Origin of the sequence: Sporosarcina sp. P19, assembly GCF_002743165.1 — a bacterium.
GTDB lineage: Bacteria > Bacillota > Bacilli > Bacillales_A > Planococcaceae > Sporosarcina > Sporosarcina ureae.
In genome coordinates this window covers 57,672-173,014 of record NZ_PDYR01000005.1, presented here as the reverse complement: position 1 = coordinate 173,014, position 115,343 = coordinate 57,672, and the positions used below count along the sequence as shown (strand labels likewise).

The window sequence follows — 115,343 nt, the reverse complement described above, 5'->3', positions numbered from 1 at the left end:
AACTTTGTGACTTCTGAAGCTTAATTTTTCCTTGAACTGATCTTAAAATAAAGGTGGTGAATAGCCAGTGGCGTCCTTACGCGAGATAGAAAGCCGTATTGCTTCAACAAAAAAGACGAGTCAAATCACGAGAGCGATGCAAATGGTATCTGCTTCCAAACTGAACCGTGCTGAAATGAATGCGAAGAAATTCGTACCATACATGGATAAAGTTGAAGAAGTGGTTGGTGCCATTGCAGCCGTAACGAAAGATTCCGGACATCCTTTATTAACTGCACGTCCCGTAAAGAAGTCTGCGTACATCGTAGTCACTTCAGACCGTGGACTAGTTGGTGGATATAACGCGCACATTTTCCGTGCAGTTACCCGTGCAATCGAACAACGCCATAAATCGAAAGATGAAGTGGTCATTATCGCGATCGGTCGTAAAGGCTATGAATTCTTCGACCGTCTGGGTTACCAGATTGAAGAAAGCCTAATCGGACTTTCGGATCACCCTCGTTTTGAAGAAGTAAAAGATATCGCGAATCGGGCTGTTGGCATGTTCACAGAAGGCGTATATGATGAAGTGTTCTTGTATTATAACCACTTCATCTCCGCCATCTCCAACGAAGCAACTGAACGTAAATTGCTTCCACTCACAGATATTTCATCTGTATCAGCTTCATCATCATATGAGTTCGAGCCTTCAGCAGAAGCGATTCTCGAAACACTTCTCCCACAATACACGGAGAGCCTCATTTATGGAGCGGTACTCGATGGAAAAGCGAGCGAACATGCTTCCAGTATGACAGCGATGAAGACGGCGACAGACAATGCGTCTGACCTAATTGATTCGTTAACACTACAATTTAACCGCGCTCGTCAAGCAGCGATCACTCAGGAAATCACTGAAATCGTAGCCGGCGTAGCAGCACTCGAATAATAGATTTGAAACAGTAAGACAGGAGGGAAAAGCATGAGTAATGGACATATTCTTCAAGTTATGGGTCCAGTTGTCGACGTAAAGTTTGAAAACGGACAACTTCCAGCGATCTATAACGCATTGAAGGTTAATATCGATCGTTCCAACGGAGTGGTTGAAGTATTGACTTTAGAAGTAGCACTTCACCTTGGTGATGATGCAGTTCGTACGATTGCGATGTCCTCGACAGATGGTCTGAAACGCGGTACGTCAGTTATTAATACAGGCGCACCAATTTCTGTTCCAGTCGGCGACGTTACACTCGGACGTGTATTTAACGTACTAGGTGAGGAAATTGACCTGCGTGAGCCAGTTCCTGCTGATTCACAACGTGACCCAATTCACCGTTCTGCACCAACATTCGAATTCCTTTCTACAGAGGTAGAAATTCTTGAAACTGGAATTAAAGTAGTTGACTTGCTTGCACCATACATCAAGGGTGGTAAAATCGGACTCTTCGGTGGTGCTGGAGTTGGTAAAACAGTTCTAATTCAGGAATTAATCAACAACATCGCACAAGAACACGGAGGTATTTCCGTATTCGCTGGTGTTGGAGAGCGTACTCGTGAAGGAAACGACTTGTACTTTGAAATGACAGATTCAGGTGTTATCAAGAAAACGGCAATGGTATTCGGTCAGATGAACGAGCCACCAGGCGCACGTATGCGTGTAGCACTTTCTGGCTTGACTATGGCTGAGTATTTCCGTGATGAGCAAGGACAGGACGTTCTATTGTTCATCGATAACATTTTCCGCTTTACACAAGCAGGTTCTGAAGTTTCTGCACTACTTGGACGTATGCCTTCTGCGGTTGGTTACCAGCCGACATTGGCTACAGAAATGGGTCAGTTACAAGAGCGAATCACTTCTACAAATAAAGGATCAGTTACATCGATCCAAGCAATCTACGTACCAGCGGATGACTATACGGATCCAGCTCCGGCAACAACTTTCGCTCACTTAGATGCAACAACGAACTTGGAGCGTAAACTTTCAGAGATGGGTATCTACCCAGCTGTTGACCCACTAGCTTCTTCTTCACGTGCATTGAGTGCAGAAATCGTTGGACCGGAACACTACCGTGTAGCTCGTGAAGTACAAACGACTCTTCAACGATACCGTGAATTGCAAGATATCATCGCAATCCTAGGTATGGACGAGTTGGATGAAGATGACAAGCAGGTTGTTGACCGCGCTCGTCGTATCCAGTTCTTCTTGTCACAAAACTTCCACGTTGCTGAGCAGTTTACAGGACAAAAAGGTTCTTACGTTCCAGTTCCTGAAACAATCAAAGGCTTTGCTGAAATTCTAGAAGGTAAGTACGATCACTTGCCAGAAGATGCATTCCGTTTAGTTGGACGTATCGAAGAAGTTATCGCAAAAGCAAAAGCTATGGGTGTAGAAGTCTAAGAAAAGGGACCAGGAGGGAAAAAAATGAGTAAAATCAAAGTGAATATCGTCACTCCCGACGGCCCTGTTGTTGAAATGGATGCGAACATGGTGATTGCAGTTACCGAAGCTGGTGAGATCGGGGTTCTACCCGGTCACATCGCGATGGTCGCGCCGCTTCAAATTGGTGCACTTCGCCTAAAGACAGATGGCAAAACAGAAACAGTCGCAGTCCACGGAGGCTTCATCGAGGTCCGTCCTGAAGTTGTCACTGTATTGGCACAGAGTGCGGAACTGGCTGAGTCCATTGATATCGCACGTGCAAAGAAAGCTGCTGAAAAAGCTGAACAAGATCTTCAGAAAAAAACTGATGACCTTTCCAAGAACTTAGCAGAGCTTGATTTGAAACGTGCAATTAACCGCATGCAAGTGTATGAACAACGTATTTAATCTATAATTGAAATGGGCGGACAGACAACCTCTGTCTGCCCATTTTCTCTATATCCAAGAAAAAAGGAGTGGAAACTATGGACAGCATGTTAGGAAGCAATCCACTACTCGCAATCGTATCGCACATCTTCTTCATCGGCATCAGCTTCTACGCACTACAAGCGATCTTGCCAGAGAACATCATACGAAAAAATCGCGTATTCCAAACACAACTTTTGTTTATTTTGCTAAGTATTGCTATCGGATCCACCGTATCAAAATTCTTTTTAGACATATCCTATTGGTCAGGAAGATGGGCAACTTGGTTTTGATTTCCTTCAGCTGAAGCTCTACCAGTACGACCAGTGGAAATCAGAACTCTAGCTGAAAGAAATTAAAACAAGATGGTCATGATGTGGTGAGGTTTTGTCACTTGAACTTGTAAAAGTTTAAGGAATTCACTGATTGTCAACAACATATAGTTAAGGTCGTAACGGAAGAAGGAGACGACTCGAGAAAGCGTCCAACAGCTGAAGTGGAAATCAGAAACACGTGGTAATGTAGACTTTCCTGTAGCAACTTTGTAATATTCCTGTAATGAAAATATCTCTTATTGCGTGTAAAATGTAGGATTACCGGGTAATAACGGTAATGTGGCTATAAATGAACGGTCAAATGCAATCACTTTGTGTCAGATCATCACATATACTACACCACGCAAGAAATAACGCAAAACTGCGCCGGAAGGTACTTGTTTAGCAATGTTTTACAAGGTACAATAGTATATGTTTTATATTTTAAATTTGAATTTGACTTTAACAAATGATCCGCAACACCAATGAAAATGTTTATAGACGATTATTGATAATAGGCTGTGGGTGAAGGATAAATTGGACTCGGAGGGGCTACTGGTGGAAAAAATTATTATTAACGGCGGACGGACTTTACAAGGGAACGTACGTGTAGAAGGTGCGAAGAACGCGGTATTACCGATCTTGGCTGCTGCTTTATTAGCATCTGAAGGAGTGAATGTCATTCGTGACGTTCCAAATCTCTCAGATGTACGGACGATTAATGAAGTGCTTAAAAGTTTAAACGCAAAAATCACGCATGATCCAGAAAAAGGGGAAGTCATCGTAGATTCACGTGGAAGACTAGCTGATGAAGCACAATTTGAATTTGTACGTAAAATGCGCGCATCCATTTTAGTAATGGGACCGTTACTAGCGCGTAACGGATTCGCGCGTATCGCATTGCCTGGTGGTTGTGCTATAGGTTCAAGACCAATTGACCAACATTTGAAAGGCTTCGAGGCAATGGGAGCAGAAATTTCATTTGGACATGGTCACGTTGAAGCGAAAGTAGATGGCCGATTAAAAGGCGCGAAAATCTACTTGGATTTCCCGAGCGTAGGCGCAACAGAAAATATTATGACAGCTGCTGCTCTCGCTGAAGGTACAACGATCATCGAGAACGCTGCCAAAGAACCTGAAATCGTCGACTTGGCGAATTTCATCAATGAAATGGGCGGTAAAGTCGTAGGTGCAGGTACGGATAATATTCGTATCGAAGGTGTACAGACAATGTATGCATCGATTCACCATATTATTCCGGATCGTATCGAAGCTGGAACATTCATGGTAGCTGCTGCTATTACGGGTGGAGACGTTACAATCGACAACGCAGTACCTGAACATTCTACAGCACTAATTTCCAAATTAACGGAAATGGGTGTAGAAATCACTCCATTGGATGAAGGGATTCGCGTTACAGCGAAGCATCCACTAAAGGCAGTCGATTTGAAGACGATGCCGCATCCAGGTTTCCCGACAGATATGCAATCACAAATGATGGCATTGATGTTAACAGCTACCGGTATCGGTGTGTTAACGGAAACTGTATTTGAAAATCGCTTTATGCACGTTGAAGAATTCCGCCGTATGAACGCGGATGTGAAGATCGAAGGACGTTCTGTTATTGTTTCAGGACCTTCAAAAATCCAAGGTGCGGAAGTCGCAGCCACAGACTTGCGTGCTGCTGCATCACTCATCCTAGCCGGACTCGTAGCAGAAGGCGTTACACGTGTGACTGAATTAATTCACTTAGATCGCGGTTATGTGGACTTCGATAAAAAGCTCAAAGCTCTAGGCGCAGACATAACACGTGTTTCAACTGAACAAGAAGTTACAGAATCTCAATTAGTATAATAATCGAAACCATGGACAGTTCGCTGTTCATGGTTTTTTCATTTGATACAATGAATACGCAATCTCCACATAACATATAGTCTAGTATGTACAAAAAACTACTCCTTTTATTCATCATTCTCACATTATTTTTTATTCCTATCCTTGTAAGACAAGCGCCAGAATTTAAACTGGTAGACCAACGAGAGGAGAAGTACTGCGATGCGATGATCACGGTCGTAGGTGTGGACGAGCCGATTCCGTTAGAAGAGTATGTCGTCGGAGTGGTAGCGGGTGAGATGCCTGCTGATTTTCATCCCGAAGCATTGAAAGCTCAAGTAATTGCTGCCCGCACATATGCCGCAAGAAACACAGACAAAGGAATGAAGCCGATTGCGAAAGACGTCTCTGCTCAAGTGTACCGCACAGAATCCGAACGTAAAGAGCGTTGGGGCAAGTCGTTTAACGACAATGAAAAGAAAGTACGCAAAGCAGCGGAAGACACGAAAGGCCAAATTATTGTGTACGGGGAAGAAATCATATCGGCCATGTTTTTCTCTACATCTAATGGCAAAACAGAAGCTGCGCAAAACTTTAGCGGCAATCCGGTCGAGTATTTACAGAGCGTTGAAAGTCCAGGAGAAGAAGATGTTGCACCTACTGTAGAGCGCAAGCAAGAACTAACATTGACTGAATGGAATCGTAAACTCGGTTTCAACTGGGATGCCAATCAATTTCGTGAACTGAAGCTCGTCCGCAATCAAACCGGACGCGTCCAGAAAATTATGTCTGGACAATATGAAACAAGTGGGCGACAAATTCGTGAAAAACTTCATTTGGCCTCTACCGATTTCAATATTGCGTATGATGTCAACAATCAAATCGTCCATATTACGACCGTTGGCTATGGCCATGGAGTCGGGATGAGCCAATACGGTGCGGAGGCTTTCGCTCAAAAAGGATGGACCGCAGATCAAATTGTGTCGCACTATTATACAGGCACAAAAATTCAAGAAATAAATTTACCTGAAGATCGATGTTTAAAATCCTCGTAACTTGCAAAGAATGCAAGTGAGGTGATGAACATGCGAGAAGAAAAACCAAAGGCCCCTTCTCAGGAGAACAAGAAAACGAAGAACGGCTGGTTCTGGCCTGCCATTTATACGAGCGTAGCGCTTTTATTCATCGGCATGGTATGGGGATACACCGCATTGACGACGGAAGATTCTGTCCCGTCTGAAGTGGCAAAAGTAGAACAGCCAAAAGAAAACGGCACGGTAGAAACAAACGCAACAAAAGAAACACTGAAGTATCCATTCGATGAAGCAAAAGTAGATCAAGTTGCCATCTTACAAGAATTTTATGATGCAGAAGCAGACGAAGCAGTGCGTGAGAAAGCACTACTCGTATTCAACCAGACATACGTCACCAGCAAAGGACTATCTCTATCGATGGATGGAGAACCATTCGAAGCTGTTGCGGCAATGAGTGGAACAGTCGAAGAGGTCATCGTGGATTCATTCAAAGGCACGGAAATTAGATTGAAACACGCTGACGGTAAGACAACAGTCTACGGTTCATTGACAGGCGTAGTCGTGAAAGAAGGCGACACGGTCCAACAAGGACAAGTGCTAGCCACAACGACTCAGAATGAATGGAACCCCGAAGCAGGCGTCCACTTGCAATTCGAAATCCAGCAAGATGGAGTGTCCGTAAACCCACACGATTTCCTAGCGTTTTAATACGTAGCACCCAAGCCATTCCAGCCCCCGGAATGGCTTTTTTCATATGTTGACACTTGTTCGCATACACTACATTAGTCAAAGGAGTGAATAGAGAAAGGAAGAGGGCGTGCACGAGCAAATTAGAAAACGCTGCGTACGACTGGGCAAGCTACTGATCGAGACCAACTTGACAGTGCGCGCGCTAGCCACTGCGACCGGCTACTCCAAAAGCACGGTCCACAAAGACTTAACCGAAAGATTACCAAATGTAGACCCATGCTTGTCACGGAAAGTCGCAGAAATACTGGCCTATCACAAATCCATCCGCCACCTCCGCGGAGGAGAAGCCACCCGCCAAAAATGGAAAAATGAAACCGAAGCACAAAAAGCAGATGCCTAGCCACACTGAAAATGAAGCAGTAAGGTACTGTACCCATACAAGCAGCCTGAAAATGTGAAAAGCTATCCAGAGGAATGTATCTGGATAGCTTTTGTTTGATTGAGTGTGATGGGGGTGGGAGAGGGGTCGATGGGCTGGGCTGGAGCGGACTGGGCCGGGCGGGCCGCTCAATGTTGGGTGATATCCGCTCTATGTGGGACCGCGAGCGCTCTATGTGCTAGCTAAACCGCTCTATGTCGCGCGCTATCCGCTCTATATAACTCCGCGAGCGCTCTATGTGTCAGTTCAAGCGCTCTATTGCTCGCGCCATCATGCCCTAAGCGTGTTCGCGGGTGCTTAGTGTGTTGTCTAAACCGATCTATAGCGCGCGCAATCTCGCTCAATGTGCTGGCTAAACCGCTCTATGTCCTGCGCTATCTGCTCTATGCCCGTCCGCATCCGCTCAATGTGTTGGCTTCACCGCTCTATGTCCAATGCTATCCGCTCTATCCAACTCCGCGAGCGCTCTATGTGTCAGTTCAATCGCTCAATCGCTCGCGTCATCATGCCCTAAGCCTATCCGCGAGTGCTTAGAGTGTTGTTTAAACCGCTCAATCGCCCGCGCCATCCGCTCAATGCCTATCCGCAACCGCTCAATGTTCTAGCTTCACCGCTCTATGTCCCACGCTATCCGCTCTATCCAACTCCACGAGCGCTCTATGTGTCAGCTCAAGCGCTCAATCGCCCGCGCCATCCGCTCAATGCCTATCCGCAACCGCTCAATGTTCTAGCTTAACCGCTCAATGTCCCGCGCTATCCGCTCTATACACCTCCGCGAGCGCTCTATATGTCAGCTCAACCGCTCAATGTTCTAGGTTAACCGCTCAATCGCCCACGCGATCCGCTCAATACAACCCCGCAACCGCTCTATGTATCAGCTCATCCGCTCAATCGCCCGAACAACCCCTTCAACCTCTCAACAAACCCCCAAAACATGTATAATAGACACCAAACATCACCAACAGGAGGAATGAATCATGACGAAAAAGTATATCCTAGCGCTCGATCAAGGTACCACGAGCTCACGTGCGATCCTTTTTGATAAAAAAGGCAACATCTTCCACACAGCGCAACAGGAATTCACGCAGTACTTTCCGAAGCCTGGATGGGTGGAGCATAATGCGGATGAAATTTGGAGCTCGGTTCTTTCTGTTATCGCCGCTGTCATTTCTGAAAAAAATATCGCCGCCACGCAAATTGAAGCGATCGGCATCACCAATCAACGCGAAACGACGGTCGTCTGGGATAAGCATACTGGCAACCCGGTTTACCATGCGATCGTTTGGCAATCCCGCCAGACAGCTGACATTTGTGAAGAATTAAAAGCCGCTGGACATAATGATGTATTCCGTAATAAAACGGGTTTACTAATCGATTCGTATTTCTCAGGAACGAAAGTGAAATGGATTTTAGACAACGTAGAAGGCGCGCGTGAAAAAGCCGACAACGGTGATTTGCTATTTGGCACGATCGATACGTGGATTATTTGGAAACTGTCAGGAGGTGAAGCGCATGTTACGGACTACTCCAATGCATCGCGGACGCTCATGTACAATATTCACGACCTGCAGTGGGATGAAGAGTTGCTGCATATATTAGATGTTCCAAAAACGATGTTGCCGACCGTCTGCCAGTCCTCCGAAATTTACACACACACCGACACCAAGCACTTTTTCGGCCACAATGCACCGATCGCGGGTATTGCAGGTGACCAGCAGGCGGCTTTATTCGGCCAGGCATGCTTCGAAAGCGGTATGGTGAAAAACACGTACGGCACCGGCTGCTTCATGCTGATGAATACTGGGGAGAAAGCAGTGACGTCTGAAAACGGTCTATTGACGACCATCGCGTGGGGAATCGATGGGAAAGTGGAATACGCACTCGAAGGCAGTATTTTCGTCGCGGGTTCGGCCATTCAATGGCTGCGTGACGGACTGCGTATGTTCCGTAAAGCGTCTGAAAGTGAAAGTTATGCTAAGCGAGTCAAATCGACTGATGGTGTCTACGTTGTACCGGCATTTGTCGGGCTCGGCACACCATATTGGGACAGCGATGTCAAAGGCGCGGTATTCGGCTTGACTCGGGGTACGACGAAAGAACATTTCGTGCGTGCTACCATTGAATCACTCGCTTACCAGACGAAAGACGTTCTCGACGCAATGGAAGCGGACTCCGGGATTTCATTGAAAACATTACGAGTTGATGGGGGAGTGGTGGACAATAACTTCCTTATGCAATTTCAGGCAGATTTACTCAATGTGCCAGTCGAGCGTTCGACGATCAATGAAACGACCGCTCTCGGCGCGGCGTATCTTGCGGGGCTGGCGGTAGGGTTTTGGAAGGATCGCAATGAAATCGCGGAGTATTGGCGTCTCGACCGACCTTTTGAGCCCAATATGGAAGAATCGGTACGCGAAGATCTCTACAAAGGGTGGCAAAAAGCCATTCACGCAACGATTGCCTTTAAATAATTCACTAGCCGTCGCTAACTTGCTGGCGGCTTTTAGTTTTGCAGACCTCTATCGAAAAATGCCAAATAAAGTAGAAATATGATATAATGAACAGCTAAGAGTGTAATCAGACAGGACGTAACGGGAAGGAGTCGAGGTCACAATGTTTTCAAAAGATATTGGAATAGACTTAGGTACCGCCAATGTATTGATATATGTGAAAGACAACGGTCTCCTCATCAATGAGCCGGCTGTCATTGCGATCGATAAGCGTACGGATGAACCTGTGGCTTTTGGTGAAGAAGCGTATCAAATGATGGGTCGAGCACCAGAACATATCCAGATCGTACATCCAATGAAATCTGGGAACATTGCGGAGTTCGAAATGACCCGTGTGTTGATCAGACACTTCCTCGAAAAAGCGCTAGGAAAAAGCCTGCGCATTAAACCTCATATTACGGTATGCTGTAAAGCGGATACGACGCGAGTGGAAAAAAACGTGATCCGCCAAGTACTGATGGGTGCGGGAGCCAAACAAGTCGTTATGGAGGAAGAATCGAAAGTGGCGGCGATTGGTGCAGGTATTGATATATCCAAGCCCTCAGGCAATATGATAGTCGATCTGGGTGCAGGCACGACAGACGCATCCGTGCTTTCGATGGGGGAAATCGTATCGTTCAAGAAAACGAATATCGGCGGCCTTCATTTCGATCAATGTATCATTCAACATATACGTAAAAAACATAATGTCTATATAGGTGAAAAAACGGCAGAACAAGTGAAAAAAGGCATTGGTCTTGTGCTCATGAGTGGAGAAAAACCGAACGCAATGAACGTGCACGGTAGTGACCTTGCCACGGGCATTCCGAAAACGATTGAAGTGACAGCGGAAGAGATTCATCAGGCATTGCAACTACCGATCGGTAAAATCGTAGAGACGACAAGAGATGCACTGGAAGACACACCGCCCGAGCTCGCTGCGGATATTGCACAGCGCGGTATCATTTTAATCGGTGGCGGTGCATGGCTACCGGGAATTGATACCTTATTAACCGAACATCTCAACGTTCCAGTTTTCATTGCAGAAAATCCGCTCACTTGTATTGCAGAAGGCACCGGATCGCTCATGGACTCGATCGGTAAAACGTGGACACGCATAATTTGACCTGCCATGCAAGCTACAAGTAGTGTATACTAAAAACAACGAATATTCGACATGATGCAAAGGAGTGAAATGAAATGTTTCGTGGTTTTTACACAGTAGGATCAGGCATGATTGCACAGCAACGCCGTACGGAAATGCTATCAAATAATATCGCGAACGCCAACACGCCAGGTTATAAGGCGGAGCAGTCGACGATTCGTGCATTTCCTGACATGTTGATGTCCCGCTTGGATTCAATGCGTGTACCGACGGAAAAAGGCTTGAACTTTAGAAATCTTTCCGAAGTCGGCGAACTATCGACAGGCGTTTATATGCAGGAAACCTTGCCTTTATTCGCACAGGGACAGTTGCGTGAAACAGAACAGAAGACCGATATCGCGTTACTTGATGGACCGATGGAAGTCAATGAAGAGACAGGCGTTGCAGGGACTGTGTTTTTCACGCTAGAAGGTGAAAATGGCGGTCAGTTCTACACACGAAACGGTAATTTCGCTGTCAACGCAGAAGGGTACCTGACCAATCCATCCGGCTTATACGTCCTTGACGATGCAGGCAATCGGATCGAACTGACAAGTGATGATATTCGCGTGACGGATTCAGGAGCAATCTTCGCAGGGGAAACGGAAGTCGCGACGCTAGGTATTGCCTACTCTGACTCACCGGATACATTGTCTAAGCAAGATAACGGACTCTTCACAACGATCGACGGCAATGCGTTACCTACAGGGGGCACATACTCGATGCAACAAGGCTATCTCGAAGATTCCAACGTCGATGCCGCGCGCTCGATGACGGATATGCTGACAGCTTACCGTGCATTTGAAGCTAATCAAAAGGTCCTGCAAGCTTATGATCGCAGTATGGAAAAAGCGGTCAATGAAGTAGGACGGGTCAATTAATGACTACATATAGAAGCATGCGAAAAGGAAGTGACCTTTGATGATCCGCACGATGACTACAGCGACCAACACGATGAACCAGTTGCAGCAACGTCTCGATTTGATCGGCAATAACTTATCGAACGTCGGTACTCATGGATATAAATCCTCGGCAGCTACATTCCAAGAACTATTATTCCAGCAAATCCAAAATGACAAAGCAGATCAAGCCGAGCGCAGTTCAGATTTTGGCATCCGTATGGGGACTGGCGCGCATCTCGGCAGCTTGCAGATGAACTGGAAAGTGGGCTCTGTACAAATAACGGACCGCCAGCTAGACTTTGCGCTAACGGAACCGAAACAACATTTTAATTTGATCCAGCCAACGGACGGCGGAGAGGAAATCATTTATTCACGTAAAGGGAATTTCTACTTGTCGCCAACTGCAAATGGCAACAATGCGCTAGTCAATGAAGAAGGACTCGCGGTGGCGGAGAGCGCAGGCCGTCCAATCGTCTTTTCTGGACAAGCAACCGACTATCAAATTCGTCCGAATGGTGTATTGCAAGTGACGACACCACAAGGCACACAGGAATTTAATCTCGGTGTCACCGTCCTAGAAAAGCCAGATTCAATGGTTCAACTTTCCGCAACCAACTTTGGTTTGCCGACAGACCTAGCAGCAATCGGACTGACAGCAAATGATTTATTGACAGAAATGACAGGTGCTGGACGAAATCAGATTGGATTGCAAAATCAAGCGCTCGAAACTTCCAACGTAGAGTATGAAAAAGAAATGGCGGATTTGATTTCGACGCAACGTGCCTATCAATTCAATGCGCGTTCCGTAACGATGGCGGACCAGATGATGGGCTTAATTAATGGCATTCGCTAACGCGTGCAATAGGAGTACTTACTATGACTGATAAAAATAAAAACTTCAAAAAAATAACAGAACCACTATCACCCGTACAACCATTTGAACCATTAAAGACTTCGGAACCAGCAGAAATGGAAGATCCGATCGAATTGACAGAAACAGATCCGGTCGTACCAACTGAAATGGACGAAGTGGCAGTTACGCTGGCAGAGCCACTCACAGCGGACAAAGAAGTTCCAGAAGACATTGAGTCGACAACGGAGACAGAAGCGCCAGAAACAACTCCTGACGCTCCAGGTGAGGTAATAGAAGGAACACCACTAGTCGAAACAGAACCTGTCAAAAAACTACCTGCGCCAGAAGAATCCGCCACGACATTCTGGACAAAGATTAAATCGAAATGGCCACGCAGAGAGCGCTCTGAAAAAATCACAAAACCTGTTAGTGAAATGCGTTGGGTACAAGTGCGCATGATACCGATCTGGTTGCGCTTGCTGATTTTCATCGTATTGCTTGTCTTAGCAGCTATAGCGGGTACAATGGTTGGATTCAGTGTAATTGGCGACGGATCAGCAGGCGATGTCTTCAAAAAAGAGACATGGCAGCATATTTTTGATATCATGAACGGTAAATAAGTACAGAAACATCTGATTTCTTCAGATCCTCTGGAATAAAGGAGATATATTTCATGCTAAATGCTCAACAAATACAAGAAATTATCCCGCATCGCTATCCATTCTTGCTCGTCGATCGCATCGAAGAACTCGAAGAAGGCAAGCGTGCAGTCGGGTTGAAAAACGTTTCAATCAATGAAGACTTCTTCAACGGCCATTTTCCGGGCTATCCGGTCATGCCGGGTGTTTTAATCGTAGAAGCACTCGCACAAGTTGGCGCAGTCGCTTTACTCAAAAAAGAAGAAAACAAAGGCCGTCTAGCATTTTTCGCAGGCATCGATAACTGCCGCTTCAAGCGCCAAGTCACACCAGGTGACACGCTACGTCTCGAAGTGGAAATTGTTCGCTTACGTGGAACAATCGGTAAAGGAAAAGCCATCGCAACCGTTGACGGCGAAGTGGCATGCGAAGCAGATATTACGTTCGCACTCGGTCCCGTCCAAGAACAATAACATCACGATGCAGTACTGAATAATTGATATAATAATCATTGGAATGCCAATATGGCATACAGTGGGAGGGTACATTACAGCATGTTAAAAAAGCTTTCTCCAAATATAAAGAGCAGCATCACTCGTTCCATTTCTCAATCATTCGAACAATATATGAGTGAAATCGGCTGGTCTGCAGAAGAATATAACATCGAACAGTTTTATGCGAACTGGCGGGAATACATAACGACTAAAGCGCTTTGGTACGACAAGATTCCGGACGACGTCAAAGTAGATCCCGAGTTCCACAAAGAATTAGCAGAGCGCGTGGAGGAAGTATTAATCCGCATACTCAATGATCCACCGACGGAAGAACAGATCGCGCAAATTGAAATTTTACAACAAAATCTTAACACACATTATGATTATGGCTGTAAAGCGGAAGCTGTATACGTTCAAAATGTATTAGAAACCACATCAGGCTATCCAAATAATTAATACGAATAGTTCTCTCCTTTTCGCACAAGCTATCGATGAACATACCAAAACGTATGGTTCACAGCTTGTAAAAAAGGAGGGAATTTTTTTATGATCAGAAAAGCTCTACCTGTAGTTTTCGCATCTGCACTCGTTCTAACCGCATGTAACACGAACGACGGTGCACTGCCGAACAACAACGAAACGCCCATGCAAGACGTAGAACGTGACAATACACCCAACGACAACCAGCGTATGGGTCCAAACCTCGACGGTCTTGACGACAATGATGACCGTGGCATCATGGACAACGACGGAGAGGGCATCATGGACAACGACGGCGAGGGCATCCTGGAGGACACGCGTGAAGGGATTGAAGAAACACGCGAAGAACTCATCGATGACAACAACGAAAACCGTGGCGCACGTGACGACAACAATATGGACGGCAACATGAACGGTAGCGACTCTGCTCCTGACGGCGTTTTGCGCGATGGCGATCGTAAAACACGATGATTCCCACCAATATAAAAACGGCCCTGCATATTGAATGCTTGGGCCGTTTTTGTGTGTGGATTTTTTAGTGTGTGCGCTTTGTGCGGCGTGGTATCCGCTCAATGCGGCATGTTAACCGCTCAAAGCCAGTGTCCGAGCGCTCTATGCAGCGTGTTACCCGCTCAAAACTCCGCGAGCCGCTCAATACATGTTCCCAAGCGCTCTATCGCACGCGCCATCCGCTCAATGTTCATCCGCGAGCGCTCTATGTGTCTGCTGATCCGCTCAATGTTAGCGTGTATGCGCTCTATGCGGCGTGTTAACCGCTCAAACTCCGCGAGCCGCTCAATACATGCTCCCAAGCGCTCTATCGCACGCGCCATCCGCTCAATGTCCTACCGCGAGTGCTCTATGTGTCTGCTGACCCGCTCAATGTTAGCGTGTATGCGCTCAATGCAGCGTGTTATCCGATCAAACTCCGCGAGCCGCTCAATACATCCTCCCAAACGCTCTATCGCTCGCGCCATCCGCTCAATGCCCTACCGCGAGTGCTCTATGTGTCTGCTGACCCGCTCAATGTTAGCGTGTATGCGCTCTATGCGGCGTGTTATCCGCTCAAACCTTATCCGCGAGCGCTCTATGTGTCATCCCAAGCGCTCTATCGCACGCGCCATCTGCTCAATACCCAATCACAACCGCTCTAAATACCCACATAACCGCTCTACCACCTACCCCCAAAAAACAAAAAAAGCCACCCAAAAGGGCAGCCCATCCATCACAACTTCGTCTTCTCATCAAGCTCCGTATCGCGCTTCAACTTCGGGCGATCCCACATGGCCGTTTGGAATTGCTCAAGCAGCGCATCGCCTGTCAAACCTTCATCCAGCAACTCTTCCAGCAAATGCTCCGGATACTTCGATCGGACACGCTTCAAACGACCCTTCATTAACACAGAAATCCGGTCCCCAATCTGCCGCCAGTTTTCCACCGCCACATCAAACGAAGCAGGCTCGTTACCAGGATACGAAATCACGACGCGCACGGTTAGCAACGTCTCCTCAACTTTCCACTTTTCCATAATGTCCTTATGCTTAGCATCTATGAACAGCTCAAGAACCCACAATCGATGACTGTTCTCCTGATTGATGATAATGCCATCAAACAGCGGAAACGCAAGCACGCCACTCTCCTGAATTACTTCCACCGAAATCATCTTAAACGTCTTCAATTCCATCACCTCGGTACAATTTTCCCAAGTATAGCATAAAAATCATAAAATACTCGAAAATTCAAAAATGCCATATACCCCATCAAGCGGAAATCGCATACTACCGCGAATGTTCCAAAATTGCTTCGAATGAAAAATGAAAAACGACGCCGAAAATCGTATCAAAATTCAATTTTGCCACTTTGCCAACAAGATCGCATGTAGATTACGATAAGGGCAGCACAAAGAAAGGAGGGACCAACTCGTGAACCAAGTGGCTTTAGTAGGGAACATCACCAAAGACCTCGTATTAAAAGAACACTCATCAGGACGTGTCAACACCACGTTCGTCCTCGCCGTCAATCGCAGCTTCAAAAACGCAAACGGGGAAGTAGCAACCGACTTCGTGCTGTGCTCTGTCTGGGGACGATCCGCCGAAAACCTAGTCCGTCACTGTGGCAAAGGATCGCTCGTAGGCGTCAGTGGAAGCATTCAGACCCGGAACTACGAACGCGAAGATCAATCGAAAGTGTATGTCACAGAAGTCATGTGCAGCGACATCCGCTTCCTGTCGAAATCAGCTAAACCTCAACACACAGAAATGAGAACGCATTCATCTACTGAGCCCAAACGTTTTGAAGAAGCGAAAACAACCGAAACCGCATTGCCTATTTTCTAAACAGGTCCAAAACGAAAGGGGAGAAGACCAAGGCAAATACGCCGTCGCACATCCGTTGCTGATCAATTCCTGAAAAGAGATGGATGACACACAATTGAAGAGAAATGAAAAAAGAGAACATTACACGACACTACAAGCATATTCGCCAACTAGCATGACCTATTCGGCAGAAGCAAGAGCGGGTGGGGACCCGATCCTCTGTGATGCCGGGAGTACATTCAGCATAGGAACTGAATCAATTTTACGCCAACTCATCCGTCGCCCGTTTCTGTCGGAGACCACTTCCGCGGGGCGGGCTGACGGAATACATACCCGCTCAAAGAAAGGATGAAGCCCACATGCACAGCCCACCTACAGTCGCGCAGAAACAAGATATTCAACGCCTCGAAGACCAGATTGGCCAGCTGATCCGCATTATCGCCAACCTCAACGAGCGCATTAATTACCTCGAAACAATCAAAACAAACCCTTTCCTCATCCCCGATATAAAATGAATACAAAAAGACCTGCATCCACTTTCGATACAGGTCCTAATGATCAATAGGTTAATTAAACGTCAGCAAATCCTCGAGCTCTCGATCATTGAGCTCCGTCAACCACTGACTCGAATGAATCAAATCAGCTGACAGCGCCGCCTTCTCGACGAGCATCTCGTCAATCTTTTCCTCGATCGTCCCAACAGTCACAAATTTATGCACATGCACAAATTTGGTCTGCCCGATACGGTACGCACGATCCGTTGCCTGGTTCTCCACAGCCGGATTCCACCAGCGGTCTGCGTGCAATACGTGATTCGCCTGCGTCAGATTTAAGCCGGTGCCCCCAGCTTTCAACGATAGGATGAAAATCGGGAATTCTCCGTTTTGGAACGCCTCGACCAATGCATCACGTTGTCCTTTTGGCATACTACCCGTCAAGAACGGCACGTCAATCCCGTGCAACTCCGACAAGCACTGACGGATCATCTGCCCCATGCCAATATACTGCGTGAAGATCAAGCATTGCTCACCGTTCGCCGCAATCTCCGCTGCCATCGAAACGATTCGTGCCATTTTATTGGAACGCGTCGTCAACTCGGCAGCAGGGGCTGGCGGTTCTTTCAGGAATAATGCCGGATGGTTACATAATTGTTTCAATCGACTGAGCATCTTCAAAATCAAGCCTTTACGCTCAAATCCTGTCAATGTCTCGAGTTTAAATTTCGTCTCCGAAACAAAACTCTCATACAATGCAGCTTGCTCAGGCGTCAGCGGTACATATTCATTTTGCTCGAGCTTCTCAGGCAAGTTCAGACGCAACTCTGGATCATTCTTCGTCCGGCGCATCATGAACGGCTGAATGCGAGCACGCAATTTCCGCTTCTCCGCTTCGAGATCATCACGCTCAATCGGCACGATGAACTCCTCGCTAAATTTACGGAAACTGCCGAGATATCCTTTATGAATGAAATCAAAAATAGCCCATAACTCCGATAAACGGTTCTCGATCGGCGTACCCGTCAACGCGATATGATGCTCACCGCGTAACTTCCGGATCGCCCGTGACTGCTTCGTCTGTAAGTTCTTAATGTTTTGCGCTTCATCAATGGTTACATTCGCAAACTCATACAACGACAGCATTTCACCGTCTTGCGTAGCGGTCCCATACGTCGTCAAAATAATATGCGGCTGACGCTTGCTCATCATATCGGCAAACTGCTCCTCGCGCGCACGATTCGTCCCGTAATGTACGTGTACCGTCAATGAAGGTGCGAAACGTTCGAGTTCCTTTTGCCAGTTACCCATGACACTTGTCGGGCATATAATTAACGAAGGGGAGTCGGTTTCCGGTAAATTATGCACATACAGCAAATACGTGATGAGCTGTACGGTTTTTCCAAGTCCCATATCATCCGCGAGCACCGCGCCAAATTTATTGTCACGCATGAAATGAAGCCACTCGAAACCTTCTTGCTGATATGGACGCAACTCGGCGTGCAACGTCTTCGGTACTGGAACAGGCGGCAACCCTTTCTTGTCATGCAGCATATTCATCACTTTACGCAAAGACTGCTGCATTGAAAACGCTACTAACGGATCGTCTTCTTCCTCTTCATCATAGACAGGCGCAATCTCTTCCGGTACTTCATTGAACAGCAAATCTTTCACTGTCCATTCACCGTCATCGACTTGCTCCATCAACTCACGAATGCGTTTGAGCCATGCCGGATCCAAATGGAACCATTCATCGCCCGCGCGGATATATTCACGGTTTTCATCGACCATCTTCTGGAATTGATTTCTGTCGATCTTTTCCCCAGCGAGTGAAAACTGCCAATCAAACGACAGCACTTGATCGAGACTCGCTGACGAACGATACGATTGCATACCTGCAGACGTCCGAATCTTCAACTTCGTCTCCGTCACGTTCTTTAACCAAGCCGGCAGTATAACCGGATAATCAAATGCCTGACAAAGCGGCAGATCTTCCTGAATGAAAATCCGCACTTGCGCATCATTTAACGGCACATGCATGAATTGTCGCGGTTCATACCATTCAACGGAACGGAAAATCCCCACCATCTCAGCTTGACGCTCTTCGATATCCTCTGCATACGGCTTACGTTTTGCCGGCAAAGCATTTTCAATCGAACCCGCAATTTTACCGGCAGCTGGCGACCACTGCGCACCGCGATCACTAATCAGAATCGTCTCAAGCAACCAATCCGTCTCATCAACATCGGGCTCCGTCAAACGAAGGGCTACGCGGAACGGTAACTTCGACGTTTCAGTATTCGGCCAACCATACTGCTTGAAGTGCGGCAACAAAGCAGGGAAGTCTGCCATCGAGACACCAAGCGTCGCCAACTGACCACGCATTGCAAGCGAGATATATCGTCCAGCCTGCTCGGATAAATGCGTTTTATCGAGATCGAACGACAGTCCAGACTCATTCGCTTCAACGTATGAAAATAGCGCAGGATCTTTCCACAACGTCGCGGCTTCACGAATGTCAGTCAGCACTTGTTGATCGTCAGACGTCGCACCGGAGTATTGCACATACGGATGACTACCAGCCGAGAACAAGCGCAGCAACATATCGATTGATACATCGAGCCAATTATCCCGCTGCTCCACCAACATGCCGTACATCGTAGGCTCATCCGAATAAAATAAATACGACACCAACATATCGGCATCGATCTTGCGCGTTTCACCTGCGACATTTGCGGACACGATGAAGAGGCCGTCTTGTCCTTCTTGTAACGTTAACTCTAATGAAAGTTGTAAGATGTTCGAATCGGTCATAGCAGTAGATTTCCTTTCTCCATCTCTTCCATCAGTGCACGCAGACGTGGAAATTGCTGGCGGACTGTATGGACATAACGGTTCCAAAATTCATTGCGGCCATCGCGCTTTGCGGCAGTCTTCATTTGCTTCCACAAACGCACAGCACGGCGATAGCTATCTCGATTTTTCTCTTTGACTAATTTCAACGCTTCAGCATGCATGAGAGGGAACACCGCTTGCGAATCTTCCGCAAGCGCCGTCTTCATCGCAGAGCTGTCAATCATATCGACTGACCCGCGTGTTAAATGCATAAGCGCAGCCCATTCGGCGTAACGATTACGTTCGAATAAAAACTTGCCATACGCACGATTTGCTTCCGGCCCATACGATTGGAACAGTTGATCGCGCTGTGCTTCTGAAACATCAGACAGCGATAGTAACTCGTCGATATCTTCGGCAAACGCTGAACGGTTACGCGCTGCAAGCTGCTGATAATGCTCGGCTAAATGAGGGAGCAATTGCTGCATAATCGACTGCACAATATCAAAATCCTCATCTTCCTTCGCATAAAGCGCAAATGCCAACCACTGGGGAACAGCAGTAGCATCTAGCGTATTCAACTCCTCGTCAAGCTCGTCAAAACGTCCCGACGTCAAATAGAGAAACGCACGGAACAATGCCGCATCTTCTGCCGTTTCCTTTTGCAGGCGTTCAATCTCCTCTGTCAATTCAGCCTCATCAGAATAAAGCTCAGTATAGACAAGACGGAACGCTTCAAAACGCTTCGAGAATAAACCTTCTTCGTCTATTGCGAATGAATGAATCAAATCTTTCAGCTTCACATGAAATGCATCCGTCTCAAATAGACGTGATTTCGAACTCAGTTGTTTAATGCTCGCTTTAATTTCGGACATTTGTTCATTGAGCCAAATCGTCAGTTGCCATTTGCCGTAATGATAGGAATCATTCGCCGATAGCTCGCTATTTAGGAAAGGCCATGCCGCTCGCAATAACGTTAGCTGATAGTACAGCGAAAAGAGCGGCTTCCATTCCCATTCAAAAGGAGAAAGCCGCGTCTTCTGATGTTCAATTTTGGAAGCATAATGCAAGAAACCGGTCGGTCCGTCACTCGGGCTCAACTCGGTAAGCGGCTTCACTAATACGGATAACGCGTTCAACCAAGCTTCTGGCGTCCGCTCATTGATCGACAATTGTGTCTGCACAGTCCCGGACTGGCGCCACGTATTGAGCCAATCTGATAATGAATGAAACTGCGAGTACAAATGGAAGACGACCGCGATCTGATGCGCGCACCAGTCTCCGTCGGCACATGTGCAGTACGGTTCCATCGTCATGAAAGAAAGACGCGCGAATTCCGACTCTGTACCTGAAATATTGGCCATTAAGGATTGCTCGGTTTCCGTGTAGCGATACGCACCAATTGCGTTCATACGTACAAGTGAAGCGGCCTTGCGTAGAATTTCCGCCTGTGCAGGGACAGACGACTGAAATGTATGTTTAATATGATTCATGAATTCTTCAATTTGTGATTCGTGCATATTTGCGATTCGTTCAATAGTGATGGCCACCGAATCCACTCCTTACTTAAGCATTCCTCCTATTATACCGTTTTTATCGGTCTTTTACCACAACTTGAGAAACATAAAAACCATCCGATTTCATTTACCTGTTTGATTATCGAATAGCTGCATAAGGTTCAACATGCCTGACAGCAACAATTGGCGGTTCTCGTGGTCCAATGAATTTGCTCGTAAAATAAATTCTTTCAACAGTGGTTCGTTTTCAATTAGTGATCCGTACTGCGCAAGAAACCCATTTTTGTATGTGGCGGTACTGTCGAGCGTTTGATTTGAAAAAGAGCGTACCGTCTTTAATGGTTTGTCCAGAATCATCGCAAGCAATACATCATCCGGTATGTTATAGATTTCCTTAATAAGTGGCACCAAATAAATCGGGAAAACTCGTTCACTTGATTCATATCTGGACATCGTCGCGCCATCGACTCCAAGATCCTCAGCCATCTGTTTTTGTGAAATATGTAAATACTCATCGCGGTATTCTCGTAATTGTGTTCCGAAACTCATTTTCATCACCCGTTTTTCTCGCCATCGTATAAGAAAAGAATCCGGTATTTCGTTAAATTGTCATTTAGACAATATGAATTGACGAATTGACAATTACGAGATTTTTCTACAATATTATGAGAAGATTGTGATAAAAAATAGAAAGTAGGCGAAAGTGATAGAAAAAGTGCAATTGATTTTATACTTACCTCAATTGCGGCACCGTGTACAAAAGCCGAAACCCGTAATCGCAAGTGAGCTATGTTTCTTCGAATCTCTCGAACAATACTCCGAAAAATCCGTCCATGATCCAAATGGCAACGTTACATATTTGTATAACGTCACTCGCGAAGAGATGATGTTCGAGCAAGTCGTCATCTCGTACGCAAACCATCAAATGATTTTTTCTTACGAGAAAACGAATGTCGATGCGAGCGAGCAATTACTGGAACAATTGCGAGAAGGAAACATTGAGTATCAGCCAGTGTCCAAAACCTTTCTTGTAGGGCGTGATGAATAACCCGAAAGACGGCGTGATTCGCCACTATGACCGTTTTCTGAAAAATTCTCTTGGTATATTAGATGGTTTCCGTCTCATATCATGCACAAAATCCTCTTTAATGTGATATATTAATAATAATCGGAAAATTCAAATTACTGAGGAGGAGGGGGAAGATATGCTAGTCATACAGCGAATCAAGCCATTTTTCACCAGGAAAGAAGAATTCAACTTACGCCTTGTATTCGCTTATCAATATTTCTCGATTAAGCGAAACGATGAGGTGTTTCAATTCATCCCCGAGGAAGGTAAAGAAATCGTTGTGAATACGAAAAATCTGCAGATTGAGAACTTAGGAGAAGTGTTCGTCTTTCAGCGAGGCAGCAGATTTATCCGGATCCCACTTTATCAATTGTTGCTAGTTTCCGATTTGCATTTACATTTGTCGACTATACTCGAAGGAGCGATGGGATTGGAAGGCCATCTACAGGAAGAGTACATGCGTGAAGCGGACGGTTTGGTGGAGAAGTTGGAGCAAGATAATTGGGAACGAATGGTAGATTATGCGCTAGAAACGAAAAACCAACTCTTGTTTAAGGAGTTGATGGAAGGACTGCGAGTGATTTGATCATCACACTAAAACGTTAAAAACACCTCAGTTAGAAGCACATCTATGTGCGTCGACGTTGAGGTGTTTTTATGTGCGTTTTGCTATGCGGTTTCTCATAGTGTCAGGAAATGGAGCGCCACTACGAATAGTCCTGATCCGCCAAGGCCTAGTGCAAAGTCTTGCCACGTAAACTCAATGGTCTTTTCCAAGTTCATCGCTCATCACTCCTCTTTGTAATTAGAGCCATCTGACCCTATTGCTTCCTATTATAGCCTATTTCTTTGGATTAAAAACATTCAGATAATTAAACGGATCTAATGGACTAGGGTTTTTAAGTGGCAGAAGCTGACGGGTTGTTGGGTTGGGGATTTGCGCTTCGGAGGGGACGCTTTCCCATGGGTCCGCGGTGAGCCGACCAGGTCGCAGGCTCCCTTTTGGTTGTCTCACCTGATCGGGCTGATCCATCGGGAGTCGCCCCTCCTACGCGCCAATCCCTGCAAACAGAGTGGTTGTTACTTTTTGTGGTTCATTAAAGTTGGGATTGTGAATAATCTGAAGGGTTGACGGTCGATAGGGGTTGGGATTTGCGCTTCGGAGGGGACGCGTTCCCATGGGCCCGCGGTGAGCCAACCAGGTCGCAGGCTCCCTATTGGTTGTCTCACCTGATCGGGCTGATCCATCGGGAGTCGCCCCTCCTACGCGCCAATCCCTTGCAAAGTGAGTGGGTGATACTTTTCGTGGTTCATTGAAGTTCCACTTGTGATTGCTTTTGCAGTTGAACTTTTATTTGAACTTAAGCAAGTTTAATAACAACAACAATTTACACTTTACTGCCAGTGATTGAATTACTTCCATCCACTATAATAGTAGGATTGGAGCGGAAGATGGGGGCGACTCTGGGAGGATCAGTGCGAGTTCGAGACCCCGCAGGAAGCGCAGCGAACGAGGAGGCTCGAACCGCGCCCTCCAGAAAGCGTCCCCCATCTGCAGCGGAAATCCCACGCACAATGTAGCTTCACTTGTCATATACAGCGCTTAAATCTCCGACTCTATTGCCAAATTCTGCAACAAAACGAGACATTCGTTGCAAATCCGTCATTTTTTGATAAAGTAAGAGAGATAGAAACTGATATAATCAGTGGATAAGTTGGAGGCAAAGGAGAAGTACATATGTATTCTACTTACGGTTACTGGCGTTCGTTAGTTTATCCTGACCGGCTTGCTGTTGAAATTGGGCAAGGAACTGTCACTGGATTCAAACGCCGTGTGTTTAGCGTATTCATTTTGGGCATCATCCTGTTCGTCCTCCGCGATATGTGGGGCATGAATACTGGGACGATGACGTATCTCTTGGCGAACGGTTCGCTCGATGAATTCACCATTGGTCGCATCACCGCTTTAGTCGGCGCCATACTCTGGGCCATTATCTACATGTCGTTCCATTTCTGGGGCGTTGCATGGATTTTAAGCATGCTAACGAAAATTCCGTTTAAACCATTGCTGAAGTTGCAGCTAGTAGTTACGGGATTATTATTAATTGAAAAACTCATCAATTTCCTAATCTTCGCGGTTGCTGGAAAAACAGCAGCGGTTTCGATTCTTTCATTCGGACCTCTCGCGGTAACATTTTTGGATAATTGGTACATCATTCTATTTGTCAATCAACTTACGATTTTCTCTGCATTGATCGTGGCGGTTCAATATCGCTTCATCAGCTTCTCGAAAGTGGAAACGTCACTAGTCGGTGAAGAAGTTGTAGAGCATACAGGTATCCGCAAGCAGGCATTGTGGATGTTGATCGCCTTGCAAGTGGTCTTTGCATTGATCACAGCGGCAGTTGGCTTTGCTCCCATCGAAAAAATGTTGAACTTGTTAATGATTGGGGGACTATAAGATGAAAACACAAAACATCATCGTGACAGTCCTCGTGACAGCGTTCCTAGCATTGAACACGTATTTGGTGTTCGCTGAAAAAAGTGTCATCCCGAAAGCGCAGTACGTCAGTGAGTACGAGCGGCTGTCTGCGGATGATTACAAGAATGAGCTCGATAAAGAAGGGTTCATTTCACCGAAAGATTTGCATACCATTTACCTGAAAGACGACCAAACAATTGATTCGTGGCTTGTTCAAGAAGGGGAGACGGTGGACTTTGGAACGGAGCTCGCTTCATTAAAAGTGGATCACATTGATTCCAAGCGCAATGAACTAGAATCGGAACTATCCGCGTTGCAAAATCAGTCGTCTTCGATTTCACAAACGATCAGTAATCTCGAGTATGAACAGTCCTCTGCGGGCGGTTCGAAAAACGACAGCGATTACTACGATACGAACGATGAGAAAAAAGTGCGTGTCAATTTGAATGTCGGAATTGAAATGAGAGAAGATGGAACGTTTGCGCAAGCGATTGCGGAAGCGGAGCGTGATCTCGCAGAAGTACAACGAAAAACGGAAATTGTCGAAGCACAGCTCGCAGAAATACCGAATGAATCTGCATTGACGAGTCCAGTAAGCGGCTATGTCGTAGCAATTAAACGTGATAGCGAATCACCATCGATTGATATTTACAGCACCGACCAGACGATTGTCACATACGTTCTCGACAACGAATGGCCAAACGTGGAAACGGGCGCGCCGGTTATGATCCAGCATGACTCGATCCAAACACCATTCACACCGAAAGTCGATCCGAATCAACAACCAGAAGATCAAGTAGAACCAATAGAACCTGAAGACACAGAAGACGGAATCAGCAGTACAAAAGGCAAATCCGTAGCGTCTCTATCTGCTGACGGCGTACCACCGAGCACCGTACCGTACGACGATCCGAAAACGGAAATCGACGGAACGAATACAGAACCACCGGCTGGTAATTCGAATGCTCCTGAAGAGAATTTCGACGGCACATCGGGTAACCCGGACGGTTCAGTCGATCAACCGGATACACCGGTATCTTCACCGGATAGTTCGAATAATAACAATTCTGGTACAGAGACAGCGCCAACTACAGGCACTCCGGATACGGATGGCACACCTGAAGTTACACCTAATCCGGATGATGCAACAACGAATCCAGACGGAACCATGTCTAATCCGGAAGTGAATGAATCACCTGAAGGTAAGCCTGTCTTAACGAATAAACAAAAGAAACTGGCTGAAGCGCAAGAACGCATCACACCGGACTACCCGAATAACATCTCCACAATTAATGGAGTCGTTGTATCGGTATCCAAAGTGCCTGCGAAAGACGACGAATGGCTAGAGGCGTATAAAGCCTTAGGCAATACACAAAAAGACAATCCACTAGCATATTACGAAGTGCGCGTAGCACCGTACGACGAGCAAATGGACTTGCCATTCGGCACGAACGTCAACACATTTATTCAAACAAATGAAGCAAATCAAGTCGTCAGTGTCAAAACGAACTGGCTAACGGACAAATACCAGAACAATGCGAAAGTATGGACGCTGGACAACAACGGACGAGCAGTCCAAAACGTTGTCGAAGCACCATTCACATCACTTGATCGCACAGTCCTCACAACGGGCGTCGAACCAGGAGTGATCGCATTGCACAACGACGATCTAGACAGCAGCCTCGAGCACCAATCCGTCTTCCACCCACTGCCGCTCTATTTGCCGGAATGGGAACAATGGAAAACAACGCCTTGGCAACACTATGTACGGTATTTGATTAAACGATGAAAAAACTGCCCCTTGAGGGGGCAGTTTTTTTCGTTTTTGTGGGGGGAGTTTGCGCTGGGGCGCTCATAAATTACGCTTGTGTGCTCTATGTAGTTTATTATCCGCTCTATCTACGTTCTTGAGCGCTCTATAAAATCTCTTAACCGCTCTATCATTCCGCGTAAACGCTCAATCCCCACGCTAAACCGCTCTATCGGGCTTGCTATCCGCTCATACGACCATTACATTGAACGAAACCAAGCAGAGCGAGACTATGCCGCTCATACTTTCCGCTAAGCGCTCTATCTAAGGCATTATCCGCTCAATCTACGTGTTGAAGCGCTCTATGCAACCGCGTATCCGCTCAATCCCCACGCTGGCCCGCTCTATCAAGCGTGCGATCCGCTCATACGCCCATTCCATTGAACGAAATCAAGCAAGGCGAAGCCGCGCGCTCAAACTTTCTATTAAGCGCTCTATCGACCTAGCCAACCGCTCTATCCCAAGGTCCAACCGATCTATATAACCATCTATCCGCTCTATCGCGACCAACTACCGCTCTATCAAGCCAATCAACCGCTCATAGCCGCCACAATTCACGTGACTAAAGACATATTTTCAAACAAATTCCCACCCTAAATCACTCTTTACACCGTGAAAATTGAATTCTCCCCAACAAATCTACTCCGAAATCCAATTTCACCCCCAAAAAACCATGCAAAATTGAATTTATCCCAATACTTCCCAATAACAAACACTCTTGCTACAATAAATACACGCACCAACAATCCATAATAGGGAGGTGAACCAATATACTCTACAAAACTCGCACGATCCCCAAGCTGATCATCGGCCAACAGGCGCTATTAAAACGCTTGCCGGTCAATCACGACAAGTATGAAAAAATCCGCACCGACTTCTACAACGGCAAAGCAGGGTTTGGAGGGGAGAGGGAATTCGACTACCAATTACGAGACTTCATCCCGCCGTATCCGCACGCAATCCTCCACGATGTTTTCCTGAAACACGAGCATGCCTATTTCCAAATCGACTCCATCTTGATTACCCCGAGCACCATTATCCTGTTCGAAATCAAAAACATCGCAGGCAAACTGCACATCAAGCAAAATCCGACACAATTCATCCGCGAATCAGTCAACGGGGAACGCACCGTCCTGAGAAGCCCAATCGAAGAAATGGAACGCAAAAAACACTACTTCGCCAGCTGGCTGCAAGCGCGCAACATCGACATTCCCCTCGTCGACTACATCGTCTTCGCCTACCAAAACGAACTCACCATCGAAAACACATCGTCCCACCGACTCGTATTCTCGTATGAAATCCCCAACCGTTTAAGAAATTTAGAAATGAAGGCAGATATTTTGAACGCAAAACAGATTACTAGATTAGCGAATGAACTCTTAAAAACCCACCGCCATTACGACCCATTTCCGCTAATCGAAAAATATGCACTTTCCATACAAGATCTGGCAAGCGGTGTCGCGTGCCCCAATTGCGAACAATTAACGATGCAGTGGCGGACCAGAAGTTGGCAGTGCCGAGCGTGTGGTCATATCGATCGCTATGCCCACCATGCCACGCTAGCCGAATGGTACTGCATTGGCGGCGCGCAACTCACCAACCGGCAATTCCGCCACTTCACAAACATCCACTCCCGCCACGTAGCGAAACGAATGCTTGCTAACTCCTTCACCGAAATGTCTGGAAAAAAGCGCAACGCGATCTACCAACTCTCTCCGAGACTTCTTCAAACAGAAAATCTGAAATTGTAAAAGCAATCAAACCAGTGCATAAGCTCTTCGTGCGCTGGTTTCTTATTGAAATCAACTAACGCACACGCTCAATGTTTCGGGCTATCCGCTCAATCATGACGCCTAAGCGCTCTATCCACCCGGTCGAGCGCTCTATTAACTCAATCAACCGCTCTATCAAGCTAGTACTCCGCGCTATATAGGCAAACATCCGCTCATAACCGCGGACCCACCGCTCATAAGCAGATCCCTGCCATTCAAAACTCTCACGCGCTCAATGTTTCGAGTTATCCGCTCAATCCCGATGCCCATCAGCTCTATCCGCCCAATTACCCGCTTTATCAAGCTGGTACTCCGCTCTATGTAGACAAACATCCGCTCATAACCACCGGCCGACCGCTCATAAGGAGATTCTTGCCATTCAAAAACTCCCACACGCTCAATGTTTCGGGCTATCCGCTCAATCTCCACGGCCACCCGCTCTATCCACCCAATCAACCGCTCTATCAATCCAGCAATCCGCTCTATACAAACCAATATCCGCTCATAACTACCGCCCAACCGCTCATAACCCCTACCCCCAAAATATACAAAAAATCAATTAACTCAACAATTTTCACCAATACCCTACCAAACCACCTGTCAAATCCCGTATACTTTAACAAAAGGAGGACGTTTATATGAGTCTAGTTTGCAACAAAAAAATATTCTTAAGTACTATAGCCATGAGCGTCGCTGTGTCCGCAGGGGGAATAGCTACTTCTGTACCGGCTGAAGCTGCGAAAGTTGTCACGTTTAAGGATGTACCTGAGAAGCATTATGCCTATGACGCGGTGATGTATATGGCAGCCAATGACATCATTAAGGGCTATGCTGACAATACATATCGTCTGAATAAACCGGTTACTCGGGCTCAGGCGGCGAAGATGATTGCGGTTTCTATTGGGGCGAAACCGAGCCATGCGTATAAAATGGATTTTAAGGATGTAACGAAAGACAACGGATCGTATGATCATATTCGCGCGTTGACACAGCGAGGTCTGTTTAAGAATGCGGAGAAATTTAATCCGAATAAACCACTTACTCGTGGCCAAATGGCGAAACTGTTGGTTCTTGGCTATCATATTGTCACGGATGACAACGACTTCATTATCTTTGATGATGTCAAGAAGAGCAGTGGCGCATATGAATACATTATTACGATTGCCGAACTGAATATCACCACGACGCGTCCAGGCGGGAAATTCAATCCGAATGATCCGGTCACACGTGGCCAATTGGCGGCATTCTTATACCGTACGATGCAATTCGACGAAAATCGCAAAAATGGACTGATTACGTATGATAATCAGAAGAAAGGCTATGTCGACAGAGATAAAAACTTGATTAAGCCGAATCCTGATAATCAAAAACCGGCACCCGAAAAGCCGAAGCCGGTACCACCAAAGCCGACTCCAAAACCACCAGCAGCAAAACCGGAGCCGCCAAAACCAACACCGGTACCGCCTAAACCAGAACCAGAGCAGCCTTCATTAGCGGCACAATCAATTATTAATGTGAATATCAAACGAAAAGACGCCAAAGTAAGCAATCTGCTAGCGGATCCTGCACTTAATCGCATGGCTAGCGCAAGAGCGGAGGATTTGGCGAAACTCGGGGAATTATCACATATTACGCCGACACATGGCACGCTTGTAGAGATGCTGGATAAATTTGATTATAAATGGGCGGCATACGGTGAAAACATTGGTGCAGGCTTTACTGACGCGCTGGAAATTACCAATGCTTGGTTAGCATCGCCGGCGCATAAGGAGAATCTCCTAAGTCCCGTATTTACGCATATGGGAGCAGGCACGGCACCCGATTCAGATGGTAAAATCTATTGGGTGACACTATATACTAAAAAATAATTATAGTTAGCCGCTTAACCGCTGGTGTATAGGGTATAGTGAAAAGATACATACTTTTACCAAACCCACCGAATAAAGGAGGAAGCGCAATGAAACAAACTGTTATTGCAGTAGTGGCTGTTTTTGCTTGGCTCTGCTTAACACCCGCCACCGAAGCCGCGACTCTGGACGAAGTGAAAGAAATAGTCGATTTGTACTATTATGGTGATCAGCCTACTAATCTTCGCCATGCGAAAAACGTCACCGAAGTCGTACGTCAGCTCGACGAATACTCGGTGTACATGACGCCAGCTGAATATAATGATTATCTCAATCAATACGCAAGCAGCGAAGCACCGGCACAAGTCGCAACTATTGCGGCACCGCACAATCCAGACAATGTGAGCTCGAATATGATGTACGGAAACGTCGGGTACTTGAAAATTAAGTCATTCTCTGCGCATTTACAAGAAGACGTGAACGCACACTGGTCGCGTTTGAAAGCGGCAGGAGCGAAGAGATTAATTCTCGATTTACGTTTTAACGGTGGCGGCTACGTAGACAGCGCCGAGCAATTACTAGGCTTCTTCCCGAGAGTAAAAGAAGCGTACAAATTGCAAACGCGCATGGGCACACAGTCAGGTAAAGTCGTCCCAGCGAAAAATCAATTCCCGGTAGACACGTACGTACTCGTCAACCGCTACTCAGCATCCGCTTCTGAAATTGTGGCAGTTAGCCTCAAAGACCAAAGCGCAGCGAACGTAGTAGGGGAGACGACAAAAGGAAAAGGTAGCGTCCAGTCGTTATTCGAATTAGAAAACGGTGGCGCACTGAAACTCACAACAGGTCACTACACAGGACCTAAAGGAACGCCCGTGCAACACAAAGGCGTTGAGCCGAATATTAAAATGAAGCCGGGAACAGAGCACGCAGGCATGCACAAACGCCTCGTAACATCGGACTTGGTTGCACAAGGTTACCAGTTTATCAAAGGACCAACCGATGTACCGCAATCAAAAGTATTCAACGTCGAGTTCACGCAAAACATGAACTTCGGTCCAGCGAAAGATTTTAATAAGATGGAACTTGTGAAGTTCGGAAGCGTCTCTATACAAACGGCTAAAAAGGCTAGTAATGAGAAAACGATGACGATCCAGCCAGCGAAACCTATGGCGCTTGGAGCGGAGTATATGCTTATCGTACACCCAGGCATAGCAGGAGCTAACGGGTTGAGTGTGGTGAAAGGGACGTATACACCTTATACCGTGCAAGCACGCGTACCGGCACGAGCTAAATAAATTGGTGATGCGGTAGAGAAGTTGGTATACTGTCATAGATGGAATAGATATAAATCTTAGGTGCTCTTAGTAGATGGAGTGAGGGGGAAGGCAACGTGGATTGACGCTTCAGGCGGATGCTTTCCCATGGGCTCGCGGTGAGCCAACCAGTTCGCGTTGCTCTCTTTGGTTGTCTCGCCTGATCGAGCTGATCCTGCGGCAAAAGCTTAAACCTTATGTACTTCTAGTAGATGGAGTGAAGGGGAAGGCAACGTGGATCGACGCTGCAGGCGGACGCTTTCCCATGGGCCCGCGGTGAGCCAACTGTTCACTGCGTTCTCTTAGTTGTCTCACCTGATCGGGCTGATCCATCGGGAGTCGCCGCCTTCCGCTTACGATCCACTGTGTGTTCTTTTGGAGTTTCTGTGGAAGAGTGTAAATACTAAAGTACTCTATCATTTTTAATGTAACTATTAAAATCCAAGGATGAAGAGATTCATCCTTTCTCTTTGAACTTAAACGTGTTGGAACCTCATGCACTTGAACTTGAACCTCCAACAAAAAGAAAAAAGTGGTCGCTAACTGCCACCACACTGTAGGTAGGATCGGAACGAAAGGCGGCGACTCCCGCGGGATAAGCATGAGCCTTGAGACCCCGCAGGTAGCGTAGCGGACGAGGAGGCTCAAGCCATGCCCGCAGGAAAGCGTCCGCCTGTAGTGCAGATCCCATATCCAACCCAAAGTCTAGCTAGACTTTTACCAACCACAACTTAAAACAAGAAAGCGAAGGTATCATACACTATGGAAAAGAAATTATGCGTAGTAGGCCTAGGTTATATCGGTCTCCCAACTGCCGTTATGTTCGCAAACAGCGGCCTGCAAGTACACGGCGTCGACCGTAACGAACACGTCGTACAACTTATCAACAATAAACAACTACATATAGAAGAAAACGGCCTGCAAGAACGTCTCGAGAAAGCCGTAGATGCAGGACACTTCCAAGCATCGACTACACCAGTAGAAGCAGACGTCTACATCATCGCCGTGCCGTCACCGATCAACCCGGACAACACGGCGAACTTGGAATTCATCCGTGCGGCAACCGCATCGATCGTGCCATTCGTCAAAAAAGGCGCACTAGTAATCTTGGAGTCAACAGTTCCACCAAAGACTGTCGAAAACATTATGCTGCCTGAATTACGCAAAACGGATCTTATTATCGGTGAAGAACTATTTGTCTCTCACTCACCGGAACGCGTAATTCCGGGTAAGATCTTCGAAGAACTAGTCAACAACGACCGCATCGTCGGTGGAATCAATGCGAAATCAGCAGAAATGACAAAAGATCTCTACGAAGTATTCGTCAAAGGAACAATCCATCTGACGGATGCAACAACAGCGGAACTTGTGAAAGTCATGGAAAACACATACCGCGACGTGAACATTGCATTTGCCAATGAACTTGCAAAAATCGCAGAAGGTATCGACGTGGATATTTGGGAAGCAATCAAATTTGCAAACTTCCACCCACGCGTCAATATTCATACACCAGGTCCAGGCGTAGGCGGTCACTGTATCGCAGTCGATCCGTGGTTCTTAGTGGAACTGGCACCTGAAAAAGCGGATATCATCAAAAAAGCACGCCTAACAAACGATGGTATGCCAATGTATACGGCGAAGCGCGCACAGCGTTTGCTACAAGAATACCATATTGAAAACGGTAAAGTGGCGGTTCTTGGTCTTGCATTTAAAGGGAACGTTGACGACATGCGTGAAAGCCCGTCAACGAAAGTGATTGATTCTTTGCAACAACTCGGTCTAGACGTCGTATCATTCGACCCGCACATCAAGGAATTACAGCATTCGACGCAAGTTGCTACACTTGAAGAAGCAATCGGCACAGCGGATCTTCTTCTATTAACTACAGACCATGACCAATTCAAGGAACTGAATCCGGCAGACTTGCAGACGAAGCAGCCAAGACCGATCATGTTGGATACAAAAAATGCACTCGATGCGGATGCATGGGAACAAGCGGAATATCGCTTCTTTAAATTAGGAGATGGCAAAAAAGAGGGGCAGCTATACAAATGAAAGAAGAAATACTAGGCGTCTCCGTCAACACGGAGAACTACAATGAACTGATTCCGAAAGTCTTCGAGAATATCGAAATAGGAAAGAAATCACTCATCGTCGCGATCAATCCGGAAAAGCTTATGAAAGCAAAAGAAGATCCTGAGCTAAAAGCATTGCTTAACCGGGCAGAATTCCAAATCCCGGATGGCATTGGCGTAATTCTCGCATCTAAGCTAAAAAAAGGTCAGATTCGTTCACGTGTTACAGGAATCGACATGATGGACCGCGTCGTACAGGAAGCCGCTGCGCGCGGAAAACGTATTTTCCTCTACGGCGCGAAACCTGGAGTGGCGGAAGAAGCCGCAGCGAAATTGCAAGTCATGCATCCGAACATTCAAATCGCTGGAGTCCAGCACGGCTATGAAAAAGATGTACAAGTCGTACTCGACACGATTAACCAAGCAAAACCGGATATCTTATTCGTTGCGATGGGTTCGCCGAAGCAAGAACAGTGGATTGAACAACACCGCAACCAGCTACATCCTATAGTGTTTCAGGGAGTAGGGGGATCATTCGACGTGCTAGCAGGGAATATTAAAAGAGCGCCGGCTGCTTTCCAAAAGGTAGGAGCGGAATGGTTGTATCGTTTATTGCTTGAACCGAGCCGAATTAAACGTCAAATGAATTTGCCGAAGTTTTTAGTAGAGGTGTATCGGAAGAAGTGATTTTGGAAGGTAAGGCTGATAGGGGCTGTTGGGGTGGGATTGGAGCTTCGGAGGGGGCGGTTGTCTCTTCTGATCGGGCTGATTCTCCCGGATTCGCCCCAATCCCTTAAAATGTGAGTGGGTAATACTGATCGATGGTCATTGAAGTTAGGATTGTAGTTGTAAGAAACGTTGAACTTAACCAGGTTCAAAGATAAAAATAATTAACCCATTGCCTCCAGAGTGATTCAAATTACCCCCCTTCATCCCAATCCATATTTCTAGCTCTCTATTATTCCAAAATAAATCTACTAAACACGTCAACCAATAAACACTAGTAAGTTTAGAAATTTACTACTATTAAGTTACTATCTTGTAATCTAGTTAACTTGGTGATAGAATACGAAGTTGTAAGGATAATTTTCTCTATAGCATATAGCACAATACGTGCAAAGCGTTACGGTTGGTTGACCGCAAACAAAAAGGCTTGAACAGTTCCCATCTGTTCAAGCCTTTTTGTTTGGCAAAAATACTTTGCGTGCCCAAGATACTGTATTTAAAAAACACTATGGAAAATACTTGTATTTTGGTAATCTTTCGATACAATAGTAGATGGTATGAAAATAAATTGCCGTACCGTGCTATTAGACTATCATCTAGTTCAAGATTCAATTGACTTTTAGCACATTCTTATCTATACTTTAATGTGTAATGCTTACTACTTTCATACATAGGTAGTAATAGGCAAAAACAAGAGATATTACGAGGAGGAAATTATTTAATGGCTAACCAACCAACGAAATACCGCAAGTTTGTAGTAGGGGCTGCTTCAGCTGCACTAGTAGCATCAGCAGTAGCACCAGTAGCATTCGCGGCTGAATTCACAGATGTAAAAGACAACAACTCACACAAAGCAGCGATCGACGCTCTTTCTGATGCAGGTGTAATCTCAGGATACCCAGACGGCACATTCCAACCTAACAAAACACTTACACGTTCTGACGTTGTAAAGTTGATGGGTAAATGGTTAGTGTCAGAAGGATATAAAGTTCCTACTGATTACAAAACTAAACCACGCTTCTCTGACTTGAAGACTACATCTAACGATGAGCTTCTAGAAATGTCTGCACTAGTGTATGACAACGGAGTATTCGTTGGTAAACCAGACGGTTCACTTGATGCTAACGGCGACATCACTCGTGAAAACATGGCAATCGTTCTTGTACGTGCATTCGACCGCGTATACGACGTTGATCTAGTTTCTTACGTGAAAGCACAAGAATTCAACAAAGACGTTACAGACCTTGGCAAAGCGAAAGCTGAAGCTCGTCCTGCTATCGACGTTCTTGACTTCTTCGACATCACAAACCCAGCTGCACCTGAGTTCAACCCGAAAAACACAACAACTCGTGGACAGTTCGCTTCATTCCTTTACAAGACTACTAAAGTTGACTTCGACGAAGTTGGCGGCGGAATTGTAGCTCCTGGTGTTGCTTCTGTTAAAGGCATCAACGCTACTACAGTAGAAGTAACAATGAAGGATAAAGTTTCTAACATTGATTCTTTGAAATTCACTATCGACGGTTTGACTGTATCTAACGCTGCAGTAAAACAAACTGACGACAAAACTGTTGTATTGACAACTGCTACTCAAAAGGGTGGAGAAAAGTACACAGTGAAGTTGGATGGCAAAGCAATCGGTACATTCACTGGTATCGAAGCAACAGTTCCTACTTCTTTGAAAATCACTAACCAATCAGTACAAGGTAAAACTGGACAACAGGTTATCCTTTCAGCTGACACTGGCGTGAAAAAAGCTGGTATCCCTGTAACTTTCAACGTGAAAGCTAACACTATCGGCACAACTAACAAAGACCAAGTCTTCGAAGTAACTACTAACGAAGATGGAATCGCAACATTCTCTTACACTCAATACTCAGCAGGAACTGACCAAGTAACTGCATACCCAACAGGAGCTCCAACTGTACGTGACACAGGTTATGTATTCTGGGGTGTTGACACAATCCTAGCGGTTGAAGAAGTAACTGTTGGAAACACAATCAACAACGGTGCAAACAAAACATACAAAGTTGTTCACAAGAACGCTACAACTGGTAAGCCGGTATCAGGCAAAGTACTAAACGTTTCATTACTTGAAAACGTGAACGTAACTCCTGACAAATTGTCTAACGCTACAGTTAACGGTGTGAAAGTTTCACAACTTAACAATGAAGACAATGCTAAAACTGCAACAATTACTACAGACTCTAAAGGTGAAGCTACATTCACAGTTTCAGGTTCAAATACAACTGCAACACCAATCGTATTCGATCGTAACGTTGTAGGTAAAGAATCTACTTATGAAGCTAGCCTACTACAAACGAAAGCAAACACAGTTACATTCACTGCACAGCAAGTTGAATATGCTATCGAATTAACTCGTGATGGCGGAGAAGTTGCTGCTAAGGGTGTTAAAAACGGCCGTAAGTACAACGTAGTAGTTAAGAACAAAGATGGTAACATCGCTAAAAACGAAACTGTTAACATTGCATTCAACGAAGATTTGGATCGTGTAATCTCTACAAATACATCGGCTCAATTCATCAAAACAAATGACGACAAAACGGTAGTATACAACGGTAAGCAAATTTCTGTTAAGACTGACAACGAAGGTAAAGCATCATTCGTTATCGGTAGTGAATTTGAAAACGATTATGCAACTCCAATCGCTTGGATCGATGTTAATACACCGAATGCAGTTGAAGGAAAATTAGATCAAGGCGAGCCATTTACAATCGCTCCAATTTCTTACTTTAAAGCAGCATACCTTGACGGTGCAGCATTGAAAGTTTACAACGGAAACAAAGAAACATCTACGTTTAAAGGTAGCGAGACTGCAACGTTCAAAGCATCTCTTGTTAACCAAAGTAACAAGGACATGGCTAACACTTCTATCAAAACTGCAACATACACAGTATTCAATACTGGTGCAAATGACGTAGTGGTTGCTGGTCAGATTGTTTCTCCAAACCGTAGCTACACAGTAACAACAGCAGCTCCAAACACAAACTTGGAAGTTAAACCTTCACAAGACAAGAATGCTTCAGTACGCGTAGTAGCTACTGGAATTGCTATCGATACAGATGGTAAGGACTATGCATTCACAGCGAAAGAAGCAACAGCTTCTTTCACATCTTCAACTCAAGTTTCTGACCTTTACACAGGTGTAGTAAAATCTTACGACACTAAGAAAGAAGAACTTACTTTCGACGGTAAAGAAGCAGTTAAATATGCTGGAGAAAAAGGCAAAACGTATGAGTACAAAGGAATTGGTAATACACCAATCGCTACTTCTGAAGACTTCATCAAAGAATTGAAAAAAGGTAAAGTTACAGTTACTCGTGAAGTAAAAGATAACAAAGTTACTTTCTACATCATTGAGCAAACTGCTGGTAACCCACCAACAGACGTAACAGCACCTGACGTAGTTGTACCATCTGAAGGTCTTGTATTCACATCAGCAGTAGCTGAAGCGGCTAACGATAGCGTTGGACCTGGATTTGGAGCGGTTGCTTACGACATCCAAGGTACAGTAGCAGATGCTGGCGTTTCAGAAGTGAAACTTACTTTCACTGGTGAAGACGAAACAGTAACTGAAACAGTACCGGTTGTTGACGGTAAAATCGTATTCAAAAAATCTATGACAGACTTCTTCGGTTACTTCAACAAAGTATCTGCAAGCTACACTGTTAACGGTGTAACGAAGACAACTGAAAAAGATCTTGTACTAAGAATCGTTGGCGAAGCACAAATTACTGAAACAACAGTTGATGTTGACGGTAAAACAATCGGTTTCACTGATATCGTAGGTGCAAGTGCTAATCTAGACTTGACAACACTTGCTCCATCAGCAACTGCTACTGATATCAAAGTTACAGTAACTGAAGACTCTACGTTTTCTATGACATACGGTAACAAAACTAAGAGTGTTGAGTTAACAAGAGGCGAGAACCAAGTTTCTACAGCAGACTTGTTCCCGGGTCTTAACCCAAGCACTAACTTAACAGTAGGGTTCTTACAAAACCTTCAACCTTCCGGAACTCTAGAAGTTGCTACTAAATTAGTAGCTGGTGGAGTTACTAAAACTGGTACTCTAACTATTTCTTACGATCCTAAACAGTAAGTCTTAGTCATATTGGAAGACGGTTATTTATAGTAATGAATGAGCTGCAGACGAATTCCGATAAGTATGGAATTCATCTGCAGCTTTTCTATATAATAAAATGAATAATCATTGTTAAGGTGAGCTGTAAAGAGGTTTCATCCTATAATATATACACAAAAAGGGGTTGGAGAATTAAGTGAAGATCATGAAAAAAGGAATCATAACAGTTATTGCTATGGTTATGCTGATGTTAGCGGTGCCTGTAACGAGCTCAGCAGAACTACTATGGACAAAGAATGAAACACCGGTATTTGCTAATAAGAACTGGGAGATCACGTTCAATAAAGATGTAGATGCAGAAACGATCAATTCAAGTACAGTCTATGTGCAAGATGCAAAAGGAAATACTCAAAAGTCAACTCCGAAATTAGTAAACGGTAAAACAGTAGTCGTGCCAGCGCCGTCAAAAGGATATGTAGAAGGCAATGATTATACACTTTATATTGATAAGACTGTACAATCGACAAAACAGCAAAAACTAACTGACGGTATTAAAATGAATTTTGCGATTGAAAGTATTCAGGATTATATAGTAGGCGCATGGAAAGGTGATTACATCGGCATCAACTTCCTGGCAATCTTCCATCCTGACTACACGAGCACTGTAATATTAGATGATGAGACTGAAGTAGGTGAGTATACTATCTCCGGAACGAATATGACGATGCGATTATTGGATGAAAAGAGAACAGGTAGAGTAGATAAGATCTCGAAAAATAAATTTACGATCACAAGTGCATCGGGTAAAGTCGTCACTTTCACAAAGTAAGTAGGGAATTAGTCGAAATATGTTACACTAACTTTTGAAGTGCTTAAATACATTGGAGGTAGATTAAATGAAAAAGAGTTCAAAAGTATCACACAAATTATTCAAAGCAACACTAGCAACGACAGTAGTAGCAGGAGCGTTTGTTGCAGCTGTACCAACAGAAGCAGCAGTAAGCTTCAAAGACGTTAAACCTGGAGTGCATTACTTTGAGCCGGTACTAGAATTAGCTGGTCGCGGAGTAGTAAAAGGATATGAAGACGGTACATATCGTCCAAACGCTTCAGTAACTCGCGCTCAAGCGGCGAAAATCTTAGCTCACGTATTAGACTTGGATACAACGAATGTCAAGGATCCTGGTTTCAGCGATGTGAAAAAAGGAACACCGTATTACGGCCCAATCGCAGCATTGGCTCAAGCAGGCTATATCAAAGGATATGAAGAAAATGGCGTAAAGTCATACAAGCCTAACGCTAACTTGACTCGTTCACAAATGGCTAAAATTCTTACACTAGGTTTTGACTTAAAAGAGAGCACATTAGCTGCTAATCGTTTCAAAGATGTAAAACCAACAGATGCATATGCAGGATATGTAGCTGCATTATTAGCACTAGATATTACTACAGGTACAACACCTACTACATTTGCGCCAAACGGTTTAGTGACAAGAGGACAGATGGCAACATTTGTCGTACGTACAGAAGTAGCGCTTAAAGATGAAACGCCGGAACAGCCGAATCCAGAAGAACCGGAAACACCTAATCCGGAGCAACCAGAAACGCCAGACCCAGAACAGCCTGAAGTACCGGAAACTCCGGATCCTGAACAACCAGAAACTCCAACACCACCTGTATTGACTGGTGAGCAGTTGTTCCAAACTAGCATCCAAAAAGAGTTAGAGAAGGTGAATACTTCATCAGATGCTGTAGCTATCTCATTTTCAGGTAGTACGTTCAACGTAGTACTCAAAAAGCCGGAGAGTACGGTTAATGACTTCTCTGCAGTAGCGAAGCCAATCTTTAATGCAATGAAAAAGAACACGGTTATCAACTCGGCAACGGTTTCAGTCATGATCGGTGGACAAGAAATTACGTTCACAGAGACGGGTATCGACAATAGCCAAGACTTCGATACGGTGTTGAGCAAAGCATTAGCTAAAGTAGGCCTTACAGGTGATTCCACACTAGGTGTACTAAAAGGTAGAACGGTTTCACTGAATGTAAAAGGATCAATCGAATCTAAACCATTCAATAGCACGTACCAATTTAAATTCTAATTCGCTATTCATTGAGTAATGTTAAAAGCCTTCTCGACTGTCGAGAAGGCTTTTGCATTTTATGTACAGGGTGATAGTTTTGTAATCTTCTGCTATCAAAATATCTCAAAATCTGTTAAAATTTAAATAGGATTAACTTATAAAGGAGATTATTATGAAGAAAAAATTTAAAATATTTTTATTGGCAATTCTTGCGTTGATTGTTGTAGGCGGGGGCTATCTTTTATACATTTTTCAGTTCAAAGAGTATGAAGTGGCAGATGAGGAAATTGAAGAAATTATGGAAAACCCATATGATATCACTCTACCGAACGGCACAAAATTAGTACTTGATTCTGAAGAAGAGCAAGATGGTAAGAAAAAAGATGAAACTACTGGCGCGGATAGTGAAAAATCAAAAGACTCACAAACGACAGGCGTTTCATCATCGAATTCAACAGGTGATAAGACAGCAGCAGGTTCTACAGCCGATGGCGCAACGAACTCAGATCAAGGCCAATCAACAGCTGGACAAGCAAATGATGCAAAACAACCTGTTAATGGGAACTCTACAAGCTCCACAGACAAGTCAGCCGGTGATAAAAACACTGCCACCAAACCTGCTACTACTCAACCTGCATCAGGTAGCACGGGATCCGGAAATCCTGAAAACAAAAACACTGTAGCTACTATCAAGAAAAAGTATGAGCCTACAGTAAATGAACTACAAGGACAAGTGGACAGTAAGATTGATTCTTTAATTAGCCGTGCGAAAAATGAATACAGTACGAAAAAAGCAAACGGTGAAAGCGTCAATTATGCGTATTTCTATAATAAATATATGACGGCTGCGGAAGGTTTAGAAGCGCAGACGGATGCGGCGTTCAATGGTGTGGTCAAGTCGCTTGAAAAAGATCTACAAGCAAACGGCTATGATAAATCATATTCTAAGAGTGTGAAAGATGAATATGCAGCACAAAAGAAAGCACGTCGTGATAGTATCATGAGTAAAGCAATGGGTAAATAACCAAAAAGAACGGCTACTCTAAAAGTTAACTCTTTAGAGTAGCCGTTCTTTTTTTGCGGGATATCATACGAATCGCTAAATGTATTATAGATAAGAAGCACAAAGCGCCTGACATATTTAATACGACATCGCGAATAGTTGCAGTCCGGCCACCAGTGAAGTATTGATGCATTTCATCAGCACATGCAATAAGCAGCGTAATGGCTAGTGCGATGATGAATCGCGGAGTGCGGGATGGTAACGATAGATAGATTCCAGTCGCGAGCAGTCCGAATAATACAAAATGTGCGCCTTTACGTAATAAGAATTCGATGAAACGGTAATAGCCACGTTCTTCAACGGAAATAATGTTCCCCCAATAAGGGATGGATAATTTGGCTAATACAGATTCAAATGGCTTGTCCGGTAAGAGGTTTTCTAATGTAGGAATTAGAGATTGTTGTTCATAAGTTTGACTGGAAGAAATGAATAAACTGCCGATAATAGAAATGGCGAGTACAAGTGCGAATGTTTTTTTCATAGTGTTATCATATCATAATCAGACACAGAAACTATATTTATATGGAAATTCGATAGGTTTCAATATGTATTTATGCTATACTATACACAAGTTTGCCGAAAAGGAGCAATATTATATTATGGAAGAAACGATTAGTTTACAGGAGTTATTTTCTACGTTAAAAAAGCGATTAGGGTTAATCATAGGAACTATGATAGTAGCAGCAGCTATTGCGGCAGTTATTAGCTATTTCTTTATAACGCCGATCTATCAAGCGTCCACTCAGATTTTAGTGAATCAGCAAAATGTAGAACAGCAACAATTCAATTCACAAGATATTCAAACGAACTTACAACTGATCAATACATACAATGTCATTATCAAAACACCGGTCATCTTATCACAAGTCATTGAAAGATTAGACTTAGATACAACACCGGCTGCGCTAAGCTCTCAGTTGACGGTAAATAGTGAACAAAATTCACAAGTCGTGAATGTCACCGTACAACACCCGGAAGCACATATGGCAGTGGATATCGTCAATACGACGGCAGCGGTATTTCAAAAAGAGATTGTGAATTTGATGAATGTGGACAATGTAGATATATTGTCGCCAGCAGCTTATGCGGAGATTCCAACGCCAGTAAAGCCAAACAAAGAATTAAACGTAGCGATTGCTGCAGTAATAGGCCTAATGATTGGTGTCGGAATCGCATTCTTACTTGAATACCTCGATACGACAGTGAAGACAGAACAGGATATAGAAGAGTTGCTCGGGTTACCAGTGCTAGGTCTAGTAAGTCCGATCTCTGATAAGGAATTCCATAAAGCAACTGATGTTCCTCAGAAAGGATCCGATGCACATGTCAAAAAAGCGCATATTTAAAAAGAAAAGGCAGCCAAAGCAAGCCGTGGCGCGTAAGTTAGTTGCACATAGTACTCCAAAGTCTATCGTCTCCGAACAATTTCGTACAATACGAACGAACATCAATTTCTCTATGCCAGATGAAGAATTGAAATCAATTCTTTTCACTTCTGCAGCCCCTGGTGAAGGTAAATCTACATCGTCTGCCAATACAGCTGTCGTATTTGCTCAAGAAGGGAAAAAAGTCCTTTTGATTGATGCGGATATGCGGAAGCCTACCACACATTATACATTTTCTAGAATGAATGCAACGGGCTTATCCAATCTATTAACTCGTCAATGGGAAATCGATGATATTATTCAGCAAACTGATATCGAAGGATTAGATCTCATTACAAGTGGGCCGATTCCACCGAATCCAGCTGAACTCCTTGGTTCCAAAACGATGGATGCACTAATAGAAAAACTTGAAGGAAAATACGACTTGATTATATTTGATGCGCCACCAGTTTTATCTGTAACGGATGCGCAAATTTTGTCCAATAAAGCAGATGGAACCATTCTCGTATTGAATGCTGGCACTACAGAAAAAGAAAGTATAGTAAAAGCTAAAGAGGCATTAGCATCCTCACAAGCAAATATTTTAGGGACGATTCTAAATAACTTTATACTACAAAAAGACCATTACTACTATCAGTATTATGGAAATGAAGAGTGAAAAGGCCTAGTGCTTTTTCACTTTTCTTCGATAGAGTAAGGCGCTAGGAGGAAACAAATGATTGATATGCATAGCCATCTTTTATTTGGCGTTGATGATGGTCCAGAGACGATGGAAGGCACGATGCGAATGATTGAAGAAGCAGCGGCCGAAGGAATTACCCACCTCGTTGTTACGCCTCACGCTTACAGTCCACAGTACCACGTGCCAGTTGAAGAAGTGAAAAGTCAAGTTCGTATGATCAGTGATATTATTTCGGCAGCAGGAATTGAGCTAACTTTGTCTACTGGTCAAGAAGTACGTATTCATGAGCACTTGATTGAGAACTTACTAGACAAGGAAATCCTCACTTTAGCAGACTCACGTTATTTGCTATTGGAGCTACCGACCCAACATGTTCCTGCCTATACAGTGAAAATCATACAATCGCTACTTGAAGAAGGAGTAGTGCCTATCATCGCACACCCTGAGCGCAATAAAGGCATAGCCGAGAAGCCGGAGCGTCTTGAGCGACTCGTCCGTCATGGTGCACTTGCTCAAGTGACAGCGGGAAGCCTCGCAGGCCATTTTGGAAAGAATGTGCAAAAGTTATCCATTCAACTCATTGAAGCCAACTTGATCCATGCATATGGATCGGATGCCCATAACACAGGAAATCGTCCATTCTTGTTCACTAAAGGACTAGAAGTTCTTGGCAAAAAGGTCGATCAGGAAACAGTGGACATGCTTCTGCAAAATAATCAACGAATTATTTCCAATAAACTGCCAACTATTTACGAACCAGAAATCCCTATAACTAAAAAGTGGTGGCAACTAATTGGTTGAGCTGTTATTGTTAGTATAACTCGAAACTTGAAAATAAAGGAAGATTCATAACATGAAAGGAGGAAAAGACATGACATTCCGCAAACGAATGACGATGCTCATCGCAACTGACTCGATCATTGTTTTATTGTCTATTTATATTGGGTACTTTATGCTTCATCCAATGACCTCTGTACTATTCAATAAAATGCTATTCATCAGTGCCATCACCATTCAGATCGCACATCACTTTTTTGCTTGGTACTATGGTCTATATCGAAAAGCTTGGTCGTATGCATCTATCGGAGAATTGAAGTCGATTGTCAAAGCCGTAACGTACACGATTCTCGTCGTAGCAGCCCTACAATTCACCCTTACACAAGATGTCTACGTACGCGCATTGGCCATCACGTGGATGCTACACGTACTGCTAATAGGTGGATCCCGTCTATCTTGGCGTCTAGTACGTGATGTAGTAGTGAAAGATAAAAGCGTTGTGATGAATCGCACGATGATTCTAGGTGCCGGACAAGCAGGTACGATGATCGCAAGACAAGTATTGAGTAATCCAGAATACGGCATGAAACCTGTCATTTTTATAGATGACGATAAAATGAAGCAAGGTCTCGAAATTTATGGTATACGTGTCTATAACGGAACTGAGAATATCCAACAACTTGTGGACATGCATCAAATTGATAAAATCGTCATCGCGATTCCCTCTATGGCAAGACAGCAAATGAGAGAATTAATGAAACGTTGTGTGGAAACAGGCGTTAAAACGCAAACGATTCCACGTATTGAAGACTTGATGACCGGAAGAGTGTCCGTTAAAGATATGCAAGATGTGAAGATTGAAGATCTACTCGGGCGTGATGAAGTACAACTCGATATGCATGCAATCGTGAAAAAACTAACGGGTAAAACAATCCTGATCACAGGAGCTGGCGGTTCGATTGGTTCTGAAATATGTAGACAAGTATTGGAATTTCGACCGAAGAAATTGATACTACTCGGTCATGGTGAAAACTCGATCTATACTATAGACATGGAACTGCGCCAAAAGGTTTCATCCAATACAGAAATATATCCAGTTATTGCAGATGTGCAAGATCGTACGCGCATATTTGATCTGATAAGCGAACTAAAACCAGATGTAATCTATCATGCAGCTGCGCATAAACACGTACCGCTCATGGAAGGTAACCCAATGGAAGCTGTGAAAAACAATATCTTCGGAACAAAAAACGTGGCAGAAGCTGCTAGATTCTTTGGCGTCTCCCACTTCGTTCTCGTATCGACCGACAAAGCAGTCAACCCACCGAACATCATGGGTGCGACGAAGCGCTTCGCTGAAATGATTGTGCAAAATTTGGCAAAAGACAGCGAAACAAAATTCGCAGCTGTACGATTCGGAAACGTCTTAGGTTCACGGGGTAGTGTAGTCCCGTTATTCAAAAAGCAAATTGCTAAAGGCGGACCGATCACCATTACCGATCCAGAAATGACGAGATACTTCATGACGATACCGGAAGCATCCCGTCTAGTCATTCAAGCAGGAACGCTTGCGCAAGGTGGCGAAGTGTTTGTCTTGGATATGGGTGAGCCGGTCAAGATTGTCGATTTAGCGAAGAACTTGATCAAGCTTTCTGGATATGAAGAAGATGAAATTGAAATTAAGTACTCTGGCATTCGTCCAGGGGAGAAGTTATTTGAAGAATTACTAAATGAAAACGAACGACAGAGTGAACATGTGTTTCCGAAGATTTATATTGGGAAAGCTACGCCGATTTCAGAGACGGAGCAGCTATATGTGCTGGATAAGTTGCCTGGTATGAGTAATGAAGAGTTGAAAGAGACGCTTGTTGGATTGGCTAATCGTAAGTTTGTGGAAGCACCAAAGAAAGAAGCGGAAGCATTATGAAATTATTACAAGATGGGAGGTTAGGTATTGTCACATATTACATTCGATTTTTCTAAAGCTAGTCAGTATTTTGGGAATTACAAAGTATCTTTTTTAGAGCAGACCGTAGAATCGATACACGAACAAATGCATAGTGGGGACAGCGAGCATAAAAATTATCTAGGCTGGCTCGATTTACCAGAAAACTATGATCGTGAAGAGTTTGAGCGTATTGAAAATACAGCGAAAAAGATTAAAGAGACTAGTGAGATACTAGTAGTGATTGGCATAGGCGGTTCGTATCTAGGTGCGCGTGCTGCTATTGAAATGTTGCAACACAGTTTCTATAACATGCTGTCCACTGAAAAAAGAGAAGCACCGCAGATCTTGTTTGTCGGCCATAATCTGAGCTCTACCTACATCTCTCACGTAATAGAAATGCTAAATGGAAAAGAATTCTCAATTAATGTCATCTCAAAATCAGGAACGACAACAGAACCTGCCATCGCATTCCGGATTTTCCGTAAGCTGCTTGAAGAGCGATATGGTAAAGAACAGGCACGAGAGCGTATCTTTGTGTCAACGGATCAAGAACGAGGCGCGTTAAAATTAATGGCGGATAAAGAAGGGTACGAAACATTCTCTATACCTGATAATATCGGAGGACGCTATTCGGTTTTAACGGTCGTTGGTCTATTGCCGATTGCAGCAAGCGGTATTGATATAAAAGAAGTCATGGAAGGTGCATTACAAGCACAGCATGAGCTTGAAGAATCAAAACTCGACTTGAATGCTGCATACCAATATGCAGTCATAAGAAACATTCTGTTCCAAAAAGGAATGGCGATCGAGATGTTCGTCACATACGAACCTGGACTCCATTTTCTTGCGGAATGGTGGAAGCAACTATTTGGTGAAAGTGAAGGGAAGGATCGCAGAGGAATTTTCCCAGCATCCGCTAACTTCTCAACAGATTTGCATTCATTCGGTCAGTATATACAAGAAGGACAGCGCAATTTATTCGAAACGATCATTACAGTCGAAAAGCCGAAATATGATGTTCTAATCGAAAGTGATGAAGATAATATCGATGGATTAAATTACTTGGCGGGGAAAACGGTAGACGAAGTGAATAAGAAAGCCTTTGAAGGAGCACTTGATGCACATATTGAAGGTGAAGTTCCTGGCTTAGTCTTCGAAATTCCAGCAATCGATGCTTATACGTTTGGCTATCTAGTCTATTTCTTTGAAAAGTCATGCGCGATGAGTTCGTACTTATTCGGAGTCAATCCATTTGACCAGCCAGGCGTAGAGCTTTATAAGACGAATATGTTCAAGTTACTGGATAAACCCGGGTATGAACAGAGAGATACAGTTCGTTGAGATTCAAAATACAATATACAACTTAACGTGAAGGGACCTACTAATCATGCAATGGAAAACAATAGCACAAAATTGGCTTAATCAGCTAACAAATGAAGATCCGATGAAAAATGAACTCACAGAGCTATTACGTAATGATCAACTAGCAGAGGATTGTTTCTATAAAGATTTAGAGTTTGGTACAGGCGGTATACGCGGTGTGATGGGTCCTGGAACGAATCGGTTAAATATTTACACGGTACGTAAAGTAGCACTTGGTCTTGCTCAGTACGTCGCAGAACAAGGGGAATCTGCTATGAAGCGTGGAGTAGCGATTTCTTATGATTCACGTCACTTGTCTGAAGAATTTGCGTTTGAAATGGCAAAGGTAATTAGTGGGCAAAGAGTCACAGCGTATTTGTTTGATGCGCTTCGACCGACACCACTGCTATCATTTGCAGTTCGTCACTTGCAGGCATTCGCCGGTGTAATGATTACGGCCAGCCATAATCCTCCAGAGTATAATGGCTTGAAAGTGTATGGAGAAGACGGAGCACAACTACCACCAGAAGCAGCAGACGTCATTATCAACTATATAGAGAAGTCAGGTTCAAATCTTATACAAGATACGATAAATACAGAACAGTTACAATCACAAGGTTTGCTCGTATCAATAGGTGATGCAGTCGATCAAGCATACATAAAAGAATTACAAACGATTCGAATCAATAAGGAAGTAAACGACGTGTCGATTGTTTTCACAGCACTTCATGGAACAGCTAGTAAACCTATGCAACAAACATTTGAATCGTTCGGCTTTGCCAATGTTCAGTATGTGAAAGAGCAGGAACAGCCTGATCCAAACTTTTCTACAGTGAAAAGTCCCAATCCTGAAGAAACAGGAGCGTTTGAGCTAGCTATTCAATACGGAGAAAAAGTTGGAGCAGAACTACTACTAGCGACAGACCCGGATGCAGACAGACTCGGAGTTGCAGTACGTGATGAACAGCAACAATTCAAGCTATTGACGGGTAACCAAATCGGTACAGTTATTTTAAATTACTTACTTGAAGAAAAACTGAATGCAGGAGAATTACCACGCAACAGTGTTGTCATGAAAACAATCGTATCCACAGACATAGTAAGTGCCATGGCTACCAAGCATGATATTGAAACGGTAAATCTATTAACAGGTTTTAAATTTATTGCAGAGAAAATTCTCGAATACGAGAAGTCAAAAGAGCATTCGTTTCTATTTGGTTTTGAAGAAAGCTATGGCTATCTAATTGGTGATTTCGTGCGTGATAAAGATGCTATCCAGACGGCTGCCTTTATAGGGGAGATCGCTGCGGTGTATAAAGCTAGAGGCAAAACCATATATCAAGTGTTGCAGGAAATCTATGAAGAATATGGCTTCTATAAAGAACAAACTTTATCTATCACGTTAGAAGGAAAAGGCGGAGCAGAGCAAATTACGCAAATTATGGATTCATTCCGAAATAATGCACCTTCTGCTATTCATGATATAAACATACAGCGAGTAGAAGACTATAACAGCGGTAAATCGATTGATTACATCACTGGAATGAAGTCGAGTATTCAATTGCCGACATCCAATGTATTGAAATACCATTTGGAAAACGGAGCTTGGTTCGTAATACGGCCTTCTGGTACTGAACCTAAATGTAAATTTTATTTTGCAACGAGAGGTCAGACAGAACAAGAAGCGGCAGAAACGTTAAAGATTATAAGTGACTCAGTACTAAATAGAGTACAGACAGAAATACTAGAAAAAGCATGAGGGTGAATGAAATGAAAAAAGTACGAAAAGCGATTATCCCAGCTGCAGGACTAGGTACAAGATTTTTACCCGCTACTAAAGCGATGCCAAAAGAAATGCTACCGATCGTGGATAAGCCAACTATTCAATATATCGTCGAAGAGGCTATCGCTTCAGGAATAGAAGATATTATTATTGTCACAGGGAAAGGAAAGCGTGCGATTGAAGATCACTTCGATATGAACTATGAGTTAGAAGAGAGCTTAGAGATTAAAGGTAAGCTTGAGCTATTAGAAAAAGTTCAGCAGTCTTCTAATGTAGAGATTCACTATATTCGTCAAAAGGAGCCAAAAGGGCTTGGACATGCCGTATGGTGTGCGCGCAAGTTTATTGGTGACGAACCATTTGCCGTATTATTAGGTGATGATATTGTGCAAAGTGAAGTCCCAGGGCTGAAGCAATTAATGGAACAGTATGACGAAACCCATGCTTCTGTAATTGGCGTGCAAACTGTCTTGGATAATGAAACAGATCGATATGGCATTATAGAACCCTCTAGTCAGACGGGTAGACGATACGCAGTAGAAAACTTTGTAGAAAAGCCTAAGCTTGGTACTGCACCTTCTAATTTGGCCATTATGGGTAGATATGTATTAACTCCTGAAATCTTTCAAATTCTAGAGAAGCAAGAGACTGGTGCTGGTGGTGAAATTCAGTTAACAGATGCGATTCAACAATTAAATCAAACTCAGCGAGTCTTTGCTTATGACTTTGAAGGTAAACGGTATGATGTTGGAGAAAAATTAGGTTTTATTACGACGACTATTGAATTTGCGCTTCAGAATGAAGAAATTAAAGATGAGTTGTGGGCGTATTTGGTTGAGAAGATTGGAGAGTTGAAGTCGGTTTGATGTTGAAAAGGTTTCGTAAGGTGTTTTCTTTGTCTCAATAAAAAGGGAACAAGTTGCATTATAAGGCCCCCTTCTTTTTTGAAATTAACTAGGTTGCATTTTAGTATCGTATGTTTACTATGAAAACTTATTTCGAGCATTTAATTTATTAAACGGACTAATTAAATAATCATTAAACATAGAAGCGAAGACTTTCAGGAGAGTGTAAAACTTATAAATGTTTTAACTGTCATAATATATCAAGTGTCGATTTACCTTATTAGTAGCAAGGGATAGTCCATAATAGTAAGCAGGGTAATAAAGCATGTGATTCTATTGAAGAAGGGGTTAGTTTTACAAGAAATATTTTGGGATATATTTTGTGTGTCACTAGAGTAGTTATGAGGAATTGACTATTGACTATTGAGTTTGAGTGACTTAATGAAAGGAACTTTCTGATAACACTTTCGCTTTTAGTATACGAATATTTTGTTTTTATGTGCCCGATTGAATAAATATTACTAGAGGACTTCTCAAAGTAGATAAGATTTAGTGGGGTAGTAGTTGGTTGGAATGGAATAAAAGAGGATTCCAATTAAGTCCTAGCAAACTAAAATGCTTTAAGAATTAAATTAGAATAAAGCGAGGTAATTGAAATGATGAATTCCGAATTTAGAAATATTCCTTTTTCACCGCCAGATGTAACAAATGCAGAAATTGATGAGATTATAAATGCGGTGAAATCCGGTTGGATCACTACTGGACCTAGAACTAAAGAGTTTGAAAATAGAATAGCTGAGTACGTTGGTGTAAATAAAGCTGTATGTTTAAGTTCAGCAACAGCTTCTATGGAACTTACGCTTCGTATTTTAGGTATAGGTCCTGGTGATGAGGTCATCACTTCAGCCTATACCTATACAGCATCTGCCTCTGTTATAGAGCATGTTGGAGCGAAAATTATACTTGTTGACACCGCGCCAGATTCCTTTGAAATGGATTATTCAAAACTTGCCGATGCAATTACTGAAAAGACAAAAGCGATTATTCCAGTTGATATTGCTGGAATCATGTGCGATTACGAAACTATATATAAAATAGTAGAAGAAAAGAAAAAGAAATTCAAGCCAAATAGTGAACTTCAATCTCTACTTAATAGGGTAGTAGTTATGACTGATGCTGCCCATGCTTTTGGTGCTGAGAGAAATGGAATGAAATGTGGGAAAGTTGCGGATTTTACTTGCTTTTCTTTTCATGCAGTTAAGAATCTTACAACGGCCGAAGGCGGTGCTGTTGTGTGGCGTAATGATCTTGGATTAGATGATGAGTGGCTTTATAAGCAATTCATGTTGTACAGTCTACACGGTCAATCCAAAGATGCGCTTGCTAAAACTCAAGTTGGTGCATGGGAATATGATATTGTCTATCCAGCTTACAAATGTAATATGACTGATATTATGGCGAGTTTCGGCTTAATCCAGCTTAAAAGATATAACAGTCTTTTGGAAAGAAGAAGAGAGATTATTGCGATGTATGATAAGTTGTTTTTGCAATTGGGTATTAAAAGATTGAAACATTACGGTGAGAACTTCGCTTCATCAGGTCATCTATATTTAGTAAGGATACCTGGAATTAATGAAGAAATTAGAAATGAAATTATTGTGAAAATGGCTGAAGCCGGTGTTGCTTGTAATGTACACTATAAGCCATTACCTATGTTTACAGCCTATAAAAATTTGGGATTTGATATCAATAATTACCCAAATGCTTTTAAACAGTATGTTAATGAAATTACCCTTCCACTTCACACTTTGTTGAGTGATAAGGATGTGGAGTATGTGGCTAAGAAATTTAAGGAATTAATCAAAAGAATATAAAACGTATAAAGTCATATTTCAACAAACATAAATAAATGTATGTATAATAATCATTTTTAGCGATGCACGAAAGGTGATAATATGAAAAAAATTCTAATAATTGGTGCTGGAACTTTGCAAATACCCGCTATAATAGAAGCCAAAAAGATGGGTTTAAAAGTTGCGACATTTGACTTTGATAAAAATGCACCAGGATTTGAATTGGCAGATGAGGCATATGTAATTAGTACAATTGATATAGATAATGCTTTGAAGAAAGCGAAAGAGATAAATCCCGATGGTGTGATGACGCTAGCTAGTGATATGCCTTTACGTACAGTTGCAGCTATTGCAAAAGAGTTGGATCTTTGCGCTGTCTCTGAGGAAACAGCATATGCAGCTACGAATAAAGCAATGATGCGTGAGCAACTTAAAGAATATGGGGTTCCAATTCCTCTTTTTTATAAAGTCACAACAAAAAGCCAATTTGATAAGCGTGTAAATCAATTTAGAGGAAAAAAATTCATTGTAAAGCCCTCGGACAGTTCAGGTAGTAAAGGTGTTTATTTATGTGATGATCATACCGATATGAGTCATGTTTATGATTATAGTATGGCATACTCTAATGCTGGAGAAATATTAATCGAAGAGTATATGATTGGTCAAGAAGTTAGTGTTGAAACATTTGCGGTAAATGGTCAGATTAATGTTATTACAATTACTGATAAGATCACTACCGGCCCACCATTCTTTGTAGAAATGGGGCACACTCAACCTTCCAAGTTGAGTGTTGAAGTTCAAGAACAAATAAGAGATATTGCAATTTCTGCAAATAAAGCATTAAATATTCAAAGCGGTCCATCGCATGTAGAAATCATAGTTACTCAAGAAGGACCTAAAGTAGTGGAACTGGGTGCCAGACTTGGAGGTGATAATATTACCACTCACCTAGTACCTTTATCAACAGGAGTTAACCTTGTTAGGGCTTGTATCAAAGAATCACTTAAAGAGGAACCAGATTTAAGGAGGAGCCTAAATAAGTCAGCGGCAATACATTACCTAAAATGTCCAATAGGGCAGATTACTTCCATTACTGGCTTAGAGGTTGTAAAGAAAATAGATAGGGTTATTGAGTTAAAGTTATTTAGGAAAATTGGAGATACAGTGACAGAGGTCCAAAATAGTAATGAACGAATTGGCTATTTCATCTGTATCGGAGATTCAATAAAAGATACTACAGAACTAAGTGAATATTTAATGGATGAAATTGTTAAAATTAATGTTTGAACAATATAACAAAATTCGGTAAAAGGGGAATTAGATATGATAGTAGTAATTGGTGCCACTGGCTTTATAGGATTATATACCGTTGAAAAATTAATAAAATCAGGTTATAAAGTTATGGCTACAGGAAATAAAAATAAAATTGCAGGAGAATATTTAGAATCAATAGGAGCTAAATATATCCACTTTGATATGACAGATGAAAATGATATAAACAAACTGCCGAAAGAGGATGTCGAAGGTGTAATTCTTCTTGGAGGACTTCTTCCTGCAAATGCAAAAGTAAATTTGGATAAGGATGAAAATGCTGCTGACTATATAAAAATAAACACCTTAGGAACCATTAATATATTAGAATATTGCAGAAAAAACAGGGTGAAGAAATTAATTTCTACAACTACCTATTCTGATGTTTTCAAGTCTTGGAAAAAGGACATAGCATTAAAAGAAACTGAACCAAGAAACTTTTCGCTTCAAGGTGATCATGCAGCATACGCAATTTCCAAAAATGCATCAACAGATTTAATTGAATATTATAGTCAACAACATGGTTTATCAGGGGCGGTTTTCAGACTTCCACCAGTCTATGGAATTGGACCGCATGACATAATTTACGATAATGGAATTAGTAAAAAAAGTGGAATCACTATTTTTATAGAAAAGGCTATGAAAGGTGAACCCATTGAAGTTCATGGTGATCCAAATCTTTCGCGGGATATAATATATGTGAAGGATGTTGCAGATGCTTTTGTTAAAGCCATGAAAAGCGATAAAACTCAAGGACTTTATAATATGACCTCTGGTGTTAGTCTTACATTAGAAAATCAGATAAAAACAGTAATAGATGTCTTTTCAGATAATGAAAAATCAGAGATCCTATATAGGCCCGAAATAAAAAACAGTACTCCTTCATACCTTTTTGACATGACAAAAGCAAAGCACGATTTTGATTTTGTCCCAGAGTTTAGTAATTATAAGAAAATGATGGAGGATTATAAAATAGAAATGGAAAGCGGTAGATTTAACTTTTTTATTAAATCTAGAAAAAAATCTTAATTAAGTAGGGTGTTAAAAAATTGAATATATATTTAGTGTTTAAAAGATTTATGGATATAGTACTATCATTATTGGCCTTACCTATTGTGCTAGTAGTTATATTGGTTTTTGGAATAATGATTAAACTTGAAGACAAAGGACCAATTATATATAAAAGCAAGAGAGTTGGAAAAAAAGGCGAAATTTTTAACATGTTTAAGTTGCGTAGTATGTATATCAATGCACCAGATATAAGGTTAGAGGATGGAGCCACTTATAATTCAGAGAGCGATTCGAGAGTGACAAGAATAGGGAAATTTATTCGTAAAACAAGTATTGATGAGTTACCGCAGGTGGTTAATGTACTAATAGGTAATATGAGCATAATTGGACCACGTCCCAGCACTCCTTACTGGTTAAGTATTTGTAGTGAGGAAGAAAAAGAGATTTTGACAATATCACCAGGGTTAACGGGATATAATCAAGCATATTTCAGAAATTCGATTAGTGATGCCGAAAAATATCGGAACGATTTAATTTATGTTATGAACATGTCCATTATTTTTGATCTCAAAATTTTCTTGAAAACCATAGCCGTTGTGCTGACGAGAAAAGGTGTTAATAGAAATAATGAAATCTATATAAAACCAAGAGATAACAAATTTTAGAATTTTTAGTAGAGTAACGAGGTGTATTAATGAAAGTAGGAATTTCCTCAATTCGAACAAAAGATATGGGGATTAATAGACATGAGCTTATCAACAAGTTACAAACTTTAGGGCATAGTGTTACTTATATAGGTCGAGATTCAGATAGTAACATTCATCAAGATTATGAAAGATTTCAAGTTCCATTCTTAACTATTCCTTTGGGGAGGAGTAATACTAATCCTTTTAAAGAGATTGAGACAATCATAAAAACCAAACAAGTCTTAAAAGAAAACGAGATAGATGTACTAATTTCTTATGGAATTAGGACTTTCCCCACAATGGTAGTAGCAGCAAGATTAGCAGGCGTAAAAAAAGTACTTTGCATTGTTAACGGTTCTGGGCGGTTATTTCAATTAACGGGTATTAAGGGATTTTTAGTGAAGTGTATTTCTTATCCTATGTTATGGATTGCTTTTCTTTTGAGCGATAGTATATTTTTTCAAAACCCTGATGATAAGAATATGATTAAAGGAAAAGGGTTGTTATGGAAAAGGAATTATGAAACTATTAATGGGTCGGGCGTTAATTTAGAGGAATACCCGTTTTGCAAGTTGGAAAGAAAGCCAGTTTTCTCAATGATTAGCCGATTAACTGGAAGTAAAGGGGTAAATGAATATATTCAAGCTGCCTCCTATGTTAAACAAAAGTATCCAGAGGCATCATTCTATTTAATTGGACCAATCGATGAAGAAGATTTCAGTATTAATATGATTGAACTGCAGAAATCTGTAAAAAATGGAATAATAAATTTAATTGGGAAAGTTGATGATGTAAGACCATATATTATTCAATCTAGGATTTTTGTACTTCCGTCTTATTATCCGGAGGGAATACCAAGATCCATTCTCGAAGCAATGGCTATGGGAAGACCTATAATTACCAATAATTCACCTGGGTGTCGGGAAACGGTCATTGATGGAAAAAATGGTTTCTTGATACAACCCAAGGATGTTAAAGAACTATCCGACAAAATGATCTGGATGATAAATAATGAAGATCCAGTTTTAGCAATGGGGAAATATAGTAGGGAAATATGTGAAGAAAAGTTTGATATACATAAAATAAATAATCTTATGCTTGCAAAACTATTTCAGTAATTTTATTTGTATGTAATCAAACGATCCAAGGTGAAATTTTCGAATTAATAACATTCATCATTTGTTTAACTTTCTAAGATTGTCAGATCAAGTCAAGTCGAACATTGAAGATAATTCATGAATATCTCAACATGGGAATTGAAATTCAGCAATTTTCTTGGGCCAGGATTGAAATTAAATAGTTGCATGTTGAGTCAATTTACTGAAGTCAGTTCCTGTGAGTTACTTGTACCATTCACATCCATATGTACTTTCATAAGTGCTACGCTAGTCCGAAACACCGGAATAAGTGAAGTGAAATGAAAGATCTATGGCCTTTTAAATTCAACCCACAAGTGAGATTCTTTATCAGCCTCAGTTGTAATGGATTTCAAACATCTTAGGAAGGTGTTTGATAAGAGAAAATTACTCTTTAATTGTGCCATTTTCCATTTCTGATGCAGGTTTTTTAGCGATTTTAATACACCACTTCTTACTTTAATGTAAGTATTTTAGTATCACATAATATACAGACCACCGTAACCATTTTCCTGTGTTTGCTTTCACCTTCAGGAGAGCCAAACGCACAAAATTCTTTTTCAATTAGAGCATCTTATGAGGTGTCTTTTGTTCATTATTTTTCAGTTTCTTGCCTTCAAGGTCGAGAAGTTCTGCGACAAACGAAATAGTTCCATAGCAACATATTTTTTTAACACTTATAATATAAAGCTTTGCAGTCTGAATTCAATAACATCCGCCAATCATTTTAAACTACCAATCCTTCTTCAATTGAACAAGAAGTAGTGTAATATTCTAAGATATTGTTGTCATTTTACAAGCTCAGTTTTCATGTTTACTATCTTAGCAGATATTTGCTTTAACTGTACTATAAGTAGAAATACACTTTAGTTTAAAGTAAATCGTATTGTGACAACTCTTTAGATGCTGCGCGATATATCTTAGGGAATTGGTAGTAATGATGTTTTGTACAAATAAAAAGTATTCCCGTGAAAATGTGTGAATATCTCATCGGGTGTCTTCCTTTATTAATTAAATGACGTTTACTATTGATTATCCAATTAAGCTGTTTTATTTATCTACAGTTATACTTAATATTATAATCCAAATCTTTAAAAACAAAGTGCTTTATTAGTGATTAGGAGAGAATTAATTTGAAAATACTCCATCTTATAAGTAGTTTAAGTTCAGGTGGCGCACAGAAGTTAGTGGAAGATACAGTCCCATTGATGAACGATTCGGAAAATATTGAAGTAGAAGTACTAGTATTAAATAATGAAAATAATGTTTTTGATAAAAATTTAATAAGGAAAGGTATTAAAATACATGTAATTACTTTAAATCGGTCACGAAATCCAATTAATATTTATTATATTAGAAAGTATATAACAAAAGGAAAATATGATATTGTTCACGTTCACCTTTTTCCTACTAATTACTGGTCAGCGTTGGCTTCAATAACTTTATTTAATAACAAGCCTGACTTTATTTATACTGAACATAGTACTCATAACAGAAGAAGAAATAAATGGTACTTATACCTTATTGAAAAGTTTATATACTCTTGTTATACGAAAATAATTTCAATAAGTCCTAACACTCAAGCTAATCTTATAGAATGGCTAAATGTAAAGGGTGAATATTCTAGTAAATATAAAGTTATTGAAAATGGAGTAAACATAGGACGATTTGTTGAAGCAAAGCCATATCAAATAAAAGAAATTGATATAAAATTATGTGGACATGAGAAATTAATATGTATGGTTGGACGTTTCTCTAGGCAGAAAGATCAAGCGACTATTATTAGGTCAATGAAACTTTTACCCAATGATATTCATCTTCTACTAATTGGTGAAGGTGAATTAAAACAAGAAAATGAAGATTTATCCAAAAGTTTAGGGGTTGCTAATAGGGTGCATTTTCTGGGGTTTAGAAATGACATTGATAGGATACTTAAGACAGTCGATATAGTAATATTATCATCACATTGGGAAGGCTTCGGTTTGGCAGCTGTAGAAGGAATGGCAGCAGCCAAACCAGTTATTGCTAGTAATGTCCCAGGTTTGTCAGAGGTCGTAGAAGGGGCAGGTTTGCTATTTGAAAAAGGAAATTATAATCAACTTTCTAATATAATTCGAGACCTCTTAATGAATGAAAGTTATTATCTTAATATTTCAGAAGCATGCTTAATAAGAGGAAGTTGTTTTGATATTAATAAAATGGTAACAGCCTACATCAAAGTCTATGAAGAAGTTTCAAAAGGTAATATAAAACAATAATACCTTAAATAAAATTTTATACATATGGCGTATTTATTATAAAATATGAGGTGGAAAATGTTAACAACTGGAATAGTTATTTTGAATTATAATGACAGTGAAACTGTTATAAGCTTACTTAGAAAGATTACATTATTTACGTCAATTAACCACATTGTAGTAGTTGATAATTGCTCAACAGATAACTCCTTCGAAAAATTAAAGGGATTCGAGAGTAATAAATGTAATATCCTGAAAACGAAGTTTAATGGAGGGTATGCATATGGCAATAACTTTGGAGCGAAATACTTGATTAATAGATATAAACCAGAACTGATTTTGATTGCAAATCCTGATATAGATATTGAAGAGAATTTTATAATTGGGATACTAGAGACATTTAAACACAATCAACAGTATGCCTTACTCTCTGGTGTTGTACTTGATAAGAACGGAAATGTTACGAATTCATATATAAATACCCCTTCATATATGAGTGATTTAGGATCCTGTACTATATTTTATAGGATATTAAATAGATTTAGATCCAGCAATAAAGTTAATTATGATATGGAAATTTTGAAAGTGGATATACCGATAGGATCATTTTTTGCTATCAGAACATCGGTCTTAAAGGAAATAAACTTTATGGATGAGGGAACTTTTCTTTTTTATGAGGAGAATATTTTAGCCACAAAGCTAAAATCTCATGGTTATTACGCAGGAATTATCACTGGTTTATCCTATATTCATATGCATTCTACAACAATAAGAAAAACATTGAAAACCTTACAAACACATAAGATTCACTTGAATTCAAAATACTACTTTCAGACAAATTATAGAGATATAAATAAATTTCAGAAAATATTACTTAAATCAGCAATGCGATATTCTATGTTGGAAACTATGGTTTTAACCCCTTTCAAGAACTTCATTAAAATTTGGATCATAAGCAAATATAAAAGACTATATTAATTATAAGTTTAGTATTTGCTTTAACTTATTTTACTTATATCAATAATAATTGATATATATTCAATTTCAATAATATCGTTTACAACTTTTATTATTAATGTCAGAAATGATTTTTCAATCTATTTGTAAGAGTTCTTATTAATAGTTAAGAGCTTCTAAAGGAAGTAAAGAATATGCAGTTAATATTGAGGTTATTGTTTTGAGTAGAAAAGCTATTGAGTTCATTAAAAACTATTTCTATACACTGACATCAAATCTTGTATCTTTACTAATATCAACATTGGTAATATTAGTACTACCAAAGTTAATAGGTGTTGAAGAGTATGGTTATTACCAATTATATTTATTTTACTCCTCTTATGTGGGTTTTATGCATTTTGGATGGAACGATGGGATATATTTAAGATACGGAGGAAAAGAATATAAGAATTTGGATAAAGGTTTATTTTTTTCTCAATTTTATAGTTTTGTATTTATACAAACTGGAATAGCTGTAATAATAATAGGTACAGCTATATTATTTCTAGATAGTGAGGAAAAGACTTTTATAATTCAAATGACGGCTATATGCTTATTTTTAGTAAATACAAAAAATATGTTAGGATTTATTTTACAGAGTACAAATAGAATTAAAGAATATTCCCAAATAATACTTTATGACAGAATTTTATATTGTTGTTTAATTATTGTTTTCTTGATATTTGGTATTAGGAATGTTGAGCTCTTAATAATATCCGATTTAATAGGGAAATTATTATCTTTATCTGTGGCAGTATATTATTGCAAAGATATTGTATTTCGTAAAATTTCTTCTTTTTATTTTAGTTTTAGAGAATCATTAATAAATATTAGGGTTGGAATAAAGTTAATGCTTTCAAATATTGCGAGCATGTTAATTATTGGAACAGTTAGATTTGGTATAGAACGTTCATGGGGCGTTGCGGTTTTTGGAAAGGTATCTCTTACTTTAAGCATAAGTAGTTTATTGATGGTATTTATCAATGCTCTAGGGATTATAATGTTTCCTATTCTAAGAAGAACTAAGGAAGGAAATCTAGAAGGTATTTATATAATTATGAGGAATTTTTTAATGGTATTATTATTGGGTTCTCTAATAATTTATTATCCTTTAAAGATAATTCTGGTGGCCTGGTTACCTGAATATAATGATAGCTTAATTTATATGATACTACTTTTTCCGTTGTGTGTTTATGAAGGTAAAATGGCATTACTAATTAATACGTATTATAAAACATTAAGAAAAGAAAAAATGCTATTAGGAATTAATGTAATCTCTTTAATTATAAGTATTACTACAACCGTTTTTATTGCATTGGTATTAAAAGATCTAAATGTGGCTGTTTTTTCTATTTTTATTCTTATAGCAATTCGATGTATTATAGCAGAAATAATTCTTTCGAAATCCTTAAAAATCTTTTTGTATAAAGATATTCTGTATGAATTACTGGTTACATTAATTTTCATACTTGCGGGATGGTATTTCAGTTTTTGGTATTCGCTATCAATATATCTATTCTTTTATATATGGTATTTGGTAATTAAGAAAAATGATATTTTAAACACAATCAAAAATATACGAGAACTTTTAAAGTAATTGAAATACCTGATATTTAGATTGAAAACAAATTTTAAGATCCATTATTAAAAGTAACTTTTAAAATTTCAGTGTGATACTGTCATCCAAAATCAAAGGCTCTGATTTTCATAATTGGATTTGTATTATAACTGTAATATTTTTGATTAACAAAGATTATTTATAGTAAAAGATTTTTTATTTAATGTTGCATTGTCATGGGATTTTTATGAAAGTAAAAAATAAAGCCATCCTATTGGTGGTGTGACTTCTGGTGGTGTATGGATAATGGATTTCAGCCAAAAAGGTCTAAACAGTATATTTTTAATTCTAATTATATTGATTTTATTAACCTTATTTTTACCTCCAATAACTCTGCCAGTAGCGGGTTCATCCCTCACTGTTTATATCGGAGAGATCTTCTTGCTTTTAACAATAGTGTTATGGATTATTTCTCTTATGTGCAAAAGAACCATAACTTTTAATAATATAGGAAAGTATAGTATTTTTTTTATATTTGCAGGTTTCTTTTCATTAATCAATATTGTTGATTTAGGAAGATACTCTATCGGGTTATTAGGATATTTTGAAGCCATGTTTCTAATATTAATGTTTTCAGATATAAAGTTAAAAACATCTGCTAAACTCATAAAATATTATATTTATTCGGGGTGTATTTTAGCTAGTTTTATTATATATGAGACCATTTTTAAGAATAATGGTGAGTTTTTAATAGGCAATAAAATTGTTTTAAGTATCGGTGCAAGTAATTATTTAGCTTCAATTTTACTTTTGCCGTTTTTTGTGAGTCTAACCAAATTATTAAAAGGTAAGCATTCATTTATCAATTTAGTATGTTTAACATTAATATCTATCGGTATTATTTTTACTGCTTCACGAAGTGCAATAATAATAATAATAATATTCACTTTACTTTACGTACAGATTGACTTACTTAGCAACAAAAAAAGTCTAATAAGAAAGATAAGTTCTTTATTGTTAATTCTACTTGGGGCGGGAGTAGTATATATAGAAGGAAAATCATTTCTATTCCAAATGATAAATACTGGAAGGTTTGAAAACCTCTCAGAACAGAGCAACTTTTTAACTAGACTAGAAATCTTTAGAGAATACTATTTGGCATTTTTAAAAAGTCCTATTGTAGGTAACGGATATTTTAATATAAAAGCAAACTTTTTAGGAGAATATACCTTAGCTCATAATTTCATCTTACAATTACTCGGGGACAATGGTATAATCGGGTTTTCAATTTTTATAATTCTGTTATTTTATATATATAGATTTTTAAAATCAAGTTATAAAACAGTTGTAGATAATAATATGAGACTGTTTATACTTGGATTCAAACGTAGCTTTCTAGTCATTTTATTGCATGGAATGGTAGAACCTAATATTGGAAGCAGGTTATTCATGATATATTTATTTATTGGGGTTGGGATCATAATTACATCTGTTTCTTATGAAAAGAGGTATAAATCTATTTCTAGTAACAATTGAAATGGAAACAATAAAGTTATAAAGAAAACATAATAAAGTGTGAAAACTAAAGCACTCTAAATGGAGTTAATTGTTAAATTCGAATTGAGTATAGATAAACTAGTTCGTATTAATTTTATACGGAAATTGAAAGGAGCATTTAAGCATGAAAGGAATTATACTAGCAGGTGGTAGTGGTACCCGTCTTTATCCTTTAACAATGGTTACTAGTAAGCAATTATTACCCGTGTATGATAAACCAATGATTTATTACCCACTATCAACATTAATGTTAGCCGGAATTAATGAAATACTAATAATATCTACTCCAGAAGACACGGAACGTTTTGAAATCTTGTTAGGAGATGGTTCACAATTTGGTATCTCAATACAGTATAAAATTCAACCGTCCCCTGATGGGTTAGCACAGGCTTTTTTGATTGGCGAGGAGTTTATTGGTGATAATCCTGTTGCTATGATATTAGGTGATAACATCTATTATGGAAGTGGTATGAGAAAAATACTTCAACGTGCAGCAAATAAAAGAAATGGTGCTACTGTATTTGGTTATCATGTACAGGATCCTCACCGCTTTGGAATTGTGGAGTTTAATGAAGATGGAAAAGTAATTAGTGTTGAGGAAAAGCCTAAAGTACCTAAATCTAATTATGCTATTACGGGGTTATATTTTTATGATAATTGTGTAATTGATATTGCTAAAAAAATTCAACCGTCTGTGCGTGGTGAACTAGAAATCACCTCAATAAATGATGCATACCTAAAAATGGGGGGATTGGAAGTGGAATTACTAGGCAGAGGATTCACTTGGTTGGATACTGGAACTCATCAAAGTTTGGTGGATGCTACAAATTTTGTTAAGACTGTTGAAGAACATCAAGGAATAAAGATTGCTGCTCCTGAAGAAGTAGCTTTTATAAACGGCTGGATTTCTAAGCAAAAGTTACGGGAATCTGGAGAAAAACTTAGTAAAACTGGATACGGGCAGTATTTATTGAAGGTTGCTAATGGAGAAATAAAATACTAAAGATTGAGAGATGTGATATAGAAAATGAAATTTACTAAAACCAATTTAGACGGGATAACTATTATAGAACCTAAAATATTTGGAGATCATCGCGGCTGGTTTATGGAAACATACAACGAATCAAATTTCTTTGAAGCAAGTATAAATGTAAAATTTATTCAGGATAATCATTCATTCTCGGCAGTAAAAGGTACTCTTAGGGGATTACATTATCAATTAAATTCGAAGGCACAGACAAAGTTAGTGAGGTGTATTAAGGGCGCAATTTATGATGTTGCAGTAGATATACGTAAAGGAAGTTCAACATTTGGAAAATGGTTTGGAATTGAATTATCTGCAGAAAACAAAAAACAATTATTAATTCCAAAAGGCTTTGCCCATGGTTTTCTTACCCTAACAGATGATGTTGAGGTTCAGTATAAAGTGGATGAACTTTATGCACCTGAGTGTGATAGAGGAATTATTTGGGATGACCCTGAAATAGGTATAGAGTGGCCAATTGAAATTGTGCCCGTCTTATCAGATAAAGATAAAAAAGCACCATTATTAAAGGATGCTGAAAACAACTTTAGTTATGGGGAGTAATCAAATGAAAATCGTAGTTACTGGTTATACAGGTCAATTGGGTTTCGATGTTGTTAGGCAAGGATTGAAGCTTGGTCTTGACATGGTAGGCATAGGCTCTGGAGAGTTAGATATCCAAAATGAGGCTGAGGTTTCTTACTTTATTAATAATATAAAACCTGATGCAATTATTCATTGTGCCGCGTATACTGCTGTAGATAAGGCTGAGGATGATAAAGAGCAGTGCTGGAATGTGAATGTTGCAGGAACGAAGAATATAGCTGAGGCAGCCCGAAGCATAAATGCGAAACTGCTGTATATAAGTACAGATTACGTTCTTGATGGGCAGGGAAATTCAGAATTTAAAGAAGTAGATGTACCTAACCCGGTTGGATACTACGGACTAACTAAATATGAAGGTGAAAAAATAGTCAAGAATATAGTAGATGAATGGTTTGTCGTTCGTATTTCATGGGTTTTTGGAGTGAATGGAAATAATTTTGTGAAGACCATGCTGAAATTAGCTGAAACACGAAACGAATTAAATGTTGTTGGAGATCAAGTTGGTTCTCCCACATATACATCTGATTTGGCGACATTATTAATAGATATGATTCAAAGTGATAAATATGGAGTTTATCATGCTTCAAATGAAGGCTTTTGCACCTGGGCGGAGTTTGCACAAGAAGTATTCAGACAAGCTAATAAAGAGGTCAAAGTTAATTCTATTACTACTGAAGAATATCCAACTCGTGCTGTTCGTCCTAAAAACTCCCGTATGTCTAAACAAAAACTCCTAGACAGTGGTTTTGAGCCATTACCGAAATGGCAAGATGCTGTTACGCGATACATACATGAAATATCAGAGGAGGTAAAGTAATGCTGAAAAAGAAAGTGTTAGTAACGGGTGGTGCCGGTTTCATAGGTGGAAACTTTGTACAATACATGGTTGATAAATATCCACATTATGATATTTTCAATTTAGATTTATTAACCTACGCTGGTGATTTAATGAAACATCGTGATCTAGAGCAGAAGGAAAATTATCATTTTGTAAAGGCAGACATTGCAGATAGAGAAGTTATACTTTCTTTATTTGAAAAAGTACAATTTGATTATGTTGTTCATTTTGCTGCTGAGAGTCATGTGGATCGCTCTATTACTGACCCGGGGATTTTTGTTCAGACGAATGTAGTGGGGACACAAGTATTGCTTGAAGCCTCCAAACAAATTGGAATTTCAAAATTTGTCCATGTTTCAACGGATGAAGTATATGGAGAACTTGATTTTGATCCAACGACATTCTTTACTGAAGACACTCCAATACAGCCTAATAGCCCTTACAGTGCAAGTAAAGCAGCATCTGACCTACTTGTACGTTCTTATCATGAAACATATGGTTTACCAATTAATATTACTCGTTGTTCGAATAATTATGGTCCATATCACTTTCCAGAAAAATTAATCCCTTTAACGATTTCACGTGTTTTAAATGACCAAAAAGTACCCGTTTATGGAGACGGAAAAAATATACGTGACTGGTTACATGTTTTAGATCACTGTATTGCAATTGATTTAGTGTTACACGAAGGTGTAACTGGAGAAGTATACAATATAGGTGGACATAATGAGAAGACTAATTTAGAAGTTGTAAAAACTATTATTAGTACATTGGGTAAATCTGAAGATTTAATTGAATTTGTTAAAGATCGTTTAGGCCATGATAAACGTTATGCCATTGATCCAACGAAACTTGAAAAGCTAGGTTGGGAACCAACATATACATTTGAAACAGGTATTGCTCAAACAATTCAATGGTATCTTGATAACAAGGAATGGTGGGAGCAAATTATTAATGGCGAGTACCAGAATTATTTTGAAAAGCAGTACAGTAAATAAAGTTTATTGTATTTATTCTAATTATATTTCTGTGGAATATAAATTGAAATTAGATAGAATTAAGGAGTCGAGGAATCTTGAATTTCAAAGAAATAGATCCTAGCAAAGTATACCTTATCACTGGGGCAGCGGGCTTCATTGGATACTATTTATCAAAAAAGTTCCTAGAACAAGGATGCCGAGTTATTGGTATCGATAACATAAATGATTACTATGATGTAAATCTTAAAAATGCCCGTTTGGAGAATCTGAAACCTTACGAAGATTTCACTTTTATAAAAGCGGATATATCGGACAAATTCACCATTACAAATATATTTGAGAAATACAAGCCGAATATTGTAGTAAATCTTGCTGCTCAAGCTGGTGTACGTTATTCAATCGAGAATCCCGATGTATATATACAAAGCAATATCATTGGATTCTATAATATCTTAGAGTCTTGCAGACATTATCCAGTGGACCATTTAATTTACGCATCATCAAGTTCTGTCTATGGAACTAATAAAAAGGTTCCGTTTGAAGAAACAGATTTTGTGGACAACCCAGTATCGCTTTATGCAGCCACAAAAAAATCAAACGAATTAATGGCACATTCTTATAGCCACCTTTATAGTATTCCTGCAACAGGGCTTCGGTTCTTTACTGTATACGGCCCTATGGGTAGACCAGATATGGCTTATTATGGTTTTGCCGATAAATATTTTGCAGGTGAACCAATTAAGATATTTAACAATGGAGATTTCCAAAATGACCTTTACCGGGACTTTACATATATTGATGACATTATTGAGGGTATTGAACGTCTCATGAGTAATCCACCTGTTGATGGTCATCTACATAAAGTGTTTAATATTGGGAACAACAGTCCAGAGAAGTTAATGACATTTATCGAAACATTAGAATGCGCTTTAAGCAAGGCTACTGAAAGAAAAGTCGAGTTTAATAAAGTATTCGAACCAATTAAGCCTGGTGATGTTCCGGCAACTTACGCTTCGACTGACTTATTGCAGAAGGCCGTTGGATTTAAACCAGAAACCTCAATTGAGGATGGGCTACAAAAATTTGCCGATTGGTATGTTGGTTACTATAAAGTGAAATAAACAGTTTAGAACAGGGATGTGTCTAAGGAATGAAAATCACAATTGCAGGAACTGGATATGTGGGATTATCAAATGCAATATTGTTATCTCAACACAATGAAGTCATTGCCTATGATATTATCCAAGAAAAAGTAGATATGATTAATAATAAAAAGTCTCCTATACAGGATAATGAGATTGAAGAGTTCTTGGAAACAAAGGATTTAAACTTAACAGCAACAACAGATGCTAATAGTGCATTTAAAGATGCAGAATATATTATCATTTCAACACCGACAAACTATGATCCTGATAAAAACTATTTTGATACTAAGACAGTTGAAACTGTCATTGCGAATGTAGTTGCGATTAATCCAGAGGCTATAATGGTTATTAAGTCAACAGTACCGGTCGGGTTTACAGAAGCAATAAGAAAAAAAATTGAAACACAAAATATTATCTTCTCACCTGAGTTCCTAAGAGAAGGTCGAGCTTTATATGACAATTTATATCCTTCTAGAATTATCGTCGGTGAACAGTCAGAGCGGGCGAAGAAATTTGCAGACTTATTGGCACAAGGAGCAATTAAACAAGATGTTCCGGTTTTATTTACAAATTCAACTGAAGCAGAAGCGACTAAGTTATTTTCGAATACATATTTAGCGATGAGAGTTGCATTCTTTAATGAGCTAGATTCATATGCCGAGGTAAGAGGATTAAATGCACAACAGATTATTGATGGCATGGGACTTGATCCGAGAATCGGAAGCCACTATAATAACCCATCATTTGGGTATGGAGGATACTGTCTACCTAAAGATACTAAACAGCTACTTGCCGACTATGAAGAAGTTCCTAATAATATAATTTCGGCAATAGTTGATGCGAATCAGACAAGAAAAGATCATATTGCTGATATGATTATAAAACGAAACCCTTCAGTAGTCGGTATATATAGATTAACGATGAAAACAGATTCTGATAACTTTAGACAATCTGCTATTCAAGGCGTTATGAAGCGGCTAGAAGAAAGAGGTGTTGAAGTTATCGTATATGAGCCAGCACTTCAAGAGGAAATATTCTTTAACTCCAAGGTGGTTAATGACTTTGAAGAGTTTAAGCGTATTTCGGATGTGATTGTTGCAAATCGCTTGTCTGATGATTTACGTGATGTTAAGAATAAGGTATACACTAGGGATTTATTTAGCAGGGATTGAAAACCTAACCTATTCAATACGCAACTCGGGAATTATTCATACAATCCTACTGAGAGTCTTCTAATCATAAAAATAATTGAGGGCTTTCTTTTTGGTTTCAAAACTTGTTCACTTGAAAAGATACCTGGTTATTATACAACATCATCAAATCGTTGATGAATTTTAACCGCCGTGTGTTGCAAAGAATATGAACATGTGAATATCGGTGTTGAAATTTTCATTAATAACGATTTAATAAGCGCTTACCTGTGCACGGGATAATCCAGAAGCTGTTCCGATAACAATATGATGTACAATATGAAGAAGTTTCTGGATGTGAAATCGGTCAGAAAACTCTTTTTTGATTGTAACTGTTTAGTGCAAAGTGAAGGTACACAGTATTGCAACCCAATCCGGCTTTGCAACTTTACTTGGAACGGGAGACATGATGGGCTTCGCAGCCAAAGCCAGCCTTTGATACAGCTGGCTTCCTGGCTTGATACATATGCCCGCAGAGGCTCTCTGTCAAGTTTCAATACTATGTAGTTGCAATAGCAATCTTCTGTATAACGTATTTGCAAAATACAGCAGCCTATCCGTCCAGCTCGTTACACACGGTTCCAAACACAATAAGTCACTAAATAAACGTTCTGATGTTCACTCTAGCTCATCGGCCAAATCCTTCATGACCATCTTCACTTGAAATCCTTCGAAAGCCTGCAAAATACGGCCCACTTCATCCCATGTATATGGCTTTCCGTCGATGATGACGAGCGGTGTTTCGCTGTTGGCTAAATCGTAGGCAAGTACGCTTTTCAAGTGGTTTTGTCTTACATAAGTATAGGATTCACCTGTTGGAAATTTACCTGTTTCCAGATACGTCTCCGACAGGCCGCGTGTTATTTTTTCTATCAGTTGTTCAAACAGTTTATGTTGATCGTCATTCGGTTTCCCATCCACTGCAAACTCGTATCTTTGCTCCCATTGTTCATGGGCAGTTAGTAAAATTACCGTTCCCATGATCTGCCGCTCCACTTCGAAAATGCGTTTTACTCCATTCGCGTCATCTACGACAAATGTTTTGGGTAGTTGCGGAAGTTCTATTCCCAACTTCGTCGCCATCATGGAATTATAGCAATCCATACAGAGTGACTGATGGCTGAATCATATGCGCACTGTGCTAGTACTACATATTTCACACTTCATCCGACTCCCTACATTTATATCTTTGTCGTATCATATCATACATAGTATCGAGAGGACTTAAAAGCTTATAGCTGTGCTCTGTTAAATTCAGAAGCTATTGTGATAACTTCACATTAAACAATTGTACGTGATTCCTGAATCATCTCGATTTGAAAACCATCAGGTGCTATCTGCCAGCGCTCGTTCACTATTTATTGCTTACTCATCCCCTCTGTTGAAATCGAGCACGGGTGCAACGAGTAGGCGTCTTTTCGGTGTCTTTGGCGTGACTAGTTCATTGACATAGTTTTCAAAATTCGTTGCGTTAAACAACGTAGAGGGTCGCAGGAATGCGCTGAATTCATGAAGGTTCAACCACTGCTTTGTTTTTAGATCGATGACACGGATGAAGTCTTCTTGTGTGTAGCCTTCTTTGATTCGACCGTTTATAAATTTTCGGGTAACCGGGGATTGAGGCTTGAACTGTTTACCGGTTTTGTCATTCAAGTACTGTATCACAGAATGTGCGACGTCGAGATGGTTCTCGACAATGGGTTTATTCTTTATATTCTTAAGTTCTTTGGTTATTGGCCGTCCCATAGTGGAATACGCCACCGTCCCAGTGTGAGTTGGCATAGCCTCCAATTGTGGGTTGGTAGGTGTCTCATGTTGGGTGGGGGCCGCGTTCCAATTTGGGTCAGCCGGTATCTCACTTGGTTTATAAACTGATGGCAGCTGTTCATAATCGATTAGATACCATTTCGTGTTATCGATTTTCATCTTGTTGTGCTTCGAAGTGGTGATCAGATATCCCTTTTGTTCCAAGTCGTACGTAATCCGTTTGATCGTGTTCAGTGACCAAAACGGAAATTCTTCGATCCAGTCGTCGTATGTATTGAACACCCATTTGTGACCGTCCCGTATGTTTTTTGGTATGTTCAAGCGGTAGTGAAGTTGCTGCAGGAATAGCGCGGCGTTTAACCCAACTTTCATTGCGAGTGAAGGTAATAGTGGAATTGGCTCTTCATTAATTAATAATTTCATATCGTTGTCCCCCTAGAGATCAGTGTAGTAGGAGTACTCAATTTGTACTTCTCATACTTCATATAGAGAGTTTTCTTGAAAAGGATACAGGTTTTTTGAATAGAGGTAAGAGTTCATACATTCACTTCCAACTAAGTGTTGCGAGGGCCAGGTTCCCACACAATTATTCTTTTCCTTTCGAAGGGGGTACCAGTACCCATGAAATTATAAGAAGCACAAATAGTAATAGAAGTCTTGGTTTCTATTACTGTTAATATCGCGTCATCTGGTCGGTGGATCTCCTGCCCGTATTCAATGGCTAATTCTGTCCACAACACTAAATGTGTGGGAATAACCCTCGAAATATACTCACTGCTTAGGAAGATACATAGCATATGATGCGCTGTATAGGTCGGACAATCACAATTACAACAGCTTTCATTAGAGGCTTTTTTTAGATAACTTACACTCATACCCATAGAAAAAACACCTCTACATTGATTTCATAAGGTTCAATACCTCATTTTCAATAAAAGGTGTTTTTGTTTGTTTAGTTTCTTAATATATCGCAAGGATCATGCGTTGATTGTGTATGTATTAATCAATACTTACAACTTCAAAGCTTTCATTCACAGTACCGTTTGCAATATCAGAGAAATCAACGTTATGATCTTTTTCAAATGTTGCTAACGGTGTTACACTCTGTGCAATTGCAGCATTTGACATAATCAATGCTGTGATTGGGTAGACACTTGTACCGAGAACAATAAATGATTCAGATTTAAAGATATCAATCTTTTTAGCTTTTGCAAATCCTTTGAAATCTTTTGTGGAGTAATATGCTTCTTCTCCAGATGTAATTGTATAAATTCCTTTTTCTGCAACTCCAGCCGCGTCAGCAGTAAGCGTAGTGCCTCCTACAACTAGGATTGCCAGTAAAAAAGTAAGTAATACTTTTTTCAATTCAGTTTCCTCCTTTATCAGTTATTTCTATTAATCATAGAACAAATCTACTAATTTTACAATAGTGGATATAGGATTGATAGACTTTGCGAAATGTGCGAGTTCCACATGCAATTAGAGTTCCTAGTTTGAGAAATCAGTCTAGGAACTCTTTTGTGGTTTTATTAGATAGCAAGTTAGTAGTACGGATTTTTTAAAAAGAGGGTAACTTATTCTCAATAATTAAATCGATAAACGAAATTCAATTCAACGGAACAGAATGGGTAGGTGCGGTTTATTTCTATCCTAATTCACGAGAATAAATATGCAGATTATTGCAAGAAAAACATCTATCCAAACAATTGTTTAGTGCTATAATAATAGAGCAGGTTGGGTATTTGGGTTTACATAACTAATCTATAGGGGGTCATTATAATTATGAATAAGTTTAAGGGAAGAGATACATCGGTTATAGTTTTATTTTTATTATTATTTACTTTCGTTTCAGTAGTTCCAGTTTCTGTTCAAGCGGACAGCTCCATGGATTTTATATGGGAGGAATCTAAAGGTGTTCCGGCCGCCAAAACGTGGACCGTTACATTTAACAAACCGATTGACAAGAAAAGCGTAAATAAAGGATCTGTGTACGTCAGAGATTCTCAAGGTGGAGAAGTAACCATTACCCCATCAGTTTCCTCTTCAGGTGATAAAATTATCATTTCGCCTCCCGATGGCGGATACAAACCTGAAGCTTCTTACACACTTTATTTAACAACCGACATAAAGGAATTGGGTGGAACTAAATTAAAACGAAATGTGATTAAGCACTTCACCATTAAGAAATCGACAGATCCTGGACAAGTTACACAAAAAGCTTATAAAAGCAGCTTTGAAATTACGAATGATGGGAAGTATAACGTCAATTATTCACTATCTAAAAAGGGAGATACCATTACCTACTCGTCAGATTCAACGATCGTTCATAATCAACTAAATACAGATTATGTTTATATTCCGGTTGGGACAAGTGCCGTTGTTTCATTTGACGTTAATATTAAATCCCCTATCCTTTCACCAGGCGAAGAACTATCAATAAAACCAACAGATGAACCTGCCTATTGGAGAGTTTCGCAAAGTGGGAAAAGTGTAACTGAATGGCAAACGACAGCACCGAAATATTATGAATTAAAAATAGTAGGACGAGATTATTACTTAGGGTACTCTACTAAAAAGGGAATAGTGGACTACTATAATAGAATCGATAGTGAGGATTTTAGATTTGGTTTAGAAAAAGAAACGAAAGCACATCTTCAAACTCTAGCCGACAATGAAATTACAATTATAGCTCCTTATCGTATAAGCAGCTATAAAGAAATGCCTGATCTATTTGTTTATGACTATGAAGTAAAACCAAATGAAACAATTAGTATTCAAGCCAATTCAATCAATACTGACGTCACAGTCGAAGCGAATAGTCAGTATGATTATGTAAGTTATGATAGATGGAATTCAGCCAAAATTTCCTCAACTCAACCTACTTCTAATGTTAAACGAATTGGAATCGAGGAAGGCCAGGAAATTGTAATGACTAACAAGGGTACACAGAGCTTTGTCATATATGGAAGAGCCGATACTTTCAAGGTTTCTAAACAAATTGAGACTGCTTTAAGTACTAAAGAACTTCTACCAAAGGAAAGTCTTGAATTTTCGAACACCTCAATTTACGAAACATCAATTCAAATAGATGGATCTGGTGAAGCAGAGTATGCTTCATATACTGAAGACGGATCCTCTAGTGGCTATAAGCATATTACTACTTCAACTAATTTAAATGGGATGACCTATTTAACAGCTAAAGGAAAAACGGTTGTAACCAATACTGGTAAATCACCATTGCAACTTACTTATCCAACACGGCATCTTCAAATTGAAAGCTCTATTATTCCGGCTTTGCATAAAGTAACTCTACCTTCCAAATCAACAATGATTTGGAAAAGCATGCATCCGGCCCACAACCAAATCACTCTTTCAGGATCCGGGAATTTTGACTTTGTTGAATATAGTCATGACGGTCAGCTTCGAGATTTTGATCAGGTAGCTATAACAGATAAAAAACCCTACACACGCAATCTAGGTGGATATTCTGCATTTGTTATTACGAATCCAGGGATAGAGCCATTGACTCTGATTGCTCCTTCTAAACTTTACTCTTACGAAAAAGCAGATAAAGAAGCGTTAACGAAAATGATACTCGACCCAACAACTTCTGCGTTTTCGAAAAATAGTGGTAATTCTCATTCGAGTTTAAAAGTAATTTCCGAAGACATATACGACTTCGTTGAATTTTATTCACAAGATAGAATTGGGAAATTCGGAAGACAACCACATCTTACCTCTTCAATAATAAAAAACGAAATTTTTCTCAATAAGGATTTGCTTATAACAAACAGTGGTAAAAAGCCGCTAATCTTATATAGTCCGGCATACATCTCCATATTCGAAGCTACATCGGAATCTGCGCTAGTTGAAAAGACAATTAAATCTAGCGAAAAGGCTATGTGGACAAGCAATCATAATTCATCAATTGAGATTATATTGTCTGGCTCTGGAGCTTACCGATATATTTCTAGGTATGAAGATGGCACAGTCCACTCGGAAGGTAGCCGTACACTTAATAGTGCTTGGACAAATAGCGTCGTTATACCTTGGCACGGAACATTAGAAATAACTAACGATGGAAAAAACACTATTTCAACCTATGGCCCCTCTAGATTTCTTCAAGTTAAATAATGAACAATGCAAAACAAGGATTCTTCTTTTCGAAGAGTCCTTGTTTTCGCTATAATGAATTTCCTGGCGCTGGCTACTGGAATCCTATTGAATTACTTTATCACTTAATTTTCAATTGAATTAACCGATAAAAGGTAAAGGAGTATTCATAGCAAATGTGCTTGAGAAGCATGCCAATACATACGAAACGTAAAACGACTATGAATGAAAATAGGAGGGGTTCGCTTGAAGAGAAAAAGTAAGACTGGAAAAATATCAATACTACTGTCTATGTTGTGTTTAGTAGTGTTGGTTTCAGTCAGTAGTGTAAATGCAGCAATTAGTTCAACGTTGTCTACAGAGAAAAAGCCTTATCAATATGACTTTTTCTCGGATGTAACGTTAAAATATAATGGGTTTAGCGGCGCGAAAAAGCTAGCGATCACTTTTGATAAATTGATTAAATCTGATGCAGGTGCTTATGATGGAAAAGTGACTGTTTATCAAAAACAAGGAAATGCTTGGGTTGCACTGCCGTTAGTTGAGAGTATTACCCCTAGCAACAAAAATTTCATTGTTACATTCAAGAATTTAGAGTTCATTGACGCATCTAAAGGACTGGATTTAGAGTTGAGAGTAGAAAAAGAGACATTTTATTTTGATCAGACATCAGATTATGTATTCCCATTCAAAATCTATGATGTATTACCGAGTTTTCATTCTGTTTTTGCTACTTCTAGTAATATGAAGTTAATTAATGAAAACATTTTTAACACAAATGCCCCGCGTGATGTAAAGCTATATTTACCGAAATTGTATGTAAATAAGATTGAGACAATTCATCGTGCGGATGGAATGGTGCAAAATCTTAAAAGTTCTCATTTAACGAATATCGATATTCTAACAGATGAGGAAGCGACTCGTCTGAAAGTAGATTTCAATGGAGATGCGCAACATAATCGTGATTTGGATAGAAGAACGGATCTCAAAGGTTTCTCAATGGGACAGGCTGGAATTGATGCAACAGTCTGCGATAAGCAAACTGGGGCAGATGGCCAAGTAGAAGATCATTGTGATCGTGTCGTTGATGATTTTACATTAACCGCATTTGATTTACATGGGCGTCGGTTGGCTGAGCGTACTTTCAAAGTAAAGATCAACCCGTCCAAGAGTGATACACCGTCTAAGAATGATATATTGAAAAATGATTATATAAAGACACCAGATAAAGCTTTTGGTCAGGTGAAAAGTTTATATGACCTGACTGCAGACCCTAAATTATCAAAAACAGTCTTTGAGCAGCTCCCAGTACGTGAATACGATCGTATTGGTGTTATGTATTCTCTAGGCCGCTCAATCCAGGTGAAGAATGAAGAACAGCTACGAATGGCAATTGCACATTCGGACTTCACCACAATTACTTTAGGAGATCATCCCATTGTGTTAAGCAGTCCGTTACGCATCGGAAAGAATATTTCACTTTTTAATGGAAAAATTAAAGGAGATATTATACTAGGTGACGGTTCTCGAAATTATATGTTTCGTTTAAAGAACGTAGATATTGAAGGGGAGCTTGAGATACATGCTGGAGTCGAAGGAACAGTCATACTGGATAGCTCTTCTGCTAAGTCTACAGTTATTAGAAGTGGTGGTATTCATTCAATCCATTTGAATGATTATACATCTGTTCAGGGTATTACAATGAGAAACACGTCTCCTGTAAGACTGGTTACTACTTATACCGATCGTACTAAATACGGTAAACTCATTAAAATGACGATTGATACGGAGCAGGAAATCGTGTTGGAAGGCTCTTTAGAAGAATTGAAATTGAATGTAACGGATGGGTTGAATAGAAAAATCACTGTAAAAGATGGTATTGATCAAATTTCTCGGCATGCGGACTCGTCAGGTCACTTGATGATTACACGCGGTACTAGGGTGGCATTGCCTACTCCGTTACCTCTGGAATGGACTACTAGTGATATAACTTCTGAAGACAGTGGATATACGGAAGTTGTAAGAAACGCAGGGCTTATGGAAAGCACTATGACAGTTTGGAATAATGGCCAAGCTCTAGATATAAAGAAGTTTGGATTTCCAGAAGGATTACGCTTTAACGTAGAGTCAGATGATGAATCAATATTTGGAGGAAGTACAAAAATAGAATTTGAAGATGAAAAACTGCGTATTATTGGTGAAACATTATCTGAGGAAGATGTTATAACGCGTGAAGTACGATTATCAGCAATACAAGGTTCTAGTAAATACATGATTAAAATTCAAGTAACCATCTTACAGAATTAGTTTGAGAAAGTAGAGGGAATAATATGAGCAGAATGAAACTAATTGTACCCGTCTTTTCCATTGTCATGTTCATCCTGTACATAACGGGCGCTTCAGAAGCACAAGCCTATGGTGCGTTCAATCATGAACAAGTTACGGATGCAGGAGAAGAACATTTCATGGTTTTGAAGGAGGATGGTTCGGTCTGGGCTTGGGGGAATAACTCCTTTGGACAAGTGGGTATAGGTGGTACAGATACCCCTTCCGCTGTGAAAAAAGCGGACGGTAACCGGCTGCTCAATATACGTGCGATAGCGGCTGGTGGAAAGCATTCCGTTGCATTAGATGAGTCAGGACATGTTTGGACGTGGGGAAATAATGAATACGGTCAGTTGGGACACCCGGCGACTCTAGTTGGTCCTTATCCCTTGAAGGTTACCAAAGCAGATGGTAAGAATTTGGATCATATTGTGGCCATTGCAGCAGGCACACATCATACGCTAGCAGTTGATAAGAATGGACATGTGTGGGCGTGGGGACAGAATTACTATGGACAGCTTGGTAATCCAATCGGTTCAGAAACATTTTTGAAACATGAAGTGCCCGTAGAAATACGTGGAGTGGACGATGTAATTGCCGTTGCTGGAGGAAAAGAACATTCCGTCGCCTTAAAGCGTGATGGTACCGTATCAGCATGGGGACGCAACACATTTGGACAACTGGGTATTGGTGAAACTGCTGATGTCAATAGTTCACCCCAGACGATTCCTGGACTTTCCAATATCATGGAAATTTCTGCAGGAGATTATCACACATTGGCTTTAAAACAAGATCGTACAGGTGTCTGGGCATGGGGAATAAATGATCTGGGTCAATTGGGGAATGGTGGACGAGAAATGAGGTTATCACCTATTCAAGTTGAGGGAATGAATCATGTTTCTTCCATTTCTGCCGGTGCTAATCATTCTGCTGTGATACGAGAAGACGGGTCTGTGTGGATTTGGGGAAGGCACACGTCCGGTGTTCAAACAGTGAGAACCACTCCTATTTTGGTAAAAGGGATGAAAGACGCTATCAGTATTGGCAGTGGAGGAAATTCTACTGACAGTTATACATTGGCGGTCAATGTAGATGGTTCGGTCTGGCGTTGGGATAAAAAGTCTTCTGATAGCACAACAAAATTACCTGTATTCGAGAAGGTTTCTGGAATAGAACATGTGATGAAACTGGATGAATATCCATTCGTTCAAGGCAATCAGGTGCTGTTTAGATATGATGGATTTGCATCTGAAGTACAACTCACGGGATCTTTTAACAATAATATAGATCTTCCATTAAGACAAGTATCGACCAATAGATGGGAACTGCAAGTGGAATTACCCCCTGGTGAATTTCATTATGGCTTCAGGGTGAACAATGAATGGACAGTGGATCCATTGAATCGCGAAAAAACTATTGATTCATTTGGTCGAGTATTTAGTGTCCTGCGTGTCGCACCGTATGCATCGGAAACGCCTTTGATTGATAATAAAGATGTAACATTCACTTACAGTAGTTATGATTCGATCGGGAAGTTAGAATTAGGAGCTAAAACGAAGAGTGTGGCGGTGACTGGTAACTTTGGTACTAACGATTATTGGACAGAGATACCGATGGTTAAACAACGGAATAACGTATGGGTATTGACAAAGACGCTGGAACCGGGAGATTATAATTATTCGTTTATAGTGAGAGATGACAACAGTGGTGTGCGGACAGAAAAGCGTAATGATCCATTGAATCCCAATCTGCAAACAGATGTTTTACAAGGCGTGACAAGAAATACTTTCACTATTGCGGAAAAGGTACTGACGAAAATACCTATCACGGATATTACGTTGAATAAAGGGCCGGACTTGGAGATGATGGTGGGCGAACAAGTTCAACTAATGCCTCGCATTACACCGTCAAATGCAACAAATCAAAATGTGATCTGGACATCGAGTAAACCTTCTATAGTAAGTGTTGTGGGTGGTAAACTAACTGCCCACAGTCAAGGAACTGCTACTATTATTGTGAATACAGTAGACGGCAGCGGTAAATTAGCGGTACTTACAGTGGAAGTCAAAAGACAAGGTCCTGCCATATCCTATCCGCGTGTCGGCTATGATACACGTGATGCAAAATTTGATGTAGAACCGACTAAGCCTTGGTTTATCAAATTTGGTAAAGAGTTCGACATGACTTCTGTTCATAGTGATAATGTATATGTACTGAATGAATTAGGAGTAAAGATGCCAATAGGCTTTCAATCATCTCGAGACGGATTGACACTTGAAATTCGTTTGCTAAGTGGAACAGTTTACGAACGAGGCGCCATGTACTATTTATTTGTAGAGTCTACAATAAAAGAGAAATACGGAACTGCCACATTGAAAGAACCTGTGCAAATGCGTTTTCAAATCAAATTATAAAGTTTAGGACAAAAGGAGATTCCAACATATTTGTTGGAATCTCCTTTTTGCTTATTTTACGTAAAATGATTTTTTTACAGGCTGTGTTAAGAAACTGTTTTGAGTAGTATGTCCTTTTGTTTCCTTATCAACCCATAACTTATAGGCTTTGTTACGTGCGTAAGGTGTAACCGGCGCAACTTTTACTGTTTTACCATCTGGACTGACTGTGATGTGGGTGGGAACAATTGCGCCAGTAGCATTCTCGGTCACACGTATTGTTCCATTTATTAAAGAATCTTGATGGACTTGTGCATTAAACGTTACCGCCCATACTTTATGTGGATCGACTTCAATTAATGAACTGTTCCATTCTGTTACAGGTTTAGCAGGTAGATCCTCTATGGAACTGATAATTTTATTCGAAATATTCACAGCGTAAAGCGAATTGTTTTTAGCCTTTATAGTTTCATTACTTGCATAGAGGTTCCAAGTAGGATGGGTGTTCAATAGTAACTCTTTGTCTTCATATCCATTTAAAGAAGGATCGTTGGAACTTTTAATGTAATGTATAGACGTATCATCTGTCTTATATCGTATCAAACCATTCGAAGTAATTTTGTAATTATTCTCGAATCCTTTAATTGTAGGTTTAACATTAGCATCAACGAGTGCATAGATGCCAGGTTCAGTAGCAAGACCTATCACTCTACCTTCCATAGCGCGACTAGGTACTGTGAATGCATAAAGTACTCCGTTTATTCGACTAAGTCTAACTAGCACTTTAGATTCTGATGCGTTTTGTTCAATTTCAATAGGTTGTACAAAGCGCTTTGTATAATCAGTTGTTAATTCCACTATATTGGAGATGTTGATCAGCCATGGCTGGTCGGTAGGTTGTAGTATATCGCCTCTAGACAATTTTCGTATGGCTAGATTGCTGTCTGTATTCACTTGTGCTGTCAAAGCAGACATATGAATCATCAGGTCGTCAGTTAGGTAGCTGATCCCCTGACTGTTAGCAAGTAGTTTCTCCTGAGCAGATAGTTCAAGTGGTAGTAAACTGCTGTCTGTTTTAAGTGTGATGTTTTTATTGAATGATTGTTTCCAAAAGGCTGAGGAAACATTTGCTGTCTTAATAGTGACTGTATATTCCGTACTGTAACCATCAGCTAGAGAATTCTCGTCGGTTATTTTGTATATTATTGTATGAAGATCTCCGCTGAAATCTACTTCGCTACTATTACTTTGTTGAACTACGCCATCTACTTCAACTTTAGGGTTTTTCTCTCCATCGGATGCCACAGTAAATATAGGAATGAGTTTGGAAAGATCGGTATTATAGGGAACAGTGAGTTGAATTGTTTTTCTTATATGATTAATAACCGGCTTTGCGTCAATTCCTCTGATTGTAAAGGAAGACATATAAAATGGATTCATTGTTGCATCTGGATGGTTGTACAAATCAACAGGCTCTGAATGTGTGCTTTCCATTCCGTTTACAGTTTGTGTGACAGTGTATCCAAGACCGGCAGGCACTTTTTCGAATAACGCACTCTTATTAGTTATTGAAGATGTTTTCTCCAAAACTACGCCATTCATATCGTAAAGAGTAACCTCTCTATTCATTACTGATTGCGCCTGATCATTAAAGATATCATTTACTCTAATTGTATTAGGTTCATTACCGCGCTCAGGTGTAGGTGGTTTAGGCGTCACTGACAATACGCGTTTTCTTTCTGTTGCTTCTTTTCCACGAACGGCAGTGGCGTTGTACAATAATGTGTAGGTGCCTGGATATAAAATATCGAAGTTTGAATAGATGGGACTAGTAAGCGTAACTTCATTACCATCTTCTACGCTTGTGCGTTGGACTGTAATTTCACCATCTATATAATCTTTAGCTACTGCACCAGGCTCTTTAAATACCAGTTTATTTGTATCCCATTCAAAATATTGCTTTTGACCATCTGGTATTTTCTTATCAAAAACAATGGAGATCTTTTCAGGACCTTCCAAGGTAATGTGTGGTTTATCAGTGTCCACAATTTCTACCAGGTTAGAGGGTTTACTCTTATATCCTTTTACCTCTTGTATTACAAAGTAAAAACCTATCTCTTTTTCCGTGAAAACTGCTGTTGTTTCTGTCGAAGAAATAATTATTGGATTTGGTTTACCCGGTTCATTTGGAACTTTATTACTAACCTCTAAAAGTCTTTCTACCGCTATTTTACTTAGGTCCCCATCTACACTACGTGCATTACAATCCGTTGTGCATTTATAAAGAGTAACATTTGTTTCGAGATTGGAATTATTGGAGTAAATATTTTTTACACCCACTTCACCTAAACCTTTAATATTCGCTAGGCTACCAATAGCAATTACTGCAGCAGGACGGACTATGATCTCCCGTTTGATGGTTGACGAGATATTCCCTTCTTGATCTGTTGCAGTGTACTTAATAATGTAGTTTCCTGGAATACTCGTATTCACCTCATCAAGACCTTTTATATCGATCTGTATTTCATTAGGGCTTGTTATGTTATCAGATACTAACACTCCATAATCATCGTAAGGTTCGTCTAAAGGATGTTCTATTACTGGTGCTCCCTTTAATGTGATTTTAGGAGGCGTGTCATCTTTTATAGTGAATTTGTTGGATTCCTTACTTTCTTCTCCGTTGACTATTTGCGTCACATAATATCCCTCACCTACGGGAACATTTGTGAATTCTATTGGATCATGGAAAGGGAATTTAACATATTTAGTTCTCTTAAAATTCGCTTCCTTATTGTATAGCGTGATTTCAGTTAGTTCACTTTCGAACTTTTGCAAATTAGTAGGACTTACTGGTATTTTTCCGTATATACCTTTTCCATTCGCATTGGTATTACAATCATCACCACAACTTTTCAATGTTACGGTTTTCGGTAGAACTGTCACTTCTCTGTGAGCGGTTGCTGTTTTTCCATGATCGTTTGTAACAGAATAAGTAATAGTAAATTTGCCAGGTGTAGATGTGTCTAAATTTGTGGGAGTCTTAATCACTTTATCTGTTATATCTACGTCGGGAAAATCTAGTGCCTTATATCCGGGATCTCTAAACATATTCCCCGATACAGTTTCGCCGTTCTCAGGTATAGGTGCCAGTATAATCTCAGGTACACCACCATTTTTAATGGTGGTGCTTATATCAGACAAGCGAGGACCACTTATACCGTTTTCTTCTTGATAAATAATATATGTACCATCTCGTAGATTTTTAAACTCACATAATTCTGAGGGGTTTACGCTACATGTTTGTAGAAGCTTTGAACCTAGATACAAGTGTACTTTATTTTTCTCTTTAACATTTTTAACATGAATAATACCTTGATTATTTTGGGGCCCCGAATCATTGCCTACAATTTCTGCAGTAACCATTTCTGGCCGAATCGTGATTTCATTAGAATCTATACTTTGAACATTATTCACAGTGAATCTAGCTGTATATTTTCCAGCAGGTAAACCAGCCTGAGATTTATATTCAGTTGAATCCAATTTAGTAATGTACTCTTTCTTCGGAGTAACTGAATGATTCGTTAATGTAATTGTGGCATCGGTACTGCCATTGGTTGCTGAAATAGTACGCGGTTCCAGTGAGTTTTCGATCAATATCGGAGCAGCGGGTTTTGTAGAACTCCCATCCGCAGCTGTAACATGTATAGGAGAAGGGATCGCAGAGAACACGAGTAGGAAAATCAGTAACAGATTAGTTAGCCGTTTCTTTAATAGGTTGTTAGTCTCACAGTTCATACGCTAGGTCCTCCAATAGTGATTCGTTCGCATCGTATGCTCGTAAGTTTAAGATATCCCCGATATGTTGACTCAGTAAAACAAATGAATACTGATCAATTCCTGTACGATGCATAGTGTGTGTGATACCTGCTGCATCTGTTAGTTCTATATTCTTTACTTCTGGTTTTGTTTGTATAATCACATTCATTCCTAAAGACAGAGGTTTTGCAGTGATAGATTTAAATGCTGCACCTTCGTACTTGAATCTCAAAATCGTATCTTTAGATAAACGAATCTTTTTGTCTTTAGATTGTAATTTACTGAGGATTACTAGTGAATACTGTACATTCGGCTTATACAATTTAGTAGGTTTTACTTCAATAATTTTCCCGTCATCCGATATAGATAGCGAGGAAGGTAGTAGGAACTTATCATCGGACTGAATATAAACTGTATCTTTGTTCACTGTAAATGGGTCCGCTGGTTTATTAAATGTAACTGACCAAGGCTTGTCTGATAAATCCGTTGTACGATCACGTAAATCTACTGCGTTTGCTTGATGTGTAAATGAAAGTAAAAGTAAACACGTCAACCATGTCATTACTACTTTTCTCATAAATTGAACTCTCCTTTATAGTGTTCTTCGGCTTTAAAATCTACATACATAAATCGTAAGTGACCAGGAAGGACGGAAAAAATATATGAAATCATATCGTCTAACAAAGGTGGCGATCATTAGCCTACTAGCTATACTATCGGTTGCGTTGCCAAATAATTTAGTATCTGCAGAAGCAAATGGAGCTGCAATAGGAGCAGCTTGTGGGATGGAGCGGGGGATGGATGTAGTCTTTACGATTGATTCATCGGGGAGCATGATAGCAAATGACCCAGATAGACTGCGAATTAGAGCAGCTAAAGCTATGGTGAATCAAATGCAGCCGTTAGATCGTTTCGGAGTAGTGGAATATTCCGCTACCGCTTCCAATCTGTTATCTCCCTTAACGAATAATCGCTACCGTATTCATGCGGCTCTTGATTCAATAGGAGCATATGGAGGTACCGATATACATACTGGATTGGATGAGGCTATTAGGGAAATAAAAACCCACAGTGGAAATAACCATAAGATCATTGTGTTGCTAAGTGATGGTCATTCGATAAATAACGCGTTGTCCCGTGATTTAGCAGATGAAGCGAATCGCAATAACATTAGTATCTATACAATAGGACTTGGCACATCTGCAACAATAAATAGTACATTACTACAAGATTTGGCAAGTAGAACCAATGGCCAGTATTATCAGGCAATAAATGCAGCCCAGCTAGAAGATACATTCAGTGCTTTGCGCAGGAATCTTGAAGAATTAAGAGAACCTAAAATTCCAAGCGACTGGACACTCACTCGCGATTACCATGCACCAGGAGATTTGGTGCTTCAAGAAAATATGACTTTAGATTTAAATGGTTATAATCTGACAGTCGATGGAAGTTTGGTGCTACTGTCCTGTGCAGAGTTACGAGCCGTTAGCGCTGAAGTTGTGGTCAACGGTGGTCTTGAACAAAATCCTGACGCTCAAATTCGTTTAAATAACAGTAGCTTGAAAACGAGCGGGTCTTTTATTCAAAATGGACAAATTGATGTAAATGGCACATTTAGAGGAAATGCACCTGAGCTGGATATTAGAGGGGCATTTACACAAGATGCGAATGGCAAAATTAATTTGAATGGTCAAGATGCAGTCTTGGCAAGCGAAGCAACACAAAGAGGACGTATCTTATTTGGCGGTGGGCTGCTTCATGCAAAAAGTAGTTTCACACAAAGAGGTCATATGGATTTGCAAAAAGGAAGACTGATTGTCGAGCGTAATTTAACTATTGCAGGCGGCCCGTTAATTGATGAAGCATTTCAACTTAACGATTCGTTAAATGTTAATGGCGGACTCCTCCAGGTTGGTTCAGCTGAAAGTATGAAGGATTTCAACAGGAAGACTGGTAACGTGACTCAGACTAGTGGACAGCTTTACGTCAATCACGGAGTGGTTCGTATATTCGGGGATTACACAGTCGAAGATGGCTGGTTGACAATGATCAAAGGGTCAATGGATACTACTACACCCGAATATGGAGAAGGTGATGGGGATTACGTCCATGTTTATCGTGATTTTACTATGAAGAGTCTGCGGAATCATGGAGGTCGTAGTTATACGGAATTAATGAAACCAAAAGATGACTGGCCACATTTGACGGACGGTGTTTTAAAAGTAGGTGGGAAATTCACTCAGATAGGCGACATGGAATTTCACCGTTTTTATAGCGACCGCTCCCAGCTATTCACTAAGAGTTACAGTCGATACAATTTTCATGCGTCAGGAAGGCATAAAGTGGACTTAACTGGTGTGATGGATAAGAGGATTGTTGCGCAAGGAGTAGGTTTCACCTTCATGAATTTTGAAGTAGAGGGACGCATTCCAGAATATCTAGGAACTACTACAGGACAGATAAAATGGGTGAACTTACTAGAGAAAAGCCCCTCGTCAGAAGCAGAACTTGTTTCACTCTCTATCCAGGACGTACCAGTTGTGAATTTCAAACCACAAAATGGTAACTATCCATTGCATTGGATTTCAAAAGAGCACGTAATCGGATCCTTAAGAGAATTGAAAGTGGATGCACGTCCTAAGGATAGAAATGCCAAGGTTACCATCCAAGGGAATTATCTTGGAGACGATGATCAAGGTATTATAAAAGTACTGGTAACCGCGGCAGATGGTAAAACTACAAAGTTGTATACTGTGCCTGTTACCGCAGCTCAAAATTCGCCAGATCTAGTTACTTCATTAGTTCTAGATCGCACAGAACTAATTTTTGTAAAAGAAGGTTCGCTATTTTTTCCAGGCCTAGCAACAATTGGTTATACTGTTAAACCGACAACCGCATTGAATCAAAAAGTCAACTGGCGTTCAATGAATCCTTCAGTAGCAACAGTTCGGAATGGTGTAGTTACTCCTGAAGATGCCGGAAATACTACAATTATAGCGGAGACAGAAGAGGGCGGATTCATTAAAACCGTGCGCATCTCCGTTAAAGAAAAATCTGAGCCAGTTCAAGGAGTTAAAACTCTTAAAGATCTATTGAGTGATGAAGATCGATATAATCAGATCATGGCTTTGTACGACTATATGAAAATTGGTATTGTAGTTCCGGGGAATTATATAGAAAATATAAAATTTGGACCTATCGGACAGCTAAACAGTGGCACGATAGAAATCAATAACACTGCAGTTTCACAAGTTACATTGGAAATCAATGGACAAACTTTACCCGTAGTATTAACGGGAGCTAACAGCAACTATAAAACGTATCAATTTAGTCGTTATCATACAGAACCTGGTGAGTTTGTAAAAGTTTCTGTTTACAATAGTGCCGGGGACTTACTGGAGACAGCGATGACGACATACGGAATTCCGTACGCGCCTTCAGGAAGCGTAGCGCCTGGCTATTATTCAATCGCCACATTGATGAATAATCGAACATTGTTCCAAGCCATTCTAAGTGAATTTGCTCCTGAAGTTTTACTTTTTGAAGTGCGTTAATTAAATGAACAGAATGGAGGAAGAGGACTATTGAAACCTCACATCTCATGAAGAAAATTACTACAATGGCTGTTCTGTTGCTCACGCTGCTAGTATCAATTTTACCGGCAGTCGCTTCTGCAGAAAGTAAGACGACGATCGGAATCTCTTCCGTTTATACTGATAGAGCAACTACAATTGAGTTAGCCGTTTTTATAGACAGTTCGGAAAAAGTTGCGGGTGGCTCACTTGATTTGAAGTATGACAATGAGCTTCTCAGCATAACGGATACCAATGTAGAGACAGGTGAAGTATTGGAAGGGTATTTGAAATCTTCATTAAGTGATACTGCAGGTACAGTTTCTACATCTTTTGCAGCAGCACAAGGTACGATGTTACAAGGCGATATTTTGACAATTAAAGCGAGAGTCAGTAAAGCAAAAGCAGATACTGAAATCAAGATAGAAAATGCGTACTTCTATACGGAAGATGGTAAAGAGCTCCCCCTACAAATAGTTAACGGAGCAGTTAAACCCTTTGATGGTACTACTAAAGATCATCCAACTACAGTCTTGCCAAACAAAGTGTGGACTGTCACATTGAGCGAGCCATATGATATGAAAACACTGAATAAACATGCTGTAAATGTATCTAGAGGGACCACAAGTGTTCCAGTAAAGGTGAAATCCATTACGCCTTATACATTTGAAGTATTTCCAGATACGAATTACTCAAAAGGAAGCCACACAATGGAGATTACAGGACAGCTACTATCAGCAAAAGGAACAAAGCTTGTGGAACCTGTACGTAAAACGTTTACTGTGAAATAATAACGGTCAAAGTAAAAGGGAGGACAACATGAAATTATTTTTACGACTTTCAGCAATTCCTTTGTTGTTTCTTTTAACTTTTTGTTTAGCAGAGGAAAAAGCTGAAGCAGCGGTTAAAGATACTTTGGAAATAGGAGAAGTAAAGTCACTTAGCACGACAGTAGATGTCCCGGTCATTTTACACGGAACACTGTATTTAACATCAGCCAATCTAGAGATTACATTGCAGGCTAATCATCATAATCTAACGATAAAAGAATTTATACCGGCCGCAATATTTACAGGATCTCAGTTCCGTTCCGCAAGTAATATTGCGAATGGAAAATTGACAATTGATGTAATTTCAACTACCGGTAAACAAGTTAGATTGGCTCCACGTACTGTCATTGGACATATCACTTATGAAGTCCCATCCGGGGTAAAAGAAAGTGAAACGATACTATTGGAAGTTGAGCGCCTCTCTGCAATCGGAAGAACCAACACTCCATTAACGTTGGCTACTTTAGAAGGGAAAATTATTCGGAAAATGCCTCCAGGTGATGTAGTTGGTAAGAATAAGCCGAATGCAGCAGGAGCGGTTCGGATACTTCAACATGTGAAAGGGACTTCCATTACGAACCGGGAAGAATTTTTATCAGCTGATGTCGATGGAGACCAACTTGTGTCCCAAGCAGATGCTCAGATAATTTTAGATTACGTTGCCGGCAAGCGCCATTCTTTCATTGCAATGAAAGCGGCGGACTTAAGTACTGCAGCTGTAAAAAGTGACTATACTGACCAAGTACAGGCTATAAATGGCAGAGAACCTTATTCATATCGCAGAATTTCAGGAAGCATGCCAAGCGGTCTTACCATAAGTGCAGAAACAGGGCAAATTATGGGGATTCCTTCAAGAGCGGGGGTCTATAACTTTGATGTTGAAGTGACTGATGCTGTTGGTGAATCGGCACGAAAAGCCTACAGTATAGAAGTTGTAGACACAAACATCATCTCAACAGAGAAGTTAGCACCTATCAATGTGAAAAAGGGCTCAATACCTGAATTGCCTAGCCAGGTAGCAGTAACTTATAAAGACAAAACAACTGGTAAAGAACATGTGAATTGGACTCCTGTCGATACCTCGACACTAGGGACAATCATAGCTAAAGGAAAGACAGAGAGTGGTTTTGGTATTAGTGTTGAACTCCATGTTGTGGAAGAAGATTATATTGTCTCATTTAATAGTACGTTCTCGCCATTTGTTAACTTATATATAGTAGAGTTGCATGCGGCAGACGAGGTATCAGAGGCATTCATCGATGGAATTGAATTACATTACGAAGGTGATGGAGTATTCAAGTTGGGTACCAATGTGTTGCAACAAGGTGCTAGTGCCTCACTTACTCTTAGAGATAAGTATGGTGATTTACTGGAGACTAAGAGTGTTCGATTGGATTGATAGGGTACCAGGTCCCCACACAATTATAAAAACGCAGTGCGGCAAGGCTGAATTGACTTTTGACATTCCCGCCGATTTGAAACCTACAGAATTTGCAGCAAGCGCAATGTTCAGATTCAATTTAGATGACCACCCGCAGCCGGATACCATTAAGAGTATCTATGGCGAGTTTGGTGAAAAAATGACTGGAGATTTAGCGAGGGATAATCAATTAGGCGGTAAAAACGCTACGTTTGAAACAGTCACAGTTGCGTATCCATCAGCTGAAGCTGTGAAAAATCAGCAAAGTAATACATTTGATGAAGCGATTTCTGAATTGAAGACGATGAGCGACGGCATTATCCTTGATGTTCGTCCTCGTTACGATGATTGGGGATCGGTAAATGTGGTGGTAAGCGACAGCTGGTATTATTCTCCTGAACATGAGAAAGATTTGCAGACCAATTAGGAGAACTGGTCGGCAATATGGTTAAGAATACCGGAAAATATGAAGATCATGTTTCTGTATACTTTGTAGACAGTTACGGAGCGGATCTTGCGACGCCAAAGGTTTGGGGCGGGTGGAAGATTAAGAAGTGAGAGTATAGTTAAAGAGACTTGGAGTAAGGACGCTGAAAATTTTTAAAAGTCCTCTGATTGAAATGAAAATCAGAGGACTTTTTATTAGTTTTGCAAGAAATGTGATTGAAGAAATAAGGCAATTGCGCTGTTTTGAGATACGCAATAAAATCGTGGACTGACGGACTTCTCCACTGGATGACTATCTGTAATGGTCCCCACAAATTCAGCTTGATTGTAAAGAAAGTTTGCCCGGTTGCTCCAAAAGTGAAGCAATCAAGCTAGTTGTGTGGCGTACCGAAAAGAAGAAACGTTTTTTATTACAAGTTTACATTTGTTCCTCTTTCACTCTCTGCCTATACTCATGATTAATAATATCTCATAAATTTATGTGGCTTCTACTGTTTCTTTTTTATTCTTCAAAAACATATAAAACGATGCGCCAAAAATAATGAAATAACCGATTATACTGTATAGATCAGGTACTTGCCCAAGGAAAGCCAGCCCGAGCAAAGCCGTAAACACGACCGTGAAATAGTTGAAGACGGAGATTTCCTTGGCGGGTGCAAATTTATAGGCGAGCGTGATGCCGAATTGACCGATTGTCGCAAATACTCCGCCAAGCAGCAAATAGATGGTCTGCTGCAAAGTCATCGGCTGATAATCGTAAATGACGAACGGAAGAAGCACGACAGTCGTAAAGCTCGAGAAATAAAATACGACCGTGTAAAACTGCTCCCGGTTGCCGAGTGCGCGAAGCGCAGTGTAGGCAGCTCCGGCAAAAATGGCAGACAAGATTCCCGCAGCATACGGAACGAGATCGAGCGAGAACGACGGCTTGATGATAAATAACGTGCCCAGGAAAGCAGCGATGATGCTGTAAATTTGATACGGTTTAACGAATTCCTTCAAAAAAATGGCCGCAAAGATGATCGTGAAAAACGGACTCATTTTATTCAGCATGTCCGCATCTGCAATGACGAGGTGGTCGATTGCATAAAACAGCAGGATAATTCCGATCATGCCGAGTGCCGACCGCAATAGCAGAAGAGGCTGGTTTTCCCGTTTGCCGAAAAGGCGCTCTTTGAAGCGGAGAACGAAGAAGAATGAAATGACCATCGATACCCCGTTGCGGAATATCGTTTTCTGCAGCGTCGGCACGTCGCCCGATAATTTGACGAACAAGGTCATGATCGAGAAGCCGAATGCAGAGAGTAATATGAGTACAATGCCTTTGTTGCGATTAGTCATAGATGTCACCGGTCCTTTTTGTGTTCGGTATGTATGATAGCATAATATTGCAGAATCTACTTTTAAAAAGTTTGGGCATATAAAATACTTTAGACGTATAAAATATTTCTCGGATTTAAACATACTAGACACTGTCACATAAAAAATATCATGTAAACTATCAACTTTTCAGAATAATTTAAAGTTAAATCGAATATGCACCCTCTGAAGTGATAGTATATAAGTAATACTATTAAACAAGCAGGAGGAGATTTTATTGCAGCGATTCGTAAAGCGAAGTTCCTTAGCCGCCGTTGTTATACTTCTATTCACTGGCATTTTTATAAAAGCCATCCTGGGGGCGCCGCTTTCCGTACAGGCAGAGACAGACTGGGAGTCCATGCCAATGAAAAAGAATGTTCCATTAAACAAGGAGTGGACGATTACGTTCAGTGGAGATGTGGAAGTGTCATCCATTACAAACAAGCAACTATACATAACAGACGAAGCAGGGCAAGTGATCCCTACGACTGCAGTGCTGGTAGATCAAGGTAATACAGTGGTCGTGCAGCCGCCTAAGGGAGGGTACTTGCCAAATACTGCTTATACGCTGTTTGTCGCGGATGAAGTTTCATCGGCAAAGCGCAAATTGCTGCGCAAGCCTGTGAAGATGCCGTTCCAAACAGGTGAACAGCGTGATGAGTCAAATGCGTTTTCTCCGCGTAAAGATAGTACAAACGCTGTTACATACCAAGAAGGTGTGACCAGTCTGCCTGACGATATTGTACAATCAGCAGCAGACTTGAATTATGAGAACAATACATTTGTTTTCGATGGGATGCCGGATGTATTGAAGCAGCTGTCGGCTAGAGATATCATTATTTTTCCAGAGACCGCCCAGCATACTTTTGGCTGGGCTAAGGAAATTGTTGATATCCGATACGACGGGCATAAAACAGTGTTAACGACAAGAGAGCCAAAAGCGGAAGATGTCGTGAAAGATCTGGATATTTCGAAAACGGTACCCATTACGGCAGATGATTTTATGTTGGAACCTGACGTGTACTCACGTGTGATCAGTGAAACTGAGAACGGAGACAGGCGTACCTTCGAAGTGGAGAACCCGGTTGATAAATCCATAGGCAAGATTGAAATTGGAGAAGAAAATGGTAACCCTTATGTAGAATTCAGTGATGTTCAATTATTCCCTAAAGGAGAGAAGGAGGGAGCAGCAACTATTGGCGGTAAGATTCAGCTCATCCAGCCCATGGTGAATTACGATTTTAAAGGACTTAACGTGAATTGGCTGGAGTTAGACAGCGGATTGAAAAATGAGTTGAACGTAAAAGTAAAGTTGTCGGGTTTTGAGCCGGAGCCGCTGAGAATTCCGCTTACCGCTCCAATTCCGGTCAAGGCGTACGGGGTGGCAGGAGCTGCAATCCAATTATTTATACAATGCGAGACAAGCGGGAAAGTGTTTGTTGAATTAGAAATTGTCGAAGAAAAAAATTATAATCTTGGTCTGATGAAAGAGGGAGCCGGCTACAAGCCTTTCAATTATTCTACAAGTGACCTGTCTGCTGAATTTTTATCATTGAAAGGTGAAATAGAAGGGAAGGTTGGCGGAGGCATAAATATAAATGCCGATGTATTACAGTTTACACTTGGAGGTATAGACACTGCAGGCGGCTATAAAATGAAAGTGGCCGGTGAAATCGATAAAGATATAGCATGTTTTAGTGAAAAAGGTGAAATCTACTTTGAATCGACGGCACGAATAGGATCAGAAAAAAATACTTATTGGGACGTAACCTATCCATTTCTCAGTATCCCTCTTGTTCAGAGATCTACATGCGGTTATCAAGAGCTGACTGGCGATGCTATTGTGTTGGCTCCGGGCGAGACAAAAGAATTAAAAGTCAGCGGAACTGATCAGAAGGGAAATGTGCAGCCGCTGACACTGCCAGACAGCAATGTAACGTTAAAAGTGAAAGACCGAAACATAGCGACTGCAAACTATCTCGGCGGAGTGCGGGCAAAAACAACTGCGAAAGATGGTGACCAGACCTTCATCACCATTCGATACAATAATGGCCGGGATGCCATCGTAAAAGCGGATATTCCGGTTTACATTGCTAGTCAGGATTTACGGAACGAACTGAGAAAAACGATCAGTACAATTGGTCCGGACATCCGCAATGTATTGGAAACAGCAGAAATTGTTAACGGCGCTTACAGGGATTTTTCTTATATTGAAAATGACCTGAGAAAGCTCGCAACTCCTCAGTATGTAGAAGAGGTAAGAGAGTATTATGAAAAATTTATGCATCCGACGATCGATATATCGTTGTTCGCTGAGCCTGTATCCACCGAATTAAAATTTGAAATAATCGAAAACAGTCCTTCGAAGCGCATTTTAAAAACCGTAGTACCGAACCGGGGGCTAAGCTCAGGTGCCAATCAAATTTACACATTTGTGAAGGAAGGCGGAAAGTGGCTACTGGATGGAATAGACGGTGAATCCTTTGAGGAGTCACCGATCAATCCGACGGTAGACCAGGTACAGGACTATTTGCAAAAAAGTTATTATCAAGATTTCGGAGACGTCAGGACAGAATTTATTTCATCAGGCACAGAAAAAATATATAATCAGCCCGAAAATAAATACTACGATCGAGAATATCATACTTTTCACGTGAAAACTGTCTGGGATCAGTACAGAATTAAATTTTCTGCGCATGACGGTTCTATAATGACTATGCAAGACGAGTAAAGCATTAAAAAGCCTTCTAGTCGTAGTCGATACAGGTACCAGGTCCCCACACAATTTAAGGTAGCAAATACAGGAGAGGTTATTCCTCCCATAAATAAAGAAAAAGCGTCGACTCCAAACTGTAGGAGTTGACGCTTTTTAATAACATACACGTGTTAAATAATCAGCCTTCATCGGTTCAATCACTATCTTGATCAACAAACTCACCATAATCTGGAACTGCAATACGTTCAAAGTCATCGACTAATTTCTTTAGACTGTTGGCAAGTAGCTCTTTTTCCATAGGCAATCCATGACCTGTTATGGCGACAGTTGGTTGTAAGGCTTCAAGTTTAATCACGGATTCTAAAGCGGCGTCCCAATCGGTTGTTAAATAGCGTGGCGGACCACTTATTTCTTGTTCTTGCGTTAACACTTTATAGAGGTATTCCTGCTTTACAGTCACAAATGCATCTCCAGCAATTAAAGCTCTGTCCTTTTGCCTGAAGAGCGATACATGACCTGGCGAATGACCGGGAGTGTGAATCCATGTAAATTCGGGCAGGAAGGGAACACTGCCGTCAGACGGTAAGCTTTTGATATGGCTTCCCAATTGAACAGGATCCGTTGGGAATATAGACGACATCTTGGCAATCATTCCTCCTTCTACACTTGTATCCGGGTCTGGATAACTGGATACTCCGGTTAAAAACGGTAGCTCTAGTTCATGGGCATACACCGGCACATCCCAATGCTTTACTAGCTCAATGACTGCTCCTACATGATCAAAATGTCCATGCGTCAATATAATGGCTTTTGGACGACTATCCACACCGAAACGCTCTTCTACAACCGCTAGTATTTTCTCCGCTGAGTAAGGCATACCTGTATCAATTAACACGAAGTCCCTTGAATTTGGATGACCTACTAAAACAATATTGACAATTTGTATAGTATGGCAATATAGGTCCGGCAACACTTCTATTCCTTTTCCGCTACCAATAGACGTTGCCATTATATATTTATAATCTTCTCCATTAGACAGTTGTGGATCCATGAAGACACCTCTTTCCTCGTTTATACGACACTTTAGCTAATTTCAGTATTCACAAAACGTTAACTATTATTCCATCCATTTATAGAACAAATACTACACGCTTTAACCCCATCTTCCGAATTGGAATGAAATCAATCGAATATTCATAAGGTAGTCTGATGTGAAATTGAAGGGGGAAGTTTATTTAATGGATGAGAATTACTCAAGTTCACGTAATGAAAAGAATGTGAAACAAAATCGTAAAAATGAGCAATTAGAACAATTCCGAATTCAAAATACAGGTAAACCTTTGACGACGAATCAATCAAAAAAATTATCGAACGATGAAGACCAATTAAAAGCGGGTGTACGTGGTCCTACATTACGTCAGGATTTTGAGTACTTTGAAAAAATGACGCATTTTCTCCACGAGGAAGTGCCTGAAAGAGTGGTCCATGCGAGAGGGTATGGTGCTCACGGTGAATTTGAATGCTATCAATCCATGAAGCAATTTACAAAAGCCGGATTTTTACAAGAGGCTGGAAAAAAGACTTCGGTATTTGTACGGTTTTCTACTGTACAAGGAAGTAAAGGATCCAAGGATACGGCAAGAGATTTACGTTGTAAGGGCGTGAAGTTTTATACAGAAGAAGGAAACTATGATCTAACTACCATTGCCATGCCAGTTTTAATCAATCAAGATGCGATGAAATTTCCAGATATGATGCATGCGTATAAACCTGAGCCGCGTACTGGAATGCCGACAGCTTCCGGGGCACATGATAACTTCTGGGATTATATAGCGAATAACCAAGAAGCTCTTCATATGGTATTGTGGGTTATGTCGGACCGAGGCATCATAAGAAGTTATCGTATGATTGAATCTTGGTCGATTAATACCTATCTATTTGTTAATGAAGAAGGAGTAGCAACTTTCGTACGTTTTGTATGGAAGCCAGTCCTTGGCGTTCATTCATTGCTTCAAGATGAGGCGCAAAAGATTGGTGGAATTGATCCTGATTATCACCGGCGTGACCTTAGAGAGGCAATTGACCGCGGAGCTTTTGCTGAGTATGAACTCGGGGTTCAGTTAGTTGCATTGGAAGATGAATTTGCATTTGATTTTGATATTCTAGATCCGGCAAAGTTTTGGCCAGAAGAACTCATACCTGTACAGCTGATCGGTAAGATGACATTAAATCGAAACGTTGACAATGAATTTGCAGAGTTGGAACAAGTCGCATTTAACCCGGCAAATGTTGTTCCAGGCATAGACTTTTCCAATGACCCCGTTTTGCAGGGAAGGTTAATGGCGTACCAAAGCACTCAATATCATCGATTCGGTAGCGCTAATTTCCAGGACCTTCCTATCAACCGACCGATATGTCCATTTCATAATAATACACGTCGCGGTAATATGAGGTACCGGATTGACGTGGATGAGGTCGATTATCATAAAAACTCTTTAGCCAATAACACGCCTTACACAACTCCTCCAGAAGAGGGAGGGTATGAATCTTATCCTAAAAAAATCGATGGGCATGCTATACGAGCTCGAAGCAAATCGTTTGATGATTTCTATACTCAACCGAGAATTTTTTGGAATAGTTTATCTCCTGTAGAGAAGCAGCACACGATTGAAGCATTGAGTTTTCAACTAGCGAGCGTAAAAAGTGTATCCGTTCGGCAACAAAATGTAGAACTATTGGCTAAAGTCGATCAGGAGCTGGCATATATGATTGCTGACAATATAGGGGTCAGCAGACCAACTAGTAGCCAAGTACCTGTTTCAACTAGTTACCCCTCTCTAAGCCAGGCTAACACCCCGAGCTATGCTTACTCACAAAAAGTAGGTGTCTTAATAGGTGACGGGTTTAATGGTGACGAGGTAAGCCAAGTGTTAAAAACCTTAAAGGAATACGGAGTTTTTGTTGTCATCGTCAGTGCAACACTTGGTACAGTTACTGGCGATAATGGTGCGACAATTACGATCGATGAAACGTTTTTAACGTCAAGCCCTTATCTTCTTGATTCGTTATACATTGTTGGCGGAAGTCATAAAAATCAGAAGAGGTTCGATTACGACTTGAATTATTACGTGGATGTAGCGTATAAACATTACAAGCCAATTGGTGTTGCAACTACGGGACAGTCGTATGTACGGCAATCAGAAAATCATCATGCAGCTGGCGTCGTGTTTGCTTCGACAAGTTCTGACTTTGGAATGGAGTTCGTTTCAGCTGTTGCAAAGCAGCGTTTTTGGGATAGGGAATAGGGTGGGTGCCAGAGTGGGTGCCAGGTCCCCACACAATTCTCACACAATTCGGGTAGTTACTATGGAAAAGCTAAGAGAGCCTTCTGATCGCGAAAACGATTGGGAGGCTTTTTTGTTTATGTACCAGGTACCAAGACAATTATAGCTATACAGTATTAGTGGGGGAGGAAGTAGAATGGGGTAGTCGGGAGAACGGCATGTGACTACCACCATAGCTGATTATTCTGGAGAAGTGGAAGAGACTTCGAGACCTTTTTTAGGTATTGTTTTTCTTCTTCTTTTCATGGCTTTTAGCAAATAACCGCCTTTAAACTTTCTAGGTTCATACGTAATAATAAATGCATTTGGCTGATATTCACCGATCATTTCATATAATCCTTCTTCTTGATTTCGCTTCGTCAGGATTTCAAGTTTGTACCTGATGCTGTCTCGTCCGGTACCTTCGAATACAGTTACGCCATACCCTTCTTCCCGAAGTTTGTCGATGAGAGGCTGGTTCAATGTAGGAATATTTACTTGAATGCATGTGTAGCCAATTGCAAGCTTCTCTTCTATCATAGTTCCGATATAAATGCCGATACTGAACCCAAGTGCATAAACGAGCATGCTCCAGAAACTTTGTTCTCCGTCAAATACTAACGACAAACCAAAGATATAGATCAATGATTCCACCGCACCAAGGAGTGTAGCTTGCGTTCTAAGCTGTTTAACGATGAAAATCGTGCGCAAAGTAAAGCAGGGAACGTACAACAACTGCAAAATCAAAATCATGAGGATATTATTCATTACACATCTCCCTTCAGGTATGTAGAGGAGCTAGTAGTATTGTATTCTACTCGTCTTCCATATAATCAAAACAGTCTGCGGAGAAGGATCACGATTTTCTCTGCAGACTGTTTTGGTAGTACTAAAAGTAGTGTTGTTATTTGTCAGAAGTGATATTTTGCGTGATAGGAATTTGCTGTGGCTCCATTGAAACGCCTAATGTTGTTCCTTCTTTCTGTTCCACTAAAGAAGGAAGTTTATCTATCGTTCGCGATGGAATCTCTTCCTTTGATAATTCCTTAATTAGCGCATAGCACATAAATAGCATTAAAATGGTCAGCGGGAATGATGTGATAATCGCCAAAGTTTGTATGGTGGACAAGTCGCCGGTTAATAAAAGAAGACCTGTAACGACTGCCATGTAGATGCCCCAAGTAGCTTTTACCTTTCTGCTAGGATGCAGTTCGCCGTTTTGACTGATCATTGCTAGTACAAATGTAACTGCTTCAGCATTTGTGATAAAGAACAGGGCAATCAATAGAATAGTGACAATACTCATAAACGTAGTCAACGGCAAGTATTCCAAAAACGCGAACATACTGAGTGCATTATTTGCAAATACTTGATCGGCTAATGCTTGATAGCCAAGGTCATGTAGGAAATGCAGACCTGTTCCACCGAAAACGGAGAACCAGAGCATCCCTAATAGTGACGGGGCAAGCAAAACTCCGGCAATAAAGCCACGAATCGTTCGACCGCGAGAGATACGTGCGACAAATATGCCGACTGCAGGAGCCCAAGAAACCCACCAAGCTAAATAGAACACCGTGTATTCACCAAGCCATTTGTTATCTTTAAATGGTTGGATTCCTAAACTCATCGAAACAAAGTTACTCATATATGCGCCAAGTGAGCTGACGAACACTTGGATAATCTGAAGCGTTGGTCCAAGGAAGAAGACGAAGAGTAACAGGAATGCAGCCAATGCAATATTAAGATTGGACACGAACTTAATTCCTTTTTCAATCCCAGAGACGGCAGCGGTGATATAGATCAACGAAATAACGCCGATGATGATAAATTGAGTCGTCATGGTATTAGGGATGTTAAACACGTGTTCCAAACCGGCTCCCATTTGCAATGTCCCGACTCCGTAAGAAGCAGCGACTCCAAATACAGTCGCAACTATGCAGAAAATCTCTACGGTATATTTGAAAGCCTTTTCATTTTTTCCTTTGTAAAGATCGATAACAGTTGAACTGATCAGTGCTGGCCTATTTTTTCTATATTGAAAGTAAGCTAATGCTAGACCGAAAATGGCATACATGGCCCATGGATGTAGACTCCAATGGAGAAAGCTGTATTTCATGGCGACTGTTGCAGATTCTGCTGTATTCCCTTCACCGTATGGAGGGTTTACATAATGGTAGATTGGTTCAGCCAGTCCAAAAAATACTAAACCAATTGCCATTCCTGCAGTAAATAGCATAGCAAACCACGTCATATTTTTATAAGTGGGACGATCCGTATCCTTTCCGAGCCGAATATTGCCATAAGGAGAGATACACAACCATGCCAGTAATACAATGACTAGAAAAGCGGAGGTCAAGTAAAACCAACCGAAATAATCTACAGCTACACCTAAAGCGGACGAAGCGAAGTTACCAAGAGCCTTATTAAAGAAAAAAGCAAAAACGATGAAAACTGTAATGATTGAAATGGAGACTTTAAAAATTACATTGTCTTTTTTGATATGATCCTGCATAGTCATCCTCCTCGAATAATAAAGTAAATCCCTCCAACATGCCTTGGCACAATATTTCGACAGTAACATGTATACATGACTTGAAAATTATTGAATTTAGGTATTAACCACGTATCCATCCCCTTCCTAATTGCATGAACTTGTAATTTAAATGAACAAGTTCTTCTAGTGAACATATTATAGTTTAAATTATTTGAAAAGTAAATATCTTAAAAATATTAACTTTATTTTCAGAAAAGCCATTGTAAAAGAAATATAATAATGCTATTATCTGAACATGTTCATGAACGTGTTCATTAATTGAACTTGATCAAAGTCTGGAAAGGTGATGATTTCAATGAATCAGCTGGAAGAATTTATCCCTGTTGCTCTAATTTCGGAATTGGAAGATGAAGAAATGATTAGCGTGGAAGTGGATGACGAAGACATTATGATTTGTCAGGTAGATGGGCAGTATTATGCGATTAATAATATTTGTAGTCATGCACATGTCGAGTTATCCGATGGAGAGCTTGAGGGATGTTTTGTTACCTGCCCCCTTCACTTTTCTCAATTCGATGTCCGGACAGGGCAGCCGCAAGGTCCTCCCGCAAAAAGTCCGGTAGAAACATATGAAGTCCTAGTAGTAGATGATCAGATCTATATCAAACTTTAATGAATGGAGGCGGAAATTTTGAGTACTACTAATCGTATCGTTATTCTTGGAGCAGGCATTGCGGGGGTAAATGCAGCCAAAACATTACTAGATCATGACTTTGAGGGGAAAGTGGTTCTGATAGATATGGATGAAAATCTCCCATATGATCGGCCGCCATTGTCAAAAGAATATCTGGCGGGTACCAAGGATCATAACGATATCTTGCTGCATCCCGAAGAATTCTATCAAGACAATAGAATTGAATTGAAATTAGGAAAAGCTGTAGCGGATTTGCAAATTGATAGAAAATTAGTGATTCTTGATGATGGAGAAGAAGTTAATTTTGACAAATTGTTGATTACAATAGGTTCCAAACTGAGACGCTTGCAACCATTGGATGATCAAGAGTTTGATAATGTCTTTTATTTGAAGACGAAGAAGGATGCAAATCGGTTGCAAGACCAATTATCTTCTATTAACCATCTGGCCATTATCGGAGCGGGTTTTATAGGGCTCGAAGTAGCAGCATCGATGCTAGCATCTGGGAAAAAAGTAACCGTATTCGAAGCAGCAAAAACACCTTTATCCAGAGTGCTCGGTGAAGATATGGGCAATTATATAGCTTCCAAACATCGAGAAAAAGGAATTGAGATTTTCACGGATGATTATATTACACAATTTATAGGCGATTCAGCTATACATGCCGTCGAGACAAAAGAGGGTAGAAAAATAGATTGTGACGCTGTATTGGTAGGAATAGGCGTTTCAACGGATGGTTTGTTAGTACAGGATCAATTGAATTTTAATGATGGAATCATCGTAAATGAGTTTTGTGAGACGTCTGTTCCGGATGTTTTTGCAGCAGGGGATTGCGCCCGATGGACTTATCCGGTGAGTGGAGAAGCCATCCGGATCGAACACTGGGATCATGCTATGAATCAAGGGGCTACCGCCGCAGTGAATATGCTGCAGCCTGGTTCAAAGCCTTTTACAACAATTCCTTATTTTTGGTCTGACCAGCATGATCTGGCCATCCAATATGTAGGGCATCCGACTCAATGGGATCAAACGGTTATGCGAGGGACGATAGAAACGGACCAATTTACGATGTTCTATTTACTAAATCAACGAGTGGTGGGGGCGTTGATTGTGAATCAGCCTGTGAACGTATTACCTGTACGTCGTTTAATCAGCCAAGCTGTATTGGTTAGCACAGATCAACTGGACGATGAGAAAGTAAAATTAAAAAGTATCATTAAACAAGCTGCAACTATTAAATAAAAGGGGTGTTGGATATGGTGATTAATACAGGAAATACACAAGTCAATGATATGGAGCCAAACAAGAAAACGCAATTAATTGACGTAGATGTTCACTGCTTTTTAGGATCTTTGGATGAGCTGGTGCCATATTCTGACGAATGGTTGCAAAAGATGATGAACTTCGGAAAGTTCAGCAATAGATTTTTGACTTCTCAGACAGCGGGTGCATTCGAATTTCCAAAAACACGCTATCATAATCCGAATCACGTGTTGCGCTTGGATGCTACAACTCCGTCAGGCGGGGTTCCGGGTTCTGATCCTGCATTTGTAGGAACCGATCTATTCGATAAATTTGGGACAACGTACGGGATATTGAACGTTGGCCACGGTACGATGGCACCTTATCATAATGTAGATGTAACTACCGCCTACAGTTCAGCCTGCAATGATTGGCTGTATGATAAGTGGGTAAATGTAGATGAACGTTTCAAAATCGACATGGTTGTATCGACTGTTGATGCCGATGCGACAGTGAAAGAAATTGAGCGTATCGGTAAGAAGCCAGGGGTTGTCGGAATTAATTTGCAAAATATCAATATTCCTTTAGGTAAGCGTCATTTCTGGCCAATCTATGAAATTGCTGAAGCATATGGTCTGCCGATTGTTCTGCATCCCGACTCTGAAGGTTCAGGTGAATACTCACCACCGCAATACATCGGACCGGCATCTACTTATATGGAATGGCACTCATCATTGTCAATTGTGCCGATGCGACAGATTAACAGTCTGATTTGTGAAGGAGTCTTCGAACGATTCCCGAAGCTGAAAGTAGTCTTCGTTGAATATGGTTTCTCTTGGATGCCGCATTTAATGTGGAGATTAGATAAAAACTGGAAGGCATTGAGAGATGAAATTCCTTGGGTGAAAATGTTGCCAAGTGAATATATTAGAAGAAACATCCGCCTTGCGACTCAGCCATTCGAAGAACCTTTCCACCCGAAGGATTTGGTGACATTAGTGGAGATGATCGATGCGGAAGACATGCTGATGTTCTCTAGTGATTACCCACATTGGGATGGAGAACATACAATGGATATTTTCGCGCATTTCCCGGATGATTTAAAGCATAAAATTTTCTATAAAAACGCTTTGGAAACGTACAGATTCTAACATAGGGAGGGAATAGAATGGTCACAAAACCTAAAAATGAAATTGTCGTCTGCAAGGCGGAGGAATTACCGAACGGTAAACGTAAAATTGTAGCTATCAAGAATATGTCGATTGTAGTCGTGAACGTAGAGGGGAAACTGCAGGCATTTAATAGTACGTGTCCACATCAGGGAGCACCGTTGGAATTCGGCTCGATTTCGGGTGTCATGGAAGCATCTGATCCCCAGCAGTATAAATACGGCTGCCATGACAAGTTCGTTAAATGTCCTCTGCATGGCTGGGCTTTTGATATGGATACAGGGAAATCGCTTTTCAGTGATAAAGTGAAGATCAAAACATTTTCAGTGAGGGAAGAAGAGGGGTACATTCTTCTATCTGCGAAAGGAAAGCAGGAGGATGTTGTAATTTCAGATGTTCAGCACGCATGTGAATAATGCATAAAAAATCATTCCGGTTATCAGCCGGAATGATTTTTTATTTTACTTTGTATAATGGCTCATGATTTCCCGGATGTAATTCATTGTGATGGCGGTAGCTTCTTCAGGGGTATAATTGGCGCGGTTATTAAGAAGAGTTGTCAGCATGCCTTTCCACATGAGGATGGTGATATCAACGATCGCATCTAGTTTTTCATCAGTCAGGTATCGTTTCTTTACTGCATCGGAAATCATCCCTTTGCTTCGCTTCGATAGATCATTTTCCATCACAAGCATTTTGATTTCCTCAGGCAGGTTCAACAGATCATTTGGATAAATTTTGTAGTACCGCTTCAATAACTCATTTGGTTCAGAACCTAAATCAGAAATGAAAATCATGTTATAAATTTGAGGATTGTTGAATGAATGTTTGCAGAAGCATTCCCAAGAAGAGAGGTATTTCTCAAAAGGCTCCTCCTCTTTATCCATGTACTTTGATAAGTCATCTACATACTCATCCAAGAACCGGAGTGAACCGAAGAAGATGAGATGATTAAGTTCTTCAAAATAATTATAGATTGTCGAACTAGTATACCCTGCTAATTCAGCGATCTTTCTAGCAGTAACATACTCTATGCCTTCTTCTTCGATGACTTGCTCAGTTGCTTCGATGAAAAACTCTAGCATCCGCTTCACTTTAATTTCTCGTTTCTTCATCATAGTACTAATACTCCTTCACTTTCCTTTAAATATGTAAATAGATAATTTGAACTGTAATAAGGTAGTGGTAGTGCAGTGGTTTATTTTCTGGTGTTTCTAATTATTCACCTCATATAACTATAGTGTAATAATACGGGGGAGAAATATCAAACTTTAGATGAATTATGATTCATATGGGGGGATTCAAAAAGAATAGTAGATCTTCACTAAATTATAACATAATTCCGACAGTTCGCTCTACATATTTATAGGGTTCTTCTAATCAAACAAGAAGTATATGATTCATTTGTCAACGGTTAAAAAGGATCCAGTCCACACACAAAATATTACTTCTATGACTGATCCTACAAACTAAAATATTTCTTCAGAATACCCTCTTCCAAGTCCTATCGGTCATTATGTGTGAATAAAATGGCAGGACAACATATTATAGGGGGGATTTTGTGAATTCGATTTTTCTATATATATTCTTGGGAGCATCCTTAGCCGCGCCAATCGGTCCTGTTAAAACTGTTCTGTTAAATACGGGAATTAAAAGAGGTTTTTTTCATGCTTGGGCTTTTAGTTTTGGTTCTGTGACCACGGATATTATGTATATATTCCTTGTGTACTTTGGAGTCGGACAATTTATTGATTCACCGTTAATTAAAATCATTCTCTGGTCGTTTGGGTGTTTTGTGCTGATGTATACAGGTATAGAAAACTTACTGACGTTGAACAAAGTTGAAATGAGTGTGAGATTGGGTAAACGAGTCAGACTAAGAACATCTATGATGACTGGCTTTTTGATGTCATTGTTGAATCCGCTTACTATTATTTTTTGGCTCGGTATATACGGTTCCATTTTGGCCAAAACAGCTGGTGGATCAACAGGGTACCAAATCATTATAAACAGTCTTGCGATTTTATTGGGTATAATGATCGTGGATTTGTTCATGGCCTTTTTGTCCAGTGGAGCACGCAAGTTCTTATCCTCAAGACTTTTGCTAATCGTTTCCATTATATCCTCTATATCTATGATCGGTTTTGGAATATACTTCGGTATTCAGGCTTATCAAGCGTTATTTTAACAACTCTTCACTAGGCTGTGTTTGCTTAATTTTTTACATAATCTCATGATTGTGCTAATAAAAAATATTAAAGTATAAAAAAAACTCGTTAGGAAACCATACCTCTAATTAGTAGAACAAAATATGATGAGGTGTGGTAATGGATAAAAGTGCGGACAAGGTTAGTGTATGGTGCATTGTTAGTCTGGCTTCAATTCCTCTTATTATGACGCTAGGGAATTCTATGCTCATACCCGTGCTTCCTTTATTGGAAGATAAAGTGGGGATTACATCGTTTCAATCGAGTATGATTATTACCAGTTACTCGGTGGCGGCTATTTTTCTTATCCCAGTAGCCGGATATTTATCAGACCGTTTCGGACGGAAAATGGTGATATTGCCAAGTTTAGTCTTTGCATTGATCGGAGGTCTGATTGCGGGATTTGCTTCGTGGAAGATGGATGACCCGTATATGATGATTATTATTGGTCGGGTATTACAAGGTATAGGAGCAGCCGGCGCCATGCCAATCGTGCTACCGCTTGTGGGTGACTTATATAAAGATGATGGTGAAAAAAGCAGTAAGTGTTTGGGAATTATTGAAACGTCAAACACGTTTGGAAAAGTATTAGCTCCTATCTTAGGTTCAGCATTTGCTGCTCTATTATGGTTCCTGCCATTCTTCTCTATTTCTGCACTCAGCGTCATTTCTTTTGTACTGATCTTCTTATTTGTTAAAGTCCCGAAAGAAAAAGATGAACCCGTAAAGTTTAAGGTGTTTATCAAGAACACTAAAAAGATATTTGCGTCAGAAGGTAAATGGTTGTATACCGTATTTTTAAATGGAGTTCTAGTCATGCTGGTTCTATTCAGTATGTTGTTTTTTTTATCGGAAAACCTGGAGAAAACACATGATATTGAGGGGATTAAGAAAGGATTCGTTTTGGCCATTCCGTTATTATTCCTATGTATTGCTTCCTTTTTATCGGGCCGAAAAATTAAAGGCGAACTGAAAACTATAAAAAGGGTCATGGTCATTTGCTTAATCGCCATGTCTGCCAGTGTCATTTTTGTTGGATTTACAAGCAAGAACTTGATCCTCTTGTTGATTGTGACTAGTATAGTCGGAATAGCCATAGGCGCATTATTGCCTGCATTGGATGCGATTATTACAGAAAATATTGAAAAAGAGCTACGAGGCACGGTGTCTTCTTTTTACAGTTCAGCCAGATTTATCGGTGTAGCCGCAGGCCCTCCGTTGATGTCAATTGCCATGAAAGATTTTCTGAACGGCAGTTATATCATTGCCACTGTACTGGGAGTCATTTTGACTTTTATGGTGTTTAAGTTCATTAATATCGAAGAAATTGAAGAATCCAATCAAAGAAACTGAAAAAGGACCCGACAGTAAAAAACTGTCAGGTTCTTTTCTATTTAGAGATATGTATGGAATGAAGTATTTATTTAGATTTTAAACTAAAAAGGATGAGGAAAATTCCTGTGAATAGACAAATCATTCTTACTAAAGATACTTTTTCAGTGAGGCCGTGTAATGCAATTCCTGTCGTTACAATTAATATAAATGGACCTACTAATGCAAGTAAAGAGTTAATATAAAACGCCTTTTCCAAGTCATTGAATTTAAACATGAGTGCAGCAGCTGTTATTTCTATACTTCCTGAAATAACTCGTAATAGAATAATGAAAAGCAGCGCCCTTTCTATCATGCAAACCACTTCCTCTGATTGTATTTATGCTCACTATATGCAGCACGTCCATGAGTTATTTAACCTCCATTATATATACTCGTTGCGTGTGAAATTCTATGTTTGACTGGAATAATTGAAGGTGTATCTCCACCGTGAATACATACATAAAAACAGCAGCTACACATAATATGAATAGGGAAGTAGATTGCAGGCTACTGAATATGGAAGTCTCTTTACACTTAATTGGCGTGTGAAGAGAATATCTACTGTCAGAGACCTCAATGGATAGGGAGGGAATGTATTGAAGAGTTTACAGGAAGAGATGTCATTTGAACTGCGTTTTTGGTTACAAATATTAGGCGATCATGCACGCTTCATTCACGATTCTTTAGCGCCGGATGAAGTGGCAAATATTAAGACAGCAAGTTATTATATACAGTTATTTGATGGCCTTCTTGCTAAAGCAAAGGGAGATCTGGATACACAATCTCTACGGACATTAGCGCAAGAAACTTTAAAAGCGAGTGAAGATATTCGCAAGTTTAAATTATTATTAATACAGCAGCATTTAGTCGGCAACATCAAAATTTCTCTGCCACCTTCCTTTATTAATCACATGGTGAATGAAGTAGAAGAGGCTATACGTATATTTACATGCTTTGCAAAAGGAGAGAAACCACCGACTGTACATCCTCTTCACCATGACTTGCTGTGGTTACTCGATGCGGCAGGGCATGCGGGCGCTCTTGATGCAAATTTAGACCGTGTGGAAGCCAAGCTCAAAAAGAAAAGTGAACGATTTACTAAAGAGTGGGAAGCATTTTATTTAAAAGCAATTGAGATGGCTGGTTATTTACGTACGAATATTATGAAATTCCCAGCGTTAACTAAATTCCATCAGGACATCAACTTAGAGATGACTATTTTTAAAGCATTTTTAAGAGAGTTGGAAGAGATGGATTTGAAGAAAGAAACGCTTGGGACCCTAACCCCTTTAATGGCAGATCACATGGCGCGTGAAGAAATATATTATTTAATGAAATTAGCTGAATCCACTGATATTCCATCACCAAAGGGAGATCCGACGAAATCGCGTGTTGAGTCTTGAATGGGAGGCGTAGGATGAGGTACCAGGTCCCCGCACGCAGGTAGCAGGAGTAATCGCTGCCACAACTGGGAACAATATAGGTATTGCAGGAGTGACTGGTCCGTATATTATGAAAATCCTTCCGATAAGAAAGCACTGTTCATCAGTCAAAGTGTTGAATCTTCTTACACAATAATAGAAGGTTATTTAATAAATACATGGATTAAGAAAGTTCTACCAGCACTTTTGGTTTGCAATAGTGCAGTATTTACAGTCCACCTTACGTTTCTAGTAAAAAGAGAGTTGAGAATATTTTAGTGTCGGGCTACGCTGTGTACGATACAATTCAGTCAATACACTACAATTGCATACAAAAAGAACCAAGTAGCCAATCACCTGGTCGGATGAATGGTTTGCCGTTGTATGATTATTCTCTTTGATGTCTTGTTATAAAATCACCTTGCATAAGCACCGATCCATAACTAATTTCAAATGACAAATTTCGGCTTGTATGTTATTCTGAAAAAAATGAATATTTCATCCGCTAGAGGTGCCTTTGAAAAAAGGCTGAGATCAAAGTGATTGACTTTGGGACTCTTGGAACCTGATCCAGCTCGTACTGGCGAAGGGAAGTGGCACTGCTTACATCACTTGTATGTTATGGACTGTATACATGAGGCGCTGCTTTCTTCTATGAAAGTGGCGTTTTTCATTTTCTAACAGGCTGATATAGATGTTCAATAGCATTAGTATTTAGGTCATCTATGAGGAGTGGAAATAATGAAGACATATGATCATATTGTTATTGGCGGAGGAGTAATAGGTTGTTCCATTGCCTATCGACTGGCCAAAGAAGGCTTAAGCGTAGCTGTATTTGATGCAGGCAAAGCCGGACAGGCCTCTATGGCAGCAGGAGGGATGCTTGGGGCGCAAAATGAGTTTGAGCAGGACAATCCGTTGTTGGGAATCGCACTGGAAAGCCGAGCGATGTTCCCCCAACTTCGTGATGAATTGCTGTCCGAAACGGGTATAGACATTGATTTACGAACAGCTGGCCTGATCAAAACGGCCGCGACAGAACAGGATCGTGACGAGCTGCACCGACAGTATCACTTTTTATCCGAAAAGGACCCATCCATTCAGTGGCTTGAGCCGGAAGAAGTGCCGGAGATCGAACCTTGTATGACGTCCCAAACTGCCGGTGCTATTTTTCTGGAAAAAGACCATCAAGTGAAAGCCCCCTTGCTCGCACAGGCCTTTTTGAAAGCAGCAATGCATGCCGGTGCCCATGTATATGAAGAAACAAAGGCTCTTCGTCTGCTGATTCAGCAAAACCGGATAGTGGGGGTTGATACTTCAATCGGCTCGCTTTATGCAACTCAAGTGACGATTGCAGCCGGTGCCTGGAGCAGCCATCTCTTAGCTGACACTGATTTTTCCTTGCCCGTCATTCCTGTGAAAGGTGAATGCTTGTCAATCCGGCTGGCCGGCCCTGCACCGGTCAAAACGGTATTTGCGGTAGACGGCTGTTATATTGTGCCGAAACGAAATAAGGAAATGCTCATCGGTGCAACGTCTATTCCCGGTTCCTTTGATACATCAGTAACGGCTCATGGCATTCTTTCGCTATTACAACGGGCTTCCCGCCTATTGCCTGTGCTTAGTGATGGAGTGATCCACCGAACATGGGTCGGTGTACGTCCCCAAGCCGCAGACCATCTGCCGGTCATGGGGTCTCATCCGTTCATCGACGGGCTGCATATATGTACCGGTCATTACCGAAACGGCATTTTGCTTAGCCCGATAACAGGTATACTGATGAAGGATTACATAAACGGCTGTCAGAAGACGCATGAGTTGCTTACTCCTTTTGCTTTAAGTGGCGCCAGGTTGAGTTACCAAGCCTAGGTTGCAGCATATAGTGGGTGGAAGTCCTATCGAGAATGAATTAGCCATTCACTCGTAGCGAGTCTTGGAGGATGTGAGGATCATACTGTGCTTGTGTTAAATGGGCGAAACGAATGCTATCATTGTTGTTGATTTGGACAGTTATCGCGGTAATTATGTTGTCGTTTGCGGTCCAGTGTAATTATTAGGAATCATTACACTACGTAAAGTATGTGCTACCTTAATACTTTTTTAATTCTCGCAGTTCAATATATGTAAAAATACAGCCGCCACTTTTAAAGTGGCGGCTGCATTTATTCATCAGTGTTTACGATGATGAAACAGACGGGACAGGCCTTTCAGAATGATCGCCAAGGCGAACAACACGATGATGATCACGATGATCACTGCAACGGCTAAAAGCAGCAGGTTAGCACCAACGACCGCCAATACAGCGGGCACAATTAAAAACAAGCCGAGCAAAGCATATCCGGCTAGAAGCCCGAAGAAGAAAAGCTGTTCTTTGCTTGCTTTTTCACATTTTGACATAAACTTCACCTCCTTGCTGTACTATATGTAACCTCCAGCAAGGCGAACTAATGCAATACACACGGTTGTTGTAAATAAAAGAGTATTTATATAGAAACGGTAGAAACGGTACCAGGTCCCCACACAACTCGAAACTATTCAGACAATTACAATTTGATAATACGTAAAACACCTTCTCTCTGTTTAAAACAAAGAGAAGGTGTTTTCGTATGGTATAGTGATTACTCCCAACGACCAGTAAGTACTTTTTGACGTGTATAGAAGTTCAGTCCATCTTTTCCATTGGCATGTAGATCACCATAGAAGGAATCTTTCCACCCAGAGAACGGGAAGAAGGCCATAGGTGCAGGTACGCCGATATTTAATCCGAGCATTCCTGCATCGATGTTTTCACGGAAGTTCCGTACATTTCCACCGTCTCTTGTGAAAATACAAGCACCGTTTGCGAACTTGGATTGATTCGATAATTCGATTGCTTCATCTAAGTTTTTCACACGGCTAATGGATAGAACAGGAGCGAAAATTTCGTCTTGCCAAATTTTCATCTCGCTCGTTACATGATCAAAGATGGTAGGGCCGACAAAGTATCCTTTTTCTTTAGCTGCGCTGTCTTGGCGGCCGTCGCGAACGAGTGTTGCGCCTTCTTTTTCACCTGTCGCGATGTATTGTTCTGTTCGTTCTTTATGAGTATCACGAATGACAGGTCCAAGGAAGATTCCTTCGTCCAAACCGTTTCCGATGGTGAGTTCATTCGCACGATTAAGTAAAGTTTCAACAAACTCATCTGCAATATCGTCTTCAACAGCGACGACTGAACATGCCATGCAACGTTCTCCGGCTGAACCGAATGCTGCGTTGATAATTTGAGTAGCGGCGTTGTCCAAGTTCGCATCTTTCAAGACGATGGAGTGATTTTTTGCTCCAGCTAGTGCTTGAACGCGTTTTAGATTATCCGTTCCGCGTTTGTAGACGTACTCTGCGACGGGCTGAGATCCTACGAAAGAAATGGCAGCAATTTTTTCGTGATCCAGAATACTATTTACTACGTCATGTGCTCCGTGCACAATATTGAAGACGCCTTTTGGTAAGCCGGCTTCTTCGAGTAGTTCAGCTAAGCGGTTTGCCAGCATCGGCGTACGCTCGGATGGCTTGAGTACAAATGTATTTCCTGTTGCAATTGCCATCGGGAACATCCAGCATGGCACCATCATCGGGAAGTTGAATGGTGTGATCCCGCCGATGACACCGATTGGGTAACGGTATGTTCCAGATTCCAAACCTGATGAGACGGATGGCAAGTTATCTCCCATCATCAAAGTAGGGGCTCCTGCGGCAAATTCTACACATTCAATTCCGCGAAGTACTTCGCCATGCGCTTCAGTAAAGTTTTTTCCGTTTTCGACTGTGATGATTCTAGCGAGCTCATCCCAGTGATCTACTAATAGCTGCTGATATTTGAATAGAATACGTGCGCGACGTGGGACGGGTACCTCTTTCCAAGTAATGAATGCTTCGCTTGCAGCTTGTACTGCCCGATCCAAATCTTCAGTAGTTGAGATCGGAACGTGTGCAACGACTTCTCCAGTGGCGGGATTATATACAGGCTCTGTTTGGTCTGTCGTAGCGGATACCCATTCACCGTTAATATAGTTTTGTACTGTCAATGTAGAATTTGTTGTCATATAGATGACCTCCTATTGTAATTACATATGATATTAAAATTGGTATTCATAGCATATTTGATATAGTTCTGCGATTTCCTCTTTTGAAGGCGTTTTAGGATTATTGCTTGGACTACCGCTATCGATCGCGTCTGTAGACATCTTGTTGAGAGCGCTTACAAATTCTTTGCGTGGGATTCCCCATTGTTCAAGATTCGGGATATCTAATGATTTACATAAGTCTTTCACGGATTGTACAGCAACTTCTGCCGCGTTTTCATCTGACAATTGTTTTGCTTCGGACGAGAATAATCGACCGATGTCTGCCAGTCTATCAATACATGCGTCTTTGCTATATTCCAGTATAGCAGGTAAAAGCATCGCGTTCGAGAAACCGTGCGGTACATCAAATAGGGCACCGATTGGTCGGGACATGCCATGGATTAAACAAACTGACGCATTGGAGAACGCACTTCCAGCTTGAAGGGCAGCGAGTGACATGCCTTCTCTAGCTTCAATGTTTTGACCGTCCGTGTATGCTTTATGCAAATTCTTTGAGATTAACTTGATTGCGGATAAGGCCATCATATCTGTCATCGGATGAGATTTTTTAGATATGTATGCTTCAATCGCGTGACTCAGTGCGTCTACGCCGGTCGCAGCTGTTACTTTTTGAGGAGAAGAGAGCGTCAGCAATGGATCGACGATGGCAACATTCGGCATGAAAGCGGGCTGTTTAATCATCATTTTCACTTTAGTTGCTGAGTTCGTGATGACAGTTACGTCTGTTGCTTCTGAACCGGTTCCTGCAGTAGTTGGTATCGCGATATGAGGTACAGGTGCTATTTGCGCAATTTTCTTCATGCCAACGTAATTCTCAATATTTCCGCCATTAGTCGCTACTACTGCAACCGCTTTCGCCGTGTCGATACAGCTTCCGCCCCCCAATGAAATAATCAAGTCGCAAGTTTCATCTTGAAATAATTGAAGTGCATCCTCTACATATTGATTAGTAGGCTCTGAAGCTACACCAAGGAATACTATGCTGACGACAGAATGATCAGATAATTTCCGCTGGCAATCTTCTACGTAACCGAGATTCTCCATAATTTGGTCGCTGATGATCAGTGCTTTTTTACCAAGAAGTACGGCTTTTTCACCTATCTGTGCAAAAGAATATTGCTGATAAAGAATTGTCGGCGGCATTTGAAACGTTTTGCAAGTTTCCATTCGGTCAGCTCCTTAAATTATAATACTTGTAATAGAGTAGTACGTTTAAAGCAGGAGTGAAAAAAGTGTAGCGACTAGGCTACATTTTTATTTATAAAGCGAGTCTTCCTAAAAACAGGTAGAAGGTGTTTGGTGTTTACTATAGTTGAAACCGAGTGCTTTGGTGTAGTTTCTGTTGTGCATGAATGAAGCAATATATAAATAATAAGCGATTGGTAAAGGGAGTCTAATATGTTATTACACTCTCTTGATAGAGTCACATTCACTATCACATTTCAATCCATCCAACACTACAGAAGTAATACTTTGGATTTCTACTACAGGATCCAGACGATCTCTAAAAATGATCCAATCGTAGATCGTTCCGCGCATGCAACGTGTGACGAGCATTGAAATCTCGTCAACCGAAAGCTCTTGTTTAAACTCTCTACGTTCTACTCCTTCTTCAACATAAGAGCGAATGATTTGATACAGTTGGCGATTTTGGTCAGTTAAATAGTGATCGTCATCTATCGTTAATGCCAGCGCACTTGTGTAAATCGTATGAATGAAATCTTTTCCTAAGACATCCCTCAAATACGTCATTTGGCCTTTATAAAAAAGAAGAATTTTTTCTGAAGCCTTGAGATTATCGGGAATGCTAGGAATGAATGATAGGTAAAATTCATCGATATCTTTAAACTTTTCCAAGAAGACATCATATTTTGAATTAAAATGGACGTAGAAAGCTCCTTTGGAAACATTACAGGCTTTTGCAATACTTTCTACCGTTACATTATCGAAACCTCTTTCATGGAAAAGCTCTAAGCCTTTTTCTAGGAGGTTTTTCTTGGTTTCTTGCGCTTTTAATTGTCTAGGTGTAAGTTCTGTCATGTTTGTTCCTCCTCTACCATGTTTGTTAACAGGATACCATGTTCACGAATTAATTTGAAATTTTTAGAAAACGGGTTGACTATTTGGATAATTATAGATATTATTGAGTGACTGTAGTATGTGACTGCGGTATGTCAAAGAAATTATTACTTAATTGAAAAGTAATTTAACGTTTACAAACTGTTAGGTATCTATATTTTTTTATTATTAATGATAACGCTTACATACGTTAAGCGAATTAAAAAGGAGGAATATGTATGGCTAATGAAAAGAAGATTGGATTTATTGGGCTTGGGAATATGGGCTTCCCGATGGCGCGTAATTTATTGAAAAAAGGTTACTCGGTTTATGCTTTGGACATCAATAAAGAGTCTGAGCAGAGCTTCGGTGAATTGGGGGGGCATGTCGGTCTGACAACTGCTTCATTACTAAAGGAAGTGGATCTCGTTTTCACTAGTCTACCTACTCCTGCTATTGCGGAAAATGTGTATTTAGGCGAAGAGGGTATCGTGAATAGCGCTACGAAGCCATTAGTGTTAATAGATTTAAGCACGATCTCACCTGATTTGAACAGAAAAATTGAATATGAAGCTTTGCAGAAAAACCTTGAATATTTGGGAGCTCCAGTCAGCGGAAGTGTCAGTGGTGCGGTGAACGCTACGTTATCCATCATGGTAGGGGGCGAAAAAGAAACGTTTGAAACGGTACTGCCTTATCTACAGGCTATTGGATCGAATGTATTCCATGTAGGAATAGATCCGGGTGTTGGTACTATCGTTAAGCTCATTAATAATATGATGGCAGGTATTCACAATCAAGCCGTTGCTGAAGCACTATCATTAGCAAAGCTTGCAGGTGTTGATCAGGATATCGTGTATGACATCGTCAACGTCAGCTCGGGTGCAAGTACAATTCTTACGCGTAACTATAAGACGTATATTTCACAAGATGAGTACACAAAAGGGGCATTTACGACTTCATTACTATTAAAAGATTTGAAGCTTGCAAAGCACGTATCGGATTCTCTTGACGGAGAGCTGCCGATTGCGTCGCAACTTATTGAATACTATGAAGCGGAAGTAGAAAAGGGTCACGCACATGAAGATATGTCTTCTTCCTACTTGATGATCCAAGACAAGTTGAATAAACAAAAGCAAAACGTATAAGAAAATCTACTATAAATTAGGAGGAATGGACATATGCAAAAAACAGAAGTAAAAACATTGACTCATTTTATTAATGGTAAAGAGGTAGAAGGCAAGAGTGGACGATATGGAGATGTCTTTAATCCATCCACTGGAGAGAAGATCGCGAAAGTACCATTGGCTTCAACAGAAGAAGTGAATGAGGTCGTGAAGTTAGCGAAAGAAGGATTTACTCACTGGTCTAAGGTTTCAGTAGGTAAGCGAGTGGAAGTCCTTCACAAGTTTCGTGCCTTACTTGTAGAAAACACGGATCGATTGGCATATGCGATAGGTGAGGAAAATGGAAAAACCATCTCTGATGCAACAGGTGAGATTACACGTGGTATCGAGTCAGTGGACTTTGCGATTGGTGCTCCACACTTGTTAAAAGGTGAGCACTCGGTGAATGTAGGGGGAGAGATCAATTCGTATTCGATGCATAAGCCATTAGGTGTTGTGACGTGTATTTCACCATTTAATTTCCCGGTAATGGTACCTGTCGCGATGAGTACGATGGCAGTAGCAGTGGGTAACGCAATGATTTTGAAACCTTCAGAAAAGGTACCTCATTCTGCATTAATTCTTGCGGAGCTATGGGCTGAAGCAGGACTGCCAGCTGGTGTTTGGAATGTTGTCAATGGCGATAAAGAGGCCGTGGATGCACTGCTTACGAATAAAGACGTTATGGCTGTTAGCTTTGTAGGATCGACGAAGGTAGCTGAAGCAGTATATGAAAAAGGAACGAAAAATCATAAGCGTGTA

The 115,343-nt window shown here is 40.7% G+C and carries 95 protein-coding genes, 1 pseudogene and 1 riboswitch (2 of these 97 cut by a window edge); of the genes and pseudogenes, 75 read left to right on the top strand and 21 right to left on the bottom strand.

What is annotated here, in order from left to right; translation table 11 throughout:
• The 19 genes from atpA to CSV74_RS16510 all read left to right on the top strand — a co-directional run.
• Window positions 1-24 carry the 3' portion of a F0F1 ATP synthase subunit alpha gene (atpA, locus tag CSV74_RS07855; RefSeq protein WP_029053444.1) on the top strand. It extends 1,488 nt beyond the left edge of the window, so only the last 24 of its 1,512 coding nucleotides appear in the window; the start codon falls outside the window, past its left edge; the stop codon is at window positions 22-24.
• Between the two features lie 43 nt (window positions 25-67).
• Window positions 68-925, top strand: a complete 858-nt coding sequence (atpG, locus tag CSV74_RS07850) for an ATP synthase F1 subunit gamma (protein WP_029053443.1) — start codon at window positions 68-70, stop codon at window positions 923-925.
• 33 nt (window positions 926-958) lie between these two features.
• Window positions 959-2,374: a F0F1 ATP synthase subunit beta gene (gene atpD / locus CSV74_RS07845; RefSeq protein WP_029053442.1), complete on the top strand. Its 1,416-nt coding sequence runs from the start codon at window positions 959-961 to the stop codon at window positions 2,372-2,374.
• Window positions 2,375-2,398: 24 nt separating this feature from the next.
• Window positions 2,399-2,803: a F0F1 ATP synthase subunit epsilon gene (locus CSV74_RS07840; RefSeq protein ID WP_029053441.1), complete on the top strand. Its 405-nt coding sequence runs from the start codon at window positions 2,399-2,401 to the stop codon at window positions 2,801-2,803.
• A 77-nt stretch (window positions 2,804-2,880) separates the two neighbouring features.
• Window positions 2,881-3,114, top strand: coding sequence for a DUF1146 family protein (locus CSV74_RS07835; RefSeq protein ID WP_029053440.1), 234 nt, complete (start codon window positions 2,881-2,883; stop codon window positions 3,112-3,114).
• A gap of 579 nt (window positions 3,115-3,693) precedes the next feature.
• On the top strand, window positions 3,694-4,989 hold the full coding sequence (murA, locus tag CSV74_RS07830; protein ID WP_029053439.1) for a UDP-N-acetylglucosamine 1-carboxyvinyltransferase: 1,296 nt from the start codon (window positions 3,694-3,696) through the stop codon (window positions 4,987-4,989).
• Window positions 4,990-5,195: 206 nt separating this feature from the next.
• The gene (spoIID, locus tag CSV74_RS07825) at window positions 5,196-6,023 is read left to right on the top strand and encodes a stage II sporulation protein D (protein WP_233190842.1); all 828 of its coding nucleotides are present in this window, start codon (window positions 5,196-5,198) and stop codon (window positions 6,021-6,023) included.
• Window positions 6,024-6,053: 30 nt separating this feature from the next.
• The gene (locus tag CSV74_RS07820; RefSeq protein WP_029053437.1) at window positions 6,054-6,710 is read left to right on the top strand and encodes a M23 family metallopeptidase; all 657 of its coding nucleotides are present in this window, start codon (window positions 6,054-6,056) and stop codon (window positions 6,708-6,710) included.
• Between the two features lie 109 nt (window positions 6,711-6,819).
• Window positions 6,820-7,092 carry a sporulation transcriptional regulator SpoIIID gene (locus tag CSV74_RS07815; RefSeq protein WP_029053436.1) on the top strand — a complete coding sequence of 91 codons (273 nt, stop codon included), beginning with the start codon at window positions 6,820-6,822 and terminating at the stop codon, window positions 7,090-7,092.
• 565 nt (window positions 7,093-7,657) lie between these two features.
• Window positions 7,658-7,867, top strand: coding sequence for a hypothetical protein (locus tag CSV74_RS07810; protein WP_099691265.1), 210 nt, complete (start codon window positions 7,658-7,660; stop codon window positions 7,865-7,867).
• Between the two features lie 241 nt (window positions 7,868-8,108).
• A complete protein-coding gene (gene glpK, locus CSV74_RS07805) occupies window positions 8,109-9,602 on the top strand; it encodes a glycerol kinase GlpK (protein ID WP_099691264.1) in 1,494 nt (497 codons plus the stop codon).
• Between the two features lie 142 nt (window positions 9,603-9,744).
• Complete coding sequence (mreB, locus tag CSV74_RS07800; RefSeq protein WP_099691263.1) at window positions 9,745-10,746, top strand: rod shape-determining protein; 1,002 nt, start codon at window positions 9,745-9,747, stop codon at window positions 10,744-10,746.
• A gap of 74 nt (window positions 10,747-10,820) precedes the next feature.
• A complete protein-coding gene (locus CSV74_RS07795) occupies window positions 10,821-11,645 on the top strand; it encodes a flagellar hook-basal body protein (RefSeq protein ID WP_099691262.1) in 825 nt (274 codons plus the stop codon).
• Window positions 11,646-11,685: 40 nt separating this feature from the next.
• A complete protein-coding gene (locus CSV74_RS07790) occupies window positions 11,686-12,519 on the top strand; it encodes a flagellar hook-basal body protein (RefSeq protein ID WP_099691261.1) in 834 nt (277 codons plus the stop codon).
• 23 nt (window positions 12,520-12,542) lie between these two features.
• Window positions 12,543-13,139: a DNA-directed RNA polymerase subunit beta gene (locus CSV74_RS16900; RefSeq protein ID WP_233190840.1), complete on the top strand. Its 597-nt coding sequence runs from the start codon at window positions 12,543-12,545 to the stop codon at window positions 13,137-13,139.
• A gap of 53 nt (window positions 13,140-13,192) precedes the next feature.
• Window positions 13,193-13,630: a 3-hydroxyacyl-ACP dehydratase FabZ gene (gene fabZ, locus CSV74_RS07780; RefSeq protein WP_099691260.1), complete on the top strand. Its 438-nt coding sequence runs from the start codon at window positions 13,193-13,195 to the stop codon at window positions 13,628-13,630.
• A gap of 81 nt (window positions 13,631-13,711) precedes the next feature.
• Entirely contained in the window at window positions 13,712-14,107 is a 396-nt protein-coding gene (locus CSV74_RS07775) for a hypothetical protein (RefSeq protein ID WP_199170328.1), read from the top strand.
• Window positions 14,108-14,197: 90 nt separating this feature from the next.
• Window positions 14,198-14,602, top strand: coding sequence for a hypothetical protein (locus tag CSV74_RS07770; RefSeq protein WP_099691258.1), 405 nt, complete (start codon window positions 14,198-14,200; stop codon window positions 14,600-14,602).
• Between the two features lie 392 nt (window positions 14,603-14,994).
• Entirely contained in the window at window positions 14,995-15,285 is a 291-nt protein-coding gene (locus CSV74_RS16510) for a hypothetical protein (RefSeq protein ID WP_143560757.1), read from the top strand.
• A gap of 71 nt (window positions 15,286-15,356) precedes the next feature.
• Here CSV74_RS16510 and CSV74_RS07765 read toward each other — a convergent pair whose 3' ends face one another.
• A complete protein-coding gene (locus tag CSV74_RS07765; protein ID WP_099691292.1) occupies window positions 15,357-15,809 on the bottom strand; it encodes a YwpF family protein in 453 nt (150 codons plus the stop codon).
• Window positions 15,810-16,053: 244 nt separating this feature from the next.
• Here CSV74_RS07765 and CSV74_RS07760 point away from each other — a divergent pair, with 244 nt between their 5' ends.
• Both CSV74_RS07760 and CSV74_RS16620 read left to right on the top strand, forming a co-directional pair.
• Window positions 16,054-16,467 carry a single-stranded DNA-binding protein gene (locus tag CSV74_RS07760; protein WP_099691257.1) on the top strand — a complete coding sequence of 138 codons (414 nt, stop codon included), beginning with the start codon at window positions 16,054-16,056 and terminating at the stop codon, window positions 16,465-16,467.
• Between the two features lie 338 nt (window positions 16,468-16,805).
• Window positions 16,806-16,961, top strand: a complete 156-nt coding sequence (locus tag CSV74_RS16620) for a hypothetical protein (RefSeq protein WP_155979569.1) — start codon at window positions 16,806-16,808, stop codon at window positions 16,959-16,961.
• 51 nt (window positions 16,962-17,012) lie between these two features.
• Here the strand turns inward: CSV74_RS16620 and CSV74_RS07755 are convergent, their stop codons facing one another.
• The 3 genes from CSV74_RS07755 to CSV74_RS07745 all read right to left on the bottom strand — a co-directional run bounded on the left by CSV74_RS07755 (window position 17,013) and on the right by CSV74_RS07745 (window position 21,841).
• Window positions 17,013-19,754, bottom strand: a complete 2,742-nt coding sequence (locus CSV74_RS07755; protein ID WP_099691256.1) for a DEAD/DEAH box helicase — start codon at window positions 19,752-19,754, stop codon at window positions 17,013-17,015.
• Window positions 19,751-21,325, bottom strand: a complete 1,575-nt coding sequence (locus CSV74_RS07750; protein WP_099691255.1) for a hypothetical protein — start codon at window positions 21,323-21,325, stop codon at window positions 19,751-19,753. The genes CSV74_RS07755 and CSV74_RS07750 overlap by 4 nt, the downstream gene beginning before the upstream one ends.
• Window positions 21,326-21,415: 90 nt before the next feature.
• Window positions 21,416-21,841, bottom strand: a complete 426-nt coding sequence (locus CSV74_RS07745; protein WP_099691254.1) for a helix-turn-helix transcriptional regulator — start codon at window positions 21,839-21,841, stop codon at window positions 21,416-21,418.
• Between the two features lie 154 nt (window positions 21,842-21,995).
• Here CSV74_RS07745 and CSV74_RS07740 point away from each other — a divergent pair, with 154 nt between their 5' ends.
• From CSV74_RS07740 to CSV74_RS07665, 13 genes are all read left to right on the top strand, one after another.
• Window positions 21,996-22,340, top strand: coding sequence for a hypothetical protein (locus CSV74_RS07740; RefSeq protein ID WP_099691253.1), 345 nt, complete (start codon window positions 21,996-21,998; stop codon window positions 22,338-22,340).
• A gap of 157 nt (window positions 22,341-22,497) precedes the next feature.
• Entirely contained in the window at window positions 22,498-22,947 is a 450-nt protein-coding gene (locus CSV74_RS07735; protein WP_029055269.1) for a hypothetical protein, read from the top strand.
• Window positions 22,948-24,099: 1,152 nt separating this feature from the next.
• Window positions 24,100-24,822: a hypothetical protein gene (locus tag CSV74_RS07725; RefSeq protein ID WP_099691251.1), complete on the top strand. Its 723-nt coding sequence runs from the start codon at window positions 24,100-24,102 to the stop codon at window positions 24,820-24,822.
• A 1-nt stretch (window position 24,823) separates the two neighbouring features.
• Window positions 24,824-26,632: an efflux RND transporter periplasmic adaptor subunit gene (locus CSV74_RS07720; protein ID WP_099691250.1), complete on the top strand. Its 1,809-nt coding sequence runs from the start codon at window positions 24,824-24,826 to the stop codon at window positions 26,630-26,632.
• An 854-nt stretch (window positions 26,633-27,486) separates the two neighbouring features.
• Window positions 27,487-28,404, top strand: coding sequence for a nuclease-related domain-containing protein (locus CSV74_RS07715; RefSeq protein WP_158231773.1), 918 nt, complete (start codon window positions 27,487-27,489; stop codon window positions 28,402-28,404).
• A gap of 659 nt (window positions 28,405-29,063) precedes the next feature.
• Window positions 29,064-30,293, top strand: a complete 1,230-nt coding sequence (locus CSV74_RS07705; protein WP_099691247.1) for a CAP and S-layer homology domain-containing protein — start codon at window positions 29,064-29,066, stop codon at window positions 30,291-30,293.
• 89 nt (window positions 30,294-30,382) lie between these two features.
• Entirely contained in the window at window positions 30,383-31,570 is a 1,188-nt protein-coding gene (locus CSV74_RS07700; protein ID WP_099691246.1) for a S41 family peptidase, read from the top strand.
• 780 nt (window positions 31,571-32,350) lie between these two features.
• Window positions 32,351-33,643, top strand: a complete 1,293-nt coding sequence (locus tag CSV74_RS07690) for a nucleotide sugar dehydrogenase (RefSeq protein ID WP_099691244.1) — start codon at window positions 32,351-32,353, stop codon at window positions 33,641-33,643.
• Entirely contained in the window at window positions 33,640-34,350 is a 711-nt protein-coding gene (locus CSV74_RS07685) for a WecB/TagA/CpsF family glycosyltransferase (protein WP_099691243.1), read from the top strand. Before CSV74_RS07690 ends, CSV74_RS07685 begins: the two co-directional genes overlap by 4 nt.
• 760 nt (window positions 34,351-35,110) lie before the next feature.
• Window positions 35,111-38,512, top strand: a complete 3,402-nt coding sequence (locus CSV74_RS07680) for an S-layer homology domain-containing protein (protein ID WP_099691242.1) — start codon at window positions 35,111-35,113, stop codon at window positions 38,510-38,512.
• 187 nt (window positions 38,513-38,699) lie between these two features.
• Window positions 38,700-39,323, top strand: coding sequence for an Ig-like domain-containing domain (locus CSV74_RS07675; protein ID WP_233190849.1), 624 nt, complete (start codon window positions 38,700-38,702; stop codon window positions 39,321-39,323).
• Between the two features lie 67 nt (window positions 39,324-39,390).
• On the top strand, window positions 39,391-40,596 hold the full coding sequence (locus CSV74_RS17080; RefSeq protein ID WP_099691240.1) for an S-layer homology domain-containing protein: 1,206 nt from the start codon (window positions 39,391-39,393) through the stop codon (window positions 40,594-40,596).
• Window positions 40,597-40,750: 154 nt separating this feature from the next.
• Complete coding sequence (locus CSV74_RS07665; protein ID WP_099691239.1) at window positions 40,751-41,602, top strand: midas domain-containing protein; 852 nt, start codon at window positions 40,751-40,753, stop codon at window positions 41,600-41,602.
• A 25-nt stretch (window positions 41,603-41,627) separates the two neighbouring features.
• On the opposite strand, the gene CSV74_RS07660 is transcribed toward CSV74_RS07665, so the two are convergent.
• Window positions 41,628-42,122 (bottom strand): VanZ family protein, encoded by a 495-nt coding sequence (locus CSV74_RS07660; RefSeq protein ID WP_099691238.1) that lies wholly within the window; start codon window positions 42,120-42,122, stop codon window positions 41,628-41,630.
• 118 nt (window positions 42,123-42,240) lie between these two features.
• On the opposite strand from CSV74_RS07660, the gene CSV74_RS07655 reads away from it, so the two are divergent.
• The 22 genes from CSV74_RS07655 (at window position 42,241) to CSV74_RS07550 (ending at window position 68,533) form a co-directional block, all read left to right on the top strand.
• Entirely contained in the window at window positions 42,241-42,987 is a 747-nt protein-coding gene (locus CSV74_RS07655) for a YveK family protein (protein ID WP_099691237.1), read from the top strand.
• Entirely contained in the window at window positions 42,965-43,684 is a 720-nt protein-coding gene (locus tag CSV74_RS07650) for a CpsD/CapB family tyrosine-protein kinase (RefSeq protein WP_158231772.1), read from the top strand. Before CSV74_RS07655 ends, CSV74_RS07650 begins: the two co-directional genes overlap by 23 nt.
• 57 nt (window positions 43,685-43,741) lie before the next feature.
• Window positions 43,742-44,509, top strand: coding sequence for a tyrosine-protein phosphatase (locus CSV74_RS07645; RefSeq protein WP_099691236.1), 768 nt, complete (start codon window positions 43,742-43,744; stop codon window positions 44,507-44,509).
• Between the two features lie 70 nt (window positions 44,510-44,579).
• The gene (locus tag CSV74_RS07640; RefSeq protein ID WP_099691290.1) at window positions 44,580-46,412 is read left to right on the top strand and encodes a polysaccharide biosynthesis protein; all 1,833 of its coding nucleotides are present in this window, start codon (window positions 44,580-44,582) and stop codon (window positions 46,410-46,412) included.
• A 27-nt stretch (window positions 46,413-46,439) separates the two neighbouring features.
• A complete protein-coding gene (locus tag CSV74_RS07635) occupies window positions 46,440-47,774 on the top strand; it encodes a glucose-6-phosphate isomerase (protein ID WP_099691235.1) in 1,335 nt (444 codons plus the stop codon).
• A 46-nt stretch (window positions 47,775-47,820) separates the two neighbouring features.
• The gene (locus CSV74_RS07630; protein WP_099691234.1) at window positions 47,821-49,554 is read left to right on the top strand and encodes a phospho-sugar mutase; all 1,734 of its coding nucleotides are present in this window, start codon (window positions 47,821-47,823) and stop codon (window positions 49,552-49,554) included.
• Between the two features lie 11 nt (window positions 49,555-49,565).
• Window positions 49,566-50,444 (top strand): UTP--glucose-1-phosphate uridylyltransferase GalU, encoded by an 879-nt coding sequence (galU, locus tag CSV74_RS07625; protein WP_099691233.1) that lies wholly within the window; start codon window positions 49,566-49,568, stop codon window positions 50,442-50,444.
• A gap of 635 nt (window positions 50,445-51,079) precedes the next feature.
• Window positions 51,080-52,297, top strand: coding sequence for a DegT/DnrJ/EryC1/StrS family aminotransferase (locus tag CSV74_RS07620; RefSeq protein WP_099691232.1), 1,218 nt, complete (start codon window positions 51,080-51,082; stop codon window positions 52,295-52,297).
• A gap of 81 nt (window positions 52,298-52,378) precedes the next feature.
• Window positions 52,379-53,563: an ATP-grasp domain-containing protein gene (locus CSV74_RS07615; RefSeq protein ID WP_099691231.1), complete on the top strand. Its 1,185-nt coding sequence runs from the start codon at window positions 52,379-52,381 to the stop codon at window positions 53,561-53,563.
• 36 nt (window positions 53,564-53,599) lie between these two features.
• Complete coding sequence (locus CSV74_RS07610) at window positions 53,600-54,616, top strand: NAD-dependent epimerase/dehydratase family protein (protein ID WP_099691230.1); 1,017 nt, start codon at window positions 53,600-53,602, stop codon at window positions 54,614-54,616.
• A 20-nt stretch (window positions 54,617-54,636) separates the two neighbouring features.
• Complete coding sequence (locus tag CSV74_RS07605) at window positions 54,637-55,263, top strand: sugar transferase (RefSeq protein ID WP_369823703.1); 627 nt, start codon at window positions 54,637-54,639, stop codon at window positions 55,261-55,263.
• Between the two features lie 29 nt (window positions 55,264-55,292).
• Complete coding sequence (locus CSV74_RS07600; RefSeq protein ID WP_099691229.1) at window positions 55,293-56,402, top strand: glycosyltransferase family 4 protein; 1,110 nt, start codon at window positions 55,293-55,295, stop codon at window positions 56,400-56,402.
• 1,151 nt (window positions 56,403-57,553) lie between these two features.
• Complete coding sequence (locus CSV74_RS07595) at window positions 57,554-58,678, top strand: glycosyltransferase (RefSeq protein ID WP_099691228.1); 1,125 nt, start codon at window positions 57,554-57,556, stop codon at window positions 58,676-58,678.
• A 57-nt stretch (window positions 58,679-58,735) separates the two neighbouring features.
• Window positions 58,736-59,635, top strand: a complete 900-nt coding sequence (locus tag CSV74_RS07590) for a glycosyltransferase (protein WP_158231771.1) — start codon at window positions 58,736-58,738, stop codon at window positions 59,633-59,635.
• Between the two features lie 199 nt (window positions 59,636-59,834).
• Window positions 59,835-61,250, top strand: a complete 1,416-nt coding sequence (locus CSV74_RS07585) for an MATE family efflux transporter (RefSeq protein WP_099691226.1) — start codon at window positions 59,835-59,837, stop codon at window positions 61,248-61,250.
• A 267-nt stretch (window positions 61,251-61,517) separates the two neighbouring features.
• A complete protein-coding gene (locus CSV74_RS07580; RefSeq protein ID WP_099691225.1) occupies window positions 61,518-62,747 on the top strand; it encodes an O-antigen ligase family protein in 1,230 nt (409 codons plus the stop codon).
• A gap of 145 nt (window positions 62,748-62,892) precedes the next feature.
• The gene (gene rfbA, locus CSV74_RS07575) at window positions 62,893-63,771 is read left to right on the top strand and encodes a glucose-1-phosphate thymidylyltransferase RfbA (protein ID WP_099691224.1); all 879 of its coding nucleotides are present in this window, start codon (window positions 62,893-62,895) and stop codon (window positions 63,769-63,771) included.
• A gap of 24 nt (window positions 63,772-63,795) precedes the next feature.
• Complete coding sequence (gene rfbC, locus CSV74_RS07570) at window positions 63,796-64,356, top strand: dTDP-4-dehydrorhamnose 3,5-epimerase (protein WP_099691223.1); 561 nt, start codon at window positions 63,796-63,798, stop codon at window positions 64,354-64,356.
• Between the two features lie 4 nt (window positions 64,357-64,360).
• On the top strand, window positions 64,361-65,215 hold the full coding sequence (gene rfbD, locus CSV74_RS07565; protein ID WP_099691222.1) for a dTDP-4-dehydrorhamnose reductase: 855 nt from the start codon (window positions 64,361-64,363) through the stop codon (window positions 65,213-65,215).
• Window positions 65,215-66,234 carry a dTDP-glucose 4,6-dehydratase gene (gene rfbB / locus CSV74_RS07560; RefSeq protein ID WP_099691221.1) on the top strand — a complete coding sequence of 340 codons (1,020 nt, stop codon included), beginning with the start codon at window positions 65,215-65,217 and terminating at the stop codon, window positions 66,232-66,234. Before rfbD ends, rfbB begins: the two co-directional genes overlap by 1 nt.
• Window positions 66,235-66,311: 77 nt before the next feature.
• A complete protein-coding gene (locus tag CSV74_RS07555; RefSeq protein ID WP_099691220.1) occupies window positions 66,312-67,337 on the top strand; it encodes a GDP-mannose 4,6-dehydratase in 1,026 nt (341 codons plus the stop codon).
• Window positions 67,338-67,366: 29 nt separating this feature from the next.
• On the top strand, window positions 67,367-68,533 hold the full coding sequence (locus tag CSV74_RS07550) for a nucleotide sugar dehydrogenase (protein ID WP_099691219.1): 1,167 nt from the start codon (window positions 67,367-67,369) through the stop codon (window positions 68,531-68,533).
• A gap of 636 nt (window positions 68,534-69,169) precedes the next feature.
• Here the strand turns inward: CSV74_RS07550 and CSV74_RS07545 are convergent.
• The 4 genes and pseudogenes from CSV74_RS07545 to CSV74_RS07530 all read right to left on the bottom strand — a co-directional run bounded on the left by CSV74_RS07545 (window position 69,170) and on the right by CSV74_RS07530 (window position 71,683).
• Window positions 69,170-69,634, bottom strand: coding sequence for a DUF7686 domain-containing protein (locus tag CSV74_RS07545; RefSeq protein WP_483315649.1), 465 nt, complete (start codon window positions 69,632-69,634; stop codon window positions 69,170-69,172).
• Window positions 69,614-69,667: pseudogene (locus CSV74_RS17150) on the bottom strand (DUF7685 domain-containing protein); the annotation flags it as partial. The pseudogene CSV74_RS17150 and the gene CSV74_RS07545, both read right to left, overlap by 21 nt.
• A gap of 249 nt (window positions 69,668-69,916) precedes the next feature.
• Window positions 69,917-70,741, bottom strand: a complete 825-nt coding sequence (locus CSV74_RS07540) for a conserved phage C-terminal domain-containing protein (protein ID WP_099691217.1) — start codon at window positions 70,739-70,741, stop codon at window positions 69,917-69,919.
• Window positions 70,742-71,317: 576 nt separating this feature from the next.
• Window positions 71,318-71,683, bottom strand: a complete 366-nt coding sequence (locus CSV74_RS07530) for a hypothetical protein (RefSeq protein WP_099691215.1) — start codon at window positions 71,681-71,683, stop codon at window positions 71,318-71,320.
• Between the two features lie 417 nt (window positions 71,684-72,100).
• Between CSV74_RS07530 and CSV74_RS07525 the strand changes: the two genes are divergently transcribed.
• From CSV74_RS07525 to CSV74_RS07515, 3 genes are all read left to right on the top strand, one after another.
• A complete protein-coding gene (locus CSV74_RS07525) occupies window positions 72,101-74,452 on the top strand; it encodes an Ig-like domain-containing domain (protein WP_099691214.1) in 2,352 nt (783 codons plus the stop codon).
• Window positions 74,453-74,677: 225 nt separating this feature from the next.
• On the top strand, window positions 74,678-76,738 hold the full coding sequence (locus CSV74_RS07520) for a hypothetical protein (RefSeq protein WP_099691213.1): 2,061 nt from the start codon (window positions 74,678-74,680) through the stop codon (window positions 76,736-76,738).
• 23 nt (window positions 76,739-76,761) lie between these two features.
• Window positions 76,762-79,170, top strand: coding sequence for an RCC1 domain-containing protein (locus CSV74_RS07515; protein ID WP_099691212.1), 2,409 nt, complete (start codon window positions 76,762-76,764; stop codon window positions 79,168-79,170).
• A 51-nt stretch (window positions 79,171-79,221) separates the two neighbouring features.
• Here CSV74_RS07515 and CSV74_RS07510 read toward each other — a convergent pair whose 3' ends face one another.
• Window positions 79,222-82,944, bottom strand: coding sequence for an immunoglobulin-like domain-containing protein (locus CSV74_RS07510; RefSeq protein ID WP_099691211.1), 3,723 nt, complete (start codon window positions 82,942-82,944; stop codon window positions 79,222-79,224).
• Window positions 82,934-83,542, bottom strand: a complete 609-nt coding sequence (locus CSV74_RS07505) for an Ig-like domain-containing domain (protein WP_099691210.1) — start codon at window positions 83,540-83,542, stop codon at window positions 82,934-82,936. The genes CSV74_RS07510 and CSV74_RS07505 overlap by 11 nt, the downstream gene beginning before the upstream one ends.
• Window positions 83,543-83,627: 85 nt before the next feature.
• Here CSV74_RS07505 and CSV74_RS07500 point away from each other — a divergent pair, with 85 nt between their 5' ends.
• From CSV74_RS07500 to CSV74_RS07485, 4 genes are read left to right on the top strand one after another with little or no spacing between them, the layout of a single operon-like run.
• Complete coding sequence (locus tag CSV74_RS07500) at window positions 83,628-86,519, top strand: VWA domain-containing protein (RefSeq protein ID WP_099691209.1); 2,892 nt, start codon at window positions 83,628-83,630, stop codon at window positions 86,517-86,519.
• A 47-nt stretch (window positions 86,520-86,566) separates the two neighbouring features.
• Entirely contained in the window at window positions 86,567-87,328 is a 762-nt protein-coding gene (locus tag CSV74_RS07495) for a cohesin domain-containing protein (RefSeq protein ID WP_099691208.1), read from the top strand.
• Between the two features lie 28 nt (window positions 87,329-87,356).
• Window positions 87,357-88,766, top strand: a complete 1,410-nt coding sequence (locus CSV74_RS07490; protein ID WP_099691207.1) for a putative Ig domain-containing protein — start codon at window positions 87,357-87,359, stop codon at window positions 88,764-88,766.
• Window positions 88,750-89,214 (top strand): hypothetical protein, encoded by a 465-nt coding sequence (locus CSV74_RS07485; RefSeq protein ID WP_099691206.1) that lies wholly within the window; start codon window positions 88,750-88,752, stop codon window positions 89,212-89,214. Before CSV74_RS07490 ends, CSV74_RS07485 begins: the two co-directional genes overlap by 17 nt.
• 497 nt (window positions 89,215-89,711) lie before the next feature.
• Here CSV74_RS07485 and CSV74_RS07480 read toward each other — a convergent pair whose 3' ends face one another.
• The gene (locus CSV74_RS07480; protein ID WP_099691205.1) at window positions 89,712-90,575 is read right to left on the bottom strand and encodes a DMT family transporter; all 864 of its coding nucleotides are present in this window, start codon (window positions 90,573-90,575) and stop codon (window positions 89,712-89,714) included.
• Between the two features lie 385 nt (window positions 90,576-90,960).
• Between CSV74_RS07480 and CSV74_RS07475 the strand changes: the two genes are divergently transcribed.
• Window positions 90,961-93,327: an Ig-like domain-containing domain gene (locus CSV74_RS07475; RefSeq protein WP_158231770.1), complete on the top strand. Its 2,367-nt coding sequence runs from the start codon at window positions 90,961-90,963 to the stop codon at window positions 93,325-93,327.
• Between the two features lie 178 nt (window positions 93,328-93,505).
• Here the strand turns inward: CSV74_RS07475 and CSV74_RS07470 are convergent, their stop codons facing one another.
• The gene (locus CSV74_RS07470; protein WP_099691203.1) at window positions 93,506-94,363 is read right to left on the bottom strand and encodes an MBL fold metallo-hydrolase; all 858 of its coding nucleotides are present in this window, start codon (window positions 94,361-94,363) and stop codon (window positions 93,506-93,508) included.
• A 187-nt stretch (window positions 94,364-94,550) separates the two neighbouring features.
• Between CSV74_RS07470 and CSV74_RS07465 the strand changes: the two genes are divergently transcribed.
• On the top strand, window positions 94,551-96,617 hold the full coding sequence (locus CSV74_RS07465) for a catalase (RefSeq protein ID WP_099691202.1): 2,067 nt from the start codon (window positions 94,551-94,553) through the stop codon (window positions 96,615-96,617).
• Window positions 96,618-96,836: 219 nt separating this feature from the next.
• On the opposite strand, the gene CSV74_RS07460 is transcribed toward CSV74_RS07465, so the two are convergent.
• Together CSV74_RS07460 and CSV74_RS07455 are read right to left on the bottom strand one after the other, a co-directional pair.
• Window positions 96,837-97,403: a DUF2179 domain-containing protein gene (locus CSV74_RS07460; protein ID WP_029052692.1), complete on the bottom strand. Its 567-nt coding sequence runs from the start codon at window positions 97,401-97,403 to the stop codon at window positions 96,837-96,839.
• A gap of 136 nt (window positions 97,404-97,539) precedes the next feature.
• A complete protein-coding gene (locus CSV74_RS07455) occupies window positions 97,540-99,147 on the bottom strand; it encodes a BCCT family transporter (RefSeq protein WP_158231769.1) in 1,608 nt (535 codons plus the stop codon).
• Between the two features lie 337 nt (window positions 99,148-99,484).
• Between CSV74_RS07455 and CSV74_RS07450 the strand changes: the two genes are divergently transcribed.
• From CSV74_RS07450 to CSV74_RS07435, 4 genes are read left to right on the top strand one after another with little or no spacing between them, the layout of a single operon-like run.
• Entirely contained in the window at window positions 99,485-99,802 is a 318-nt protein-coding gene (locus CSV74_RS07450; RefSeq protein ID WP_099691200.1) for a non-heme iron oxygenase ferredoxin subunit, read from the top strand.
• Window positions 99,803-99,820: 18 nt separating this feature from the next.
• On the top strand, window positions 99,821-101,065 hold the full coding sequence (locus tag CSV74_RS07445; protein WP_158231768.1) for an NAD(P)/FAD-dependent oxidoreductase: 1,245 nt from the start codon (window positions 99,821-99,823) through the stop codon (window positions 101,063-101,065).
• 14 nt (window positions 101,066-101,079) lie between these two features.
• Window positions 101,080-102,216 carry an amidohydrolase family protein gene (locus CSV74_RS07440; RefSeq protein WP_099691198.1) on the top strand — a complete coding sequence of 379 codons (1,137 nt, stop codon included), beginning with the start codon at window positions 101,080-101,082 and terminating at the stop codon, window positions 102,214-102,216.
• Window positions 102,217-102,233: 17 nt separating this feature from the next.
• Window positions 102,234-102,650 carry a Rieske (2Fe-2S) protein gene (locus CSV74_RS07435; protein WP_083035031.1) on the top strand — a complete coding sequence of 139 codons (417 nt, stop codon included), beginning with the start codon at window positions 102,234-102,236 and terminating at the stop codon, window positions 102,648-102,650.
• A 45-nt stretch (window positions 102,651-102,695) separates the two neighbouring features.
• Here CSV74_RS07435 and CSV74_RS07430 read toward each other — a convergent pair whose 3' ends face one another.
• The gene (locus CSV74_RS07430; protein WP_233190838.1) at window positions 102,696-103,352 is read right to left on the bottom strand and encodes a TetR family transcriptional regulator; all 657 of its coding nucleotides are present in this window, start codon (window positions 103,350-103,352) and stop codon (window positions 102,696-102,698) included.
• 443 nt (window positions 103,353-103,795) lie between these two features.
• Between CSV74_RS07430 and CSV74_RS07425 the strand changes: the two genes are divergently transcribed.
• Window positions 103,796-104,422, top strand: coding sequence for a LysE family transporter (locus CSV74_RS07425; RefSeq protein WP_099691197.1), 627 nt, complete (start codon window positions 103,796-103,798; stop codon window positions 104,420-104,422).
• A gap of 139 nt (window positions 104,423-104,561) precedes the next feature.
• The gene (locus CSV74_RS07420; protein WP_099691196.1) at window positions 104,562-105,794 is read left to right on the top strand and encodes an MFS transporter; all 1,233 of its coding nucleotides are present in this window, start codon (window positions 104,562-104,564) and stop codon (window positions 105,792-105,794) included.
• 67 nt (window positions 105,795-105,861) lie between these two features.
• On the opposite strand, the gene CSV74_RS07415 is transcribed toward CSV74_RS07420, so the two are convergent.
• A complete protein-coding gene (locus CSV74_RS07415; RefSeq protein ID WP_051210437.1) occupies window positions 105,862-106,128 on the bottom strand; it encodes a YqhV family protein in 267 nt (88 codons plus the stop codon).
• A gap of 304 nt (window positions 106,129-106,432) precedes the next feature.
• On the opposite strand from CSV74_RS07415, the gene CSV74_RS07410 reads away from it, so the two are divergent.
• Complete coding sequence (locus CSV74_RS07410; protein ID WP_099691287.1) at window positions 106,433-107,218, top strand: DUF2935 domain-containing protein; 786 nt, start codon at window positions 106,433-106,435, stop codon at window positions 107,216-107,218.
• 515 nt (window positions 107,219-107,733) lie between these two features.
• Window positions 107,734-107,845: riboswitch (TPP riboswitch) on the top strand.
• A 132-nt stretch (window positions 107,846-107,977) separates the two neighbouring features.
• A complete protein-coding gene (gene thiO / locus CSV74_RS07405) occupies window positions 107,978-109,105 on the top strand; it encodes a glycine oxidase ThiO (protein WP_099691195.1) in 1,128 nt (375 codons plus the stop codon).
• A gap of 300 nt (window positions 109,106-109,405) precedes the next feature.
• On the opposite strand, the gene CSV74_RS07400 is transcribed toward thiO, so the two are convergent.
• From CSV74_RS07400 to CSV74_RS07385, 4 genes are all read right to left on the bottom strand, one after another.
• Entirely contained in the window at window positions 109,406-109,633 is a 228-nt protein-coding gene (locus CSV74_RS07400) for a hypothetical protein (protein ID WP_099691194.1), read from the bottom strand.
• Between the two features lie 221 nt (window positions 109,634-109,854).
• The gene (locus CSV74_RS07395; protein WP_099691193.1) at window positions 109,855-111,315 is read right to left on the bottom strand and encodes a CoA-acylating methylmalonate-semialdehyde dehydrogenase; all 1,461 of its coding nucleotides are present in this window, start codon (window positions 111,313-111,315) and stop codon (window positions 109,855-109,857) included.
• A 33-nt stretch (window positions 111,316-111,348) separates the two neighbouring features.
• Entirely contained in the window at window positions 111,349-112,524 is a 1,176-nt protein-coding gene (locus CSV74_RS07390) for an iron-containing alcohol dehydrogenase (RefSeq protein ID WP_099691192.1), read from the bottom strand.
• Window positions 112,525-112,761: 237 nt separating this feature from the next.
• Window positions 112,762-113,397: a TetR/AcrR family transcriptional regulator gene (locus CSV74_RS07385; RefSeq protein ID WP_099691191.1), complete on the bottom strand. Its 636-nt coding sequence runs from the start codon at window positions 113,395-113,397 to the stop codon at window positions 112,762-112,764.
• Window positions 113,398-113,654: 257 nt separating this feature from the next.
• Here CSV74_RS07385 and CSV74_RS07380 point away from each other — a divergent pair, with 257 nt between their 5' ends.
• Both CSV74_RS07380 and CSV74_RS07375 read left to right on the top strand, forming a co-directional pair.
• Window positions 113,655-114,563, top strand: coding sequence for an NAD(P)-dependent oxidoreductase (locus tag CSV74_RS07380; RefSeq protein ID WP_099691190.1), 909 nt, complete (start codon window positions 113,655-113,657; stop codon window positions 114,561-114,563).
• Window positions 114,564-114,596: 33 nt separating this feature from the next.
• Window positions 114,597-115,343, top strand: partial view of a CoA-acylating methylmalonate-semialdehyde dehydrogenase gene (locus tag CSV74_RS07375; RefSeq protein WP_099691189.1) — the start only. 768 nt of this gene lie beyond the right edge of the window; the window shows 747 of its 1,515 coding nt (coding positions 1-747); its start codon is at window positions 114,597-114,599; the stop codon falls past the right edge of the window.

Excerpts from the sequence above, each read along its gene's own strand:
- atpD (WP_029053442.1), top strand. The coding sequence starts at position 959 with ATGAGTAATGGACATATTCTTCAAGTTATGGGTCCAGTTGTCGACGTA.
- CSV74_RS07840 (WP_029053441.1), top strand. The coding sequence starts at position 2,399 with ATGAGTAAAATCAAAGTGAATATCGTCACTCCCGACGGCCCTGTTGTT.
- CSV74_RS07835 (WP_029053440.1), top strand. The coding sequence starts at position 2,881 with ATGGACAGCATGTTAGGAAGCAATCCACTACTCGCAATCGTATCGCAC.
- spoIID (WP_233190842.1), top strand. The coding sequence starts at position 5,196 with ATGATCACGGTCGTAGGTGTGGACGAGCCGATTCCGTTAGAAGAGTAT.
- CSV74_RS07820 (WP_029053437.1), top strand. The coding sequence starts at position 6,054 with ATGCGAGAAGAAAAACCAAAGGCCCCTTCTCAGGAGAACAAGAAAACG.
- glpK (WP_099691264.1), top strand. The coding sequence starts at position 8,109 with ATGACGAAAAAGTATATCCTAGCGCTCGATCAAGGTACCACGAGCTCA.
- mreB (WP_099691263.1), top strand. The coding sequence starts at position 9,745 with ATGTTTTCAAAAGATATTGGAATAGACTTAGGTACCGCCAATGTATTG.
- CSV74_RS07795 (WP_099691262.1), top strand. The coding sequence starts at position 10,821 with ATGTTTCGTGGTTTTTACACAGTAGGATCAGGCATGATTGCACAGCAA.
- CSV74_RS07790 (WP_099691261.1), top strand. The coding sequence starts at position 11,686 with ATGATCCGCACGATGACTACAGCGACCAACACGATGAACCAGTTGCAG.
- CSV74_RS16900 (WP_233190840.1), top strand. The coding sequence starts at position 12,543 with ATGACTGATAAAAATAAAAACTTCAAAAAAATAACAGAACCACTATCA.
- fabZ (WP_099691260.1), top strand. The coding sequence starts at position 13,193 with ATGCTAAATGCTCAACAAATACAAGAAATTATCCCGCATCGCTATCCA.
- CSV74_RS07775 (WP_199170328.1), top strand. The coding sequence starts at position 13,712 with ATGTTAAAAAAGCTTTCTCCAAATATAAAGAGCAGCATCACTCGTTCC.
- CSV74_RS07770 (WP_099691258.1), top strand. The coding sequence starts at position 14,198 with ATGATCAGAAAAGCTCTACCTGTAGTTTTCGCATCTGCACTCGTTCTA.
- CSV74_RS16620 (WP_155979569.1), top strand. The coding sequence starts at position 16,806 with ATGCACAGCCCACCTACAGTCGCGCAGAAACAAGATATTCAACGCCTC.
- CSV74_RS07755 (WP_099691256.1), bottom strand. The coding sequence starts at position 19,754 with ATGACCGATTCGAACATCTTACAACTTTCATTAGAGTTAACGTTACAA.
- CSV74_RS07745 (WP_099691254.1), bottom strand. The coding sequence starts at position 21,841 with ATGAGTTTCGGAACACAATTACGAGAATACCGCGATGAGTATTTACAT.
- CSV74_RS07735 (WP_029055269.1), top strand. The coding sequence starts at position 22,498 with ATGCTAGTCATACAGCGAATCAAGCCATTTTTCACCAGGAAAGAAGAA.
- CSV74_RS07725 (WP_099691251.1), top strand. The coding sequence starts at position 24,100 with ATGTATTCTACTTACGGTTACTGGCGTTCGTTAGTTTATCCTGACCGG.
- CSV74_RS07720 (WP_099691250.1), top strand. The coding sequence starts at position 24,824 with ATGAAAACACAAAACATCATCGTGACAGTCCTCGTGACAGCGTTCCTA.
- CSV74_RS07705 (WP_099691247.1), top strand. The coding sequence starts at position 29,064 with ATGAGTCTAGTTTGCAACAAAAAAATATTCTTAAGTACTATAGCCATG.
- CSV74_RS07700 (WP_099691246.1), top strand. The coding sequence starts at position 30,383 with ATGAAACAAACTGTTATTGCAGTAGTGGCTGTTTTTGCTTGGCTCTGC.
- CSV74_RS07690 (WP_099691244.1), top strand. The coding sequence starts at position 32,351 with ATGGAAAAGAAATTATGCGTAGTAGGCCTAGGTTATATCGGTCTCCCA.
- CSV74_RS07685 (WP_099691243.1), top strand. The coding sequence starts at position 33,640 with ATGAAAGAAGAAATACTAGGCGTCTCCGTCAACACGGAGAACTACAAT.
- CSV74_RS07680 (WP_099691242.1), top strand. The coding sequence starts at position 35,111 with ATGGCTAACCAACCAACGAAATACCGCAAGTTTGTAGTAGGGGCTGCT.
- CSV74_RS07675 (WP_233190849.1), top strand. The coding sequence starts at position 38,700 with ATGAAAAAAGGAATCATAACAGTTATTGCTATGGTTATGCTGATGTTA.
- CSV74_RS17080 (WP_099691240.1), top strand. The coding sequence starts at position 39,391 with ATGAAAAAGAGTTCAAAAGTATCACACAAATTATTCAAAGCAACACTA.
- CSV74_RS07665 (WP_099691239.1), top strand. The coding sequence starts at position 40,751 with ATGAAGAAAAAATTTAAAATATTTTTATTGGCAATTCTTGCGTTGATT.
- CSV74_RS07660 (WP_099691238.1), bottom strand. The coding sequence starts at position 42,122 with ATGAAAAAAACATTCGCACTTGTACTCGCCATTTCTATTATCGGCAGT.
- CSV74_RS07655 (WP_099691237.1), top strand. The coding sequence starts at position 42,241 with ATGGAAGAAACGATTAGTTTACAGGAGTTATTTTCTACGTTAAAAAAG.
- CSV74_RS07650 (WP_158231772.1), top strand. The coding sequence starts at position 42,965 with ATGTCAAAAAAGCGCATATTTAAAAAGAAAAGGCAGCCAAAGCAAGCC.
- CSV74_RS07645 (WP_099691236.1), top strand. The coding sequence starts at position 43,742 with ATGATTGATATGCATAGCCATCTTTTATTTGGCGTTGATGATGGTCCA.
- CSV74_RS07640 (WP_099691290.1), top strand. The coding sequence starts at position 44,580 with ATGACATTCCGCAAACGAATGACGATGCTCATCGCAACTGACTCGATC.
- CSV74_RS07630 (WP_099691234.1), top strand. The coding sequence starts at position 47,821 with ATGCAATGGAAAACAATAGCACAAAATTGGCTTAATCAGCTAACAAAT.
- galU (WP_099691233.1), top strand. The coding sequence starts at position 49,566 with ATGAAAAAAGTACGAAAAGCGATTATCCCAGCTGCAGGACTAGGTACA.
- CSV74_RS07620 (WP_099691232.1), top strand. The coding sequence starts at position 51,080 with ATGATGAATTCCGAATTTAGAAATATTCCTTTTTCACCGCCAGATGTA.
- CSV74_RS07615 (WP_099691231.1), top strand. The coding sequence starts at position 52,379 with ATGAAAAAAATTCTAATAATTGGTGCTGGAACTTTGCAAATACCCGCT.
- CSV74_RS07610 (WP_099691230.1), top strand. The coding sequence starts at position 53,600 with ATGATAGTAGTAATTGGTGCCACTGGCTTTATAGGATTATATACCGTT.
- CSV74_RS07600 (WP_099691229.1), top strand. The coding sequence starts at position 55,293 with ATGAAAGTAGGAATTTCCTCAATTCGAACAAAAGATATGGGGATTAAT.
- CSV74_RS07590 (WP_158231771.1), top strand. The coding sequence starts at position 58,736 with ATGTTAACAACTGGAATAGTTATTTTGAATTATAATGACAGTGAAACT.
- CSV74_RS07580 (WP_099691225.1), top strand. The coding sequence starts at position 61,518 with ATGGATTTCAGCCAAAAAGGTCTAAACAGTATATTTTTAATTCTAATT.
- rfbA (WP_099691224.1), top strand. The coding sequence starts at position 62,893 with ATGAAAGGAATTATACTAGCAGGTGGTAGTGGTACCCGTCTTTATCCT.
- rfbC (WP_099691223.1), top strand. The coding sequence starts at position 63,796 with ATGAAATTTACTAAAACCAATTTAGACGGGATAACTATTATAGAACCT.
- rfbD (WP_099691222.1), top strand. The coding sequence starts at position 64,361 with ATGAAAATCGTAGTTACTGGTTATACAGGTCAATTGGGTTTCGATGTT.
- rfbB (WP_099691221.1), top strand. The coding sequence starts at position 65,215 with ATGCTGAAAAAGAAAGTGTTAGTAACGGGTGGTGCCGGTTTCATAGGT.
- CSV74_RS07550 (WP_099691219.1), top strand. The coding sequence starts at position 67,367 with ATGAAAATCACAATTGCAGGAACTGGATATGTGGGATTATCAAATGCA.
- CSV74_RS07545 (WP_483315649.1), bottom strand. The coding sequence starts at position 69,634 with ATGGCGACGAAGTTGGGAATAGAACTTCCGCAACTACCCAAAACATTT.
- CSV74_RS07540 (WP_099691217.1), bottom strand. The coding sequence starts at position 70,741 with ATGAAATTATTAATTAATGAAGAGCCAATTCCACTATTACCTTCACTC.
- CSV74_RS07525 (WP_099691214.1), top strand. The coding sequence starts at position 72,101 with ATGAATAAGTTTAAGGGAAGAGATACATCGGTTATAGTTTTATTTTTA.
- CSV74_RS07515 (WP_099691212.1), top strand. The coding sequence starts at position 76,762 with ATGAGCAGAATGAAACTAATTGTACCCGTCTTTTCCATTGTCATGTTC.
- CSV74_RS07510 (WP_099691211.1), bottom strand. The coding sequence starts at position 82,944 with ATGAACTGTGAGACTAACAACCTATTAAAGAAACGGCTAACTAATCTG.
- CSV74_RS07505 (WP_099691210.1), bottom strand. The coding sequence starts at position 83,542 with ATGAGAAAAGTAGTAATGACATGGTTGACGTGTTTACTTTTACTTTCA.
- CSV74_RS07500 (WP_099691209.1), top strand. The coding sequence starts at position 83,628 with ATGAAATCATATCGTCTAACAAAGGTGGCGATCATTAGCCTACTAGCT.
- CSV74_RS07495 (WP_099691208.1), top strand. The coding sequence starts at position 86,567 with ATGAAGAAAATTACTACAATGGCTGTTCTGTTGCTCACGCTGCTAGTA.
- CSV74_RS07490 (WP_099691207.1), top strand. The coding sequence starts at position 87,357 with ATGAAATTATTTTTACGACTTTCAGCAATTCCTTTGTTGTTTCTTTTA.
- CSV74_RS07480 (WP_099691205.1), bottom strand. The coding sequence starts at position 90,575 with ATGACTAATCGCAACAAAGGCATTGTACTCATATTACTCTCTGCATTC.
- CSV74_RS07475 (WP_158231770.1), top strand. The coding sequence starts at position 90,961 with ATGAAAAAGAATGTTCCATTAAACAAGGAGTGGACGATTACGTTCAGT.
- CSV74_RS07470 (WP_099691203.1), bottom strand. The coding sequence starts at position 94,363 with ATGGATCCACAACTGTCTAATGGAGAAGATTATAAATATATAATGGCA.
- CSV74_RS07465 (WP_099691202.1), top strand. The coding sequence starts at position 94,551 with ATGGATGAGAATTACTCAAGTTCACGTAATGAAAAGAATGTGAAACAA.
- CSV74_RS07460 (WP_029052692.1), bottom strand. The coding sequence starts at position 97,403 with ATGAATAATATCCTCATGATTTTGATTTTGCAGTTGTTGTACGTTCCC.
- CSV74_RS07455 (WP_158231769.1), bottom strand. The coding sequence starts at position 99,147 with ATGCAGGATCATATCAAAAAAGACAATGTAATTTTTAAAGTCTCCATT.
- CSV74_RS07450 (WP_099691200.1), top strand. The coding sequence starts at position 99,485 with ATGAATCAGCTGGAAGAATTTATCCCTGTTGCTCTAATTTCGGAATTG.
- CSV74_RS07440 (WP_099691198.1), top strand. The coding sequence starts at position 101,080 with ATGGTGATTAATACAGGAAATACACAAGTCAATGATATGGAGCCAAAC.
- CSV74_RS07435 (WP_083035031.1), top strand. The coding sequence starts at position 102,234 with ATGGTCACAAAACCTAAAAATGAAATTGTCGTCTGCAAGGCGGAGGAA.
- CSV74_RS07430 (WP_233190838.1), bottom strand. The coding sequence starts at position 103,352 with ATGATGAAGAAACGAGAAATTAAAGTGAAGCGGATGCTAGAGTTTTTC.
- CSV74_RS07420 (WP_099691196.1), top strand. The coding sequence starts at position 104,562 with ATGGATAAAAGTGCGGACAAGGTTAGTGTATGGTGCATTGTTAGTCTG.
- CSV74_RS07415 (WP_051210437.1), bottom strand. The coding sequence starts at position 106,128 with ATGATAGAAAGGGCGCTGCTTTTCATTATTCTATTACGAGTTATTTCA.
- CSV74_RS07410 (WP_099691287.1), top strand. The coding sequence starts at position 106,433 with ATGTCATTTGAACTGCGTTTTTGGTTACAAATATTAGGCGATCATGCA.
- thiO (WP_099691195.1), top strand. The coding sequence starts at position 107,978 with ATGAAGACATATGATCATATTGTTATTGGCGGAGGAGTAATAGGTTGT.
- CSV74_RS07400 (WP_099691194.1), bottom strand. The coding sequence starts at position 109,633 with ATGTCAAAATGTGAAAAAGCAAGCAAAGAACAGCTTTTCTTCTTCGGG.
- CSV74_RS07395 (WP_099691193.1), bottom strand. The coding sequence starts at position 111,315 with ATGACAACAAATTCTACATTGACAGTACAAAACTATATTAACGGTGAA.
- CSV74_RS07390 (WP_099691192.1), bottom strand. The coding sequence starts at position 112,524 with ATGGAAACTTGCAAAACGTTTCAAATGCCGCCGACAATTCTTTATCAG.
- CSV74_RS07385 (WP_099691191.1), bottom strand. The coding sequence starts at position 113,397 with ATGACAGAACTTACACCTAGACAATTAAAAGCGCAAGAAACCAAGAAA.
- CSV74_RS07380 (WP_099691190.1), top strand. The coding sequence starts at position 113,655 with ATGGCTAATGAAAAGAAGATTGGATTTATTGGGCTTGGGAATATGGGC.